General features: G+C 65.3%; 85 protein-coding genes and 1 pseudogene. 41 read left to right on the top strand and 45 right to left on the bottom strand.

Annotated features, from left to right (window positions below; all coding sequences use genetic code 11):
* Positions 1-668: 668 nt before the first annotated feature.
* Positions 669-1001, top strand: a complete 333-nt coding sequence (locus ACGFH6_RS30010; RefSeq protein WP_393391723.1) for an antibiotic biosynthesis monooxygenase — start codon at positions 669-671, stop codon at positions 999-1001.
* A 924-nt stretch (positions 1002-1925) separates the two neighbouring features.
* Here ACGFH6_RS30010 and ACGFH6_RS30005 read toward each other — a convergent pair.
* On the bottom strand, positions 1926-3170 hold the full coding sequence (locus tag ACGFH6_RS30005; protein ID WP_393390713.1) for a hypothetical protein: 1245 nt from the start codon (positions 3168-3170) through the stop codon (positions 1926-1928).
* Between the two features lie 15 nt (positions 3171-3185).
* Entirely contained in the window at positions 3186-3686 is a 501-nt protein-coding gene (locus ACGFH6_RS30000; RefSeq protein WP_393390712.1) for a SigE family RNA polymerase sigma factor, read from the bottom strand.
* A gap of 2900 nt (positions 3687-6586) precedes the next feature.
* Here ACGFH6_RS30000 and ACGFH6_RS29995 point away from each other — a divergent pair.
* Both ACGFH6_RS29995 and ACGFH6_RS29990 read left to right on the top strand, forming a co-directional pair.
* A complete protein-coding gene (locus tag ACGFH6_RS29995; RefSeq protein ID WP_393390711.1) occupies positions 6587-7138 on the top strand; it encodes a SigE family RNA polymerase sigma factor in 552 nt (183 codons plus the stop codon).
* A complete protein-coding gene (locus tag ACGFH6_RS29990; protein WP_393390709.1) occupies positions 7135-7926 on the top strand; it encodes a hypothetical protein in 792 nt (263 codons plus the stop codon). The genes ACGFH6_RS29995 and ACGFH6_RS29990 overlap by 4 nt, the downstream gene beginning before the upstream one ends.
* Before the next feature lie 1293 nt (positions 7927-9219).
* Here the strand turns inward: ACGFH6_RS29990 and ACGFH6_RS29985 are convergent.
* The 11 genes from ACGFH6_RS29985 to ACGFH6_RS29935 all read right to left on the bottom strand — a co-directional run bounded on the left by ACGFH6_RS29985 (position 9220) and on the right by ACGFH6_RS29935 (position 34585).
* On the bottom strand, positions 9220-10203 hold the full coding sequence (locus ACGFH6_RS29985; protein WP_393390707.1) for a hypothetical protein: 984 nt from the start codon (positions 10201-10203) through the stop codon (positions 9220-9222).
* 1311 nt (positions 10204-11514) lie between these two features.
* A complete protein-coding gene (locus ACGFH6_RS29980; RefSeq protein ID WP_393390705.1) occupies positions 11515-12741 on the bottom strand; it encodes a hypothetical protein in 1227 nt (408 codons plus the stop codon).
* Entirely contained in the window at positions 12731-13231 is a 501-nt protein-coding gene (locus ACGFH6_RS29975) for a SigE family RNA polymerase sigma factor (protein WP_393390703.1), read from the bottom strand. Before ACGFH6_RS29975 ends, ACGFH6_RS29980 begins: the two co-directional genes overlap by 11 nt.
* A 214-nt stretch (positions 13232-13445) precedes the next feature.
* Positions 13446-19211 carry an RHS repeat-associated core domain-containing protein gene (locus ACGFH6_RS29970; protein WP_393390702.1) on the bottom strand — a complete coding sequence of 1922 codons (5766 nt, stop codon included), beginning with the start codon at positions 19209-19211 and terminating at the stop codon, positions 13446-13448.
* Between the two features lie 131 nt (positions 19212-19342).
* Positions 19343-26032, bottom strand: a complete 6690-nt coding sequence (locus tag ACGFH6_RS29965; protein ID WP_393390700.1) for a LamG domain-containing protein — start codon at positions 26030-26032, stop codon at positions 19343-19345.
* Between the two features lie 426 nt (positions 26033-26458).
* On the bottom strand, positions 26459-26590 hold the full coding sequence (locus ACGFH6_RS29960; RefSeq protein ID WP_393390698.1) for a hypothetical protein: 132 nt from the start codon (positions 26588-26590) through the stop codon (positions 26459-26461).
* Between the two features lie 401 nt (positions 26591-26991).
* Positions 26992-28227: an MFS transporter gene (locus ACGFH6_RS29955; protein ID WP_393390696.1), complete on the bottom strand. Its 1236-nt coding sequence runs from the start codon at positions 28225-28227 to the stop codon at positions 26992-26994.
* A gap of 26 nt (positions 28228-28253) precedes the next feature.
* Positions 28254-28481: a hypothetical protein gene (locus ACGFH6_RS29950; RefSeq protein WP_393390694.1), complete on the bottom strand. Its 228-nt coding sequence runs from the start codon at positions 28479-28481 to the stop codon at positions 28254-28256.
* 867 nt (positions 28482-29348) lie between these two features.
* Positions 29349-31877, bottom strand: a complete 2529-nt coding sequence (locus ACGFH6_RS29945; protein WP_393390692.1) for a BTAD domain-containing putative transcriptional regulator — start codon at positions 31875-31877, stop codon at positions 29349-29351.
* 84 nt (positions 31878-31961) lie between these two features.
* A complete protein-coding gene (locus ACGFH6_RS29940; protein ID WP_393390690.1) occupies positions 31962-32687 on the bottom strand; it encodes a hypothetical protein in 726 nt (241 codons plus the stop codon).
* A gap of 926 nt (positions 32688-33613) precedes the next feature.
* Positions 33614-34585, bottom strand: coding sequence for an ArsR/SmtB family transcription factor (locus ACGFH6_RS29935; protein WP_393390688.1), 972 nt, complete (start codon positions 34583-34585; stop codon positions 33614-33616).
* Between the two features lie 60 nt (positions 34586-34645).
* Between ACGFH6_RS29935 and ACGFH6_RS29930 the strand changes: the two genes are divergently transcribed.
* The 5 genes from ACGFH6_RS29930 to ACGFH6_RS29910 all read left to right on the top strand — a co-directional run bounded on the left by ACGFH6_RS29930 (position 34646) and on the right by ACGFH6_RS29910 (position 42085).
* Positions 34646-35920, top strand: coding sequence for a hypothetical protein (locus tag ACGFH6_RS29930; protein ID WP_393390686.1), 1275 nt, complete (start codon positions 34646-34648; stop codon positions 35918-35920).
* Between the two features lie 231 nt (positions 35921-36151).
* The gene (locus tag ACGFH6_RS29925) at positions 36152-36616 is read left to right on the top strand and encodes an SRPBCC domain-containing protein (RefSeq protein WP_393390684.1); all 465 of its coding nucleotides are present in this window, start codon (positions 36152-36154) and stop codon (positions 36614-36616) included.
* A 194-nt stretch (positions 36617-36810) separates the two neighbouring features.
* On the top strand, positions 36811-37257 hold the full coding sequence (locus tag ACGFH6_RS29920; RefSeq protein ID WP_393390682.1) for an SRPBCC domain-containing protein: 447 nt from the start codon (positions 36811-36813) through the stop codon (positions 37255-37257).
* A 959-nt stretch (positions 37258-38216) separates the two neighbouring features.
* Positions 38217-39806, top strand: coding sequence for an alpha/beta fold hydrolase (locus tag ACGFH6_RS29915; protein WP_393390680.1), 1590 nt, complete (start codon positions 38217-38219; stop codon positions 39804-39806).
* 425 nt (positions 39807-40231) lie between these two features.
* Positions 40232-42085, top strand: a complete 1854-nt coding sequence (locus ACGFH6_RS29910; protein ID WP_393390679.1) for a heparinase II/III family protein — start codon at positions 40232-40234, stop codon at positions 42083-42085.
* Between the two features lie 972 nt (positions 42086-43057).
* Here ACGFH6_RS29910 and ACGFH6_RS29905 read toward each other — a convergent pair.
* The gene (locus ACGFH6_RS29905; protein WP_393390677.1) at positions 43058-43351 is read right to left on the bottom strand and encodes a hypothetical protein; all 294 of its coding nucleotides are present in this window, start codon (positions 43349-43351) and stop codon (positions 43058-43060) included.
* Between the two features lie 1210 nt (positions 43352-44561).
* Here ACGFH6_RS29905 and ACGFH6_RS29900 point away from each other — a divergent pair.
* Positions 44562-45839 carry an MFS transporter gene (locus ACGFH6_RS29900; RefSeq protein WP_393390675.1) on the top strand — a complete coding sequence of 426 codons (1278 nt, stop codon included), beginning with the start codon at positions 44562-44564 and terminating at the stop codon, positions 45837-45839.
* Positions 45840-46121: 282 nt separating this feature from the next.
* Here the strand turns inward: ACGFH6_RS29900 and ACGFH6_RS29895 are convergent, their stop codons facing one another.
* A complete protein-coding gene (locus tag ACGFH6_RS29895) occupies positions 46122-47231 on the bottom strand; it encodes a CU044_5270 family protein (RefSeq protein ID WP_393390673.1) in 1110 nt (369 codons plus the stop codon).
* Positions 47218-47808: an RNA polymerase sigma factor gene (locus ACGFH6_RS29890; RefSeq protein WP_393390672.1), complete on the bottom strand. Its 591-nt coding sequence runs from the start codon at positions 47806-47808 to the stop codon at positions 47218-47220. The genes ACGFH6_RS29895 and ACGFH6_RS29890 overlap by 14 nt, the downstream gene beginning before the upstream one ends.
* 113 nt (positions 47809-47921) lie before the next feature.
* Here ACGFH6_RS29890 and ACGFH6_RS29885 point away from each other — a divergent pair, with 113 nt between their 5' ends.
* The 3 genes from ACGFH6_RS29885 to ACGFH6_RS29875 all read left to right on the top strand — a co-directional run bounded on the left by ACGFH6_RS29885 (position 47922) and on the right by ACGFH6_RS29875 (position 51016).
* Positions 47922-48806 carry a S8 family serine peptidase gene (locus ACGFH6_RS29885; protein ID WP_393390671.1) on the top strand — a complete coding sequence of 295 codons (885 nt, stop codon included), beginning with the start codon at positions 47922-47924 and terminating at the stop codon, positions 48804-48806.
* Entirely contained in the window at positions 48721-49317 is a 597-nt protein-coding gene (locus ACGFH6_RS29880; RefSeq protein WP_393390670.1) for a S8 family serine peptidase, read from the top strand. Before ACGFH6_RS29885 ends, ACGFH6_RS29880 begins: the two co-directional genes overlap by 86 nt.
* Positions 49318-49702: 385 nt before the next feature.
* Positions 49703-51016 carry a hypothetical protein gene (locus tag ACGFH6_RS29875; RefSeq protein ID WP_393390668.1) on the top strand — a complete coding sequence of 438 codons (1314 nt, stop codon included), beginning with the start codon at positions 49703-49705 and terminating at the stop codon, positions 51014-51016.
* 282 nt (positions 51017-51298) lie between these two features.
* On the opposite strand, the gene dapB is transcribed toward ACGFH6_RS29875, so the two are convergent.
* Positions 51299-52090 carry a 4-hydroxy-tetrahydrodipicolinate reductase gene (dapB, locus tag ACGFH6_RS29870; RefSeq protein WP_393390666.1) on the bottom strand — a complete coding sequence of 264 codons (792 nt, stop codon included), beginning with the start codon at positions 52088-52090 and terminating at the stop codon, positions 51299-51301.
* Positions 52091-52378: 288 nt separating this feature from the next.
* Between dapB and ACGFH6_RS29865 the strand changes: the two genes are divergently transcribed.
* Positions 52379-53662, top strand: a complete 1284-nt coding sequence (locus ACGFH6_RS29865; RefSeq protein ID WP_393390665.1) for an NAD(P)/FAD-dependent oxidoreductase — start codon at positions 52379-52381, stop codon at positions 53660-53662.
* Between the two features lie 211 nt (positions 53663-53873).
* A complete protein-coding gene (locus ACGFH6_RS29860) occupies positions 53874-54776 on the top strand; it encodes an NADP-dependent oxidoreductase (RefSeq protein ID WP_393390663.1) in 903 nt (300 codons plus the stop codon).
* On the opposite strand, the gene ACGFH6_RS29855 is transcribed toward ACGFH6_RS29860, so the two are convergent.
* Positions 54747-55067, bottom strand: a complete 321-nt coding sequence (locus ACGFH6_RS29855) for a hypothetical protein (RefSeq protein WP_393390662.1) — start codon at positions 55065-55067, stop codon at positions 54747-54749. The two genes, ACGFH6_RS29860 and ACGFH6_RS29855, sit on opposite strands and share 30 nt — an antisense overlap.
* Before the next feature lie 131 nt (positions 55068-55198).
* Positions 55199-55756: a nuclear transport factor 2 family protein gene (locus ACGFH6_RS29850; protein WP_393390660.1), complete on the bottom strand. Its 558-nt coding sequence runs from the start codon at positions 55754-55756 to the stop codon at positions 55199-55201.
* 541 nt (positions 55757-56297) lie between these two features.
* Here ACGFH6_RS29850 and ACGFH6_RS29845 point away from each other — a divergent pair.
* The gene (locus ACGFH6_RS29845) at positions 56298-56591 is read left to right on the top strand and encodes a hypothetical protein (RefSeq protein WP_393390659.1); all 294 of its coding nucleotides are present in this window, start codon (positions 56298-56300) and stop codon (positions 56589-56591) included.
* Positions 56592-56853: 262 nt separating this feature from the next.
* Positions 56854-57174: a HesB/IscA family protein gene (locus ACGFH6_RS29840; RefSeq protein WP_393390658.1), complete on the top strand. Its 321-nt coding sequence runs from the start codon at positions 56854-56856 to the stop codon at positions 57172-57174.
* A 6-nt stretch (positions 57175-57180) separates the two neighbouring features.
* Here the strand turns inward: ACGFH6_RS29840 and ACGFH6_RS29835 are convergent, their stop codons facing one another.
* The 6 genes from ACGFH6_RS29835 to ACGFH6_RS29810 form a co-directional block, all read right to left on the bottom strand.
* On the bottom strand, positions 57181-57555 hold the full coding sequence (locus ACGFH6_RS29835; RefSeq protein ID WP_393390656.1) for a cupin domain-containing protein: 375 nt from the start codon (positions 57553-57555) through the stop codon (positions 57181-57183).
* On the bottom strand, positions 57552-58037 hold the full coding sequence (locus ACGFH6_RS29830) for a hypothetical protein (RefSeq protein WP_393390654.1): 486 nt from the start codon (positions 58035-58037) through the stop codon (positions 57552-57554). Before ACGFH6_RS29830 ends, ACGFH6_RS29835 begins: the two co-directional genes overlap by 4 nt.
* 121 nt (positions 58038-58158) lie before the next feature.
* Entirely contained in the window at positions 58159-59418 is a 1260-nt protein-coding gene (locus tag ACGFH6_RS29825) for a dihydrolipoamide acetyltransferase family protein (RefSeq protein ID WP_393390653.1), read from the bottom strand.
* Complete coding sequence (locus tag ACGFH6_RS29820; RefSeq protein WP_393391720.1) at positions 59418-60386, bottom strand: alpha-ketoacid dehydrogenase subunit beta; 969 nt, start codon at positions 60384-60386, stop codon at positions 59418-59420. The genes ACGFH6_RS29825 and ACGFH6_RS29820 overlap by 1 nt, the downstream gene beginning before the upstream one ends.
* A gap of 10 nt (positions 60387-60396) precedes the next feature.
* Positions 60397-61443 carry a pyruvate dehydrogenase (acetyl-transferring) E1 component subunit alpha gene (gene pdhA, locus ACGFH6_RS29815; RefSeq protein WP_393390652.1) on the bottom strand — a complete coding sequence of 349 codons (1047 nt, stop codon included), beginning with the start codon at positions 61441-61443 and terminating at the stop codon, positions 60397-60399.
* Positions 61444-61457: 14 nt separating this feature from the next.
* Positions 61458-62663: an acyl-CoA dehydrogenase family protein gene (locus ACGFH6_RS29810; protein ID WP_393390651.1), complete on the bottom strand. Its 1206-nt coding sequence runs from the start codon at positions 62661-62663 to the stop codon at positions 61458-61460.
* A 54-nt stretch (positions 62664-62717) separates the two neighbouring features.
* Here ACGFH6_RS29810 and ACGFH6_RS29805 point away from each other — a divergent pair, with 54 nt between their 5' ends.
* The 3 genes from ACGFH6_RS29805 to ACGFH6_RS29795 are packed head-to-tail and all read left to right on the top strand — an operon-like array spanning position 62718 to position 66054.
* The gene (locus ACGFH6_RS29805) at positions 62718-63788 is read left to right on the top strand and encodes an Ldh family oxidoreductase (RefSeq protein WP_393390649.1); all 1071 of its coding nucleotides are present in this window, start codon (positions 62718-62720) and stop codon (positions 63786-63788) included.
* A 35-nt stretch (positions 63789-63823) separates the two neighbouring features.
* Complete coding sequence (gene chrA, locus ACGFH6_RS29800) at positions 63824-65071, top strand: chromate efflux transporter (RefSeq protein WP_393390647.1); 1248 nt, start codon at positions 63824-63826, stop codon at positions 65069-65071.
* On the top strand, positions 65068-66054 hold the full coding sequence (locus tag ACGFH6_RS29795) for an NAD(P)/FAD-dependent oxidoreductase (protein WP_393390645.1): 987 nt from the start codon (positions 65068-65070) through the stop codon (positions 66052-66054). The genes chrA and ACGFH6_RS29795 overlap by 4 nt, the downstream gene beginning before the upstream one ends.
* 59 nt (positions 66055-66113) lie before the next feature.
* Here ACGFH6_RS29795 and ACGFH6_RS29790 read toward each other — a convergent pair whose 3' ends face one another.
* A complete protein-coding gene (locus ACGFH6_RS29790) occupies positions 66114-67343 on the bottom strand; it encodes an NAD(P)/FAD-dependent oxidoreductase (protein WP_393390643.1) in 1230 nt (409 codons plus the stop codon).
* Between the two features lie 120 nt (positions 67344-67463).
* Between ACGFH6_RS29790 and ACGFH6_RS29785 the strand changes: the two genes are divergently transcribed.
* The 3 genes from ACGFH6_RS29785 (at position 67464) to ACGFH6_RS29775 (ending at position 70535) form a co-directional block, all read left to right on the top strand.
* Complete coding sequence (locus tag ACGFH6_RS29785) at positions 67464-69152, top strand: thiamine pyrophosphate-binding protein (RefSeq protein ID WP_393390641.1); 1689 nt, start codon at positions 67464-67466, stop codon at positions 69150-69152.
* 29 nt (positions 69153-69181) lie between these two features.
* Positions 69182-70015, top strand: a complete 834-nt coding sequence (locus tag ACGFH6_RS29780; protein ID WP_393390639.1) for a 2,3,4,5-tetrahydropyridine-2,6-dicarboxylate N-succinyltransferase — start codon at positions 69182-69184, stop codon at positions 70013-70015.
* Positions 70016-70247: 232 nt separating this feature from the next.
* Entirely contained in the window at positions 70248-70535 is a 288-nt protein-coding gene (locus ACGFH6_RS29775) for a hypothetical protein (protein WP_393390637.1), read from the top strand.
* Between the two features lie 660 nt (positions 70536-71195).
* Here ACGFH6_RS29775 and ACGFH6_RS29770 read toward each other — a convergent pair.
* Positions 71196-71591: a PadR family transcriptional regulator gene (locus ACGFH6_RS29770; protein WP_393390636.1), complete on the bottom strand. Its 396-nt coding sequence runs from the start codon at positions 71589-71591 to the stop codon at positions 71196-71198.
* 42 nt (positions 71592-71633) lie between these two features.
* Complete coding sequence (locus tag ACGFH6_RS29765; protein WP_393390634.1) at positions 71634-71780, bottom strand: hypothetical protein; 147 nt, start codon at positions 71778-71780, stop codon at positions 71634-71636.
* Between the two features lie 432 nt (positions 71781-72212).
* On the opposite strand from ACGFH6_RS29765, the gene ACGFH6_RS29760 reads away from it, so the two are divergent.
* The 7 genes from ACGFH6_RS29760 to ACGFH6_RS29730 all read left to right on the top strand — a co-directional run bounded on the left by ACGFH6_RS29760 (position 72213) and on the right by ACGFH6_RS29730 (position 79782).
* The gene (locus tag ACGFH6_RS29760) at positions 72213-72473 is read left to right on the top strand and encodes a ferredoxin (RefSeq protein WP_393390632.1); all 261 of its coding nucleotides are present in this window, start codon (positions 72213-72215) and stop codon (positions 72471-72473) included.
* A gap of 67 nt (positions 72474-72540) precedes the next feature.
* Positions 72541-72819, top strand: a complete 279-nt coding sequence (locus ACGFH6_RS29755) for a hypothetical protein (RefSeq protein WP_393390630.1) — start codon at positions 72541-72543, stop codon at positions 72817-72819.
* Positions 72820-72871: 52 nt separating this feature from the next.
* Entirely contained in the window at positions 72872-74314 is a 1443-nt protein-coding gene (locus ACGFH6_RS29750; RefSeq protein WP_393390629.1) for a PLP-dependent aminotransferase family protein, read from the top strand.
* 199 nt (positions 74315-74513) lie between these two features.
* A complete protein-coding gene (locus ACGFH6_RS29745; protein ID WP_393390628.1) occupies positions 74514-75947 on the top strand; it encodes a helix-turn-helix domain-containing protein in 1434 nt (477 codons plus the stop codon).
* 432 nt (positions 75948-76379) lie between these two features.
* Positions 76380-77531, top strand: a complete 1152-nt coding sequence (locus tag ACGFH6_RS29740) for a heterodisulfide reductase-related iron-sulfur binding cluster (RefSeq protein WP_393390626.1) — start codon at positions 76380-76382, stop codon at positions 77529-77531.
* Between the two features lie 327 nt (positions 77532-77858).
* Complete coding sequence (locus ACGFH6_RS29735; protein WP_393390624.1) at positions 77859-78884, top strand: IucA/IucC family C-terminal-domain containing protein; 1026 nt, start codon at positions 77859-77861, stop codon at positions 78882-78884.
* Between the two features lie 661 nt (positions 78885-79545).
* Positions 79546-79782, top strand: coding sequence for an enoyl-CoA hydratase/isomerase family protein (locus ACGFH6_RS29730; protein WP_393390622.1), 237 nt, complete (start codon positions 79546-79548; stop codon positions 79780-79782).
* A gap of 26 nt (positions 79783-79808) precedes the next feature.
* Here the strand turns inward: ACGFH6_RS29730 and ACGFH6_RS29725 are convergent, their stop codons facing one another.
* The 3 genes from ACGFH6_RS29725 to ACGFH6_RS29715 all read right to left on the bottom strand — a co-directional run bounded on the left by ACGFH6_RS29725 (position 79809) and on the right by ACGFH6_RS29715 (position 83607).
* Positions 79809-80255, bottom strand: coding sequence for an SRPBCC domain-containing protein (locus ACGFH6_RS29725; protein WP_393390620.1), 447 nt, complete (start codon positions 80253-80255; stop codon positions 79809-79811).
* 318 nt (positions 80256-80573) lie between these two features.
* The gene (locus ACGFH6_RS29720; protein ID WP_393390618.1) at positions 80574-82481 is read right to left on the bottom strand and encodes an ABC transporter substrate-binding protein; all 1908 of its coding nucleotides are present in this window, start codon (positions 82479-82481) and stop codon (positions 80574-80576) included.
* Positions 82482-83280: 799 nt separating this feature from the next.
* On the bottom strand, positions 83281-83607 hold the full coding sequence (locus ACGFH6_RS29715; protein ID WP_393390617.1) for a hypothetical protein: 327 nt from the start codon (positions 83605-83607) through the stop codon (positions 83281-83283).
* 53 nt (positions 83608-83660) lie between these two features.
* On the opposite strand from ACGFH6_RS29715, the gene ACGFH6_RS29710 reads away from it, so the two are divergent.
* On the top strand, positions 83661-83936 hold the full coding sequence (locus ACGFH6_RS29710; protein WP_393390616.1) for a hypothetical protein: 276 nt from the start codon (positions 83661-83663) through the stop codon (positions 83934-83936).
* Here the strand turns inward: ACGFH6_RS29710 and ACGFH6_RS29705 are convergent.
* The 6 genes from ACGFH6_RS29705 to ACGFH6_RS29680 all read right to left on the bottom strand — a co-directional run bounded on the left by ACGFH6_RS29705 (position 83903) and on the right by ACGFH6_RS29680 (position 91919).
* A complete protein-coding gene (locus ACGFH6_RS29705; RefSeq protein WP_393390615.1) occupies positions 83903-84466 on the bottom strand; it encodes a helix-turn-helix domain-containing protein in 564 nt (187 codons plus the stop codon). The genes ACGFH6_RS29710 and ACGFH6_RS29705 overlap by 34 nt on opposite strands.
* A gap of 540 nt (positions 84467-85006) precedes the next feature.
* On the bottom strand, positions 85007-87133 hold the full coding sequence (locus tag ACGFH6_RS29700; RefSeq protein WP_393390613.1) for a dipeptide ABC transporter ATP-binding protein: 2127 nt from the start codon (positions 87131-87133) through the stop codon (positions 85007-85009).
* 13 nt (positions 87134-87146) lie between these two features.
* Positions 87147-88337, bottom strand: a complete 1191-nt coding sequence (locus tag ACGFH6_RS29695; protein WP_393390612.1) for an ABC transporter permease — start codon at positions 88335-88337, stop codon at positions 87147-87149.
* The gene (locus ACGFH6_RS29690; RefSeq protein ID WP_393390610.1) at positions 88327-89310 is read right to left on the bottom strand and encodes an ABC transporter permease; all 984 of its coding nucleotides are present in this window, start codon (positions 89308-89310) and stop codon (positions 88327-88329) included. The genes ACGFH6_RS29695 and ACGFH6_RS29690 overlap by 11 nt, the downstream gene beginning before the upstream one ends.
* Before the next feature lie 16 nt (positions 89311-89326).
* Positions 89327-90433, bottom strand: a complete 1107-nt coding sequence (locus ACGFH6_RS29685) for a heterodisulfide reductase-related iron-sulfur binding cluster (protein ID WP_393390608.1) — start codon at positions 90431-90433, stop codon at positions 89327-89329.
* A gap of 4 nt (positions 90434-90437) precedes the next feature.
* On the bottom strand, positions 90438-91919 hold the full coding sequence (locus tag ACGFH6_RS29680; RefSeq protein ID WP_393390606.1) for an aldehyde dehydrogenase family protein: 1482 nt from the start codon (positions 91917-91919) through the stop codon (positions 90438-90440).
* A gap of 187 nt (positions 91920-92106) precedes the next feature.
* Here ACGFH6_RS29680 and ACGFH6_RS29675 point away from each other — a divergent pair, with 187 nt between their 5' ends.
* Positions 92107-93282: a M20 family metallopeptidase gene (locus ACGFH6_RS29675; RefSeq protein ID WP_393390604.1), complete on the top strand. Its 1176-nt coding sequence runs from the start codon at positions 92107-92109 to the stop codon at positions 93280-93282.
* A gap of 353 nt (positions 93283-93635) precedes the next feature.
* Positions 93636-94859, top strand: coding sequence for an LL-diaminopimelate aminotransferase (locus ACGFH6_RS29670; RefSeq protein WP_393390602.1), 1224 nt, complete (start codon positions 93636-93638; stop codon positions 94857-94859).
* 883 nt (positions 94860-95742) lie between these two features.
* Here ACGFH6_RS29670 and ACGFH6_RS29665 read toward each other — a convergent pair.
* A complete protein-coding gene (locus ACGFH6_RS29665) occupies positions 95743-97179 on the bottom strand; it encodes a PLP-dependent aminotransferase family protein (RefSeq protein ID WP_393390600.1) in 1437 nt (478 codons plus the stop codon).
* A 157-nt stretch (positions 97180-97336) separates the two neighbouring features.
* Positions 97337-98332, bottom strand: coding sequence for an ArsR family transcriptional regulator (locus ACGFH6_RS29660; RefSeq protein ID WP_393390598.1), 996 nt, complete (start codon positions 98330-98332; stop codon positions 97337-97339).
* A 475-nt stretch (positions 98333-98807) separates the two neighbouring features.
* Here ACGFH6_RS29660 and ACGFH6_RS29655 point away from each other — a divergent pair, with 475 nt between their 5' ends.
* The 4 genes from ACGFH6_RS29655 to ACGFH6_RS29640 all read left to right on the top strand — a co-directional run bounded on the left by ACGFH6_RS29655 (position 98808) and on the right by ACGFH6_RS29640 (position 101675).
* Entirely contained in the window at positions 98808-99221 is a 414-nt protein-coding gene (locus ACGFH6_RS29655) for an SRPBCC domain-containing protein (protein ID WP_393390596.1), read from the top strand.
* A complete protein-coding gene (locus tag ACGFH6_RS29650) occupies positions 99221-99571 on the top strand; it encodes an ArsR/SmtB family transcription factor (protein ID WP_393390595.1) in 351 nt (116 codons plus the stop codon). Before ACGFH6_RS29655 ends, ACGFH6_RS29650 begins: the two co-directional genes overlap by 1 nt.
* A gap of 111 nt (positions 99572-99682) precedes the next feature.
* Positions 99683-100891, top strand: coding sequence for an MFS transporter (locus ACGFH6_RS29645; protein ID WP_393390593.1), 1209 nt, complete (start codon positions 99683-99685; stop codon positions 100889-100891).
* A gap of 61 nt (positions 100892-100952) precedes the next feature.
* Positions 100953-101675 carry an SDR family NAD(P)-dependent oxidoreductase gene (locus ACGFH6_RS29640; protein ID WP_393390591.1) on the top strand — a complete coding sequence of 241 codons (723 nt, stop codon included), beginning with the start codon at positions 100953-100955 and terminating at the stop codon, positions 101673-101675.
* A gap of 84 nt (positions 101676-101759) precedes the next feature.
* Here the strand turns inward: ACGFH6_RS29640 and ACGFH6_RS29635 are convergent, their stop codons facing one another.
* Positions 101760-101978: a hypothetical protein gene (locus tag ACGFH6_RS29635; protein WP_393390589.1), complete on the bottom strand. Its 219-nt coding sequence runs from the start codon at positions 101976-101978 to the stop codon at positions 101760-101762.
* Positions 101979-102806: 828 nt separating this feature from the next.
* On the opposite strand from ACGFH6_RS29635, the pseudogene ACGFH6_RS29630 reads away from it, so the two are divergent.
* Positions 102807-104218: pseudogene (locus ACGFH6_RS29630) on the top strand (IS1380 family transposase).
* Positions 104219-104441: 223 nt separating this feature from the next.
* On the opposite strand, the gene ACGFH6_RS29625 reads toward ACGFH6_RS29630, so the two are convergent.
* The 3 genes from ACGFH6_RS29625 to ACGFH6_RS29615 form a co-directional block, all read right to left on the bottom strand.
* Positions 104442-105275: an isocitrate lyase/phosphoenolpyruvate mutase family protein gene (locus ACGFH6_RS29625; RefSeq protein WP_393390587.1), complete on the bottom strand. Its 834-nt coding sequence runs from the start codon at positions 105273-105275 to the stop codon at positions 104442-104444.
* A gap of 44 nt (positions 105276-105319) precedes the next feature.
* Complete coding sequence (locus ACGFH6_RS29620) at positions 105320-106549, bottom strand: MFS transporter (RefSeq protein ID WP_393390585.1); 1230 nt, start codon at positions 106547-106549, stop codon at positions 105320-105322.
* A 968-nt stretch (positions 106550-107517) separates the two neighbouring features.
* The gene (locus ACGFH6_RS29615; protein ID WP_393390583.1) at positions 107518-108270 is read right to left on the bottom strand and encodes a hypothetical protein; all 753 of its coding nucleotides are present in this window, start codon (positions 108268-108270) and stop codon (positions 107518-107520) included.
* A 372-nt stretch (positions 108271-108642) separates the two neighbouring features.
* Here ACGFH6_RS29615 and ACGFH6_RS29610 point away from each other — a divergent pair, with 372 nt between their 5' ends.
* Both ACGFH6_RS29610 and ACGFH6_RS29605 read left to right on the top strand, forming a co-directional pair.
* Complete coding sequence (locus ACGFH6_RS29610; RefSeq protein WP_393390582.1) at positions 108643-109743, top strand: Ldh family oxidoreductase; 1101 nt, start codon at positions 108643-108645, stop codon at positions 109741-109743.
* 951 nt (positions 109744-110694) lie between these two features.
* Positions 110695-111888: a lipid II:glycine glycyltransferase FemX gene (locus tag ACGFH6_RS29605; RefSeq protein WP_393390581.1), complete on the top strand. Its 1194-nt coding sequence runs from the start codon at positions 110695-110697 to the stop codon at positions 111886-111888.
* Positions 111889-112449: 561 nt separating this feature from the next.
* On the opposite strand, the gene ACGFH6_RS29600 is transcribed toward ACGFH6_RS29605, so the two are convergent.
* Positions 112450-113304, bottom strand: coding sequence for an alpha/beta fold hydrolase (locus ACGFH6_RS29600; protein ID WP_393390579.1), 855 nt, complete (start codon positions 113302-113304; stop codon positions 112450-112452).
* 407 nt (positions 113305-113711) lie between these two features.
* Between ACGFH6_RS29600 and ACGFH6_RS29595 the strand changes: the two genes are divergently transcribed.
* The gene (locus ACGFH6_RS29595) at positions 113712-113861 is read left to right on the top strand and encodes a hypothetical protein (protein WP_393391748.1); all 150 of its coding nucleotides are present in this window, start codon (positions 113712-113714) and stop codon (positions 113859-113861) included.
* Here the strand turns inward: ACGFH6_RS29595 and ACGFH6_RS29590 are convergent.
* Complete coding sequence (locus ACGFH6_RS29590) at positions 113809-114054, bottom strand: hypothetical protein (RefSeq protein ID WP_393390577.1); 246 nt, start codon at positions 114052-114054, stop codon at positions 113809-113811. The two genes, ACGFH6_RS29595 and ACGFH6_RS29590, sit on opposite strands and share 53 nt — an antisense overlap.
* 832 nt (positions 114055-114886) lie before the next feature.
* Here ACGFH6_RS29590 and ACGFH6_RS29585 point away from each other — a divergent pair.
* Positions 114887-115258 (top strand): hypothetical protein, encoded by a 372-nt coding sequence (locus ACGFH6_RS29585; RefSeq protein WP_393390575.1) that lies wholly within the window; start codon positions 114887-114889, stop codon positions 115256-115258.
* Positions 115259-115343: the final 85 nt, after the last annotated feature.

Below are 115343 nucleotides of genomic sequence, written 5' to 3'. Positions count from 1 at the left end.
CGGCCGCCCCGTGAGCCACTGTGACACGAGGAACCCTGCCCGGGCTCGCCCTTTGGGTTCTCCGCACTGATGGACCGCGACTCGACGTCGGCGAGCGCGCTGATGCCGGACAGATTCCCAAGAGTCATACCGCGCCCCGAGGCTGCCAGGGCGCTTCTTTTCACGACTTCCCATAGTCAACTTTCGCGCCGATCTGTGAGTCGTCCTGCTCGTCGCTCGAGAGCCCCTGAACTGCGGCCAACTTGGCGACCTTCCTGCCCATGGCCGACACCGAACTGGCCTACTACCACCGCCGGTCACTGGTACTCGCGCCGCTGCCCGAACAGGGTCGTGTCGCCGTGGATGATCGAAGAGTCTCTCTAAGCCGGCAAGACGATGACCGGGCTTGTCCAATATCAGATTCGGCGCCGGACGAGTGGCACCCCCGGACCGTCCTCGCGACTTGCGCCTACGCCGTGCTTGCTGTCCTGGCTGCGACCGAACAAGCCGAGACCGTAGCCCCGTAGGGTCCGATCGCGCCCCTTGGCTGGCCACGTGCCTGTGCAAACGAGCGACTTACGGGTGTCGCGGGCCGGCCGCCCGTGACTAGTCCGGTAGGAGGTTGCGGTGGTGTCAGCGCGGCGAGGTGCTGCGACCTGCTGGCATTGGCGGCTAGATTGCCAGCCGTGATGACAATCGAGTTGGCTCGCTTCAGGGTCCGTGACGGCGCCGAGGCGCAATTGTTGGAAGAGCGACCAGCCATGGTGGAGGCGTTGCGCCGCCGTTTCCCCGGATGTCTGGCAGCGTATCTCACCAGAGACGACGACGGGGGCTGGTTGGACGTCGTGCTCTGGCGGAGTCGGCAGGAGGCTGAAGACGCTGCGCGGAACGTCAACTCGGTGGCGGAGTGCGAGGCGTGGTTTCGCCATATTGAAACTTCAGGCGGGCTACGGCACGTTGACGTCGTGGCCGCGTGGCCTGAAGAGAACGCGGGGCCGCAGCCTCAGAACCGCGGTAGTTGAACTCTGTGGCAGCTGCTCATCGCTACGACTGTTGGAGATGGTTCCGACCGCGGTCATGGCCGCCGCCGTGTCGCTCGTTGTGACGCGAGCGCCCCGCGGGGCAGGATTGGTCGTGCTGGCATGACGTATGGAGACTCGGCGGTTCGGACGCTGGTGAGAGGCGCCGTGCTGCTTCTGGTCGCCTTACCCGTCGCAGACGGCTCACTCAGAGAGAATGACCGCTGATCCGATCCACGCCGGCTCCCAAGACAGCCGCATCGATCGCGTTGCCGCCAGACCGTGATTGTCCTGTGCAGACCGTGGCTCGTCAGGCACTTCATGGATCAGATCAAGTCCATCATCAGCATGCGTTGTCAACGCCCACAGAGCCGTGACCCAGCTGTTCGGGGCGGGTTCTAGTTAACGTTGCAACAGGTGGCGCGCGCAGCTGGGCGATCGCTGGGCGGTGTGACCGCGTGTGGCAAGCACTGGTGATTCGGCGGTCCTCGCCCCTGGACAGAGTGATCGTCGCATTCGACGGCGACGCCGCGTGCCGCAAGGGCGCCGTAGGCAGCCGTGCTGTTCTCGCACATGCCTACGGATCTCTTCGCGACGTCGTTGGATTTCTTCGGCGGCTGAGTCGTGCATGTCGCGGAGCTTCCAGAGGGGACACGATCCATCGTCGCTCTTCGATACGGCGTCGACCAGTCACGCGAGCCGCGGACCCGGGCGCGCCCACCTGTCGAGTCCTGCCAGGCAACTGAGACGCCCGGCTGGGATTCCCAGCCGGGCGTCTCACTAGGCCAGCCGTTGATCCGGGCGGCGATGGAGACAAGGTAGCCGCGCATTGCACGTCGGCCCCGGGCGCATCCCGCTACGGCCTCGAACGCGCTCGCGTCACCACTGGTCTACCCTCAGAGGACCTGCGGCGGACGACGGCGAGCCCTACTTCTCCCCGCTTCCGGGGAATTTCCAAGCCTTGTTGCCGGCCATCTGCAGGAGTTCGTCGGTCGTGAACGCCGGCTTCGGACGGGTGTGCTTCACGCCCTTCTCTTCGATGGCGTTGTAGCTGGTCAGTCTGATGAATCGTCCGTCCGGATAGTGGATCTCGGCCGAGTTCTGCAGGACGCCCTCCGCGTCCTGGCGACCGCCGGAGTACGTTGGTGCCTCCTTCGTCCAGCCGATCACCGAACCGTTCGGCAGAGCCTGGCAGTTCGCAGTCGCCCTTTCGCCGGCGCACTTGGTGACAGGTGCCTCGTAGGTCAGAAACGCCTGGATCTGAGACTGGCCCTTGCCGTCATCGACCAGGTAGGAGACACGATTGAAGCCCTGCGCGCCGCCTCCCCAGGTGTACGGCGTGGACACATGCAGATCCCTCGGTAGCGCCTTCTTCAGGATCTGTAAGGTCTGCTGCACTGGCACACCCGGCTTCCCCGCGCCGGGGTCGTCGGGTTTCGGCTCCTGTGGGTCGGCTGCCGGCATCGGCGGCCGCGCCGGAAATCGCCAGAGCTTGCTGTCGGCGATAGCGGTCAGCTCTGCGACCGACAGCGCAGGCTTCGCGCGGGAGCGGTCGGAGCCCCTGTCGCCGGCGTTGTAGCTGATGAGACTGATCGACCCACCCGCCTTGTCGGTGACTAGGACCGCATTCCTGACCACGCCGCCGGCGTTGCTGCCCCCGGCGGATGCCGCCTCCTCAACCACAGTCCAGATACGAGATCCGTCCGGGCGTACTTTGCAGGTGTTGGGTTGCTCGGCGCAGATGCCGTCGATGGAGCTGACCATCATAGAGAGCTTCGATGCTCCCTTGCCGTCATCGACGACGACATCGGCCCCGTTGTTCCCGGCGTCGCTCCACGTCTCGGTCTTCTGGACCTTTAGGCGAGCCGGTAGCAGCTTGATGAGCGTCTCGAGACTCTCCTTCTGCGTCACGGGTTTCGCTGTCTGCGTGTTCTTGGCCCCTGCGGCTGGCGGCTGCGTGCTCCCGCCGAACACCTGGGTGCCGGCGATAACGATGCCGGCAGTGGCCAGGACTGCGCTCGCCCCACTGACGCTCAGTAGCGCAGTGCGGCGTCGACGAAGGGCGACGCCGCGGCGCATGCCGCGTTCGACCAGGTCCGCGGACTCCGGCTCGAGGCTTTCGGTGGCCCGGCGCAGCAGGTCGGGCAGTGTGTCGTTCAGGTAGTTGTTCATCGGGTTTCCTTCGTTTCAGAGAGCGATCAGGTCGACGGCGCCATCGCCCAGGACGACGCGGAGCCGGTCTAGTGCTCGCGAGGTCCTGGTCCTGATCGCACCGGTCTTCCTGCCGAGATCGAGCGCGACCTGTTCGACGCTGCGATCTTCGAAGAACCGCAGTACGAGCACTGCACGGTCGAGCGGGGCCAGCTCGGCCAGCGCCTTCTGCAGTGCGACCCGCAGGTCGGCGTCACCGAGACGCTCGGCCCGCTCCGGCAGCCTCGAGGTTGGCTGCTCGGTCCAGCTCCGCCGCCGGCGTTGCGAGATGAACGTCCGCGCCAGCACGGTCTGGGCGTAGGACGGCGGATTGCGGATCCGCTGCAGCCCGCGCCAGGCCCGAAACATCTTCGCCAGCGTCTCCTGGACCAAGTCCTCTGCATGGTGCCGATCGCCTGTCAGCAGCCAGGCGGTCCGGTACAAATGAGGCGTACACGCTCTGGCGAACTCTTCGAAATCGTCCGTCGTCGATCTCATCGCTGCCTTTCGGTCGTTGTCTCACCCTCTTCGACGCCCTGGCTGGCCTTCGGTGTTACACAGCTCCTCGTCGCCGCATCTCCTCATCCATCAGGGCTCCCCGGTAGGAGGCCCCGCATCGCACCATCTCCGCGATCGATCTCCGACCCACCTCCGCCGCGATTTCGAGGAAGACCGACACGCCCGCCCGCCGCCGCAGGACACCCACATGTCGCCAAGGAGGCTCGAGCGGGCAGCCAGCGAGAATGTGTCTAGAGAACTCTTCTCGCTCGGGCAGTGGCATTGAGTCACCCTCTGATGGCGCCTTGCCTCCGAGATCTACATTCCGGCGCTTGGTGGAGGCCCGGTGCGTAGTCGGCCGAGCTGGGCGCCGTACTGAAGCCGGCGCGATGCAGCCATCCGTCGCCGGACGAGATCGCCTGCCAGTGCTGAGGCGGCTGGCTATTCGAAGAAGCTGTCCGTCAAGGTGCAGCCGTTGGTTGTGGCCGGGGTCCTGACCGGCGCCGCAGTGCAGGCCAGGCAATGGCGCCACCACCATCACTACGTCCGCCGATGAGCAGACTTGCAGCCGGATGACGTTCCGATACGTGTGGTGCGCACGAGTGACGGAGGATGAAGGGTCGGCCGGAGAGCCAGATGCGGGCTGTGAGGTAGGCGGGGCCTCTCACTACGGCACATCAATGTTGTGTTAAATGCAACAGCGTCTGATGTGGGCCATGGGTCCGCCGTATATGAATGGTCCGATTGTCCTGGGCACCTGGTAGATGTCGGTGTCCTGATGACTGACAACGACCTGCAGGCGTTCATCGTGCGCGCTAAGACTGTTACCTGTGCCGGGGATGGAGCCTTGTCGTCACCTACCCGGACTGGCTCCGATGACTTGCGGTACACCGAAGGGGACCTCGCCTACCTCGACAGCTAGTTCGGCGACGCCAACTTCCTGGGGGAAGAGGTGGTGTATCGGCGGGACCGCCCTGTCTAGGGCATGAACTACTACGGATACCTCCTGCGCCCTGAGCTGATCGACGCAGCACAGGCCGGGCGTCTGATCAAGCTTGTCGACGGCATCGTTGGGAGGATTGTCGGCGGTCGCGTGGCTACGCTGGTTCCTGGCCTGGCGGCCGACATATCCGTGGGTGCTGTCTTGGCGCGGACGGTGGGACTGTAAGTGGCGCTCACAGTTGGAGTGCCGAGGGCGCCCGCTACGACGTGCATCACCGTCTGGCGACTGCGCCCGAACCCAACGCGGCGATCGACTAACCTCGGCGACCCAAACTCGGCACCGAGTCGTCGGGCGAGCTCTCCTGGAGCCGGGCTTGTATCTAGTGCACCGGTCAGCAGTGCGCCCAGCTTCTGCGATCGCGGCAATGTCTGCTGAGAGTCCTGGATCTTGCGTTCCCGGTTCTTCAAAACCGGCCGTGAGGCGACCTTCGGTGTTATGGAAGCAGAAGAGGGTCTTGGTCGCGACCACATTGCAGCAAGTCAGGCGTCGGATCCTCGAGGCGGGTTGCCCGCTTGGTCCGTCGCTACGGTCGTCGCATTACTGGATGAGGCAATCGACTCTGCCGGACAGCAGTTGGCACGGTCAGCCGGGTTGTGGAACGACACACCAGGCGATGCCGGTGCGCGTAGGACGCGTCGCTCAAGCGCTCACGGGTTAGCGTCGCAGTCGCAGACTGCTGAGTCGGTTCTCAATGAAGGTGCGGACCTCGAACTTCAGTTGCCTTGAGCGACGACCAGGAGTCGTCCTGGTGATCCGGGTTATGCCGGCGCGGTGGTGAGGCGGTTTTCGAAGCTGGTTAGTTCGCGCTCCTTTGGAGGTCTCAGGTGAGCGATGCAGGGTTTGCGGTCTCGTTGGAGGAGCGGCGGCGGTTGCTGGCGGCGAATGTTGCCGCGGCACGGTTCTCTCGGCAGGAGTTGCTGCGCGCAACGAGTAGCTGGCCGGTGGAGTACCTGAGGTCTTCAGGTGCTGGGGAGGTGTTGTCGGCTGGCTCGGCGTGGAACGTCGGGTACGCGTCGAGCGCGCGGAGAGGGCTGGTTGGCCATCTCCGGGTCGAGGGGTTCGCGTACGGCACGCTGGTGCGGGCCGGGTTGGTGACCTGGTCCGATGAAGGCCAGGCGATTGATCAGCATCAGGATCAGTTGATGTTGGTCGCTCGCGACCACCGGTTGTCGCCCGCGGGTTCATCGGTATCGGTCGGGACTAGCAGGCGCGGTCGATCAGTCCGGTGACTGTGATTCATCGGTTGTCGAACGTTCTCGTCGGGGTGGATGAGCGGTTGGATCTCCTCAGGGCGGTGCCGTCCCGGTGATTGTCGATGAGCCCGTCGACGCGATCGCCATCTCGAGGGCAGCCGCTACATGGGTGGACCGTGGGCTGGGATCCCGGTGTGCAGTGCAGGGTTGTCGACGGCGCAGGCGTGGTTGACATGTAGTGGTGCCCGGACGAACAGGGCCGCCGCACCTTCTCAGTCCTTCAACATCCCGAAATGGCAGGGGCTGCAATCTTTCGATCGGCGCAAGGCAGCCACCGTCGGCATCGTGGCGGTGGCGATCCGGGCACATGGCCACCGCAGCCGCACTGTGCTACGCGGCAGGAAATTTACGGGTGCACGCCGCGATCACGGCCGATGGCGCCTGCCGCCTAATCGTCGGCAGGATCGTGCTGTCGGTGCGCAGACCTACGAGGTCAAGGACTTCCTCCAGTCCCTGGCGTCGTGGGGTGTCACCGTCGATGTGGCCCCGTGCACAAGTGCCATGGGGACAGGGCTGTGTGTGAGCTCTAGGTCATCGTGAGGGCGATTCCTGAGGACGCGGGCCTATCTGATGGCGCTGCGGACAGAACCTCATCGGTCACTCCCGCGTCTTTGCCTATGACAACGTAGCGACGGGAGAGCTGGATGGACCGCAGGAGGCGAGACGAGGACTTCACTGCGTTCGTTGAGGCCCGGTCTGCCAGCTTGGTGCGATTCGCGCGCGTTCTCTGCGGAGATACCGAACGCGCGCAGGATATCGTTCAGTCGGCGCTCGAGAAGGCTTATCCCCGCTGGGAACGGATCGAGCACGGCGATCCATACGGCTACGTTCGCCGTGCGGTATTGAATCACCATTTGTCCTGGCTGCGGCGGCGTCCTTGGCGCGAGCAAGGGGTTGGTGGCTCGAACGAGTTGCAGACCGCAATCGAGCGCCAACGGAACTCGTGGGACCGGCACGTCGGCGATCACGCCGGCAGTGTTCAGCACCATGCGGCGATGATGGCTGCGCTTCGGACGCTAACAAAACGGGAGCGCGCGGTCGTCGTACTGCGCTACGTCGAGGACTTGAGCGAGGCCGAGACGGCCGCGCAGTTAGGCGTTGCCGTCGGCACTGTGAAGAGCACGGCGGCACGGGCGTTGTCGAAGCTACGAGAATCACCAGAACTGACAGATCTGTCTATTGGAGGCCGGGCATGAAGAACGATCACCAGGTCATTGAGGCCTTGCAGGGCGTGCAACTCGAGGATGGCGGGCTTGAGGGAGGGCTGGTGCTCCGCAGCGCCCAGCGCCGCAGGGCTGTCCGGATCGCGGTCGCTGGGATCGCGTCGGCGGCAGTCGGTGTGGCAGCAGCGACAGCAGTCGTTGCCGCGGCTGGAATCGGTGGTGCCGCGGCCCCCAACGGTGTTCAGGTCGCCGGCTCCGGCGACCCCTCAGGAGGGCCATCTCCGGTCATTTCATCCACGAAGCAGATGACGGTCGACGTTCGCAAGTGGACCCCAGGTGGGGTCATCGGTGCGAAGCCGCTCGGCACGATCCCCGCAATGGGAAAGGTCAAGGTGTCCGATGGGTACTGGTTCGAGACTAAGGGAACCACGTGGTGTGTGACGGAGTCGGGTGGCGGAAACCCGTTCGGCTGCCGCGGCACCGTGGGAAATGCCAACATCGGTGACTCGACCGCACCCTCGATGCAGACCAACGGCGACAAAGCTCGCGGCACCGTGATCATCACCTCGGTGTTCCGCAACGATGATGCCCGACGCGTCATCTACGGCGACAAGGGCACGGGGAAGTTCTACGAAGGTAAGGTCTACCGCTTGGAGGGCGTACCGGGTTGGACGCTCTCAGTTGGGGTCCTGCCGTGGCGCGATAGCACGAGGGCGACCGCCTACCAGAACGAGGCGTTCGTGTACAACGCCAGCGGGGATCTGATCTTCCCAGTGCGCAAAGGTGGTCACCCCATCGCTGATCCCCTGCACAGCCGGTGATGCGTCGACTCGCAGCTGGGGCTGCCTCAGCGGAGAGCTTGCTGACCTGAACTCCTCCAGTGTCCGCGGCCGACGCTAGCCCGGCGAAAGGTCGCCAGACCGTCCTTGGCGCTCAGCTGCGAGTCATCGTTGCTGTCGACGACGATCACCGGCAGCGAGGCAAAATACCCCACCGGCTATAGAAGCAGAATTGACAGCGAATGGGGTCTTGATGACTCATCTATCAAACCCAGTACTCAATGGGCGCCTCTGCACCGAGCCGCAGTTGGACAGAAGGTCGGCAGAGGCGCCCAGGGTGGTGTGTGGCCGGCGGCTCTTGGTAGAGCGACTGCCACAACGTTGGTGTCGAGACGCAGAAACGCAGTGATTCGCTGACCGAGACGTTCACTGCTGTGGAGGTACATCGGCTGCGCGGTCGAGTCCACCTCAGGGTGTCTGACCGGCTGGATCGGCACTAGCGGGAACTGAGGTCGGGTACCTGAACATCGGCCAGTTGCTAGCGCACACAGTCGGCTTGGCGTCCTCCTCGCCGTCCGGACAGCCGAGTGCGCCGCGGGCTGCGGCCCGAACTGGCGGACGTCCTCGGCACGGATGGCCCAACCGGCAGGACAAAGAGCTTCCTATCCGAACTACCTTGAGGCCGACTCCGCCGGCCACCCAGGCTGTCATCTCGGTCTCGACCAGGTAGCGGGCCAAAGGCGGCGGGACATGCTCCGCGGCTCGTACTGCTTCGGCGAAGGCCCCGTCCAACGATCCAGGCCGACGTTCTCGCGGCGCGCGGCGAACGCACGATCACCGTCATGCCGGCACTGAACAAGATCTTCGGCGTTCCCGGGCCTTCGTCCACGTCACCGGCAACCTGCCGAACCCGGCCTGGCAGCCAAACAGCTGATCCAAGGCCGTCGCGCATTGATCCATGCGAACCATGCACGAGGATTCAGATCATCGGCACCGTTCCGCCATACACAGGCGACCCGTATAGGGCTCTCACCGACCAAGGCCGGGAGCGGGAGCATGAGACGACTTCAACCAGCGGATCCTGGCGAGCGGCGAGTATGGCGCCGTCGCCGGCTCCCCCGCATCGTCGCAGGCGCCGTCGCCGACCGCCGAGCCGATCTACGACAGCACCATCACCATCCACGACGCCGTCCATCCGAAACGACGTCGGCAGCCGCCGTCAACCTCAGCGACGTTTGCCACAAGCCTCCGGCGAGGTCGCTCCGGTGATCCGGAGCGACCCTCCTTCGTGCCGAACTCTCAAGCGATGCGGCAAGCTCGGGTGACATATCTGCGTCACCGCGACAGCGGTGGCCACGGCGGATCCGGCGGCCACCGCTCCGATGGCGTTGATGTGCTCAGGACTTGGCTGTGCACTAGCCCGACGATGATCAACCCGCCGATTAGAGGTATCGAGTAGAAAAAGCCGGGATATTCACCAACATACGGAACCTGCGTTGCCTCCGCACCGGAGACAGCCAAGAGCCCTGCCACCATGACAAGTTCCAGCGCCACAAGCGGGCGCCTGCGGATTGACCTCGGGCCCGGCCAGGTCAATCCGGCAACCAGCAACACAACCAGGGTACAGCTCGCGACGATCCATCCGTACGGAATCGCCGGATTGTCCGAACGCACACGCGGCGGTGGATCGTAGAAGTATCCAGGGCCGTTGTCGGGAATCCCCAGTCGCTGCCACTGACCGTCGGGGTCGCGGTACAACAAGCCATCGATACCGTTTGCGACCAAGACCACGTAGCCGCCATCGGGCTGAGGGCGAACTGTGACGGCGCGCGAACTTGCACTGAGCGGTGTCAGTTCCGAGTACTTCGTTTTGTAGTGTCTCTTCAGCGCAGCGACGTCAATCTGATTGTTCTCCCAGGCTATGGCGTATGTCCGACCGCCATCGCGACTCGACTCGACCGCCAGACGGCCAGGCACGACACGGAAGCAGACACGGCCAGCGCAGTCGACATCGCCACCTACGGGACGGCCAGAAGATCTGGCCGATTGGTCATCCAACAGGCTGCCGTCGTCTTCTCGGACCGAATAGGAACCACCTAGCCCTCGCTCAGCACCGGCCACAACGACATTGACAGACCCCGCCGCGGCTCCCTCCTCAAACCCCACTACCTGTCTTATCATCAGGTCCGCATTCTGGAAGACCGACGCAAAGCCCAGAACCGCCAGCGCGGACCCTGCCGCCAGGATGCGAGCGGTCGACCTCGTGGGACCGCTCATCTGCATGTACGACCGAAGCTGGGGGAGCCGTTGCAGTCCCACAAGTTCACGATGCTGCAGTGGTTGTTGTAGACCGACGAAGGACCGTCTGCGAAGCGGGTGCCGCGCACGTCACGGACTCTGGGATCGGACGAGCTCACCCACATCCGGCCACCTTGGTCACGGTTGCCGTTGGAATTCTCGGAAATACGGAACGATTGCACCTGGCAGGCGCGAGACGCAGCAGGCATGGCTGCCGCGGCACTCTCGCCGGGAAGTCCTGCCAGGTAAGCAGACGCGACGGCGACTTGAAGAGATGCTCCCATGTGGTGCCTCCGTGCCGGACCCTTCACGACAGATGGGCTTTTACGCGACGGTACTCTGACGATGCTTCAGATCGGCTTCACGAAATCGCGCAGCGGCGACCAGCCTCACAGCCACCGACGGCACGTGGGTGTGCAAGGCTCGGGCCGTCGCAACCTGACTCTGGCTCATGTCAGCAGTAGGAGTCCCGAAAGTCGAAAGTAACAATCAGGCGTTTTTGAGAGGGCGGTGGCATCTAGGCCGAGCGAAGCGAGCGTCGACACTAACGTGATCAGGAGCAGTCCGCCTAGACCACCGTCGGCACTCCCGTCCAGCCGCTGGCCGGCGACGCTACGCCAGCGATCAGGAGAGGGACAGCACAGGCCCAGTAACTGCGGCGTGCACGGCGGTTGCCTTGGATCACGAGCTCAAGTATGGCAGCTGCTCGTGACCGTCAGTCTGCGGCGCGCTCGACGACAGCGTGCGTTGCCCGGGCGGCTGCCTGCTGGATCTGGTGACGTGACTTGATGCCATGCACGGCTCAGCACGCAGCGGCAATAGGTTGAGTCTCGGCAGAGGCTTCTTGGTTCCCTCGTTGACCGGTGGCCGCTTGCGGCCTGAGCCTTGATCTCGGACCGCAGAGCTAGAGCCGGTCGACCGGGTCGAGCATGTGTATCCATGTAGTCGGGACGGTCGCAAGGCTGCGGGCTGATCATGTAGGGCGCGGTCAGCCAGCGGAGGCACCCGATAGCCCGCATGTAGGTGCCGGGGGCAATGACGCATCCAGATGAGCCGGTGATGACTCGATCGCCGACAGCCGCGATCTGGAGACACAGGTCTCGACTCGACGAAGAATCGCCGGCGCCTCGTCGCGGGTGCGACAGCCGTTGAGACTGGGTTCTGAGACGGCGCGGCCAGCTAGATCGGATCTTTGATCGCCTGTCATACGCGCTCCGGTTCGTGCGACAACTGCCGCACGAACCGTGCGCCACCCGCCCGTCATCGGTCCGAACACTGCGCCACGCTGGCTGTCCGGGGCCCGGCGACACGACCTGACGGGCATATGACTTTCTAGGGAATCGCTGTCGCCGCGTCGAACCAGGTGCCGGGATCCTTCGGGTTCTTGGCCAGTTGCATCGTCTCGGCGATCCGTCGCAGGCTCTCCTTGGACGGCTTCGTGGCATAACTGGTGATCACCACCGCGACGCCTTGGCTTTCGAGCCGAAGCGTGTTCATCGGACCTGGCAGGCTTGCCATCGACGAATCAGTCTTCGATTTCGTGGTCTTCCCTTGGGTGAAGTACGCATTCATGCCGTGGATGATGGCGGCCGGCTCGGCAGAAATCGAGGTCATCTGGTTCCACCCCTTGCTGGTGTCGTACGTGATCGACAGGTCGTCACCGGGGCCCGCGTCCCAGGCACGGCTCTTTGGGAACTTGGACGGCTTGAGGACCGGCAGTACGTAGCCGGTCGCCGGGTTGCCGTCGCTCAGCAGGATCCTGAAGTTCTCGCCGGACCCTGGAAGCCCTTTCTCGAGGGGCCGGTACTCGAGCTCGCGTGGGGCGACACCCTTCGGGAGCTCGCCGAGCTTGACCGGTGAGCGGAGGCTGCGAGTCGGCGGCGAGAACGGCGTGGCGAGACTGACCGCAAGTTTCAGGTTGGGGTCTACCGGACCATCGATCTTCGGCAACTGCTTTGTCCCGAGCTTGCGCTGTGACTCACAGCTGAGCAGCGCCCAGACCCCGTCCATCGGCTGCCACGCGAGGGTCTTTTGCGTCGTGGCGATCAGCCGGTCGCGAAAGCGCGGTGGCACCTGCAGGAATGGCTTCGTCTTGGTGGAGGTGACGACTCGCGCCTTTTGCCGTCCGAGGTTGATCTCCGGGCTGTCGGCCGGGATCGTCGAGGGGTCGAAGTCTCCGTTCCGGTGCAGCTGAAGCTGGCAGTACTCCGTCCAGGTCAGCTGCACGGTTTCGTTTAGCTCGTAGTCCTGGCTGTTCGCGGTGAGCCGCTGACCGACCGCCTGGATGTGCTTCGGTAGATTCAGGTCGACCCACGGCGACCACGCGGTGTTCCGATTGTCCTGGGTCGCGGGACTCGACTCGCCGCCGGAGATGACGTGCGGTACCACGGCCGCTGCGACCGCGGCGATTGCCGTGGCGATCGCCGTACCGATAATCACGACGGCACCGCGTGAGCGGCGGGTGTCGCGGGACTGTAGGTGGGCGCGGACATCGCCGGGGTGTGCTGCCTGATCGGCCAAGTGCTCGAGGGCATCGCGGAGGTCTTCTTCAGTACGCATGGTGGACGACCTCCGTCACAGGGTTGCTGGTGAACTCGATGCGCAGGGAGGCTAGAGCTCGTGAGGCGTGGGCGCGCACAGTGCCTGGCGAGCAGCCGATGGTTTCGGCGATTTCGTTGTCGGTGAGGCCGCCGTAGTACCGCAGTACCAGGACCGCCCGTTGCCGGCGCGGGAGTTTGGCCAGTTCACCGAGCAACTGGTCGCGGTCCGCGGTGCGGTCGGCATGGTCGGCAATGTGTTCGGCCGGGATGATCTCCGCCCGCGGCACGAACCTGGACCACTTGCGCCGCCAGTCCAGGTATTCGTTCACAGCCATTCGACGCAGGTACGCATCGGCATTGTCGGCCGCCTCGATCCGGGACCACTTCCGCTGCGCCTTGACAGCGACATCCTGGACCACGTCCTCGGCCAGGTGGGCCGAACCGCAGAGCGCCGTCGCGAACCGCAGCAGCGGCGGCAGCCCCGACCGGGTCCACTCCTCAAAGGTCACGTCATCACCTCGTCCCGGCCGGCGGGAACAGCCGGCCACACCACTACAGACGCCGGGAGAGCCCGATCTGCTGAGTGCGGTTCGTGAGCAATCGATTTCTCATCGACCCTCGATGTCGACGGCAGACGCCTCGCCAGCGTGCAAGCGGCACATCGACTGAATCCATCAAGATCAACATTCTGACGAATCTCAACCTGCTTCCCAGGGCAGCGGCTCACCAGCGGAAGATGTAACCGGAATTACCTGCAACTTCGGAGTACTTGATTTTGTCCGGTATGAACCACGGAACATCGATCTTCTTCCCTGCGAAGTTGGTCAGATCGACCTTGCCGAAGTCCACGCCCAAGAGGCCGAGCTTGTGTGTGTTCGAGGGCCGCCCCGTATCCGGATCCACTCCGACCTGCACGCTTATCGACCCGGTGTTGAACCGCCCCAGCCCGGGGAAACGCTTCGTCTCCGCTCGCACGTTGCCCGCCATGCGATTCATGGCCGTCGCGCCACTAGTGCTGTGCCGAAGATCGAGGCCGAACGAGCCGCCGATCTTCGGAGACACCTCCGCCGAGGCATTGCCGTTCACCGTGACTCCGTGTATGTCCACGGAGACACACCCTTCGGCCGAAGCGCCACCGAATATTACGGCACCTACCGAGCCGCAGAGAGAAATCGACGCATGTTCACGTCGCGCCAGATAGTCGTCGTACCTGCCGGTCACAATTTGGTCTGCGCGCCGTATCTGGTCAGGCGTGCAGTAGCCGGAAGTACTGTAGATTCCGCTTGTGCTGGCACAGGCCCAGTCGACGGGTACGGGCGCCGGCTCGTTCGGTATGTAAACGAGGTCCGGTGTGCCCTCTAGTGAGTATCGCTTGTCCCGCAGCGCTGCACGCTTGGCAAGGTCACTCAGGCTCTTCTGATAGGCGGTGTTCTTCGTCGCACGGGTCTGTGCTCGGTCGATGGACCCACCGCTGCTAGTGGCTGGCGCGACCACACTCCTGTTGGCCGCAGCGCCCGGCGCGGTGGAGTTGCCGTCCGTCTCGAGGAAATAGAACATCCCGCTCGGGTCGCTGAATGTCGTCGGGTTGCTGTTCGCGTACGCGTAACCGTTCATCTGTTGCGGATCACTCGGATCGAGCACCGGATCGACCGAGATGAATCGACCGAGCGCGGGATCGTAGTCGCGCGCGCCGAGGTGCGTTAGGCCGGATGATGAGCTGTCGACGGTACCGCCGACGAATCCACGGTCACCTCGCCACGATGCCGGCACTGAACCGCGGCTGTTTCCGAACGGATCGCTGCGGCGGATCGATACGGCTTGGCTCGCGGTGTCGATGGCGACGTTGTCCGTACCGTGATAGTCGGCAGCGAGCCAAGTCAGTCCAGTGGCTGTGCGCACCGCAACCGAGGATCCACCGTGTTCGTAGTAGCGCGTCGCAGTCTTGGCACCAGTCGCCTGATCTACGTGCAGTTCCTGGCCAGGCAGGTAGAGGGTCGCGCCCGTTGCGTCGCGACTCATCAGTCGTGATCCAGATGAGTCGTAGACATACGATGTCGTCTTGCCGACCGCGGTGACGCTGGACAGATGACCTTCAGGATCCCAGGTGACGGTCTGTCCAGCGCGCGAAGTCAGATCACCTGACGCGTCATAGCGATAGGTGCTGACTGTGGTCCCCGACGGCGCGCTGACTGACAGTGCAGTCAGCGTGTGTGGTGAGGAGGCGCCGCCGTCGATGGGATAGGTGTAGGTCGAGGTGGTATTGCCGGTTGCTACGTGCACTGTGGAGCTGCGGCGGTTGCCATTCAGGTCATACGTGAAGGACTGCCAGTAGGGCGCCGGTCCTGACACGGCCGACATGCTCGGATCGGCCGCACAGCCGTTACCCGGCGTCCACGCTTCGGTGAGTCGGCGCAGGTAGTCGTAACGGAAGCACTGCGTGTCCGCAGCGCGATCGAGCGTGGTGTCGGCGACCCTCGTGACATTGCCCGCCAGGTCGTAGCCGTAATTCAGATCGAGTTGCATCGGGTGTGCAACCTCAGCGTCGACGATCGACCGGGTGATGCGCCTGGTCTGATCGTCCATGTAGTAGGACAGCCAGACTCGCTTTGTGTCCCTGCCCAATTCCAACCGCTGTGGCTCGCCGTAGCGCGAGTAGACGGTGGAGTTGACATAGAACGTCGTTCCGGCAGATCCGCCGGTAGTCTGCGTCGGAAGGCCGAGCTCGTCGAACGCATGCGAGACAACCTCGGCGGGCAGGTCACCGATCGCTGGCATCTCCTCCGTCGAGATGGTGCCGTCGACGTTGTAGCCCAGCGCCAGCGGGTACGTGCCCGCAAGCAGGCCCTCCGATTGCGGGATTGTCACGGACGTGTCGAGTGGCTTGTTCAGCGCAGTGTAGCTGCCGGTCTGGCTGATATAGGCGTTACCGGCATCGTCATAACGAGTCCCTGTAGCGGGGAGTCCCTTTCCATAAATCGCGGTGTCGTAGCTCCAGCTCGCGAGTATCTGGCCGCTCGATCCGCGGCGTTCCTCAATCATGCGGCCGAGCTTGTCGTAGTTGTAGGCGAGGGTTACCCCGCGAGCATCCGTATGGGTCTTCACCCGCCCATTAGCGTCATACGTCATGCTCTCGTGGCCCTTGTCGACGTCGTCCGAGCTGGTCTGGCGGCCATGCAAGTCGTACGTGTAGCTCCACGTATTTCCTGCCGCGTCAGAGATCGCCGCAAGCCTCCCATCCGGCTCGTACGTGTACGTCGTCCGGTCAAATGCGCCTGTGGCCTGCGCACCGTGGTGCTGCAGCAAAGCGATGGTGCGACCGCGGGCATCCGTGACCGTTGTGGTTGGCGTACCCCCAGCCGGTGGCGTGACGCTAACTCGGTCGCCGTCGTAGGTCGCGTCGGTGTGCCACAGAGGCGTGCCGTTGCCCTTGAACGTCTCCGTGGCGAGGCGCCCGGCACTGTCGTACCTCAACTCGGTAAGGCCGGGGATCGCTATGTCCGCAGCGAGCCAGATGCTGCCGTCGGGTGCGCTGTTGTTGAAATATGGGTTGGTGGTTTGGTATGGACGTCCCTGCGAGTCGTATCGGGTGTCGACGACCAATCGGCCGCCGCCCTCGGCAGGTGACTGCGTCTGCCGCTGACGAAGCAAGCCGTCATAGAGAACGTTGCGGTTTGTGTAGTGACCGCTGGCATTGAGCGCCTGGCTGGTCACGACGGTTGGCGCATCGCTGTGGATCGAGTAGCTGAACTTGTAACTGCCAGACGTGGGGTAGGTGGCTCGCTTTCGGTTCGGCAGCCACACCTGCGTCAACTCGCCAAGTGCATCGTAGATCGACTCGGTCTTGCGGCCATTCGGGTCGTTCTCCACCGTGGGCAGGCCTCGGGCCGGCTGGAGGATCGTCGTCGTCGCAAACCCGTTCGGGTAAGCGGCGGTGCCGGGAGTAATCTTCACGGTCTGGGTTACCGGCCCGGCGAGCGCGGGTGTGTACGCGGTCTTCGTCGCGTTGCCTAGGGCGTCTGTGCTCTCGGTGACGCGCCCCCGGCGGTCGTAGGTCGCACTCGAGTCGCGGGTGTACTTGGCGGCGCCCTCAGCGGGGTATTGGTCGAGGCGGTCGATAGCACTGACGTCCCCACGACTCGGCGGGGTACTCCATGCGAGCTGATCATAAGACCACCGAGTGCCTGACACAGCATCGTGTGGATACGTTGGCGTCACGTCACAGTTCACCGCCACGGTCTCCGTTTGCACCGGTAGCGATCGCAGCCAAACCGAGTCATTGCGTACATAGACCGTGTTCGTGCACAGGTCGTCGGTGGCGGTCGCTGCGTCGCCGAAGTCGTTGACCTGAGTGGGTTGGCCGGCGACGTCGTAGGTCGTGACGGTACGCGTCGTGCGCCAGCCGCCGGCCTTCAGCGCAGTGAACGCGCGCACGGTTCCCGGCGCAACGAAGTAGGCCTGGTAGACGCCGCGGGTCGCTGTTGGACCGCGCCAAACCGGATCGGTGATTGACTTCTCGACCACGTTTTCGCCAGTGCCGTCGTGCGTGCTCGTCTCGTAGTCGAAACCGTTGAGCCAGTCGGAATCGGCGCGGGCTCCGCCTTCGGAGTCGGTGACGATCGCCGCTCGGGTGCCGACGGGCAGATGGTCGCCGTCCATGCCGCGGTAGTACCGCTGCTCGGTCATAGTGACTGGGCCGGAGGGATCATTCGCCGAACCGTTGCGGATTCGGACGCGGCCGAAACCGCGGAACTCATTCCAGGTTTTCTTAGCGGCTGGTGTGAACTCCGACATGTCGTAGTGCCACCCAGCACCATCGAGGTATTCGTAGCTGCGCACCTGCGCTGTCGTGCTCGTGAGCCGGTCGGACGAGACGACCGATGCGACGACGTACTTGTGGAAGTAGTCCGTGCGGTCGTTGCCTAGCCGGTCGGACCAGTTGACCGGGAAGCATCGGCGCGTGTTCGTCTGCGGGTTGGCCGGCAACGATGTCGGCGAGCAGTCAGGCTGGGCATAGTTCACTGACGTGAGGCCGCCAGCCTCGGACATGATGCCAGTGATCCGGTACCGGAGCAGCGGGGCGATGCCGTCTACCGGAGCCACTCGGTTGGCCATTGCGGAGCCCATGAACGTGACGGGCGGTAGCGTAATGGGCGTACCGACGAGGCCGGTATGGCTGACTGCGTGCAACCATAGTGAGGCCTTCTCGCCGTCGCCAGGGTCGGGGTATTGGTAGTCGAGCGTCCACGCGTCGACATTGTCGTACGCAGTGCCATTCCAGACGCCTGTAGTGACCGTCGCCAGCCGCTTGGTCGACCAGAACGTCGGGGCATAGTTGCCGTGACAAGTCGCGGTCGTGCAACTGGCAGTCCAGGGCACGTCCGGCCAGTTCTCCTTCATGGTCGGCGTGCAGTTGCTGCCAGGCACGCACCGATCGGCATAGCCGAAGACAACCCTGCCGCTGGCGTGGATTGACGCCTCGTCGGCTCGAAGGCCGTACTCGATCTCGCGCAACGTACCAGAGCGGGTGTAGGAGACGGCGGAGTCTTGCAGGTTGCGTCCGTAGGAGTTCTTCTCGGCGTCGTAGGAGAAGATCGTCATGTTGCCGTGCCTGTCGATGATCTTGTCGAGATTCCACCGCCAGCCCTGCATGCACGACGACGCCGCGAATCCGGCACCACTGTTGCACGGCTCGCCGGCATCGTCACCGAACACAGGCGCGGTCCAAGTTGAGTTCGACTCCGGACGCGATCCGAAGTAGTACTGCGTTCCATCGGCCGTGATGATCCGCCAGCACTCATTGTCGTTGTCACCGTTGCCGGGGCAACTGGTCAGGTGATCAACGCGGGATCCATCGTCGTTCTTTGCATGCCAACCGAGGCTGCCCCCGTTGATCAAGGCGCCACCGCCGCCCGGGTAGGACGCGGTCGCATTGTCGGACCGCCAGCACAGGTCGCCAGTCTTCGGCGCCGTCGTGCCGCCTGCCGTATCGTCGGCGCACCCGCCGTAGCTTCGCTCCACGAAACCACCAGCGCCAAGTTCCCACCCGTCGCCGACCACCGAAGCCTGGTTGTTCGTCGCGTTGGTTCGGCCGTCCACTGCGGATGATGTGTACGACAGAGTGACACTCGGGTCGAGTCCACCAGGCGACGGCGGCACCTCCATCGGATAGGACCAGGAGAAGGTTCCGGTCTGCGGTGACACCTTCCAGTCCGCTGACGCCGCCAGCGAGGTCGCCTGGTAGTTGCTGGCGCCATCGGAGGCCTGACGCGGAGCCTGGTCACCCTGCAGCGTCGCCGAACTAGCACCGTCGATCGGGGCCGGTGACATCGACTGCTCGCTCTGCGCCACCGACGCGGTCTGCTGCAGCGGGATGGAAGGACCGGAGGATGCGCGAGCGGCAGGAGGCGCCGCGAGCGCGATAAGCGAAGCGAGTAGAGTCCCGGCCGACAGAACCGCGACACTTTGGCGCGCTGGCAAACGTAAACGCATGATCTCTCCTCGGACGGTTCGGCTCACCGGTCAGGAGGGAGCCGGTGAGCCGAACCCGCTTTTGTCTCGCCGGGGGTGATAGGCAAGGTCCGACGACTACTGAGTCGCACCTCGCCGTCTGAAGTGCAGACTCATTCGAGTGACGTGTCGGGTGGTGATACCAGGACGTAGCCGAGCAGCGTCTTGATCGGGGCGCCCTCGCACATTGGGTCGAGTGAAGTCATACGGTCGCCGTCGGCCAACGTGCATTGGTACAACGCCCGGCGGTTCGGATCCGTCGGCGTACTGGCGCCCGTGAAGATGTATCCAACATTGCCGCGGAACTCGTTGCCGGCACAGGCCGGGTCAAGCGAGAGAAAGTACTCAACGCCGTCGACGCAATTGACGAGCAGCTGCGTGCCGGCGAGCGGAACCATAGACAGCCAGCCTTGTGAACCTTCGAAGTGGTAGCTCGGCGGTGTCCCGTTGGTCGTACTGATGTGATCGTTGCCGTACTTGATGTAGTAGCGAGCCAATTGCTGGTACGCCGGCAGATACCCGAGCAGCCCGAGATCGGTCAGGCCCTCGCAGATCGTTCCGTCCGCTGATTCGAACGTATCGCCGCCACTCTGACATTGATGCAACGCGATCGTCGGGAGATTCGTCGGTGCCACCGTGTAGATCGAGCCGATCTCACCGAGCACCGTGTTCCCATCGCAGTTCGGGTCGACAGAGGTGAACCCGTCGGTGCCGTTCTGGCATGAGTACAGCGCCCGGGTATTCGGGGCACCAGCCGGCGCAGACATGCCCATCGGGCCCTCGAACCAGTACCCCGCACGTGGCGGTGCATCGGTGCCCGCCGTGTAGTGATCGCCCAACTTGACGAATCGGCCGATCGAGCCGGACGGCGCCGCAGGATAACCTCCAGTCTCGGCGATCTCGGCATCGTTGGCGGCCCCAGTCAGCGTGCGTACCTCATCGATCGTGCCACCGAAGAAATCGCTCGGCACACCCCGATAGAGGTCACGTCCGATGGTGAACACCCCTGAGCTGCGCCAAAGTGTCACGCCATCCTTGATGCCGGCCAGCGACCCGTTGACGTACAACCGCAGCTGGCGGGCGGTCACGTCATAGACTCCGGTGAGGTGCGTCCAGGTGCCCAGCGCCGCGGGCTCGCCAGAAGTCGCGTAGGTGAACGTTGCACTGTCGGAGTCTTGTGTTGCACCTCCGAACGTCCAGCGGTCGATGTTCGGCCTGTACTGCAAGGCGAACCCGCTCATCCGCGTGCCGTCCTGGGCGAGCACTGTCGCGACATGATCCTTGCGGGTGAGCATCGCCCAGGCCGAGACTGTGAAGGAGTCGGTCGTCGCCTCGCCTATGTAGCGCGCCGTCGCGGCGCCGGTGGTGCCGTCGAGTTGCAGTCCTGTCGAGTAATAGGCGCCGGGCCCGTATACGCCCGGACCGAACGACGTACCTGACGCCGTCAGTGTGGCGTCATTGCGGCGCCAGCTGTAGGAGCGGGCGGTGCTGTCATCGAAGCGCCAGTGGTCGAGCAGGCTCGCGGGTGCGTCGTCGTGGATCTGGCGAATCTGCGAGTCGGCCAACGACTGGTTGAACACGCGCACCTCGTCGACCACACCGGAGTCGAACTCACATGAGGCTCCACCGCACTTGGCCCGTCCGATCGTGAATGCGCCGGAAGAGGTCTGCGGAACGACACCGGTACGCGCTCCGGACAGCAGGCCGTTGACGTACAACCGAAGCTGCTGCGTGGTGGCGTCGTATACGACGCCGAGGTGGGTCCAGCCGTCGGCGGCTGCGGGGCTCACCGATGTAACCGCCGGACTGCCCGGCACGAGTGCCGCCCACTTGCCCAATGCCGCGTTGTACTGCAGCCGGAACGCGCTGTCGGTCACGCTGTCCTGAGCGAGGATCGTCTCATTGCCCGGACCATAGCGGTCCATGTACACCCATGACGTGGCACTCCAACTGGCGCTCGGCGCCGTGTTGAGCACTGGCCCAGTGGTCGCCGCGTAGCCATTCGACGTACCGTCGAATCGCGTTGCACTGTTGCCGACTCGCCCGCTCGTCCACGACGCGCCCGAACCCAGACTGGCGTCGCGGTGGTGCGCCGTCGCATCGCCCGTCGTCGTGCCAGAGCCCTCTTCGAACGACCAGTGCGCCTCGTCACCTGTCGCCGGTCCGGCGCCGGGACGTTTGCCGCTATAGGAGTTGTAGAGGTTGGTGACCCGGTCGGAGTCGAGCATCCCGGTGTACACCCGGACATCGTCGATGCTGCCCGGCCAGTAGTCGGTGTCCTGGTCGGCCGTGCGCCCGCGGCCGATCTGCAACCCGGCCGTGGCCCTCCACGGATTATCGATCGTGCCATCACCCTTGCGGGTGCCGTTCACATAGAGCCAGAGGCGTCCGGCCGTCGGGTCGTATGTGCCGACGAGATGCACCCACTGATTGAAGTCGGTAGATCGTGCCGAGACAGCCGCCTTGAGTACGAAAGCATCAGGAGCGTCCGAGTTCGGCATCTCGAAGAACCAGCGGCCCGGCGCGATGCTGTTATCGTCGTCGACCACGTGGCCGAGTCGAAACTTGCTGTTGTGTACGCCGTCGCGACTGACCGCGACCTGCTTACAGAATGGGCGGTTGTCGAGGTCGCAATCCATCGCCGACGATGGCAGCCACACCCATGCCGAGACGCTGAAGCTCTGATCGGTCGGTGCGTCAAGGCCGGTCGTCGACACGACACCGTTCGCTCCGTTGAAGGCAACAGCGTTGCCGACGCGGCCAGGCACATGTGTTACCCCGCTCGAGAGGGCGCCGCTTCGCGCACCCGTGGCGTCCGCCGCATGCGTACCGCTCGACTCGTCCAGGCGCCACGAATGCACCAGGTTGAGATCGCGTCCAACGAGCTTGGTGATCTCGTCGCCGAACAGCACTCGACGGTACGCGTTCACGTCGTCGACCGCCCCCGGGAAGAAGTCGGCAGCGGAACCGCTCTTCTTGGCCCGCCCGATCACGAACGAGCCGGCGCCGTTGACTGTGGCATCCGGGCTGCCGTTGCGGGTCTTCGTGCCGGCGAGAACGCCGTTGACGTAAAGCCGGATCTGGTTGCGCGGCGCATCCCATACACCCACGAGGCTGGTCCATACTCCCAACTGCGCGATCCCGCCGACGACCCGGTCACCTGGCGCTGTTCCGGTCTGATCGTGGTTCTCTACGAAGAAGGCCCAGTGACCGTCGTTGGTCGCTTGCAGATTGAAGGCACTCGCCTGTGGGTTGTCCTGCGACACAGCCGTCGACCAAGCTCCGGTTCGATCCAGCCGGACCCATGCCGTGACCGAAAAGCCTTCCGCTGAATTGACCGCGTGTGGAGCGGAGATCGCAGCGTTCGTGCCGTTGAGTTGCGCGGCGAGATCTGTCGCGTCGGGCACGTCGGAGTGTCCAGCGGTCCATGACATGTCGCCCTGCGCCGTTCCGTTGAATCGACCGTTGGCGTCGTCACCGTTCCCGTTGAGATGCCAGGTTCCCTCGGTCACGCCGTCCTGACCCACCAGGCCGCGGATCTCAGCATCGGTCAAACCACGGCCGTATAGGCGGATGTTATCGATCGAACCCGACCAGTGATCGTGGTCAACGTTCGAGCCCCATCTGGAGCGCCCCATCTGGAACGGGCCAGTCGCGTCCCAGTCGGGAGCCGTGCGCTGCGCCGTCCCGGCCAGAACGCCGTCGACGTAGAGGCGCAGCACACGGGCCGTGGCGTCATAGACCCCGACAAGGTGGGTCCTGCGAGCGGGATCCTTGGATGCAGGCGTACTCGCCCAAGCCGAGTCAGTGCCTTGGTCGGATGTGTCCGATTTCGGCATCCCGAACATCCACCTGCCGCCGTTCTCGGGCCGGTACCATAGCGCGAAGCCGGGGAATAGTTGACCCTCCTGGCTGAGCACCGCCCTAGGGATGTCGTACTTGTCGAGCGTCACCCACGCCGACACTGTGAAGCTCTGGCTGGTGTGCAGCTCCGGAGCGTTTGTCGTCGCGTAGCCACCGTTCGAGCCATCGAGGATTAGCGAGCCATCGCCCATCATCGCCGGTTTGGCGATTCGCGCAGTGCCGTTCAGGACAGCCGAGTCAGCCCCGACCTCGTTGGGAGTCGTTGAGCCATTGGCCTGGTCGAGCTTCCAGTAATCGACCTGACTCGGGCCACCGTCTTGTCCGTTATCGCCGCTAGCAGCGGCAATCTCATCGACCGAGAGCGCCCGGTCATAGAGCTTCACCTCATCGATCGAGCCTTTCCATCTGTCGGTGTCCTCGATGCCGTTCCACTTGATCGCGCCGATCTCAACCGGCCCGGTCGCGTTCCACGGAGTGCCCACTCGCGGCACCGGAGTGCCTTGCAGGACGCCGTTCACATACAGGCGGAGCTGCCCGGCGATCGCGTCATAGACTCCGTCCAGATGGGTCCAGGTGTCGAATTGTGCGACGTCCGTCGACCACGCGCCAGGCATGGCACTGTCGTCCACAGTTGGCATATTGAACACCCACCGGTTGCCGCGCACTGAGTCATGGCGATACCACAGGTTGAATCCGCCGTAAGACGGCCCGTCCTGTGTCGCGACACCTCTGGCACAGTCGACGCAATGCGGGTCGGGAAGCTTCACCCACGCGGATACGGTGAAACTGGCCGCGGTGTTGACGGCGTTCGGCGCTGTGAACTTGGTGCCCACGGCGCCATCGAGCAATAACCCCGACCCAATGGCGCCTGACCCGAAGGCGGCATGAGCCTGCAAGGTCCCGTCGTGATCGCCGAGGTAGGCGCTGTCCTTCGTGTCCCCCTCGAATGACCACTGCGCCGCCGGTCCACTGCCCGGTCGCGCGTAGAAGCGGTACGAACTGATCGGGCTCAGGTGGCCGGCCCGGTCGACCGAACGCACGAACAGGGTCTGCGGGCCGTCGCCGGGGGGCGCGAGGGCAACGCCCACAGTACCGTTCAGCGACGGTGCGTCGACTGATGTAGTTGGAGGTGACTGCCAGCCGTAGAGGTAGCGATCAACGTCGCGCTGGTTCGCGGGTGTGTTGCTGGCGGGCGAGAAGGTAAATGTTCCTGGCACGCCTGCTCCACCGTGCCAACTGTTGTCTGGTCGATACAGCTCGCTGTTCACCGTGGGGGCGAGGCTCAGACCCACCAGATCGACAGTGAACGAACTTGGTCCGCTCGCAGTTGGACTCAGGTCACGGCCGTCGCTGCCACTTGCCTTCCAAGTGATGGTTTTGCCATCGACCGCCGTCAAATCGAACGGGTCTGACGTGAAGTCGCCGGGCGCGTGGGTCGCCTCGGTCCGGGGACCCAGCGCATCGCCGATCAGGTCCCACGTCGGGGTGATCGAATCGCCATCCCAGTCAGCCATGAACCCGTACAGCTGGATGCTCGTGCTGCCGTAGTACCGCTTCCCGCCACAGTTGTGACACGGCGCGGCCAGCGGCGGAACGGTGGTCAAGTTGGTCGGGATGAGTGGGGGACGGTTGTAGTCGATGGTGAGACTCGCGCTGTTCGGGTCGAACTTGCGCCAGGCCAAGCCGTCGCCCTCGTTCTGGGCTTTGAGAAAGTACGTCGAGGTCGCGTTGAGAGTGACACTCGTGCCGGCCGCGAAGCCGACCGACTGCCAGTTGCACGGCCCGTTGTGATTGTTCACGTTCGGCACGGACGTCGTGCTGAGCTTGCTACCCGACGGATTGTTGATCGTCGAGCCAGACCCGATGCCCCCACTCGCGCGATAGAGATCGATCGGGCGGTTCGAGGCCGAATTGCCGCATGTCCAACTCGGCCCGTAGACCGTCGTAATGTTCATCGTGACGTTCTTGACGATGGCGTCCGCCGCGAAGCCCGTCGTGTCGAACATGAAGTAGGACCAGCCATTGGTCAGGCCGGCGCAGGCCGCTGACGGGTAGCAAAGGCCCACCTGTGCCCAGGTGCCGTCTGGGCTGCGGTCCAGCCCGGGGGCGGCCTGCGGGAACACTGAGTTCCAGTGCATCCTGCCACGAGTCCAGAAGGGGTCGATCACGACGGGGAACCGTGTCGACCGTGCGGTCAACAACTTGCGATCTGGCACGATGGTCAGGGCGTCAGCGTCGACGGCGATCCGGGCGACAGCACGGTGCGCTGACTTGGTGGAGTCCCACATCGCCAGTGGCGGTGCCGATCTCACAACCTCGCCCTTGGTGTCCCTGGTCTCGAGACCGCCCGCCGGCGTCGCCCGCAGCCGCAGGCCATCGGATTGCGTCGTGAGCCGGATCCTCGCCAGCGCGGGATTCTTCGCGGCCAACGCGTTCTTCACGACAATGTCTTCCTCGTGGCCCGAAGCAAGCGCCCGGATGACCAGGTCAACGCCTGGCAACACGTTGACATAGGTGGCCTTCGACCCTCTCAGAGTCGGAGCCGGCAGCTTGCCCGGCCAGGAAAGGGCAAGCCGCTGGCCCTTGCCGCCGAAGCTCACCAGTGGCGCTCGGTCACCGCCGGGCGACAGCGACAGGCCCTCCGACGAGGCTCGCGGACCGATCGTGCCATTGGCACGACGCACGAGGGTGGTGTCGACCTGGACCCACTTGCCGCCCTGCTTCACCCGCACCGGACGGGCGTGGATCACGGCTGATGACGTGCCATCGGGATTCGCGTAAGTCTCGCTGGACTCGCGCCGCTCACTGATCACCTCGACACGCGAACCCTGCACCCGAGCCGCCCGCATCGCCGACACGGCATCGGCTGCCGCGGCAACCGGCTGCGGCTTCGGGTGCGACCCGGCGTGATGCGCAACACTGACAACTGCGGTCACCATGGCGGCGACGATCGCGAACGCAACGCCCAAAGTGACCGCGTGCCTGGATCTGGTCAAGGGTCTGTTCCCAACTGTGATGTCTGCGTGACGCAAGCGAGGCGTCGACACCCGCGGGGCTTCATGCCTCGAACGCAGAGTTGCAGGCCCAGCATTCAGATCAGCTTCATCACGCCGACCCTGGGAAGGGTAGGTCCGTAGAGCGGAAAGTCTTGTAAGTAAGAGCGAACGGTGACTGCATCAGCTTCCGCAGACATGTGGGCGCCACCGGCGGAACGTGCGCCGGCCAGGGCTTCGCCGCCGGGCGATTGTCTACCACGATCTGCTCGACGCCGCCGTGTACATGGCGTCGATCTGGACGACGTAGGGATCCTGCGCGACCACGGCGAGGTCGGTGAGCGGCGCCGCTAGGCGCTGCACCCGGCCCGGTCAGCCTGACCTCGTCGCCGCGGAACCGAACCAGGTGTAGTGGTGGGACACGAGTCCGCAGTCCTGGCCGAGCAGTTGCTCGCTGACTCGATCACCAAGCACGGCATCGACGCCGATCAGCTGACCCTGCATGCCGACAACGGCTCCTCGACGGCCTCGGAACTGGTCGCATTCCTATTCGCCGACCTCGGCATGACCAAGACTCAGTCCCGGCCCCACACCTCCAACGACAACCGCTCAACTGCGGCATCGGCTATCCCACCCCGTCGACGTCCAACACACATGCGCCCAGGCCGCCCGAGACGCTCGCGCGGACATACCGACCGACACCGACCAGCGAGCCGAGAACGCTGGTGCGCAAGCACCCCCGAATCGCCCGCCCTGCCCACCACCGCCTGGATCGACAAACCCCCACCGAACCTGAAAGCAGGGGACAGCGACCGGTTGACTCGACGAATCACTAGCAAATCGTCTGAAAATCTTCACGCGCGGCGGTCGCCGAAGAAAGAGAGCTGATCGAATAGATTCTACGGTCAATCGAGGTCGGCGCGTGCCGGTGGTATGAAGCCGCGGTTGTGGTGTCGATTCCACGCCTGCCCGGCTAGCAGGCTAACGCCCACCCCAATGAGACCCATTACGCCAACAGCCGCCGACGGAGTGAGCAGATCGGCGACGGCGCCAGCGATTGCGATGCCTAGGCCTTGCGCCGCGAGCAGGCCGGCCCCGGCGAGCCCGAGCGCACGACCACGCCGATCGTCCGGAATTGCCTGCACAAACAGTGCTTGCGCGATAAATGTGTAAGAGGCCAAGCAACCGGTCAGAGTCCACATCGCGAGCACGATCGGCAAAGTCGGAACCAATGAGCTGACCAGCAGCGGGACCCCGGACAGCACGGCCAGCGGTGCAAGCACGCGCTCGCGGGCATCGGCATTGATCCGAGTCATCAGCCACGATCCAACCCCCGCCCCCACGGGGTCGGCAGCCATCAATAGTCCTACGGCGACGGCGCCGAGGCCAAGCTCGGCAGCGTACGGCGAGGCGAGACCCTCCGGCGCAATGTAGAACCCATAGCTGTAAAGGAGTCCAAGGAGATATCGCAGCCGCCTGTCCGTCCAGAGAATCTTCACACCACTCCACGGCGACAACTTGACCGTCGCCTCGGTTGACTCGGCCGATTGTGGATGATGCCGCCCCACACCAAAAAATACGACAGCCGCAGACACCGCGAACGTAGCTGCATCGAGAAGGAGCACGCCGCGCGGCCTGATGATGCCAACCAGTGCGCCACCGGCTGCGAATCCGCCAACTTGGACGAAGTTGTCAGTCATCGTCACGATGCTCAGGCCAGTGACATAGCTCTCTCCCTCAAGCACGTTAGGCAGTACAGCGTTTCGCGCGGCGCTATAGAGCGGCTGTAGTGACACGATCACGACAAGGAGAGCCGCCAGCGCCACCAGCGGCAGCCATGGTAGCGCCATCACTCCGACCACCACTGCCCTGCAGATCTCCGTCGTCACCATCACCGCCCGCCGCGAGTAGCGATCAGCCAAGCCGGACAGGAGCGGCGCGCTAATCAACGGCGGCAACAATGTCAGCGCGTAGGTAACAGTTGTCAGCGCCGCGGATGAGGTTCGCTCGAAGACCAGGATCGAGATCGCCACTCTGGCGAGTTGATCCCCGAGCCGGGACTGCGCATGCGCAATCCACAGTGCCCGAAATTCACCAACGGCAACAGCAGATCGAAACCCCACCTCGCCAGGTGACGGCATCAACTGTGGGTGGTGGATGGCATCTGCTACTGGTGGACCCAGGTCGCATCCGTTTCCGCAAGACGCAGCTCGCGGGTGCCGGCCCGCAGCTCGCGGGTGCCGGCCCGCAGCTCGCGGGTGCCGGCCCGCAGCTCGCGGGTGCCGGCCCGCAGCTCGCGGGTGAGCGGCGGTGCTGGGGTCGTCTGGAACCACTCCCTCTCAAGCGCTCCAAGCTGGCGAGTTGACCGACTGAGCAGACAGGTTGAAATCGTCATACCGAAAGGATGGCCTACCGCGGCTTCACTTTGACTTCATCTTGTCGCGCGGCGGCGATATCAAGTGGCTAAGCACCACCCGGCGCTGAGGTTTGTTTCGGTCTCGGCGACACCTGCCAGTTCACGAGGGGTATATGTGCATATCTCAACTGAACTTCGACATCGCCCGGGCTGTGTTACGGCGCATACCGCGACATCGGCGAACCGGCCAAGGACACCGGCGTCGTCGATGCTGGCCGGCCCACGCCTTGTCTTTGGCAGGTGATCAGGGTCGACCTACCGGTCTGGCGCAGCACACCCGATGCAGCGATCCGACCACTCTCAGCCCGGTCCCGGGCGAACCTGCCACGTCGAAACCGACGATCCGGTCGCGCACTACGTCGAGGTACCTCCAGCCCGACGCGTCAATCTGGCAACCGCCGTCAGTGCAGACTCCGAATCCTCTCCGAACCCATGTGCCTGTCTCGCCGGAGAAGGCGTGTCCTCCGGACGTCTGACTCAGATCCCGCTCGCCCGAGCCCTCCAAGTTTCTCGGCAACTCACGCGTGGCAGAATCAGAAGGTTCGTCCCAGACATAGAGGGCTTCTGCATCGGCGGAGCTAGTTGGCGGTTGCACCTGTGGACCTGGTTCGTGCTCCTCGCCAACTCCTCGATGGGTATCGGGAATGTGCGCGCCATCGAGTTGGCGCAATTTGGTTCGGACTCCGTCCGCAGCCCGATGCCGAAGATCGGTCAGGATCTCCAGTGCCACGACCCAGACCTTCCTCGCCGCCATCTTGTCGCCGGCGGCGAGGTGACAGTCGGCAAGTCGCGTACGACTAGCCGATACTGTCCCAGGCGGCGGCCACACCTGTACGGTCGCCACGATCACGCAGAAGCGCCAATGCGCCTCGACACTTTGTCTGGAGCCTGCTTGTAGTCACCAAGCGACGCATTGGCCCAGCTGATCGACTTTAGAGCACGGGCCTCACCGGTGAAGTCGCCCACGGTCACGAACAGGTCCCGGGCCCTCAGTGCTTGAAGCAGTGCTTCGTGGTGGCGTCCTTGCGCATCGAGCAGGTGGCCGATTGTCTGGTGAGTGCGGGCTAGATCGCGTTGATCGCCAACCCGCTCCGAAAGCCGCAAGGCCAGTCTGCAATGCATCTCGGCGTCGCCGAAGCGGCTGAGCCGGACATACGCCCGGGCCAGTTCGCGATGCCCACGGGCTTGGTCCGCCTCAGAGCCTCGGCTGGTTGCGAGATCCAGCGCTGATCGTGCGATTACGAGCCAGTCACGCTCGTCTCCATGACGAGAGAGGAATTCGTTGGCAGCCCACGACATCAGCCAGGCATGCTCGGCCAAATCCTCGTTGACAGCCTGTCGGATCGCGGCGATCAGAACAGCGTGCTCGGCGTCCCACCACGCATGGGCATCTTTCGCGTCGGCCAACCGATCGATGACGACTCCCGTCCCGACCGGCCGCGAGGGAGCCTGTTCCCACAATTCCACGTGCTCGGTTGCGGCGAGTGCTGTCCCCAGGTAGTGATCCAGCAGTCGGCGTATTGCCTTCCGTTTACTCGCCTCGGTGTCGACTGCTACGGCCAACTCGACGCCGTACGCACGCAACAGGTCGTGGAAGACGTATCGACCGGGCACGTGTTCGGTGACGAGGTGGGAGGTGCAGAGCTCGGCCAACAACGGCCTGACTTCGAGCGGAGCAAGGCCGACCGTACTCGCCGCTGCGTTCAATGCAACGTCCGGTCCAGGATGAAGGCTTAGCAGCCTGAAGAGACGTGCAGCCTGGTCGCTGAGAGCGTTGTATGACCAGGAGAACACCGCCCGAACCTCAGTCGGCTCATCCAGGCTCGCGAATCCATCGAGACTCCCCCGCGTGGCGCGTATCTCCGCTGCCAGTGCCGACAACGGGAAGTCCGGACTCGCGACAGCCCGCGCGGCGGTGACCACGAGCGCGAGCGGCAGCCGCGCGCAGAGCTCGATGATCTCATCGACCGCAGCAGATTCGGCAACCACTCGTCCAGCGCCAATGCGGTCAGCAAACATGCGGCCGGCTTCAGTACGGGTAGGCAGACCAAGCTCCACCAGCGCCGCACCTTCCTTCGCCACCAGGCCGATCATCTGATCCCGACTGGTGACGATGACCGTGTTGGCAGACCCGGGGATCAGGGGCCTGACCTGTTCGGGGCTGCGTGCGTTGTCGAGCACTACCAGCATCTGCTGACCGTCCATCAGCGAGCGGTACAAACCCATCCGATCATCCAACTCGGCAGGAATCTCGTCGTCTGGCAGCCCCAGGGCACGCAGAAGCCGCTTCAAGACGGACTTCGGCCGGAGTGGAGGCTCAGCGCCGAAGCCTCGCAGGTTGACCCAAAGCTGACCATCTGGAAACTGGTCGGCGACCCGACGCGACCAATGGGCAACCAACGAGGTCTTCCCCATGCCTGCGCTGCCAGACACGATCGCCACTCCACCGGTATCTCGAGCCTGGAAGCTGTCGAGCAACGCGAGCTCGCGCGACCGACCGGAGAAGGCCGGTATATCTGGTGGCAGCTGCCGCGGAACCGGTACTGAACGAATGGCAGCGCCGCCGATGTCGGCGACCGGCTGCGTTCGACCGGTCAGCACTGCTGCGTGCAGGGTCTGCAGCTCGTCCCCAGGATCGATGCCGAGTTCGTCGGTTAGCCGTCGCCTCACACCGTGATAGGCCTCAAGGGCGTCGGCTCGCCTGCCCGCACGGAAGAGGGCAAGGATCAGCTGCGCCGAGAGGCGTTCTCGCAATGGATAGTGCGCGGTCAGCGACGTGAGCTCCCCGATCACTTCCGCATGCCTGCCACGTAAGAGCTCGACGTCGAAGTAACGCTCGAGTGCCTGGGCCCTCTCCTCGACAAGTAGCGGAACGACCTCACGCTGGAGGAAGTCCGATGGCACATCCGCAAGCGGCGCCCCTCGCCACTCAGCCAACGCCTCACCGAGTAGCGAGGACTCCAGCTCCAAATCTTCATGATCCGCTGCCCGTCTAGCACGCTCCAAGCGAGAGCGGAAGCGTCCGAGATCTACGCTGGCCGCCTCCACATCCATCCGGTATGCACTCGGAGTGGTGGTGATGGAGATCGTCGGTGCCGCGACCCGAATGATGGCTCGCAATCGAGCTATGTAGAGCTGGACAGCACGCTGCGGATCATCGGGACCGTCGTTTCCCCATATCGCCTCCGCTAGCTCGACGACGGCGACCGACCGCCCGGCATGGACCAGCAACATGGTGAGGAGGATGCGATGCTTGGGAGAGGTGACCTCCAAGCTCCTGCCATTCACCCGGATTTCGAAGGTCCCCAGGATATGGAAATCGACTCCACCGCTTCTGCAGTCCGTCGCCGCCGGGACATCTGTGTCGTGCAGCACGGGTTCTGCCACCTCGCATTCACCGACGAGCACTGTTCACCGATACGGACCCCGATGTGCTGGTGTTTATCCATATGCGCATCCTCAGGGCCTCCTCGCAGAGCTGTCTGTTTTCCCTGCGCTTGCCCTAGGGCTAGTTGCTGCACACAGCCCACCGAAGGATCCCCACGTCACCACAGACCCGGCCAATTTCTCCGCCGGCAACGCGGATCGCACGATCGCACGAGATGGACATCCATGTGTAGAGGCGAACCCGCGAATAGTCCCGAGTCCCCGGTTCACCAACTCGACTTCGAAGTCTTTCCTCGCGGGGACCAACGACGACTCACGGGCGTCACCGATCAGCGCTCGGCACTGCCGCTGGGCGACCTCGAGTGCCATATTCCCGCCGATTCCGCCTACCGGCGGCGTGTAGTGGACTGCATCTCCTAGATGAGTGATGTTGATGGTCGCCCAGGGCTTCACCCTCGCGGCAGCGGAGAAGTCAGACTGACGTACTGTGCCCGACCCCTCCAGCAGCTGCTGCAGGGCTGGACGCCAACGGTCCATCCGGAGTCGAACGGTCCCAAGCAACGCCTGGCCGTGGGGATTCTCGATGCCGTGTGGATACGCATCTCCATGAGCGCCGCAGGCCCACATGGTGTAGTCGTTGTCCTTGACCTTCCGCACAAGCGCCTCGATGTCCAGACCAACTGCATTCAGTCGGATTCCGATACGCTCCACTATTGTGAGGATCCGGTTCTTCGTAGCGGTGATTGCTGAAGGCAACCAAGCGATGGTGTCGTCAAGACGCGGGAGCGTCTCATCCACTCCAATCGCGGGAGCGTCTGTGCGATGTGCGTCAGGCAACAACTGTGCGCGGACTCGGGATCGAGCGCCGTCCGGCCTTTGGCCGGCAACTGAGCTCGCATCCACGAAGAAGGCCGTCACTGTTCTGCCGACTGACGACCGCTCGAACTGAGTGAACCCTCCGTCAAAATCCGCCACATCGTCGAGGCTCGCGAGCAGTACTCGGCACAGCATTCGCCGGCTAACTGCGTGAGACCCGTTCGAGGGATCGATTGCCCCCGCCCGTGGATCCTCCTGCACGAACTCATTCAGCGCGCCTCGTCCTACCCACCCAACCGCTCACCAGGATCTCCTGATGCCGCGACCAGAACATGCCACAGCGTTCCAGGCACACGCTGAAGGGGAGTCCGACGTCCCGGAGGCTTGACGCTGAGCGGCTCGCCCTGAAGTTGAGCGCCAGTGTCCGATGACTCTCAAAGACGCTCGCTGTCGCCACAGCCTTCTTAAGGCCTTGCGCAAGAAGGCGCCCGCTGATGCCGTCAACCACAATCGTTGCTCGCATCTGGACCAACCACACGCGCCGCCCCTTTCATCCGGACCCGTCATCGGTCGCCCACCGCAACCTATGAGCGGCGTGCCTGCCAACATGACGCCTCTCAGGCGCGTGGACTGGCAACGATTCGGTCCTCGTCGAATCCCTGTCGGCCCAAGAGGCGCCTCCTGGCCTCACAGGCCCTGAGGAGCACGCCGTTGGCGACGCGCTGCCACGAGCTCCGGGACTCAGCGACGACGCCCGCTTCGGCACTCCGCGGTACGTCGAGAAACCCGTACGGAGAAGGCCTTTCCTTCGAGCCGAGTGCCTTCACGATCTCGAGCCAGCTCGCCGGCTTCGGACTTTGCCGCTCTCGACCGAGCTGCAGGTTGGTGGCTGCCCGACTGCACGATCCTCATGTCCGCTTGGGGCGGTCCGACGCCGATCGTCGGGCGATGCGACGGCCGGTGTCGGACTGCCAATACAGGACCGACCGGCCTGAGCGACGGCGCTCCAGCAGGCCGGCGTCGGTCAGGACGCGCAGATGGTCGGAGATTGTCGCCAGTGACAGACCGGTCGTGGCGACCAGCAATGTGGTGCTGACCGGTTCGGCCGCCTCGACCAGGATGCGCGCGCGGTTGCGGCCGAGCAGCTGCACGAGCGGCTCATCCGGCACGGCCGTCGTGGCGAGGACGCCCGTCACGGGATAGGCCAGGGCGAACCGGTCCGGCAGCCGCCAGCTGACGTTCACCCCCTGGGTGTGTGCGGCGATGAACATCAGATCCTGGCCCCGCACGTCCGTCACCGGGTAGTCCCAGCGATCCACCTGGAGCCGGCCGTCACCGAGCCATCGCACGTCGCGTCCAAGTCTGCGCAGTACGCCAGACCAACCCTGCTCGCTGAGCCGCGCCGTCCGCGACACGATGTCCGCCTGCAGAATCCGCAACCGCCGCGGCCAGTCCGGCTCAACGGTCGCGGTCCATACCCAGCGCAGCAACTCAGCCGCCTCCGCAGCCAGCCCATCAGTGTCGAGCAGGATCGCCGGCAGCGGCGTACGTACGACGCTCAGATCGGCACGGATCTTGTCGTCGGAGAGCCCCAATAGGAGCTCCAGCTCGTCGTCCAGCGCGAGGTTCGGCTCGAGCGGCGGAACGGTGAAGAAGTCCGCCGCCCAGCTCCGCCCGAAAGCACTGTCGACGAGCGCCGACCACACCGGATGTGACTTCAGCTGAGCCTCGAACGCATCCCTATATGCATCCCGCCACTGCCGGAACCACGGCTCCGACGGCGACAGCAGCACCTTCAGCGCGGACACACTTTCGGTGAACTGCGACGTACCGAACCGCGCGTTCGCCAGGGTGTCCGCATCGACCAGGAACTCGGACAACGCTTCGCCTCCACCCGAAACTGTAGACCGTGGCGCGGGCACCGTCGATCGTGTGGCGTCATGAGCACCTACCGGGAGATCTTCGCCAACCGCGAGTTCCGCAACCTGTGGATCGGCGGCGCGATCGGTAACGCGTCGGGCACGATGACCGGCCTGACGCTCGGGATCGTGGTCGACGCCGCAACCGGCTCGGCACTGCTCGTGGCGATGATGATGTTCGGTCCGTCGCTGGCGCAAGTCCTCGGCGTGTCGACGCTGATGTCGGCCGCCGACACTACCCGGCCCCGGCGCGTGCTCACGTTCCTAGCCGTCCTCTCAACCCTCGCAATCGCGGTCCAGGCAGCCTTCGACCTGAACGCCGGTCTCCGCCTCCTGCTGGCGCTCGCAGTAGCCTACGGATTGTCGATCGGTTCCGGTGTCCGCTGGGGCCTGCTGAGCGAGGTCGTCCACGAGGACCAGTTCGTTCTCGGCCGCTCAGCGATGAACCTGTCTGTTGGCGCGATGCAGATCGCGGGCTTCGGCATTGCGGGCGTCCTGCTGCAAGCCGTCAGCCCGGCGACAGTCCTTTGGCTGGCGACCGGCTTCTCGGCCCTTGCCGTCCCGGTCATCCGCTTCGGCCTCCGCGACCGTTCGCCACGCCGAATCGCGCGGACCGGCCTCGCCGAGACCTGGCGCGGCAACCGCACGCTCCTCGCTCAGGCCCGCATCCGTCCTTTGCTCTTGGCGCTGACGCTCCCATACGGTCTGATCGTCGGCTGCGAGGCCTTGTTCGTCCCGTACGCCGGCTTACGCGCCGGCTGGCTGCTCGCCGCTGGAGCCGCCGGGATGATGACCGGCGACCTCGTGGTCGGGCGGTTCCTCACCCGCAAAGGCCGCCGGATCGCGGCTCACTGGCTGCGGTTCATGCTCGCGATACCGTTTCTCGGCTTCGCATTCGACCTGCCGATCGCAGTTCTGTCGATCCTCGTCGCCATCGGCAGTTCTGGCTACTCGGCATCGCTGGCGCAGCAAGAGGTGCTGGTCGACCTGACACCGGCCGATCTCCGCGGTCAGGTCCTCGGCCTGGAGTCCGCTCTCCGCGTGACCGCATTCGGCGTGGTCGCAGCCCTGGCCGGTGCCCTCGCCGACCTAACTGCCGCCGCACCCGCGATGACCGTCTGCGCGGCCGCGTCCCTGCTCGTCTCCGCACTCATCAGCCGCCCCCTGATCCGGGTGATGAACGCCCAGCCGAGAATAGACCCGCCGAATGGGAGCGGTCCGGCCGCAAAGGGTCTCGATGCGGAACGGGCGGCGCGAGATCCTGGCGGCGCCGACCTGCCGGGTGAACGCGAATGAGCAGCTGCGCCAACAGCTCCGCCGAGTCCACGGTGCTCAAGATGTTGTCGTACTCGGTCGTATGACTGGAGTCGTCCCGAGCACGAGCGCCACGGTGACAACGCCGCGCTCCATCGTCACGCCGCCGCCCGGCAGCGCAAGCGCAGATAGGTGCAACCTGCGGGTTGCGCGTTTGGGTTTCATGCCCTACCGTAATACGCAACCAAAGGTTGCGATTCGAAGGAGTAGGTTATGCGCTACGAAAGCATCGAGCGAGAGCATCACATCGAGGCCAGGCCGGAGTCGGTATACGAAGCAATCACAACGTCGGACCACCTGCGCAGATGGTGGCCCGACGAGGCGGACATCCAGCCAGTGCCGGGTACGAGCGGGGTCGTCTCATTTGGCGATGCCTCGAACGCTCAGGCAAAGGTCGTACCACTCACCGTGGTAGAGGCGAACCCGCCTAAGCGCTTCTCGTTCAGGTGGGCCTATGACATGGGTCAGACCGCGGCCGCGGGCAACTCGCTCCTCGTCACTTTTGACCTCGTCCGATCGGGACGCGGCACGCTCCTCCGCTTCATCGAGACGGGGTTTCAGGAGATGGGCTGGGATGAGGCAGTACTGAAGGGCCGGCATCACGACCACGCCAGCGGATGGGATCACTTCCTCCCTCGACTCGTCACATACGCCGGTGGACTGGTCTCGACGCGATGAGTTCGCAACAGACGACCCGCTCTGGTCGGCGATCGACGATCCCGATCTGAGACGCGCGGCTGACCCAGTCGAACAGATCGCGGAAAGCAGGTCGGCACACCTACACGCTGACCTACGTACAAGTCACGACGAGCGCGGCCACGATCGTAGTGGCGCGCCGGGCAACCACGCTCACATGCAAAGGAGAAATCGACATGGTGGACATCCTGCACAGGATCGGCGTCACGGGATCCTCACCCAGCGCCGTCTACGAAACCTTGACGACGATCGACGGACTCGCGAAATGGTGGACTGAAGACACCGTCGGCGACGACAGCGTCGGCGGGGTGATCCGGTTCCGCTTCGGCGAGGCCGGCGGCTTCGACATGAAGGTCATCGAGAACCAGCCCGACGAGCTAGTCCGCTGGGAGGTCGTCGAGGGTCCCGAGGAATGGATCGGCACCCAGGTCCGGTTCGAGCTCAAGCAGGAAGACGGCTTCGCGATCGTGCTGTTCAGCCACGAGGGGTGGAAGGAACCGGTGGAGTTCATGAACCACTGCAGCACAAAGTGGGCCGTCTTCCTGATGAGCCTCAAGAAGCTGCTCGAGACCGGTGAGGGCGATCCTGCGCCGAACGACGTCAAGATCAGCAACTGGCACTAGATCGAGAAGGTGAACCGTCCAACCGTTCGTGCCGTCAGGTCCTTCGCCTGGCAGCACGAACGGCCCCGGCTGCATTCTCGAACACTAGCGTGGACAGTTCGCCGCAACGCACGCGAGCTGGTCGACGACGAGCTGCACGAGAAGTGCGACTCGAGATCTGGAATGTGACACGCGCCCGGAAGAAGTCGGGGTCGGGTGGATTGCCGAGCGGGACGAGTTCGCAGAGCTCATCCAGGCGCTGCGCTGCCGCTCCGTGGTACGGCGCAACTGTGACGGCGATGCCAACTCGCCACTCACCTGACTCGCGCCAGCTGGCAGCGCTCGGGCTCAGGGCGGGCGCCGAGCAGATACATGACGCATTTCTGGACGAACCGGACGTGCCCGACCCCGCCCCGATGTACGGCGTAACCGTTTGCCCCGGGCAAGGACCTGGTCGGGGCTGAACCTCTCCGAGGTCACCGGCGATGGGCGCAACCTTCAGCACGACTACCGGCAGAAGCACTGGCACTCGCTACCCCCGTGGAAGTTGTCCCAGGCGGCGGTCCTGCGCTCATCACCCATCGCAGCGCGCAGCCCCTCGACGTGCGAGGCGGCTCAAGCTGCCGCGCATCGACGGCATCGTGGTCGCGCACGCGTCGCCGTTGCTGGACGCCCTGATCGCGCTGTTCGAGACGCTGTGGGCCGCAGCCACGCCCTGCCGCTCGCGATCGAAGTCGTTCCTAGCCGACGCCTGGCGCTGACTGCCGACCCATATGCGCAGGGTTAATGTCCGACGCGGATCACAGCGGTCGTCGGCACCGCGCATCGCGCTCATCAACCTGAACACGAGACAATGCTCCCGAAGACACGATCGATTGGACGCCTGCTCACCCCGTCGCTCGGTGATCGAGTGGGCGCTGGGGATTCGAGTCAGCTCGAATCGTGGCGCCAGGGAGCACCAGGCGCGGATCGTCGGTGCCATGTTCAGCACAGCGGTACTCCCCAGACCTCGTCTCGGGCTGTTCGTGGCCGTGCTACTGGCTGCCGGCGTCCTGGTGATGCCGTCCGCGCGGTCGGCCACCGCTCACAGCGAATTGCAGTGGGGAGCGTGCCCGGACGATCTCGCCGGCCCGTTCCCGTCCCTGGTCTGCACAACAATGACAGTGCCCCTGGACTACGCGCATCCTCATGGCCGCAGCATCCAGTTGGTCGTGTCCAAGCACCTGGCCACCGATCCAGCGCGGCGCCGGGGTGTGCTGTTCGTGGACAACGGCGGCCCCGGCGGCAGCGCCGCGATGTACGCCGGGGCGCTGTCGACGCCGAACGTAAACGGGTACACCCGGCTCTCGGCCGACGTATTGGCGACGTACGACGTCATCGGGATGGATCCGCGCGGAGTTGTCCACAGCACGCCGCTGCACTGCGCCGCACCGGACTACTTCAAGCCTCCGCAACCAGACCCGGACGACCCTGCTATGCGAGATGAGCTGTGGTCGATCTGGCACGGGTACGCGCAGCAATGTGAGCAGAGTGCGGGCTGGTTGCTGCCATACGTCGGCACGGTGAATGTTGCCCGCGACATGGATCGGCTGCGCGCTGCGCTGGGTGAGTCGAAGATCAGCTACTTCGGAGTGTCGTACGGGAGCTACCTAGGTGCTGCGTACGGTCAACTGTTTCCGAAGCGCGTGGACCGAATGATCGTGGACGCGCTGCTGGACTTCACCCCGGAGCATCTGTGGTACGAGGTCGCGCATACGCAGGCGCAGGGACTGCAGCAGCGGCTCGACTCGACGCACGACTGGTCCTTCTTCAACTGGATCGCCCGATACGACAGCGTCTTCCACCTCGGCAACCAGGACCAGGTCCGGGCCTCCTTCAACCGGCTGCTGGCGGACTGGCGGGCTCATCCGCACGGTGCGGTCGGTGCGAGCGAGTTGCTCGGGCTGATGTACCCGGTGATGTTCTCGGAGGCGTTGTGGATCCCGGTCGCGCAGGCGTTGAGTGCCGCGGTCCACGGCGACGATAGCCAACTCGTTGCCTTCGCGACACCGGGTCTGGACGCCGCGTCCGAGCAAGGCGTCGCGATCTCGAACGCCGTCGAGTGCGTGGACGATTCATGGCCGCACCTCCGGTCGCGCTGGGAGGCCGACACGGCCCGCGAGGCGCAGACGTCGCAGTTCGCGTGGTGGCTGATGTTCTCCGAGTCGGTCTGTCAGGACTGGCCGGCACCGCAGCACGACGCCTTGCACATCACCGGTCGCGGGATGCCGCGGATCCTGATGTTCAACAGTGTCGGCGACCCGGCGACGGTGTACTCGGGCGCGCTGAACGTGCATCGGCGACTATCGAACTCCGTGCTCGTGACCGAGCGGAACGCCGGCAAGCACGTGGTGTTCGCCAACACCGAGGCGGCCGCCAATACGGAGGCCAACGCGATCGGCTCTCGGTACCTGGTGGCGGGCTCGTTGCCCGCGCACGACGTCTCGGTGGGGCCGCACCCGTTACCTGTCCCGGCCGCGGCCGCAGTGTCCGCCACCACGGCCCTGCGCCAGCTGACCGACGAGCGCTGACCGATCTGCCGCGCAGTCCCCATTCCCTCCTGTGGGGACTGCGCGGTCTTCGTCACTGCGGAGATGAGATGTCCTGACCGCTGCGGTCGGGCTAGAGCTCCAGGCCGGTTAGGCGATGGTGTCGAAGCCATCATCGCAACACAGCTCAGCGGAGAGGCACCGTTTGATGATCGCACCAGTTGAGCAGCTGCTCGGTCGCGAACTGCGGTTAAGCGGCGATCAACGCAGGCGGACGCCCCCGCATCGCGACTGTCGCCGCCTCAAGATCATCGGTAGAGAGGCACTCACGGTGAGATCCGGATCCGGAGCAGCTAATCCGGTTGCCCTTGCGTCTTTCATCATGACGGCGACGAGAGGCGGCTGAGGTGGGATCGCGAAGACGTAGTGGGGTTGGGCTGGCTGTGGTGTGTGTGGTGGTTTGTGCGGTGGCCTTCGCGGGGGCGATCCGGGTGCTGATGCCGGGAGGCCGGCAGGAGGCTCCGGTGGTGGCCGCGGAGACGCCGAGGGCGGTGGTGCCGTCGGCTGCGTCTCCGAGTGCGGTGAAGGCGACGCCGGTCGCCGGGACTGGGACGTATCAGTGCCGGGGGTTCAGTGGGATCGAGGCGAACGTGCCGCTCGCGATGATGATGCGGGATACGTTTGCTTGGGGCAATGATCCGGCGTACAAGGTGGGGGACGCCTCCGGGGACATCCGGTGGCGGTCCGATCCGTATCACGAGCCGAGTTGGTACATGTGGCTGCATTCGTTGCGGTGGTTGGGGCACGGGATCATCGCGGCCCGGGGCGGCGATCGGAACGCGTTGACGCATACGATGGCGATCATCCAGGACTGGGTGAAGGACAATCCGTACCCGTGGAAGGGCGATGTCGGCGCGTGGGAGTCGACGATGCATCGCACCAACGTGCTGATCTGTGCCCGGCAGGCCGTGCTGACCGGACTGCATGTCCGCAAGCTGCCGGCGCAGTACGCCTGGCTCGACGAGTCCCTGCTCGACCACGCGAAGTTCATGACCGAGAACTGGAGCGGGCCCTCGAACCATGGGACGGACGAGAGCATCGCGCTGTTCGGCGTCGGCTGCACTCTCGGCCGCAGCGACCTGAAGGACCGCGCGGTCGAACGGTTGACCAAGGCAATCACCACCGCGATCGACCCGCAGGGATCGACGAACGAGCAGTCGATCGGGTACGCGATGTTCAACTACCAGCTGTGGGGTAAGGCGGTCACCGCACTGCAACGCTGCGGCGCCGATCCGGGGTCCGTCATCGAGCAGCGACGACACGCGCTCGCCGAGTTCCTCGCGCTCGCCACCACTGCAGCTGGTGAGATCCCGCAGGTCGGCGACGCGGAACGCCAGAAGCCGCAGGCCGCGGCCGGTACGTCGTTAAAGTACGCCGCCACCCTCGGGGCACGGGGCACGAAGCCGCCCAAGCGGACCGCGGTCTTCGACGCCGGGTACGTCTTCGGCCGGACCGGATGGGGCGAGACGAGGCCGTTCACGCAGGAGTCGACGTACAGCATCCGGTTCGGGCCGGCCCGCCGGTACCACGGGCACGACGACCACATGTCGATCACCTACAACTCGCACGGCCGCGACATCCTGATCGACCCGGGCCATCCCGGATACCGGCTCGACAAGTGGCAGGAGTGGACCAGGAGCCAGGCATCCCACAACGTGATGACGATCCCGTCGGCCCAGGGCGCACCCGTCGAGACGAAACTGGTGAGCGCGGCGATGACGCCGACCTCGGAGTACTACGAGTTCCGCGACACCCCCGCGGCCGGGGTGGAACGGACCAGGGACGTTCTCGTACTGAAGGATCCCGATCTGATCGTCGCGCTGGACCGCGGCAAGTCGGCCGGCAGTGAGCGGTACGAGACGTTGTGGCACCTGCCGCCGGGCCAGAAGGTGACTGTGCAGTCCCCGACTACGGCGGTCGCCGCGAAACCTGGTGACGGCACGAAGACGTACTTGCTGCAGATCCCTTACGGGCAGGGGCTTCCGGCCGACGCGATCACGGTCGAGCAGGGCAAGCAGGATCCCGTCCAGGGCTGGTACTTCCCCGACATCTTCCACCGCGTGCCGGCACCCGTGGTCAAGTTCAACCGCAGTGGATCGACCGCATCGATCCTGTCGGTCGTCGTACCTGCCGCGGGCACCGAGAAAGTTGCCTTCAGCACCAGAACCGTGGGATCCATGCTGCTGGTCGACCTGACCGTCGGCGCGCGGCAGACCACCGTCCGGGTGACGCCGAACGGCCGGCTCTCCCGCATCCGCTGAGTCCAGATCCGGTCATCGCCATCACTGCGATCGGCAACAACGCGTTGAGCTCCGCCAGCACCTCCACCTGCTCCCCGGCACGGGCTGCTCGATGAGCTCGACACCGGCCGCCGCCAGGGAGGCAGGTAGGTCTTGGAGATGGTCAGATCCCTGCGTGCGTTGAGATCCACGCGCATGCCGGACGATCCACACAGCCCTCCGCGATCGCGCAGACCCGTGGGTGTCGGCCTCCGGATCGAGGACCCATCTTCAGCCTGAAGCGCAGCTCTGCGTCCGAATGTCTCCGCGTGCAGCTGGCCGTGGCAGCCGGGGCATGTGTAGTCGTTGCGCGTCAACAGCCAGCCGGGCGAACCTGCTCCAACAGTTCTACGTCGACGAGAACAACGCCGCGGAGCTGAAGGAGCCGGGCTACAACGCCGCCCCGACCAACGTCGCGCCGGCGGTGATCCCCCGGGCCGTGCTCGATGGACAGAAAGGACGCCGACCCAGTGGGCAGCTTCGGCTGTTCAAGTTGTGTCTGACCGAACTACGAACGCTGACTCGGGCGCCGATATGTGCCGCGTGCCCGAGGTGCAGCGTGCCTTCGTCGACGGCGGCCGACGCCAACGGCAGACGTGGAGGTCTCGATGGACACCCGTCTCTCGTAGTCACAGGTGGCGACGGCCGGGCCATCGTTCGACGCCTAGCCCAGGACGGATGCGTCGTCGTGGTCGACGTCGCCACCGCGTTGGAGTGGGACGACCCGGCCGTCCAACTCGTTAATGGGGACGCCCGCATCCCGATCGTCGCCCAGGAGGCCGCTGCTTGCGCCGAGAAGGCTGACCCACTATCGCGACGGCGAGATTCGCGGTTGTCAACACAGGACTACCTGCACCACCACCGGCTGGGCCATCTCGTCTATGTCTCATCTCATCAGGCTCAGCGTCCGATGCGAGGCGCGCTTCCCATGCCACAGGTAAAGCGGTCGAAGGCTCACCCACGCCGTCGCAGTCGGCCACGGCCCCAAGGCACCCGCACATACCCGGTTGCGTTGGCCTCCGCCAGGAAGCAGCGCACGGCGGCGGCAGGCCGGCCTTCCGCGACCACCGTCCGCAGCCCGTCGTCGAGGTCGCTCGCGATCAGCCGCGTGTCGTCTACGACACATGGAATCTCGTGGATGGTCAGGGAGCGGACCGTGTCGGGGTGCCGTCGCGCAAATTCCAGAGCGACCTGCACGCCGCAGGAGATGCCGTACAGGTCAACGGCCCCATCAACTTGCTGAATCACTACATGCAGGTCCTGCTCACCCGCGGCGCCGTTGGGGTTGGGGCGTTGGCCCCGATCACACAACGCTCCATCAACCAGGACTAGATGCAGACCGCTGCCCGCCATTGTGAGTGCGATGCGGGTTCGTCGCGCGACGTGACCTCTATTGAAACCTCCGGCCTACTCCGTGGAACAAGTCCGTTCCAGCGTGCCCGTGTGCGCCCTGCGGAGCCAGACACATTCGTCTGGATCGGCGATGACGACCGCCACGGCGACCGATTGACGAGTGTCACGCTGCAGTCGGCTGTCCGACAGTCGGACTGGCGATCATCCGGAGTCGGCGGCGTCGTGCGGCGCCCGGGCCAGATAGCATCACGCGCGGCACAAGGTCGCGCTCCACCAGCGCTTTCAACGCACTCGACACGAATGAGCCCGCCGCTGCGGTCGGCCACCCACGGACAAGCTCGCCGCCAGACCCAGAGTGGCAAGTCTCGACACCTGGACTTACGTTGTGCTCTCTTTCCAGGGCAAGAAGTCGAGCTCCACTATCGTCAACTGCTCCTCATTCCACTCAAACATGATCCGGCGATCCTGCTCCACTTCCTTCGCGGTCAAGGTCGTGGACACATCGCAAATCTCCAAGCTACGGGCCGCGCCTGAGACCGTTGACCTTGGCAACGAACAGGTCGAGGTGCGCCGGCCACGCCGCCAGGACCACGGTGGAAGAACAGTCCGCATCGGGTCTCACATGAGTGAGCAACCGAACAACCGCTCCGACGGCTTAACTCCAACGAGCCCCGAATGGACTTCAGCGTTACGCAGCCAGTACTGTGCCCCGACCGCGATGAGGGTACCATCGGCGACCACTTTGTTGGTCAAGGCAACAGGAGCCGGCTCCCCTACAACACCGCAGTCGGCGGTGAATTCCGTCACGTCCTCGAGAGACTGGACCTGCACCTTCGACGGGACGGTCTCGAGAATCTCACCCACGAGGCCTACCGGTCGGCTATGCGAGGCGAGCACCGCGTCCACGAAGAACTGGCGCAACCCCTGCCGGACTCGCTAGGCAGCGTCCGGCATCTAACGCGAGTTACTGGCACAGGAACGTGCAGGCTCACTGACATCATCACCTACCGATATCATGCTACGATATCGGTCGCGCCATTGCGATCGGAGAGCCTGATGCCTGGTGAGTGAGATACGCCCGCCCACTGACGAGAGTGTCGCGTCGATGACCGCGTTCCCCAATCAGCCACACCGTCTCGCACGATGGATCGCGGCGAATGTTGGCACGGCGGTTCCTCAGTCGATGGCGCCCATCACCTTTGGGCTGGCGACGCTGTCGCTGGGTGACCTCGACGGAGGTGCCCTCATGATGACCGCGATGACCGCCGCGCAATTGCTCGGCGCCGTGCCGATCGCCGCCGCGGGGCGACGGTTCTCCGCTACCACATACGCCCGAATCCTCGTCGCGTTCCGGACGCTCGCTTTGATCGGACTGATTCTCGCCTTCGCACTGCGAGCGCCGCTCCTCGTCTTGGTAGGGGTCGCTGGACTCGCCGGGCTGGTCCACGGGGCGATCTTCGCCATGCTACGGGTGATCTTGAACGACTTCGTGGCCCCAAACAGGCTACCGCGCGCGCTTGGGATCGCGGCGACGGCCAACGAAGTCGTCTTCGTGAGCGGTCCGATTCTCGCGTCGGCGATCGGGAGCGCCTCAGTCGTCGCAGCAGTCAGCATCCTGGCGATCACCAGCGCGCTGCCCCTAGTGGCACTCCCTCGCATCCCGCATCGCTCGGCTCGCGGTGCCGGAGTCGGCCACATCCGACAAAAACCGATAGGTCTGCGCATGGCGCTGTGGATGCTCGCTGCGGCATCCACAGGGGTATGTGCCTACTCGATCGAAGTCGGCGCGGTGGCACTGGCGCTGCGCCATCAACTTGCGCCCAGCGCGGCGTTCCTGTTCACGGTTCCGCTATGTGTGGGATCCGTGCTCGGAGGCGTCTGGATAAGTATCCGAAACCGCCGCCCGCGGCAGCGGACCGTCGTCACGATGATTCTGCTGACCGCTGTCGGAACCCTCGCCGTCGCGTCGGACGCGTGGATCGGCTCCGCGATCGCCGGTGCCATCCTGATCGGCCTGTTCCACGCCCCACTCGCGATGTCGTTCTCGCTGTTCATCGACGATGTTCTCCCGCACACCCGGCGCGCCGAAGGATTTGCTCTGCTACGCGCATCAAGGTCCGTCGGCCTCGTCTTGGCGTCATCTGTACTCGCATTCGGCTCACTGGAGGCATCCTTCCTCGTCTCAGCCGCGCTTACTTTCGCGTCGGCGTTCACCATCGCCGTGCAGGCACTAGCCGATCGGAGGAAGCCTCCGAACAGACAACATTGGCCGAGTCTCGCGGAATCCGAGGCGGGGTGTCGGTCAGCCGAGCACCCCGCCAGCGGCGATTCGGTAGTCGGTCCGGCCGGACCGAGCGTCCGGCCGGATCGTGTCGACGACTAACGGATGGTGGCGAAGGTCGCCAGAGAGTCCTAGCCCGCGTGGATGACTTCGATGTGCAGGACTGCGCGCCTCGAGCTCGGCTCCAAGGTCACCTCCGACGGCGAGACCAGGTGTGCCGACCGTTGTGGCGTGACGAGCAGGACCCGACCGGCACCGACCCTTGATTTCGCTGCCCCTGTCGTTCGTCTGCTGGATCATCGGAGTGATTTGAGTGGTTGTGTGACAGCCGTGAGGTAATCCGGCCAGGCGGCATGTCGTCCTACATTCTGTGTCCGTTCCGGGCTAGGGACTGGCGCCGACGCTGGCGACGACGTACTGCTCGGTGGACGACCAGCTGAGCACGGTCCCTGTCGGCAGCGGATCACGGCCGTTGACCTGGACCGGCGCCATGGCGACCTCCCGGACGCCGAGGGCCCGGGTCGTGTCCGGAGAGATGATCAGCTGGACCGAGAGGCCGTTCTGCATAGGGTGGGTGAAGGCGATCCCGGTCCGTCCGTTCAGGTCGACCTGACCTGGTGACCTCACCACGCCGGGCATCTGGCCGATCGCCCGGTACAGGGCCGACCGGACTGCGGGCGTCAGCAGGGCGTCGGACCTGGACACCAGGTCCACGACTGCCTGGAAGGTCCGCTGATCGGTCGAGGGCTTACTGGACTTGGCGCCCGGATCGCCATAGGACTTGACGATCTCGGACCGCAGCAACGCCAGCAACGTGGTGGGATCGGTCGGCAACGAGATGAGGTACTCCTTGGTCGGGTGGGTCCAGTTCCCACCCGCGGGACCGGCAGCCGGACCCTTCTCGACACTCAGCGGGCCGGTGCGCACCGTCCGGTAATCCGAGCCGTAGGCGGTGAGCCGGGCCTCGTCCGCCTTCGTCAAGGGCCGGGCATCGAGCCCGCTGGTTTGGTCGATCCGTTCGACCTGCAGCCCGTTCGCAAACGCCCAGCTCTCGGTCAGGCGGGTGGCCGAGTATAGGGCTTCACCGGAGGCACCCGGCACCGAGTTCACAGTGTGTTCCTTGGTTCGGGTGTAGACGACCTGCTGGTCGGTCATTGCCAGCGGCTGGGCCCGGTCGGTCCGGGCTGCGACCAGGTTCAGCTCCGCGCCCGCAGGTGTCACGGCGCCAGGCACGGTCCCGGTTCCCGGATCTGCGCCCGGATCGGAAGGAGCGCCGCCTGGCAGCATGTAGGCACCCAGCGCGATCACCAGGATCCCGACCGCGGCGACCCCCAGACTGGGCACAACCACGAGCCGCCGCCGGCGCCGTACCGCAGATGGCCGGGAGCCGACGACCCGCTGCCGCACTGCGGCCAGTTTCTGCGCTGTCGGCTCTGGGGTCGCGTCGTAGTAGGTGTGGATCGCCGTGTCGATGGCTTCGTCAGTGAATTTCATGATCGTCAACTCCGGAAGAGGGAAGGGCGGCCAGGACAGGCCGGAGCCGGGCACGCGCCCGGTGGAGTCTGGACATCACCGTGCCGATCGGGATCCCCAGGGTCGCCGCGATATCGGCGTAGCTGAGGCCGGCCGCGAACAGGAAGAGAACGTCGCGCTGACGGGCGGGCATCCGGGCCAGCTCGGCGGACAGCGCACCGACCAGCAAGGCAGCATCGACGCGCGCGGCGAGCTGGTCGCTGAAGGCCAGTTCATGACCGGCCGGCGGAAGCCGGGCCATCGCCCGGTGGTGTCTCCGCTCGGCGAAGCGATGCCGGTGCACCACATTCGTAGCGATGCCGTACAGCCACGGCAAGGCGGTCATCCTGGCAGGGTCGAACTGCTCCCGGCGTTCGTAGGCGATCAGGAAGGTGTCCGCGACGACGTCGTCCACGACGTCCGGGCCGACCCTACGCAACCCGTACCGGTAGATGGCCCGCGCATGCCGGTCATAGATCAACCCGAAGTCGACCATCGAGCCAGCCATCAGATCAGCATCGCTGCGGTCCGCCGCGCTGGTGACCGAGTGAAGGTTCATACCCCTCTTTCGAGCCCCGGGCCCGTCCTATTCCATCCGGGTCTCAGTGACGGGCGGACTACGGAGGGCGCCGGCTGACAAAGAGAGGTGACGACAACATCTGAGGAGGACGAATGAGACGATTGCCCCACCTCGCCGCCGCATTGTTCATCGTGACAGCCGTGACGGTCACCGCCACCCTGGCCGACGGCCGGCGGGCCGATTCCGCCACCGGCACCGCCGCCGACCCGGCTCGACCGCTGGCCGCACCAACACAGGGCACCTGGGTGACCCTGATCGCCGGTGACCGGGTAATGAGCTCGACCCTGGCCGTGGATCCGGCACAACGCTCCAGCCCGGTCGCTTATCAGCAATTGACCCGCAAGGGCGACAACTACGTCATACCGGCGGATGCGGCGGAATTGCTGCAGGCCGGGAAGCTTGACTGGCAGCTGTTCAACATCAGCGGGCTGGTTCGGCAGGAGTACGACGACGCACACCGCACCGAGCTGCCACTGCTGGTCCGCTACGACGGCGAGCAACGCGCAATGCGGTCCACCGCCGCACTGGCGGACGCCTCGGTCGAACGGGTCCTGCCGGCGGTGACGATGGCCTCTCTCGAAGCGAAGAAATCCAGAGCCGCCCGGCTGTGGAACCAGCTGCGGCCCAGGCAAGGGCTGTCCTTCGCGGGCGGCATCGGCAAGGTGTGGCTGAACGCGAAGGTGAAGGCCAGTCTGGATGTCAGCGTGCCGCAGATCGGCGCTCCGACAGCGTGGGCGAAGGGGCTGACCGGCGCCGGCGTGACCGTAGCGGTCCTGGACACCGGGATCGACACCGATCACCCGGACCTGACCGGCCGGATCGGCGACAGCCAGGACTTCAGCGGTAAAGGCACCGTTGAGATGGCAACGGTCATGGCACGTCGCCTCCACAGTGGCTGGAACCGGCGCAGCTTCGGGCGGTCGGTACCGCGGCGTCGCGCCGGCCGCTTCGCTTGCTATCGGCAAGGTTCTAGATGACTCGGGCAACGGCACGGCCGAATCCGTCATCGCCGGGATGCTGTGGGCGGCGACCGAGGTCAAGGCAAAGGTGGTCAACCTGAGCCTGGGCAGTGAACCAGCCGACGGTACCGACCCACTCTCGGAGGCCGTCGATACATTGTCTCGCGAGCACGGCACGTTGTTTGTCGCCGCAGCGGGTAACGCCGGTGAGGACGAGAACGTAGCTTCGCCGGCCGCCGCCGACGAGGCCCTCGCGGTAGGGAGCGTGAATCGTGACGAGGTCCCGAGCGGGTTCTCCAACCGTGGCCCGAGGCTCGGGGACAGCATGGTCAAGCCCGAACTCGTCGCGCCCGGCGAAGGCATAGCGGCTGCGCGCCCGACGGACGTACCTCCCCTGGGTGAACCAGTCGATGCTGCCTACCAACGACTGGACGGCACCTCGATGGCGACACCACACGTGACCGGATCCGCCGCACTGGTGGCACAGCAGCATCCGTCCTGGACGGGACGCAGCTCAAGTCTGCCCTGATGAGTAAGGCGGCCGCGATCGCCAACGCCGACGTGTACACGGTCGGCACAGGCCGGGTCGATGTGGGCAAAGCAACGGCTCAGCCGGTGACGGCCACGGGAAGCCTCGCGGCCGATCTGCCCTGGCCGAACCAGGGTGCCCGTGCGACCCGAACTGTCAGCTGGCGCAACACAAGCAGCGCACCCGTCTCTCTCACGGTCGACATACAGCTGACCGATCAAGACGGGGCTGCTGCGCCGGAAGGCCTCGCCACTCTGTCGGCGAGCACTGTCACGGTTCCTGCCGACGGCACTGCTGCCATTGACATCATCATCGCCGCCCAGGACGTCAAGGTCTGGGGCTTCCTGAATCGCCGACGCCAACCTCGAGCAGCAGGGTGGACGCCGTGTACGGAGGCGAGGGGACATCCGAGGATCTTGCGGAGATCGATGCCCGCGGCAAGCTCGTACTGATCGAGCTGCCCGCCGGCAGGACGTACGGCGAGGCCTTCGAGCGAACCGCTGCCATCAAGGCAGCCGGTGCCACCGTGGCGATGATCGTCGTCAAGCCGGGAGCAGCCCTGATCTCCGGCACCGCAGAAGGGGAGGAGCCGGCGCCGGCACTGCCCACCTTGGACGGCAACAGCGTGACCGGCCGCCGATTTGCCGCCCTAGTCAAGGCCGGTCCGGTGAAAGCGTCGTACGTGATCAATGCGCAGCCGTCGCTCCGCTACGAGCTGGCGTACGGCGTCAAGCGGGCGGTCGAGTCGGCCCAGGTCTACCGGCCGCGTCCGCAGGATCTGGCGGCCGTCCGGACTAGCTACCACGACAACGTGAGCTCGATCCGCGAGCTGCACGCGAGCTATGGGTTCTTCGGCGACAGCGTCGGGATCGTGTGGAGCCAGCCGGTGACGGCGCCACAGACCCGCACAGAATACTTCACCCCGGGCAGCTGGACCTTGGCAGCCTCGGGACTATCGACCGCCCTCGAACTGTCGCCGGGACAGACCTCGATCGCGTGGTACAAAGCGGTCGCCGGTCCCACCTTCCGGGGCACGACGACCTCTAAGGTCAAAGGTGAAGGCGATCGGGCCTGGGCCCGACGGAAGAACGACTCCATCGACGTCATCCTGCCGATGTTCGGCGACTCCGCCGGACGCCCACAGGTGCCGCTGCCCGCCCTCGGCATCGATACCGGGTCGATCGAACTCCGTCGGGACGGACAGCTCGTAGAGAAAGTGGAGGAGCCAGATGCCGCACAGATCCCGGTTCCGGATGAGGCGGCGACATACCAACTGACCGCCAAAGCGACTCGTGCGGCGACCTGGTGGCCGCTGTCGACAAAGGTCGCGGCCAGCTGGACGTTCCGTTCATCGGCCGAGCAGGAAGGTGCGGCCTTGCCGCTGCTAACAGTGAGGTTCGCCCCGGCAGTCGACATCCGCAACCGGGCGCCGGGCGGCGCGTTCAAGATTCCAGTCTACGTGGAGCGCCAGGGGGAAGAGCACCCGAAGATCACTCGCCTGACGGTGGGGGTGTCGTACGACGACGGGGCCCGTTGGCAAGCCACTTCGATCTCCCGAAGCGAGGACCACTGGACGATCGCGTTGCAGCAGCCGAAGACGGGGTTCGTCTCGCTGCGGGCGAAGGCGGCCGACGACGCGGACAACACGCTGAACCAAACCGTGATCCGCGGCTACGAGATCGGTGGCAAGACGCGCTAAGGGCATCCGGACAGACCAGTTCCTGTAGACGCCACTTAATACACAAGAACTCCGGCTCGGAGCCGTCCCACGCCGAGCGGTCCGAGCCGGAGGGCTCTCGGGTGTTACCTCAAGATGCGACGCGCATTTGCAGGTGTGGACGGTTGCCGCCTTACCGAAGCGGATCGACCCCGTCAGCCCAGAGTTGGCTGACGGGGAACGCTCCGTCGCGTCCGGGTAGGAGCTCACAGGCCTCCGCGACGAGTATGCGAACGTGCATGCCCATGCGGTTCCGTCCGTCGCTCAATCAAGCCCGAGCAGGGACTCGAATCCGTAGGTGAAACCGCGACGGTTCACGACCGCCTTCGCCACACGCAGCGCTCCGTTCGCGTAGGGCTCACGGCTCCACGGCGTCAGCACAATCGTCATCGTCTCGCCGGGCAGCGAAAAGCGGATCTCCTCAAAGCCCGGTCCGCCCCATTGCCGCAGGGAGTGGACACGGATGCCGTCAATCTCGCCGCCTCTCGCACCGGGGATGATTTCGCGTGACGCCGCTTTCGGAGATGAAGCGCCCACCCTCGCGAGTTCCTGCGCAGTACGGACGCACGTACCGCTCGGGGCGTCCGCCTTCGTCGGTGGGTGCGTTTCGGAGAGCTCGACGTTCGGGATGTAACGAGCGGCGATCTTTGCGATATGCCGCCCGACAGCGTCAGTCACCGAGAAGGCGTCCCCCACGAACATGTTGGCTGGACCTGCCTCAGCGCGAGACCTCAGCTCGGCGAGATCCTCCGCGCCGATGCCCGTCGTGCCGATGGCCGAATGCACACCATGATCGAGGAACCAACGGGCATTGCCCATGACGGAGTCGGGGCTTGTGAACTCCAACGCGACGTCCACGTTCGCATCGAGCAGCGTCTCAAGTCGGTCTGAGAGCCGAACATCCGTGTCGGGCCGACCGACGAGCTCCGCCACGCGCATGCCTGTCTTCGATCGTCCGATCGCGGCCACGAGCTCGATGTCCGGGTCGTCGAGAGCGGCGATGCACAGTGCTCTTCCCATCTTGCCGGCCGCGCCGACGATGCCGACGCGAATCACGTTGTGCCCACCCGTCGTCCACGGCAGGCACGTCCCGCACGCACTCGTTCCGCCCGGACCGGATCCGCAAGTCGACGTCCTTGCTCGCCTAATCCGCGGCGCCGACGAACACCAACGGCGCAGGTTCCGCCGATACAGGCATCACCTCGCCGACGGCCTTGATCATGTCTGACATTCTCCATACCGCAGACCTTACATCGAACTAGCGGACTACGCTATCGTCTGTCGATAACAGAGGATAGCACTGACCTCTGAAGAGCCCATCGGGCGCACGGGGAAGGAGTCTCGGTGGCTAACCTTGGATCCACAGCACCCGACGTTGTCGTGATCGGCGGCGGGATCGCGGGGATCGCGACCTCGCTCCAGCTCCAGCGCACAGGTCGCCGAGTCATGATCCTCGAGCGGGCAACCCCGGGAAACGAAGCCTCCGGGCACAACGGCGGCATGTTCTCTGGGGACGTTGTGCCCGTCGGCGTGCCCGAGGTCATCAAGGAGCTACCTCACTTGCTCTTCGGTGCTGACGCGACGCTCAGTATCAAGGGTCGCTACCTCCCCCGCCTCGCGCCATGGCTCCTACGCTTCGCGTGGTGCTGCCGGTCGTCGCAGGTCGAGCGCATTTCGACCGCACTCGCCAGCATCACCATCCCCGGCCTCGACGCGTACCGGCCGCTAGTCGCCGGCACCGGCGCGGAGGAAGTATTCGGCAATCGAGGCTGCCTGTTCTGCTACATCCGCGGCGCGTCGCTCGATCCGAACGGGTATTCGCTTCAGTTACGCAAGCGCAGGGGCATGGCGTATGAGCTCCTCGACCGGCAGGGACTTCGCCGCGTTAGCCCAAATCTCGACGATCGATTCGAGGCCGGTCTCTTCTTTCCGGACTCCTTCTACACCAGAGACCCCCGAGCGTTCACTCGCACGCTCCTCGCCGACTTCCTTGCGAAGGGCGGCAGCATCGAGCAGGCCGAGGTGACGAGCTTTGAGACCACCGCGCGTCGGGTCACGAACGTCCGAACCCGAGCCGGTCAGGTGCGCGCCGGTGAGGTGGTCCTAGCGGCCGGGCCATGGTCGCGCGGACTGCTTCGGCAGCTGGGTACAAGGGTGCCGCTCGAAGCCGAGCGCGGCTACGGCGTCGATATCCCCGACCCAAGAGTCGAGATCGATCTGCCTATCGTGATCGGCGACAACCACACCGCGCTCACACCGTTTCGGACAGGCGTACGGATCACGACGATCGACGAGCTCGCGAGCGTCGACGCGCCAGTCGACCAGAACCTCATCGATCAGACGGTCCGTCGCCTGAAGGACATCTACCCGACCATCAACATGGACGGTGCCACCTCGTGGATGCGGAGCCGTCCCTCATTGCCCGACTCGCTTCCGGTCATCGGGCGCGCACCAAAGTTCGACAATGTGTTCCTGAACTTCGGCCATGGCCACAAGGGTCTCGGCATCGGCGCTTTCACCGGGAAGCTGGTGACCGAGCTCATGACAGGCACCCCGCCGAGCGTCGATCTGCACCCATTCCGGCCCACGCGCTTCGCGTTCGGGGAGAAAGGAACTTCCGCCAAATGAGTCTACGAATGGCGATCTAACGCCTCCTCCAAGCCGACGCCAAGCCATCCAACGCGGTTACAGCGCCTCCATGCGGCGGCTGATACCTGCAAAGGAACGGCGGTCGGAGTCACCGACCTGCGCAATAGCCGCCTTGTCTCCCGGCGGGCCTCGGCGGACAACATGGCGGATCCGATCCCTTTCCTTCCCAACACCGGAGGTAGATACCTTCATGCACGCGGTGCAGATCAACCGTTTCGGCGGTCCAGAAGTCCTGGAAGTCCAGGAGGTAGACCCACCCGTCGTACGCGATGGAGAGGTTCTGGTGCGCACCGTAGCCACCAGCATCAATCCGATCGATCGCAAACTGCGGATAAAGGACCGGGAACTCGGATTCCCGCTCACCCTCGGATGGGACCTAGCCGGAGTGGTCGTCGAGAGTTCGGCGGTTGAGTTCGGCCCAGGAGATCGAGTGATAGGGATGTCAAACGTCCTCAACACGCGCAACGGCACCTGGGCCGACCTGGTTGCGATGCCGGCAGCGGACCTAGCTCCGGCACCGGAGAGCGCCAGTCTGATCGAAGCCGCCACGCTGCCGCTCGCCGGGCTCACTGCCCTTCAGACCTGGCGGTCTCTCGAGCCGAGGGACGGCCACCCCGCGAAGGTCCTGGTGATCGGAGCGGCTGGGGCCATCGGTGCCATCCTGGTCCAGCTGGCCGTTCATGCCGGCGTGGTCGTGGACGGCGTCGTATCACGACCCGAGCATCTGGACCCGGTCACGGATCTCGGGGCCGTCACCGTGACCATGGAATCCGCGAAACTTCCCGCCGGCAGCTACGCCGCCATCATCGACACCGTCGGTCTGCCGCAATCGGGGGTGGACGCCTCCAAGCTCCTGACGGCGTCTGGCCGGTACGTCGCGGTACCATCGGTGGCGGAGCTCCCTACGGATGCGGATGCTCGGAAGCTCTTGGTTGAGCGCGACCCCGCTGGGCTAAAGGAGCTCAGTCAAATGGTTGACGAAGACATCGTGCGCCTGCGTGTCGCCGGCGCCTACCCGTTGCGAGATATTCGTACGGCGCATACCCGCTTCGAATCGGGTGGGCTACTCGGCAAGATCGTAGTTGTTTTCTGATTCTGCATTCCGCCTTGCCGGACTCGCTTGGTACTTGAGCACAGCAACAAGTCGGGCAAGGTGCACCCATAGCCCGCACACGACATCCAGAGGGCTCTCCGCAGCGCCGCTGGTGCTGTGGACCGACCGGACCCCGGCTTCGATTGCCGCCAGCAACAGTTCTGACGTGGAACCGGCGTGCGTGAAGTCCACCAGTACATCAGCGCCGGCCAGCCGGTCGGCGACGTCGTCAGCGCACCGGATACCGCCGACCACGGAAATGCCCCGCTCTTGCGGTAGGCGTTCGCTCATCACTCGCCCATGTGGCAGTCAGGACCAGCGATGACGACCCGGATATTGTTCTCCGTCGATCTATTTCCCGTCACCGTTATGCCCTTCGTGGTCAACTCGAATCCCGACACACTCCGGCCGGAAGCGGTCAATCAGTCCACGGCCTCGCACATCAATTCCTCAACCTCGCTGGACTTCTCGACCGCATCGGTATACAGGGAGATGACATGGTTGAGGTCGTTGGTGATCCAGCGCTCGACAATTTTCCACTCTCCGTCGATCTTCGCGAGCCGTCGAAGGTCTGTTCCGGCGACGGCAAGCGTCTGACCGTCCTTGACCAACATTGCGTAGTGATATGCAGTTACATACGCTTCCCCAGCCGTCACGAAACGTACGAGTACATTCGTCCAGAAATGGCGCGCCGAGACCCAGTAGTTGAACAACAGTCGGTAGTTGTCTCGAATAGCTGCAGTACCGGAGACCTTGCCGCGAGGATTCGTGATGACGCAGTCGACGGCGAAGAAGCCCATGACCGTTTCCAAGTCACGGTTGTCGAAGGCGTAGCCATAGGCAGTGAAGTCATCACGAATAGCGTTCTCTTCATCCCTTAGGCCAGCCCGTACGACATGGGAGACCCCTTCTGGCCACCGCGGTAGTGCGACTACGGCCTGCAAGTTCGTCAGCCCGCCATCGCTGATCGTCAGCACCATTCACGACTCCTCTATAGCGATCGTTCGCCTCATCTCGAACTCATGTTCGTGCGGCGGGCCCCACGGCGGCTCGTCTGAGATATTGATATCATAGCTCGATATCGCATGGTGGAGAAGAAGTGCGACTGTTGGATCGACGGGTTGCCTGGTACCCGCAGCGGTCCGGCCGGAACGTCGGAGTGATCGCACGCGACGTGCCCGGCGACTCCACCTCCGGTCACGACGGAGGCGTAAGCGGTGGCTGAGTTCGTTGAGGCGGGTACGCCAGGAGTCCTGCGCGCCGTACCCCGAGTGCTTATCCATCCACTGTGCCATTGGCGATTCGGTGGTCCAGGTGCCCCAGCTCGCTCACACCCATGGCTGACGCACTTCCCGTGAGCGAGCCAGCCGCGACGCGTCAAGTACATCGCACGCACGAGCTATCAGGTGACCCCGCTCGCAGTCGAGTCGCATCAACGCCGCTGGCCGGCTCAGAGGCAGATCGCCTCGTGATGGTGGCCGAAACTCCGGCGTTGGCAGCGGCCGTCAGGGCCTACGGCCAATGCGGGCAACAGCTGTGCGTACTGTGTTCGCGAGATGCTTGCCATGGGCATCAATTCGGTTGACGGCAAGTTGGTCATCGTATCCGGTTCCGAAACGTAGCGACGTACATGATCGAAGGGCCCACGTCTGGGACGTACCGACCCAGGTCGCATGGCCGTGCGCAACGCAGAACGTGCTCGATGAGTCGGACACCCGGACGCTGATTCGCAACGGCTGCATCGCGGTCGGCGAGGGCGGAGCCATCGGCCTGTTCCAGGACGCGGGGTCGCCTTCGCACCCGACAACGCGGTGAACGCCTGCGTGCTCGCTGCGTCCGCGGTTGAGGTGCAGCAGATCGCGAGCCGCGAATCGTTCACGTTCAGGCAGACAAGGACCGGCCGGCCGCGATCGACATCCAGCGGCGCTGCCACGAGACAGCCGAGGAGAGGAGTACGGCGCCCGGGCAACTATGCGCTAGGCGCCAACAACGCCGGCTTCCTGCCGGTTGCGGAGACATTGCTCGCACTTGGTCGTCTACGACTGCGTCACTATCATTATCGATGTACGATATAGACATGACTGTGACCACACAATCCGCTCGACTGACCCCCGCCGCCGCCACAAAGCTGAAGGAGCTTGACGGCGGCGCCAAGCCGATCCTGCATCTGTACGCGGTCGGGGAGACCTGCTGCGGCGTACGGTTCGAGATCGCATTCGCCGACCAGGTCGGAGACGGATTCTCGGTCAGCGAGCTCGATGGCGTCCGGCTCGTCGTCGATCCGACGAGCGCACCCTACTGCGCGGGCGCGACGGTGGACTTCCTTGAGACGCCGGAGGGCGCAGGCTTCACCGTCAACGCCCCCGGCAGCGGCACATGCGGCTGCCCGGGGCGTTGACGAGCGTCACTTTCCCGGCGCCTCGGTGCCCGGGACGTCGAAGCGAAGCTCGATCTGCAATGTGTCAGCCTCGAATCGCAACGCGTGCTGCTCGCCCGCACGAGTCTGGTACCACTGACCGGGGCCGACCTTACGCTCACCCGAGTCAGTGACGAGCACCATGCCGCCCGCGATGATCACCGTCGCATTGTCGGTGGTGTGATCGTGCGACGGCAACTCCGCGCCCGCCCGAGCGGTGACGAACAGAATCTCGCACCCGTCCGCGGCTAACCGCCGGGCCCGGATGTCGTCGCCCGAGACCTGCAGCGCCCGGATCGACGTGGGCAGACCAGATTCCAACTCCACCATTCCCCATCCACGTGTTCGTCGCTTGCGGTTCATTGCCGGCCGACCTGGCCGTTACCCGAGGGAGCGTCGGCTGCCGGCTCCATGGCGCCCAGGTGCAGGCCTTTCGGTGGCTCACCGGGCAACTCCCAGCGGATGTACGAATAGCCTGACTCGCCGTGCAGCGAGTTGGCCATGTCAGTGGCCGCCTGGAATGCCGCCTCGAGCGCCTCCAGATCCTGCGCCTCCATCGCGGCCAGTACCGGCGGCACCGCCTGCCGCTGGAACCGCGCCATTCGCTCCCGGTGTTTGGGTCGCAGGGTCACCAGGGTGTTCTCCAGCTTCACCACCCGGCGCAGGTAGTAGTCGGCGAGGCCCCAGTTGCCGCCTCGCGCCGCGTAGATGAGGTGCCACCAGCACTCTCCGACCCGAGTCATGATCGTCGCGGTGTCAGGCAGCGCTTCGGACATCTCCGCCAATGAGAGCTCGTTGTCCTTCGTCGGGACCTTGACGTCCGAGACGAATGGGAACTCAGCCATGTCTTCAAGCCTCCTTGCCGCCTGCGCCTCAGGCGGACACTCAGTCTTTAATATCGTTTAGTGATAAGGAATCCCGCGAGCACCTCACCGTCCACTGCACGCCTTGTGCAGCGGTGGTTCCTCATGCCATGAACAGGACGGGTTCGGCGATCACCTCCGCCAGCCGAGCCAGGAAACGCCGTCCCATCGCACCGTCGACGACCCGATGGTCGTACGACAGCGACACCGGCATCAGCGGAGCGACCGCCAGTTGCCCGTCGCGCACGACCGGCTTGTCGGTCGCCCGTCCGAGCGAGAGAATCGCGGTCGTGCCCGGCGGAACCAGCGGCGTGCCATACCCGGTACCGCCCACGGCACCGATGTTGGACAGCGTGAACGTCTGGCCGGTCATTTCGGCTGCGCCCAGCTTGCGAGCGCGCGCACCCTCGCCAAGCCGCACGACCTCGTCGGCGAGGCCGAACAAGCTTCTGGCGGACGCGTCCCGGACCACCGCAACCATCAGACCGTCCGGTGTGTCGACCGCCAGGCCGATGTCGTGCCGGCTGTGCACGACCAGCGTGTCGCCGTCGAGCGAGCTGTTGAACTCCGGGAACTCGCGCAGCACCGGCAGCACCGATGCCACCAGCAGCGCGTCAAACGGCACCGGCTTGCCGTAATGTCGCGACAGCGTCTTGCGTGCCGCCAGCAACCGGCCGACCTCGTGATCGTCGAATGCCGTCACCATCGGGATCTCCGACCAGGCCCGACTCAGGTTCGCCGCGATCGTCCTCCGCATTGCACTGAACTGCCGCCGCTCGTCCCCGGCGCCTCGGTGCTCGGGCGCCGCTGATGGCATGCCGCGGCCGTTGGATGCCGCGGGCCGCAATGCACGGGCAGCAGCCTGTACGTCGTCCCGGGTGATCCGCCCGTTCGGACCGGACCCTGTCAGCGACTGCAGCTCGACCCCGAGGTCCCCCGCGAGCTTGCGCACGAGTGGTACCGCTCGGGCTCGCCCAGCTACCGCCATACGCACCACCGGAGTGAGATCGACCGCCTCCTCCGACAGGCTCCCGACGATCGGCGCCACCGACTCACCAGGGACGCCCGCGACCGACGTGGCCGAGCCGGTGGACGCGGTGGTCGCACCTGTGCTCCAGGACTCGTCAGGGGTGCCGATGGCAGCCACGAGGTCACCGACCTCGAGCATGGAGCCCTCCTGGCCGCCGACGTGCAGGACCGTGCCAGCGTAAGGACTGGGCAACTCGACGACGGACTTGGCGGTCTCCACCTCGACCAGCGGTTGGTCCACGGCGACCTGATCGCCGACCGACACCAGCCAGCGCACGACCTCGGCCTCGGTCAGCCCTTCGCCGATGTCGGCCAGGCGGAACTCGCTCGCCATCACGCCTCCACGGCGTTGCGCGCACCGGCGACGATGCGCGCGGTGGTGGGCAGGTAGTGGTGTTCGGCACGTTTCAGCGGGACCACGGTGTCCCAGCCGGTCACCCGAACGACGGGTGCGAGCAGGTCGTAGAGGCAGTGCTCCTGAATGAGCGCAGTAATCTCGGCAGCGAAGCCCGCTGTTCGTGGCGCCTCGTGGACGACGACCGCGCGGCCCGTCCTGCTGACGGACGTACAGATGGTCTCGAGGTCGAGCGGTACCAGGCTGCGCACGTCGACGACCTCGGCTGACGTCCCCGAGGCGGCGAGGCCGTCGGCCGCGGCCCGGGTCTCCTTCATCATCGCGCCCCAGGACAGAAGGGTGACGTCACTGCCTTCGCGCTCGATCGACGCGCTACCGAGCGGCGTCCGGAACGACTCCACGGGGACGTCCTCCTTCACCGCGCGGTACAGCCGGATCGGCTCTAGGAAGATGACCGGATCGGGGTCCTCGACAGCCGCGCGCAACAGGCCGGCGGCGTCCCTCGGCCGCGACGGTACGACGACCTTGAGACCCGGCACATGTGTGTAGAGCGCCTCAGTCGACTCCGAATGGTGCTCGGCCGCGCCGATTCCGCCGCCGTACGGGATCCGGATCACCAAGGGTGCGGTGAAGCGGCTCCGAGACCTGTTCCGGATGCGGCTGATGTGACTGATCACCTGGTCGAATGCCGGATAGGAGAAGCCCATGAATTGCATCTCCAGCACTGGCCGCAGGCCACCGACGGCCATCCCGAGTCCGACGCCCGCGATCGCCGACTCAGCGACCGGCGTGTCGATCACCCGGTCGCCACTGAACTTGTCCCGTAGCCCGTCGGTGACGCGGAATACGCCGCCTGTCAGGCCGATGTCCTCCCCCATGAGCACCACGTCATCGAGTTCGTCCAGGGCCCGGGCGAGTGACTGGTTGATCGCCTGGGCAAGCGTCATCGTGGGCAACTCAAACCTCCTCTGCCGATAGCGATGCCTGCCGTGCAGCCAGTTCCCGCTGAGCGGACAGTGACGACGGCAAGTCGGCGTACATGGCGTCGAAGATCTCGCCGGCGCCGAACGCGGGGAGCGCCTCGGCCGCGGTGATGGCACGCTCGACCTCGGCAGCCGACTCCTGTTCGGTCTGTCGCTGCAACTCGGCACTCCATGAACCGGATGCCTCCAGATGGCGACGGAGCCGGTCGATGGGGTCCCGCCGTCGCCAACTGTCGGTCAGCTCGGTACTGCGGTAGCGGCTCGGGTCGTCGGCGCTGCTGTGCGGCCCGATGCGGTATGTCATGGCCTCGATCAGCGTCGGCCCGCCACCGGCGCGAGCACGCTCGACCGCATCGCGGGTCGCGGCATAGACGGCGAGCACGTCGTTTCCATCGACCTGAACACCGGGCATGCCATATCCCGCGGCCTTGTCGGCGATGCGTTCGGCAGCAGTCTGCTGCGATGTCGCCATCGAGATCGCCCAACCATTGTTCTGGCAAACGAAGACGCACCCGACACGGAACACACCGGCGAAGTTCATCGCCTCGTGGAAGTCGCCCTCAGAGGTGGCGCCGTCCCCGAACGACGTGAGCGCGATGCGCTGGCTGCCGCGGAGCCGCTCGGCCCAGGCCAATCCGACCGCATGCACCATGTGCCCACCGACCGTGATCGAGGGCGGCAGCACGTTGACGGCTTGGGGCGGACAACCACCGAGTTCGTGGCCGGTGCGGCCTGCGAACAGCAGCTCCATTGGGTAGCCCTGCATCCACATCGCCGCTGCGTCGCGGTATGTAGCTACCAGCCAGTCGTCGGGCGCGAGCGCGGCGACGCTGCCGATCTGGACGGCCTCCTGGCCTTCGAAGGGCGCGTACGTCGCCAGACGGCCCTGCTTCTGCAGCGCGCTGCCCTTCCGGTCATATGCCCGAGCGGTGACCATCGAGCGCAGCAGCCGTACCGCTTCCTCTGTGCCCACAGGTGACTCAGCGACGAGCTCGCCGGCCGGGTTCAGGATCTGTTCCATACCTGAGCCGGGTCTCAACGGAACGCGTTCTGGCCGGTGAGGGCCTGGCCGATGACCAGAGTGTGCACCTCGACCGTGCCCTCGTAGGTGAGTACGGACTCGAGGTTTGCCATGTGCCGCATCACCGGGTACTCCTGCATGATGCCGTTGGCACCGAGCACGGTGCGGGCGGTGCGGCAGACCTCGAGGGCCGCCCGGACGTTGTTGAGCTTGCCGACACTGAGCTGCTCGGGCCGCAGACGGCCGGACTCCTTGAGCCGTCCGAGGTGCAGGGCCAGCAAGGTTGCCTTCTGCAGCTCCAGCAGCATCTCGACCAGCTTCTGCTGGGTGAGCTGGAAGCCGCCGATCGGCTTGCCGAACTGGGTCCGCGTGGCCGCGTAGTCGACTGCGGTCCGCAACGCCTCGCGTGCCGCGCCGAGGACACCGAACACGATGCCGAACCTGGCCTCGCCCAGACAGGACAGCGGCCCGCGCAGCCCCCGGGCGCCCGGAAGTTGCGCGCTGGCCGGCAGCCGCACGTTGTCGAGGATGAGCTCGGAGGTGATGGACGCCCGCATCGACAGCTTGCCCCGCATGTGCGGTGCGGTCAGACCGGGCGTGCCGGCGGGCACGAGGAACCCGCGGACACCGTCGTCAGTCCTGGCCCATACTACGGCGATGTCCGCGATCGAGCCGTTGGTGATCCACATCTTGGTGCCGTTGAGCACCCAGTCCGACCTGTCCCGGCGGGCGACGGCACGCATGCTGCCGGGATCACTACCGGAGTCCGGTTCGGTCAGGCCGAAACACCCGAGCACTTCGCCAGCCGCCATCCGAGGCAGCCAGGTCTGCTTCTGCTCCTCGGACCCGAATTTGCGGATCGCGGACATCGCCAGCGAACCCTGCACCGACACCATGCTGCGCAATCCGCTGTCGATCGCCTCCAGCTCGGTGCAGGCAAGACCGTAGCTCACGGCGCCTAGTCCGGGACAGCCGTAGCCCTCCAGGTGCATGCCCAGCACGCCGAGCTTGCCGAACTCCAGCATCAGGTCGCGCGCATCCTGCTCGGGCAGGCCGTGCTCGAACCAATTCGGCACCACATCACGCAGCCGCTTGTCGCAGAAACCGCGGACGAGCTCACGAGCGTCGAGCTCGTCTCGGCTGAGCAGGCTGTCGAGGTCGAGATAGTCGTTCACTGCGCTGGTGTCGCCCGATTGTTGGGAGGCAGGAGAAGTCTTCATATCGTGTTACGATACCAACTCCCGATAGCGATGTCGATGAGAGGACCCCGTGAGGTGACCGCGAGCTTGAGCGTCCCGACCGCCGAACGGATCGAGGCCGGTCGGTTGCACGAGTTCGGCCTGCAGGTGTTCGAGAAGTGCGGGATGCCGCCCGCGGATGCGCAGATCCTGGTCGACCATCTCGTCTGGGCCGACTTGCGCGGCATCTCCGGTCTGGGTGCGAACAAGATCCCGGAGTACGTCGCCAGACTCAACGCTGGCGTCATCTCCGCCACCGGTGGGGCACTGCGGATCGCCTTCCAGCGTGGCGGTTTTCTGGTGGTCGACGCCGAGGACTCCTTCGGGCATGTTGTCGGCTACCGGGTGATGCAGCAGGTGATCGCGACCGCGAGGTCGACCAGGGTCAGCGCCGCCTTGATCCGCAACACCACCTCGACCGGCGCCCTCGGCTACTTCGCGTCCATGGCCGTGCCGAAGCAAATGATCGGTCTCGCCATCAAGAACCGTCCGTCACTCCAACCATCATCGGGTCCCACCGAGAAGGTAGAGGGCAACCAGGAGTTCGCGGTGGCGAGTCCCGCGGGCGACAAACCGCCGCTGCTACTTGACATGGCAACGTCCGCGATCACGCTGGCCCGGATCCACGACGTCGAGCAGCGCGGCGAGCTACTTCCGGAAGGCGTAGCGATGACCGCCGATGGGAGGCCGACCACCGATCCGGTCGAGGCACTCGACGGGATGCTCCTGCCGATGAGCGGCGACCGCGGCTTCGGGCTCGCGCCTCTCTGGAAGGTTCTCACCGGCGTACTGTCCGCCAACGCGATGTACTCGACCGCTGTCACGTCAACAGCCGACACCAGCCGTCCGCAGCCTGTGAGCATGCTGCTGCTCGTGGTCGACCCGACAGTGTCCATGCCCTACGAGACGTTCGCTGCCCGCGTCGACGACCTCATCAGCCGGATCCACGACTCGCACTGGATTGGGAGGACAGAACCATTCCGGCTACACGATGAACGCAGCGCAGGCTCCGCAAGTATGCGCCGTGCAGCGAGCATCCAACTGCCTGCCACGTTGCGCGAGACGCTGGCGGCCATCGCTGCCGACCTCGGTGTCGCCCCGTTGTGACCGATCGACCCCAGCACGAAGGAGTTATCACGACCATGACGACCCACCAGCGCGGCGATGTGTCGGGCACAGCCGAGGAGGCCGGGCCGGAGACACTGACAAGCCCGCCGCGAGGATCCCTGCTCGAGGTGCTACTCGTGGCAACGCGGCTCGGGCTCACCAGTTTCGGCGGACCGATTGCGCATCTCGGCTACTTCCGCGACGAGTACGTGGTCAAGCGGCGCTGGCTCGACGACAAGAGCTATGCCGACCTCGTTGCGTTGTGCCAGTTCTTGCCCGGTGCAGCGAGCAGCAAGCTCGGTATGTCGATCGGCATCCTGCGCGCCGGCCCGCTCGGTGGGATCGTCGCCTGGATCGGGTTCACGCTGCCCTCCGCAATCGCGCTCACCGTCGCCGCGCTGGTGCTCGGCGGTGCCAGTGGCGACACGATCAACCTGCTGCACGGCCTGAAGGTTGTCGCGGTGGCGGTCGTCGCTCAGGCGGTGTGGGGCATGGCGCGCAACCTCGCACCGGACAAGCCTCGGGCCACGATCGCGGTACTGTCGGCCGCAGCCGTTCTCCTGCTCCCGGTGCAACTCGGCCAGATCACCGTCATCGTCGTCGGGGGTCTGGTCGGCTGGCGGCTGCTGCGTTCGGACGATACCGCCAGCGGGCCCGGAGTACGTGTCCCCATCCCGCGCTGGTTCGGCATCGCGTGCTTCGCGACCCTGCTCGTGCTGCTGGCCGGACTGCCGCTGCTGCGGGCTGCCGTCAACGCACAGGGGATATCGTTGTTCGACAGCGTCTACCGGTCCGGTGCGTTGGTCTTCGGCGGCGGCCACGTCGTGCTACCTCTACTCCAGGCCGGAGCGGTGTCGCCCGGCTGGATCTCGCAGGACCAGTTCCTCGCCGGCTACGGCCTGGCGCAGGCCGTCCCCGGGCCATTGTTCACCTTTGGCGCGTATCTGGGTGCCGCCATGGGACCGGAGCCCAATGGCATACCGGGGGCGGCCATAGCACTGGTCGCGATCTTCCTTCCCTCAATACTGCTCGCGTACGGCGCACTGCCCTTCTGGGGTGTGCTGCGCACCCGGCCTGCCGCACAGGCCGCGCTTCGCGGGATCAACGCCGGCGTGGTCGGCATCCTGCTCGCCGCGCTGTACAACCCGGTGTGGACCAGCGCGATCCTGCGCCCGGTCGACTTCGTCATCGCGTCGTGCAGCTTCGCGCTGCTCACGGTTTGGAAGGCTCCGCCTTGGGTGGTCGTCGTCCTCGCCGGCGTCGCCGGAGCTCTGGTGGCATGAGCTCGCCTGCCGAGGTAGACACAGATCTGCTGATTGTCGGCGCGGGGCCTGTCGGCTTGTACGGCGCCTACTACGCTGGTTTCCGCGGCCTCCGCACCACCGTGATCGACGCCCTGCCTGAACTCGGTGGTCAGATCACCGCGATGTACCCCGAGAAGCTCATCCACGACATCGCCGGTTTTCCGGCGGTCCGCGGCCGCGACCTCGTCGACGGCCTGGTCGCACAGGCGACCCCGTTCTCCCCCACTTACCTACTGGGCGAGACCGCGACCTCCCTGGACTACGACGGGGACCAGCCCGTGCTGGAGACCTCCACAGGGCGCACGATCCGCTGCCAAGCCGTCATTGTCACCGGAGGCATCGGCAGGTTTGATCCGAGACCGTTGCCGGTCGGCAACGAGTTCGCCGGGCGAGGGCTGGCGTACTTCGTACCGCAGATCGCGGACTACGCGGACCTGGACGTCCTGGTCGTGGGCGGCGGCGACAGTGCCGTCGACTGGGCCACCACCCTGCTGCCGGTGTCTCGCTCGATCACGCTGGTGCACCGGCGCGAGCGGTTCCGCGCGCACGAGCACTCCGTCATCGAATTGCGAGAGTCCGCGGTCAGGATCCTCACCAGCAGCGAGGTCTGCGCCGTACACGGGAACGGACGGGTCGAGGCCGTCGAGGTCGTGCACAAGCCAACCGAGGTGGTGGAACGCATCCCCGCGCAGGCAATCGTGGCCGCGCTGGGATTCGTCGCCGACCTCGGTCCGCTCGAGCAGTGGGGACTCGGGATCAAGGCACGGCGGATTGAGGTGGCGACGACGATGGCGACCAATCTGCCGCGCGTCTACGCCGCTGGCGACATCGTCGCCTACCCCGGCAAGGTCCGCTTGATCGCAGTCGGATTCGGTGAGGTCGCCCTCGCCGTCAACAACGCCGCGGTCGCCATCGATCCCTCACTCGACCTGTTTCCAGGTCACTCGACCCAGACCCTGTAGCTGGAGCGGTCGAGCCCGCTGGCAAGGCGGCGCAGCAGGCTCGACCGGTCTGTGGGAACTCAGCGCCGCAAGGAGAATCGCTCGGGCCGGTACGGCGCGAGGTCAAAGCTCGATTCGTTGCCGTCAGCAAGGTCACTGATCAGCCGACCCGTGATCGCGGCCTGGGCGATACCCCTGTGACCGTGTCCGAAGGCCAGATAGGCGTTGCTGTACCGCGGCGCGCGTCCGATCACGGGCAAGGAGTCCGGCATTGAGGGCCGGTAGCTCATCCACCACGGCGCTCCCTTCGTCGAGAGCTCCGGAAAGATCCGTCTTGCCGCGGCCTCGAGACGCTGGGCCCGCTCGCGCTTCGGCGGTGCGGTGAGTCCGCCGAACTCCACCGTGCCGACGATCCGTATACCACGCAACTCCGGCGACAGTGCGATGTGGTAGTCGCCGGAGATAACCGGGAAGCGCAGTCCAAAACCCGCGCCCGGCACCCGCACTCCGTAGCCGCGTTCGGTGTCCAGCGGGACGCGGGCACCGAGTTGGCGCGCCAGGTCCCGGGACCAGGCCCCGGCCGCGAGCACCACTTCCCCTGCCAAACGCCGGCCCGACGTGGTATTCACCCCCTCGATCACATCGCCGTTTGTCTCGAAACCTGTCACCGTCGCGATCTCGAGTTGTCCGCCGCCGTCCAGGAAGACCCTCGCGAGCGCCCGGGTGAACTCACCCGGCTCGGGCGTGTGGTGCGCGTCCGGCAGGTAGACGCCGTGCCTAAAACGGCCGGCGAGCAAGGGGTCGAGGGTGGTGATGGCCTCATCGTCAAGGACTTTGACTGACAGGCCCTGACGCTCTCGCAGCCCGATTCCGTACTGCGCGGCCGCGAACGACTCGTCCGTGGCGTAGCCGTACAGTAGGCCGCCCGGGCGGAACCACGGTTCGGCCTCGGTGCCAGTGATCAAGGCCCGGTACGACGGCAGCGCGGCGTCCATCAGCGCGGCGATGGCTGCGGCGATCCGCTCCACCTCGGCCCGCCGCCCGGCGCGTATGAACCGGAGCAGCCAGGGACTGATCCGGGGCAGGTAAGGCCAACTGATCGCGAAAGGCGACAATGGGTCGCGCAGCATCCGGGGCACCGATCCGAGCACGCCAGGCATCGCGATCGGCGCGCAGTCCCCGATCGAGAGCACGCCGCCGTTGTGCCCCGACGCACCGTCACCGGGAAGCGTCCGCTCAAGGACAGTCACCGAGCGTCCGCTGCGCTGCAGGCATAACGCCACGCAGATGCCCACCACACCGCCACCCACCACGATCGTGTCCGGCGGACCATGACGTCCGTCACCCGATGTCCGCACGACGGCCTCCTACAGGGTACGAGATTGCAGAATCGCTTTACGATATCGTACTCCGTTAGTAATGTGGTGGATATGACGCGAGCCGCTCCGTTGAGCCGAGACCTGCTGATGCGCTACCTGGAGCACCAGGGTGTCGAGTACATCTTCGGTAATCCGGGCACCACCGAACTGCCGTTCGTCGATGCCTGCGACGCCCATCCGACCATCCGGTACGTGCTGTCGCTGCACGAGGACGTGGCCGTCGCCCAGGCCACGGGGTATGCCCGCGCCTCCGGCAAGATCGGCGTGGTAAACCTGCACGTCGCACCCGGCCTAGCGCACGGACTAGGTAACCTGTACAACGCCTTCCGGGCGCGGGTGCCACTTCTCGTCACCGCCGGACAGCAGCACACCGGCCTGATGATCCAGGACCCGATCCTGACCGCCGACCTCGCTGGTATGGTGCGGCCGTTCACAAAATGGGCCTACGAGGTCACTCGTCTCGACGACCTGCCGATCGCGCTGCAGCGCGCGTTCAAGGAGCTGACGACCCCGCCGTACGGCCCGGTCTTCCTCTCCTTTCCGATGAACATGCTGCTGGAGGAGCAGGCGGACCTGCCAACCGCGCGGATCAGCCGGGTTGCCCCGGTTTGCCCCGACCAGTCCGGGATCGACGAGTCCGCCGCGATCCTGTCCGGGTCGAGCATGCCGATCGTCATCGCCGGCGACGGTGTCGGGCACTCGGGCGCCTGGGACGAGATCACCGCCCTGGCCGAGGCCATCGGCGCCCCGATCTACTCCGAGGGCTACTCGACGCTCTGGAACTGTCCCTCGGATCACCCGCTGTTCTGCGGCCCGATGCCGAACCAGTCCGCGGCGATGCGCAACCGCTTCGAGGACTTCGACACCGCCGTTCTGTGCGGCGTCACCTCGCAGGCGCCGGTGTCCCGGTATGACAACGGTGGCCCCCTGGTGCCCTGGCGGCTACGCACCATCGCCGTAGACGACAGCCCTTGGGAGATCGGGAAGAACCAGCCGGTTGAGGTCGGGCTGATCGGCGAGGTGAAGGGCACGCTCGGCCGGCTCGTCGAGGCACTACACCACACACCCGTCGCGTCGACCGTCCTGGCTGCACGAACGGACGCGGCACGAGTTACTGCCGCAGAGCGGATCCGAAACTGGGAGTCGAAGGTGGAGACCGCCCGGTCGGCCACCACGATCTCGCCGACACTGGTTGCCGCCGAACTGCGCGATCTGCTCCCGGACGACGCCGTCTTCGTCGACGAGTCGATCTCCAACCGCCCGTCATTCGTCAACGTACTGCGATTCGGAGACCCGCTGTCCTACTTCGCTGCCAACGGCCTGTCGCTCGGCTACTCCGCCGGCGTGGCGTGCGGGATCAAGATGGCACAGCCCCAGCGCCAGGTCGTCAACGTCGTCGGTGACGGCTCGTTGATGTACTACCCGCAGGCGCTGTGGAACGCCGCACACGAGGAGATACCGGTCCTGTTCGTGGTGCTGAACAACGGCGAGTACCGGGTGCTGAAGCAGATCGTCGACCGGATGGGCGGTCCGTGGGGCGAGAGCACAGACATGCCGGTCAGCCTGAACATCGAGAAGCCGGCGATCGACTTCGTCAACCTCGCCAGGTCGCTGGGTCTCGAGGCGGAGCGGGTCAGTTCCCCGGCCGAGCTGCGGCCGGCCCTGACCCGCGGCATCGACTCCGGCGAGGCCTATCTGGTCGAGGTCATCGTCGAGCAGACCTACCGCGAGTCCGCGTGACCTCGCCCGAGCTGACAGGAGACACACCGATGACGATGACGCAGGAGCGCACGAAGCTGCGGACGCTGATCGAGGAGGCGACCGCAGATCCGCACTGGCTCGAGTCCGCCGCACACCGGGCGGCGGTCGAGGACACCATCGCGGCGGTCGACCGCGGTCGGCTGCGGATGGCTGAGAGGACCGGCGACGGATGGACCGTGAACGGCTGGATCCAGCAGGCGATCCTGCTGTACTTCCAGCTGACCGAGATGCAGACGATGCACGCGGGACCGATCGAGTTCTACGACCGGATCCCTCTCAAGCAGGACCTCGCCGAGCAGGGGATTCGGGTGATCCCGGGTGGCATCGCCCGATACGGCGCACACATCGAGCCCGGAGCGGTGCTCATGCCGGGCTTCGTAAACATTGGGGCGTACGTCGCCTCCGGATCGATGGTGGACACCTGGGCGACCGTCGGCAGCGGTGCCCAGATCGGCCGCAACGTCCACCTGTCCGGCGGTGTCGGTATCGGCGGAGTTCTCGAGCCGGTCGGCGCCCGGCCGGTGATCATCGAGGACGACGCCTTCATCGGCTCGCGCTGCATCATCGTCGAGGGGGTCATCGTGGAGGAGGGCGCTGTTCTCGCATCCCAGGTCTCGCTGTCCGCCTCGACCCACATCATCGACGTGACCGGCGACGAACCGGTGACCCACAAGGGCCGGGTGCCGGCCGGGTCCATTGTCATCCCGGGCACGCGGCCGAGGGCATTTGCAGCCGGGGAATTCGAGGTGGCGTGCGCCCTGATCATCGGCCGGCGCAACGAGCAGACCGATCAGAAGTTGCAGCCGATGGATGCCGCCCGCGCCTTCGGATTCTCTGTGTGAGGACCACATGACACGGGAGCCGCTGCTCGCCGGTTCCCGCGCAGTCGTGTTCCGGTCTCCTTCCGGACGACCACCCGGCGCGTCGAGGGGCCCGAGACCGTACCTGACCGACTGCTGCCGGGCCGCGAACAGGTCCCAGCATCAGTGACCCCCTCCCGTCCGGTCCAGCCGCCGCCTCCCCTCCTGGGTGGCGGCTGGACCCATGCCAGCAACACCGACAGGACGGTTAGCCATGGTGCGACGCACCGGTTGCCTCGCCGGCGTTCTCATCGCGATCGCGACCGCATTCGGACTGTGGTGGCTGGTCGCCAGCCACCTCGGCACGGGCGACGACGGGCCTATCGGATTCCCCCATGCGCTCCCTCACGGAGGCCTGATGCTGTACGACTTCCTGTACTGGACTCTCCTCGGCGCATGTGTGGCCGGGGGAATCCCGCGGATGCTGGCGGCCTACGGCAAGTTGCAGCTGGGCCTGCCTGCGATTGCACCATGTTCCTCGGATGGCACCCCAACAGCCTGATCCTGTTCATCACCGGCGCAGCGTCAATCGCCGTCGCGGTGTTTGGTCCGTGGCCACGGCGCTGCTCCCCAGATACCACACGGCGTCCGATCGGTATGCCGCGCCGCTGCCGAATCGTCGCGATTGCGATCCGTCGGGGGCACGTGCGGGCAGTCCTGTCAGGGGCGCCGGAAATGCGGTCCTCGAACAAGTACGTCCGGTGCCAGAGGTTCTGGACCGGCAACGTACCGGACAACCGCAACCCCCGGCTACCACTCAATCGTGTCCTGCAGCGAGCCCGGCGTTCGTCGAGACCACCCACTGCGAGGACTTCCCGATCCCGATCCCGATCCCGATCGCCAGCCGTAGCGCCGCCCACGGATGCTAGATACAGATTGCGTCACAATGGCCAGCGCAGCTTCCAAGAGATCGCGACCGCTCGGCTAGATATGCCAGGTGATGGCCGCTCGTGGCAGCAGGACGCCGGCAGCGATGTCTTGGGCCGTCGTCGTCGCGCTCCGCGCGGACAGCGCTCGTCCGATGGCTCCGCGGTTGCCGCGACGCGACCACGCAATCAGCTCCCGAGCTCGTCGATCTGACCCAGCACGCCGTCTGCAATCAAATCCCGTATGATATCGAATCATGATATCGTACTGTGATTTTATCGCCTGACATCGTCAGTCAGCCAGACGTGAGACGTTTCTCGAGAATCTCGGCGTCGCCTTCGTGGACGACCTCATTGACCAGCTCAAGCGCCTTCAGCCGGGCCTCTTTCAGCGCCCGGCGACCCAGTGGCGTGATGGTGTAGTACTTGCGCACTTTGCCGTTGACGACATGGTCCTCGCGCTCGAGAAAGCCTTCTGCGGTCAGATTGTGCAGCAGCGGATACAGGGTCCCCCACGACAACTTGTAGCCGTGGTGCTCCAGCTCCGCAGAGATTCCCGAGCCGTAGATGGCTTCGATGCTCGCATGGTGCAGCACGTGAACACGGACAAATCCGAGCATGAGGTCGCGGAACATCTTGGAGTGCAACTCCACGGCCTCGTGAACCTCTTCAGGAGCCTTCTTCTTCGCCATAGGTCACCGCATTCTCGAATATCGATATCCGCACAGGGTAGGTTACACGTGACCCAGAAGCCGATCCACCGCGATGCACCCGCCTAGTCGGTCAACGAACAGCGACAACTCCAGAATCTCGAACATCGCCACGCCGCCATCGGTGAAGTTGAGCAGCCCGACCGCGCCGAGTGCCCGCTGTCCGGCCACCCGGCTGACACACTTCGGGCACGCCGGGCTCGGTGGCTGCCCACGTGGGAGACCGTCCCCATGGCTCGCCGAACCTTCTCGGTGTGACGGCATCCCGAAGGCCCGCGCCGCCCAGTTCGAGCAGGCTACCCGGCGGTGTGGCGATCTCCGACGCCGGCGGCCGGCCGAGGTTGTGCACGGCTTCTGATGCACCGACCACCCGCGACCCGGGCGAGGCTCGCGACCTGGTCGCCTTCGGTCGGCGTGACAAAGGGATTGCCGTCATTACCGCTCGAGAAGTAACGCACCGCCAGCACCCGGAGCCAGTTCGGTGAACCGGTCGAGCAGGCCTCGGCAATATCACATCGGCCCTCATCTAGGCCTTCCTCCAACCTCCGCCCTTCTAGTATCATATCACGATAACGTTACCCGAGATGACGAGGAGGTGGCGCGATGGCGGACGTTGCGTCCAGCGATCTCACCGAGCGCACGATCGGCGACCTGACTCTGCGCATCGACCGTTCCTTGTGCGTCGGCTTCGCCCAATGCATCGACGAGTCCGAACTGGCCTTCGTGATGCCAGACGAGGACGACGTGGTCAGCTTCAACCGGCCAGAGGACGAGACTCGCGACCGGCTGCTGCAGGCATGCCGAGCCTGTCCGGTCGAGGCACTCGTCGTACTCGATGCCGAGGGCAACCAGCAGGTCCCATGACAGCCGTCATCGACGACGACCGACCGTCGACGCGGTCATCGCGGGACCGGACGACCGGATGGGCAGGATGTGCCTTGACTGGCTTCCAGACCCGGACATCGACATGGTGACCGGCCCACGCCGCGCTGGTGGTGTCGAGGGTGACGTCGGCGTCGGTGGCATGCGTCTGCCCGGCGTGCGGTCGCGGCACAAGACCGTGTTCTCCGGCGACCAGGAGCTGTTGATCATCCGGCACGAAGACTTCGGCCCTACGGCGTACGCGCCGCTGGCGGCAAGGTGCGCAAGCGGTGCGATGCGGCCTGGGGGCACCGGCCTGACAGCGGCATCGAGGCCGCGATGGGCCTGACCCACGGCTAGCTGGAGCGCAGCACGTGAATATCCCGATTAGCGTCGACCGAATGGCAGCCGTGCCGATCCACCGTCAGTTGTACGACGTTCTTCGTACCGCAATTCTCAGCGGCAAGCTGGCGCCCGGCAGCCGGGTGGCGTCCAGCCGGCAGCTGGCGCGACAGCTCCACGTCGCACGCACCACGGTGATGACTGCCTTCGACCAACTCATCGCCGATGGCTACCTCGAGGCCCGCCACGGTGCCTGGACATCCGTCGCGCACAACCTACCTGCCGACCTGACGTTCGAACGCGGGCGGCTCCGGTCGTACTCGGCAGACGCCACACCGCGGATCACAGCGCGCGCAGCAGATCTGGTGGCACGGTCGGCAACGTTCACCGCGTTCCAGGACGACGTCCCGTACAACTTTTGCCGCCCGTTCATGCCTGCCGTCGACGTGTTCCCGGCGAAGCAGTGGCGGCGGCTGGTGATCGAGCACTGGTCCAGGTCGACTCCAGATGACCTGGCCAGGGTCAACCCGGTCGGCGTACCAGCACTGCGCCACGAACTAACCGGACACCTCCGGACGACCCGCGGCATCGACTGCGACCCCGGCCAGATCATCATCACGACGGGCAGCGAGCAAGCGGTCGATGTATTGGCCAGGATCATGCTGGAGCCAGGTGATCGGGTCGCGATCGAGGAGCCCTCGAACGTCACAGTCCGGCAGTTGTTCCGGTCGCACGGGGCGGGGCTGGTGCCAGTGCGGATCGACCGTGACGGTCTCGTCGTCGACGACCTGGTCCATGCGCCGGGTCGGCCACCCGTGCTCGTTCACGTCATGCCGGCGCACCAGTATCCGACCGGGGTGATGCTGACCCTGCGGCGCCGACTGGACCTGCTGCAGTGGGCGCGGCAGTACCGCGCGCTAATCGTCGAGGACGACCATGCCAGCGAATACAGCTACGAGGGCGCAACTCTCGAATCGCTGCAGGCGCTCGACTCCGCCGGCGTAGTCGCGTATGTGGGCACGTTCACCAAGATGCTCAACCCGTCGATCCAGATCGGATACCTCATCGTGCCTCCGTCGCTCATCGCTGCGGCCCGGGCAGCGCACCGGCTGGCGACACGGCAGGCAGAGACGGTGCAACAGCACGTGCTCGCACGATTCATGCACGAGGGCGGGCTGACACGCCACCTGCGGCGATTGCAGCGCGTCCATAGGTCCAGGCGCGACACACTGATGCAGGCTCTGCACGAAACCTTCGGCGACGACGTGGTGATCGGGCCGGCCACGTCGGGTCTCCAGTTGCACGTCCGATGGCCCGGGCGTTCGGTCACTACCGAGGTCATGGACGAATGGCAGCGTGTGGGCGTCGCCGTCGGCGCCGTACGGCCCCTGTATCAGCGGGCGGTCGCTGCCGACTGTGGGGTGGTGATGTCGTTCGCCAGCCTGCACGAGGCGCAGATCGTCGCCGGGGTGGCCATTCTCGGCAAGGCGCTCGGCGCCTGACTGGACTGGTCGGAGAGATCCGTAAGTGGCAGTGGGCACCGGCCTGCTGAGCTCCTACCGTCGAAGGGCAAGCCAGTTGCCGCGTCGAGAGATGACCCGAACGCACCTGGCGGCAGCGCTGATCCCGATCTAAGATATCGACTGTCGATATGTGCACGCCGACATTGCGCCGCGCATGTGTACATCGTAAGGAGACGCAGTGACCGAACCGCTGATCGCCAACAATCTCAAGGCGGAACGCGTCGCCGCCGGCTTCGCCACGGTCGAGGAGCTGGCCGAGCGGGCCGGCATCGATGCGGCCTGGTGCTCCTACATCGAGGACGGCAAAGTGCTCGCGACTCGGGAGGAGTACCAGCGGCTGCTCGACGCCCTCGGCGGTATCCCGGCCAACCGGATCTACGAGCTGACCTGGCGTCAGCTGACCTTGATCGACCAGGACGGCCCGATGCCCAGCATGGAGTGGGCCACCGAAATGTGGCTGGGCTACCGGGACGCAGGCCACCTACTAATGGCTCGGGACGAGCTGAACTTCTATGACAAGCAGCCTGGGCTGGATCACCAGGCCGAGGTGTACCTCAACATGAGCTGCGGGACCCAGCGCAGCCCGCACCTACTGCAGGACACCGTCAGCGTGTTCGAGGCACTTGGCATCAGTTTCGTCGCCGCGGCAGGCCCCGGTGCCGCATGCTGTGGCAAGCCGATCGCCATTGGCAAATCGGAGGAGTCCTTCGAGCGCCACCGGCAGAGCCGGCTCGACCGCTCCCAGGCCTGGGGTGCGACGACGCAGGTGAACTGGTGCGGTGCCTGTCAGCAGACCGGGACCGCCGCCGCGGCCCGGCACGAACTCGCCGACGGCCTCGTGTCCCCGGTTCGTGAAATCCAGCTCATCCCGTTCTTGGAGGAACGGATCCGCGCGCTCGGCGACAAGGTGCCGTGGAAGCAGGAGGTACGCCGCCGGGTCATCGCCGAGGGACATCCCGGTAACAGCAACGTGCACTATCACGCTCAGCAGGTGATGCCGCGGCTGCTGTCGATGGTGCCCGGCGTCCAGGTGATGGGATACTACGACGGCTGGTGGGAGCTGAGCCCGTGTGCGACCTTCGGGCTGGAAGGCTCGCGCCCGCCGGCCTGGACCGAGCGCCCGGAGACGCCGGCGGAGCTCGACGACCATCGAGCCCGACTCGCGGCGGACATCCGAAGGCGTGGCGGGGACACTGTCAGCACGATGCACTTCAACTGCCACCAGATGTGGTCGCGGTACGCCACCGAAGGGATGGACGTCGTACACGCCATCTCGATCCTGGCCGAAGCGCTCGACTGCACTCACCCCGACAGGTTCCAAGACGCGGTCCAGCACGGTGATCCGCAACGCCTGGTCGAGGAATCCCGGCCGCGCTGGCAGTCCTGGGGCATGACCGAGGCGCGGGCGACCCAGATGGCGCGGTCGATCTGCGATCAAGCCGCCGGGACCAACTATGCCAACGAAGGGCTGGACGATGCGGACGGGCAGTCGTACGCGATGACGCGGCGGGTGAACGCCGGCTCGTTCTGCGGAGGCTGCGGTGGTGGCGGGTGCCAGACGCACGGCAACCCCTCCCGATCGATGGCGAGCTCACATAACCGAGCGAGCTGATCCGGCGACGCTGACCGCGACGGCTCATGCGAGAGGAGTACCACGTTTGCCGTTGCTCCTGGCGCCCGGGTGTTTGTGACCGGCGCATGGGTGCGATCGATGGTTTGGCGCGTCCGACTTGCCGCGCACAGGCAGGTAGGCCGACAGCCTGGTCACGACCCCGACTGCGTTGACCTGGTCCGGATCCTGGGTGCCGGGATCGCCACGCAGGAACCCGCGTACCTGCCGAGGGCGGCGTACGACGCGATCCTCGAAACTAGCCCCGCCGACGCGGGGGTGTCGACATACGAGGGCTCGTCACTGGCGAAGGCCCGTACATGGCGACCGCGCACGATGAGTCGCGGATTCCCAACGACAGAATCATCATGTGATATCGCTCTTTGATATCATAGCCGTGAGAGATCAGACGTGGATGATGGAGGTACAGCGGATATGAGCAACCAGTCGCCGGACGAGCCCAGGGTCTCCGACATCACCTTCCAGGAGTTCTACTTGGCGATGGTGGAGCGCGAACGCCTGCAGGTGTCACGAGAGGAGGCGGTCTGGACAGAGGACGGCGGTCCGCCGAAGCGGCAGGTCGAGGTACTGCTGAACTTCGGCTGTAACGTGCGGCAATCCCCGCATTTGCAGCGGGAGGCGGTGGCTGTCCTCGAGGTGCTCGGCGTGGACTTCGCCGCGGTGGCCGGGCAGAAGTACTGCTGCGGCAAGATCTACAAGGCCTACGGTTTCCAGGAGTCGTCGACGCAGATCATCAACAAGTCGGTCCAGCGCCTGGCGGCCTACGAGCCGCAGCGCACCCTGCAGTGGTGCTCTGCGTGCGAGATGCAGTTCACCGACGTCGTGCACTCGAACGAGGAGTACGACTTCAAGTCCGAGGGCTTCGCGGCGTTCCTAGTCGAGCGGCTCGAGGAGCTGGGCGACAACGTTCCGTGGCAGTCGGACGTCGACCTGTCTGCGCTCGTGCACGGTCACCTCGGCGAGCACCCAGTCCGCGACGCGCATCCGCCGATCGTGATGGACCTGCTGCGGCGAATCCCCGGTGTGAAGGTACTCGGCTACGCGAAGTCACCGGCGCTCGACCTGTGCGACAACGCCGGACCAAAGATCGCAACAATCGGCACCGAAGAGTACCGCAGAGCCCAAGCCGAACTGGAGGGGTTCCTGGCTGAGGAGGGCGCTGACGCGCTGGTGACGATGTACCACGGCTGCACGCGCGAGCTCAGCAAGTTCGCCAGCCAAAGTCTCAGGATCGAGCACTATGTGTCGCTGCTCGCCCGGGCGCTTGGTGTGGGCAAGCCGGACCGCTTCTCGGAATACTGGCGGCTCGCCGACCCACAGAAGGTGATGGAAGCCTCTCGACCGAACTGGTCCACGTGGGGCATCACTGAGCAGGAGGCGTTGCAGCTCGCGCACAAGTACTTCGTGCCCAGTTATGCGGTGAACGTGCCCGACTGCCCATGCAACGGTGCGTGCACCGCGACTGGGGCAGCCTGGCTGATGCCGCAGAGCAAGGCTGCGAACAGCGGAGGCGGAATGGGGGCAGCGGCAGCCAAAGTCCTCCCCCGGCCGGCCGGCCAGAGCTGACCGATCCGATCGCGTCGGAGTGTTGTGCGGCAAGCAGGGCGCGCCGATCCCTACGAGCACCCCGCCCCTCGGCGCTCCTCAGGCTGCGGGTGGCGCCCAGCCCATGGACAGCCGCTGCGCCAGCGGAGCGAACGTCTCCGTCCGGTCCTGATTAATGACACCGTAATAGTGCCGATCCACATCGGGCCGATCGCGTCGGCAGAGAGCAGGTTCTTGACATGCAGGGCGAACCTGAGCCGCGCATCGCCGACATATCTTGATCTAGCATATCGATAACAAATTTCGATACCACTACCGTATATTCCGCCGGAGGCAGGTGTGTTGCTTGTGACGGGCAACGATTCGAGCAACGTGGACTGGCGTGAGGGCATCATGCAGCGTGCCAACCAGCTCGGGCGGTACGTCGCGGGGCGCTTCCTCGCGGCCGCCGGTCCGGGCGACGAGGCGATCCCGGCCGCCCGCTTTCTCGACGACGACTATCTCGAGGACTGCATGACCCAGGCCGCCGGCGCAGAGGCCGCCGCCTCCATCGCAGCCGGGCACACGGGTCCCGCCGCCCTGGAGATCCATGCGGGGGCGTCCCGATTCGTGCGCCACTACGCCGTATCACTGTCGGTCCCTACGCTCATCGGGATGGCCGAGGGGGTCGGGCTCGACGCGTCACCGGCACAGTGCACGCTGGTCATGTGGAAGGGCATTCCATATCGGATCATGCTCTCCGGTAGTGAGGTTCTGCATTGTGCGGTGCGTCCGGCATCATGGCCAGGTGGTGAGAGCCGGGCTGTGAAGTCGCTGGATGAGTTCCGGGCTGAGGTGGGACGACGGCTGTACGGTGAGCACCTCGCACCGCTGATCGCTCGGGTCGCCGCAATCACCGGGATCTCCGCCTCGCTGCTATGGACCAACGCCGCCGAAGCGGTCGCCATGATCTCGGAGTCGGCGCTGGAGTACCTCGGCGACGAAGCCGCCCGCCCGTACCTGGAAGACCGCCGAGCGCTCCTCGATGCCGATCGCCTGCCCGGCCTCGACGATGTCGAGAATCCGATGGAAGGCCGGATGCACTGGATCGCGCTGGACCGTGACACCTACCCGTACGGGCTCGAAACCAGGAGCCTGTGCTGCCTCACCTACATGCTCGACGACCGGCTCGGACGGCTGTGCAGCAACTGCCCGCACCTCCCGGACGATGAGAAGCTCGCTCTGCTCCTGGAACGGCACGATGCACCGGTCGGCGGACCGAGCGGCGAGGCCGAGCAAAAGGCGATCCAGCGCGGTCTGCAGCGGCCGTCGATGCGCCGTGCGCTGCGGGCGAAGGAATCCCGGTCCATCGACCAGCCCCGGCCCGATGAGTGACGACTCTCGGTACGCCGGCGAACCCACTCTCATCTGCCCCCGAGCCAGATTCGATGTCTATCCAGGCGCCCGAACGCTGGCGGCACCCAACCGCTCGTGCAGCTGGTCGGCTACTCACGAGCACTAGATATAGGACTGACAGAGGCTGCTGACAGTCCGGGTCTCTGAATCTAGGTAGACTGCGTGACTGAACGAGAACTTGAGCGGCGGGCCAGACACAAGCTTGCGGTCCTCAAACACGTCGAGGAGGTCTGCGGCAGTGTCGCGGCGATCTGCGGCGCGTGGCTGCGGGACTAACCCGAACTGCCGGGCGCACCAGCACCCTTGTCGACGTGCAGGCCGTCGCGCCAGATCAGCTGAAGATCCGCCCTTCTGGCGTGTGGCGGATCCTGCACCGAGCCAGCCTGAACCGATTGCCGGCCTGACAGCGTTAGATGCGCCGAGAGACCCGCTGGGATCACCACAAGAAGCAGCCTCCAGGCCAGCAATTGCAGGTCGACGTCAATTTCATCGAGCTCTTAGGCCGGCAGGGCATGCGGAAGCGGTACTGCCAGGACACCTCCATTGACGGCTGCGAGTACTTCGCGCCCACCCACGCAATGACCAGCAGACAGCGATCGCGTTTGTCGTACAACTGGAGCTCTGCGCGACCACCCGGTGGGTGGAGGCGGACGAGGCGAAGGAGCTCGGTCTGGCGAACATCGTCGTACCGCCGGAGGAGCTCGCCGGGACGGTCAAGGATCTGACCGAGGCGCTGCTGTCGCCGCTGCCAGGAGCGATCCGCGAGACCAAGGCATTGCTCCTCGGTGCCGCGGACCGTTCCTACCAGGACCAGCTGAAAGCCGAGCGGGAGGCCCAGGAGCGCCGGCTCAAGGAGCTCCTGGCAACCCTGGCCTGAGGCCTAGTGCCCTGCGTCGGAGAGCACTAGTGCCAGTTGCTGATCTGTACGTCGCGGGGAGCGGGGTCGCCCGTACCGGTCTCGACGTACTTCTTCAGGCTCAGCAGGTACGAGTCCCACTTGGTGCTGCAGTGGTACATGAACTCGACCGGCTCCTTCCAGCCTTCGTGCTTGAACAGGACGATCGTGTAGTCGTCGGTCGTGCTGAGGTCGAAGCGGACCTCGGTGCCGACCCATTCCTCGGGACCGTGCACGACCTCCCAGCGGACGAGTTCGCCGGGCCTGGTCTCCAGCACCTTCATGCCGAACGAGCCGCCGGCGACGGGGAAGTGGAAGTCGATCACGCCGCCGACGGAGTCGTCGCCTTGCGTGTCGTCGGTCCACCAGCCCGCGAGGCCGGGGATCGTGGTGAGGGCCTTGGAGACGTCCTCGGGGGACGCCGTGATTCCGACGCGGTGCAAGATGTCGACCATGGGAGTGCCTCTCGTTCAGGTGTCTGTGCTGCGTTGAATGGATTCGGCGATCCGCTCCTCGTCCTGCGGACGTTCGCGGTTGTAGTGGTCGCAATCGTGCCGATGTCGACCAGTCGTCGTCCTGAATCTCGGAGACCAATCCCTCCAGCGTGGAATGCGGCCCAGCCATCGGCCGCCAGCACAGTCAGTCCGCGTCAGTCGCGGCCGTCCTATCACTGCCATCTCGACCTGTCGATGCCGCGCGCAACACTGCCGAGAGCGAGGGCGTAACGCCGCGCGAGTCGCGTCTACGTTACTTGCCTAGGACAACGAAGTGACTCATTTGTGGTAAAACGTCATCGGGAGCGAGTTGAGGGGGGTGGCGAGCCTACTGACCGAGTTCACCATCCTGGCAGGGACGTTCCCAAGGTCGTTCTTTGCCAGATGAACGGCGGCTCCGGCCAGTCCAAATCCGAGCACTCCGATAGTGAACACCTGGTCGGCGCACAGCTTGAAAAGCTCCTGGCCCATGCGGTTTCGCTCGGCCTCGTCGGCTACCGAATCGGCCTTAGTGTAGAGATCCATGGCGTCTTTCAGCGCCTGCAGCGACGCCGGAGGTTCGACGCCGGCCTTTCCGTCGGAACCGAACCATCTGCCGTACGGAATCCCAATCATGCCAGCGTAGGCGTTCGTCACCAGCGGAAGCAGACCCGACGACGTCGCGAGGAACGGATCGTCGACGCCTTGGAAGAAGCCGGAGATCATTAGCTCGTTGGCCACGGCACGCTGGATGAGCAGTGCCGGTGAGATTGACCGGACCGTGAGGTCGATACCGATCTTGGACCACTGCCTCTTGATCATCTCACCCATACCGGTGAAGTCCATGCGACCATCGGTGGACTGGTAGTCCAACTGGATCCGGCCCCTGCCGTCCGCCCGCCGTCGATAGCCGGCGCTGTCGCGTTGCGTCAGACCAAGCTTGTCCAGGAGTTGGTTGGCCTGATCCGGATCGTACGTCGCCCACTTGGTCCGCCACTCCGGACCAGGGAAGTACGGGCTGTCATCCGGCGGGATCGTCGCTGACGGCTTGCTGAGTCCTAGGAAGAAGGCCTCGTTGATCTCATCGCGCCTGATCCCCAGCGACAACGCACGCCGGAAGTCTGTCGTCCGCAGCAGATCCCCGATGGCATTGTCCTCGGCGTAGGCAAGGTTGATCCGGATCGTATAGTCCATGTCACTGCTCGGCGCCCGGTGGATCGTGTATTGACCCTTCGGCTGATTCTGCAGCAAGACCGGCAGGCTCGACGTGTCGAGCTGTCGGTCTTGCACGTCGTAGTCGCCGGACCCGGCGTGCAGCACGACCACCTCACGGTTCTCGACGTTGCTCATCGTGATCTTGCCGATGTACGGTAATTGGTTCCCGTCAGTGTCGACCCAGATGCTGTATGGGTTGGCCGACAACTCCCATGGCGGTGTGTTCATTGGCCTCGTCGTTACCCACGGCGTCGTCGAGGGCAGCTCAGGATTCGTGTACCACTTGCATCGATCTTGGAAGTACGTAACCCAGCCCTTGAAGCCGGCCGCCTTCGCGGCCCGATCGACAGTGTCGACGGACGAGTACTTCGGGTGGAACCTCGAGAGGTAGTGCTTCGGCGCGTAGGCTCCGCTGCCGACCGACAAGTAGCCAGCTGCGAAGGTGAGATCAGCACCCGCGGCAAACCGACCCGGCAGGAACGGATTCGGCTCGCCGGCCACGTACTGCACGGTGAAATCGTCGATCTTCTTCACCAGCACACGCTGGCCACCTGAGAAAAGTAGCTTTGTGCGCACGCCGAGATCAGGATGGAGGTCGATGTCCTCGGACCAGAACAGGATGTCATCCGCGGTCAACGGCTCGCCGTCGGACCATCTCATCCCCCGGCGCAGGTGCAAAGTCAGGACCTTCTGGTCGGCACTCATCTCGAAGGCCCGCGCGATGTTAGGGATCACCTTCTTGCCCTGCGCGTCGAAGTACAGCAGGTTGTCCGGACCCGAGGCCAGGGTCATTCCGTTCTGGATGTCACCGGTGCCGATGAAGGCCCGCCGGATCACACCGCCGTATTTGCCGGTCTCGTGCACAGGCTTGATGACGAGCGGATCCCTGCCGATCCGATCGGCCACCTTCGGCAACGCACCACTGGCCACCTGCTGGGCGAACTCGGGTGACTCCTTGAACACCTTCGGGAACTGTGCCGGATCGGTGATCACCGTCCCGGACTCGATCGGCGGGAACCCGCCTACCGACGAGCCCTTAGGAGTGGCTCCACCGGATCCTGGCCCACTCTTGCAGGCGGCGAGCAGCATCGCGCCACCACCGATGACGAGGCCACCTTGCAGCACCTCACGACGACTACGCCCCGCCGCCGACCCAGCTGACACGTTCATGCGATTCCTTCGTCTCTCTAGATCCTATTTGGCATCGGTGCCGCGTCCCGGATGAGCTACACGTGATCGGTCAGGCTCGGGACTTGGCAGGCGCCGGTCAGGCGCTGACCTCCGAAGGCGATATCGGGTCACGGTATCGCACCATGAATCAACCGTCAACGAATGATGCCGAGATCGCCCGGGCGGGCGTCACAGCGGGTCGCCAGCCGTCGAGGGACTGTTCGACGACGTCGGGATCCGCCCACGCCAGGCCCGTGCGAACCTGGCCGACGTGGAATATCCGACACCCTCAAGGTCGTCGATGAGCAAGACTGATACCACCCGGGTCCTCTACGTCGCTGCACGCCGCCCTTGGCCGGATAGGCCTTGTGCGGCGCGCGTATCGCCACCCAGCAAGCGGTCATGAATGCTGCACTCGCCGGCCTCCTTCTGAAGGAGCGGGCGCATCATCCACCCCGGCCCGTGCTCAGAACCAAGGAGCGAGTCATAGCTACAGACCCACGGAGTCCGTCAACATCACTGTCTGGATCGCGATGGCTACCGCGCCGATCTCTTGGGCACCAGACGAATCCTCGTGCCGGATCGTCAGCAGCCCGTCATCGTCGGTGAAGATGATCCCGCATCAGGAGATGGGCGCAGCCATTTGGTGCACACTCTTGCGCACCGGTACGCAGCCCCCGCGGCCACCGTGCGCGCCGTCCACACGGACGGTCCGTCCGGCTTGCCTCGCGTGCCGGGCAGGACCGAGTCGAGGTGCCCAGGACGGTCCTGCCACCACCGCCACCGGCATCGCGTCGTACGCCGCCTCGAAATCGCCGCCAGCGAATGAGTCCCCGAGTCCGAGTGGGCAGGCCAGTTCGAAGCTCACGTCGACCTCGGACCGGCGCTCGTACAGCGACTCGACGACGCGCCGTTCCGCGATCTTTCCTGGCTTGACGACCAGAATCACCCTCCAGGAAGTTTGCCGCTGGCAACAACACGTCGCTGTGCCTGCCCGTCGGTGTGTGGAACAGCTCCGCCTGGGCAACGAACCCCAGCTGCCTGAACGGATCGGTCGCCGGCGCGCCGTTCGCTGGCACCCTCTCCACGGATCGGATCGAGGTCGTCACCGGTCGCGGTGAGTCGCCGACCGCCTTGCTGATCAGGCCGGACGGGTACGTCGCCTGGGCCGCAGACCACGACGGTATCGCGGAGCAGGAGGGCCTGCGTACGGCGCTGGCCCAGTGGTTCGGCGTACACGCGGATCAGGAACGGCCCTTGACCAGCGCGACCAGATAGCGGCACGGAGCCGTCGCCGGATTGTGCAACTTGGTCGGCGTCGGCGGCCCGAGCTGAAGGCAGTCGCCGGTCAGTAGATCGTGGATCACCGGGCCCTCGTGGAAACGGAGATGGCCGTCGAGGATCCAGAGCTGCTGGTACTTGAAGATGTAGGCGTCAGCCGGATACGAGACCGAGGCACCGGGCGGCAACTCGACCTCCACCAGCTCGAGTGGGCCGTCGGTGATTGGCGACACCGCGCGGCGGTGATACCCGGTCATCGGATCCGTCCACACCGGTTGGTCGGCAGCGCGGCGGAGCAGGTCGCCGGTGTTCTCGGCACGGGCGACCAGCTCGGACAGCGTCATACCGAGGGCACCGGACAGCCGGCCGAGCAGGACCGCGGTCGGCTGCGCCTCGCCCCGCTCGATCTTGCCGATCATCGCGCGCGACACCCCGGACCGATCGGCCAGCGCGTTCACGGACAGGTCCTGCGCGACCCGGGCAGCCTGCACGGTCGCGGCCAGCGAAGCGGAGAGTTCGTCAATCACGCTTACATCCCAACGCCTTGACCCAATCTTATCGATGTATGATATCGCCAGGTGAGTCCAACCGCGCGGAAGCGAGCAGGCGACTCTCTCGAGGGCACTCGGCGATGCGAGAGGGCAAAGCGGTCGGCGGTGCCGTCTTCGAGCACGCTGGCATGCCGCCCGCGACGCCGCCCTGCTCGCTGATCAGCTGGTCTGGGCCGACCTCAGACGTATCCCCCGGCACTAGGAGTCGCGAAGTTGGGCGGACGAGGCGTCCAGACCGCAGGGCGTCAGCCTGCTGATGATCGCGATCGACCTCTCTGTCGCCATGCCGTTCGCCGAGTACAGGTCGCGGGGATGACCAACTGGTCGACCGGATCCACCATAGCCGCCCCTGCGGCGGGCTCGGACCGACCGTCGGTTCCGGGGGAACGCAGTGCCACACGGATGGCCCGACGCGCGAAGCCGATGGCGTACCGATCCCGTCGGCGCTGTGGACCGAGCTCACCGCGATCGGTGACGAGGCCGGGATCACCCGTAGGACCTGCGCTGGCTGATGTCTCAGCTCACCATGCCGACCAGATCGAGCTCCTTCGCACGATGACAGCGCGCCATACGGCCAGGCGCGACTTCCTCCCAGTGCGGGCGTTCCACCTTGCACTTGTCGATCGCGAATGGGCAGCGCGGGTGGAAGTAGCAGCCGGATGGCGGGTTCGCCGGGTCGGCGATCCTTCCCTTCGGCGGCACGAACTCCGTGCGGGCGGCCGGATCGGGTCGCGGTACCGCCGTGAGCAGGGTCGAGGTGTACGGGTGCAGTGGCTTGTGCACGACCTCGTCACGGCTGCCGAGCTCGACCATCTGACCGACGTACATCACGGCGATCCGGTCGCTGATGTGCTTGACCACGCTGATGTCGTGCGACACGAAGAGGTACGTCAGGTCGAGCCGGTCCTGCAGCTCCATCAGCAGATTGAGGATCTGCGCCTGCACGGACACGTCGAGCGCCGACACAGGCTCGTCCGCGACGATCAGGCGGGGGTTCAGCGCCAGTGCCCGGGCTATGCCAATGCGCTGCCGCTGTCCGCCGCTGAACGCGTGCGGGTAGCGGCGCATGTATTCGGTGCGGAGACCGACGAGGCCGAGGAGCTCGGCGACCCGGTCGGCCCGTTTCTTCTTGTCGTGTACGCCGTTGACCAGCAACGGTTCGGCGATGAGGTCGAGCACCGTCATTCTCGGGTTCAGCGAGGAGAACGGGTCCTGGAAGATCATCTGCAACTCGGACCGTAGCGGCCGGACATCGCGCCGGCGGAGCCCGGCCAGGTCGACAACATCACCCCCCGACTTACGGAACCTGATCGTCCCCGAGTCGGGATCGAGGGCACGCAGGATGGCCCGCGCCGTCGTCGTCTTACCAGACCCGCTCTCGCCCACCAATGCAAGCGTCTCGCCAGTGTGCAGCTCGAACGACACCTCGTCGACTGCCCGCACCTGACCGCGCACCCGGTTCAGCAGGCCGGAGCGAATCGGAAAGAACTTCGAGAGGTGGTCCACCTCGAGTAGCAGTGGGCCTCTGGTCCGCTCGGCCGGCACCGGCACGATCTCGTCTGTGGTCTGCTCGGCGGACGGCCCGAACTCGACCAGCGGCAGCGGCATCGCCCGGCCACTCTCGACCGCCCCGTTGTACAGGTGGCAGAAGACCTCGTGCCGCGTGCCCACGACCTGGCTGCCCGGCTCGGTGGTGTCGCACACCCCCGCAACCGCGTGCCCGCAGCGAGTGTTGAACGCGCAGCCCGAGGGCCGGTTGAACGGATGCGGGATGGAGCCCGCGATCGTGGGCAGCTTTCCCCGGGCGGCGCGCTGGGTGCTCGGGATCGAGCTCAGCAACGCCTGGGTGTACGGGTGCCGGGGAGACCGGAAGATTTCCTCCACAGGCCCCTGCTCGACCACCTTGCCGAGGTAGATGACCAAGACCTCGTCGGCCATCTCGGCGACCACGCCCAGGTCGTGCGTGATTAGCATGATCGCCATCCCGGTCCGGCCCTGCAGGTCCTTGATGAGGTGCAAGATCTGCGCCTGGGTGGTGACGTCCAGTGCGGTGGTTGGCTCGTCGGCGATCAGCAGCCGGGGCCGGCCAGCCAGCGCCATCGCGATCATCGAGCGCTGCCGCTGGCCACCGGACAGCTGCCACACATAGCGGTCGATGATGTTCTCCGGCTGTGGGAACCCGACGTTGCGCAGCAGGTGTATCGAGCGCTCGCGGGACTCCTTCTTACCTGTCCCGCAGTGCAGCCGCACTGCCTCGATGATCTGCGAGCCCACCGTGTGCACGGGGCTGAACGAGCTCATCGGCTCCTGGAAGACCAGGCCGATGTCGCCGCCGCGGACCTGGCGCATCTCCTGGCCGTTCCGCGGCAACTTGGCGAGGTCGACCCATCCGTCGTCGCGCTTCAACAGGAGCTCCCCGTCGATCACCTTCCCGGGCGGATCGATGATTCCCAGCAGGGACCGGGCCGTGATGCTCTTGCCGCATCCGGTCTCGCCGACGATGCCCAACGTCTTGCCGCTGCTGACGTCGAAGCTGACACCGTCCACTGCCCGAGTGGTGCCCTCGTCGGTGACGAAATGCGTCCTCAGGCCCCGCACCGACAACAGCGTATCGTCGTCCGGTGGGACCAGATCGACGGTCACCGGGGCTACCTTCTCAACTGTCATAAGGGTCCGCCGCATCTCGCAGTCCGTCTCCGAGGAAGTTGAAGGCAAGGATGGCGAGGATCACCGGGATGACCGGGAACAGGAGCCACGGTGACAGCGCCAGCGCCTGGACGTTCTGGGCCTGCTGAAGCATCACGCCCCACGAAATCGCCGGCGCCCGCAGGCCGAGTCCGAGGAAGCTCAGCGAGGTCTCGGCGACGATCATCAGCGGTAGCGCCAGGGTCGTCGCCGCGATGATGTGACTGGCGAACAACGGCACCATGTGGACGAAAATCACCCGCCGCGGCCTGCTGCCCACGAGTTCGGCCGCGGTCACAAAGTCCTCGCCGCGGATCTGCATCATCCGGCCGCGCACGACCCGCCCCAGCTCTGTCCAGCCGATCAGCGACAAGATCAGGGTCATCGCGAAGTACACCTGCTGCACGCTCCACCCCTTGGGCATCGCCGCCGCCAAGCCCATCCACAATGGAATGATCGGGATCGAGCGCAGGATCTCGATCAACCGCTGGATGATCGTGTCGAGAACCCCGCCGTAGTAGCCGGAGACACCGCCGAGCAGTACCCCGACAACGATGCTGAGCGAAACACCAGCGATGCCGATCAGCAGAGACGTCCGGGTGGCGACCAGCAGCCGCGAGTAGAGGTCGCGGCCCTGTTGGTCGGTGCCGAAAAAGGCCAACGCGTTCTCGGATGGGACACCGTTGGTTCCGATGATGTGCCGGTCCGTCTTGAACAGGCCAAGAAACTTGTACTCGTACCCGCGCGCGAACAAGGTGACAGGAATCTTCTGGGCCGGATCCACAGTGTAGACCCGCTGCAAGCTGATCGGATCCCGCTCACTGCGGACTCCGTACACATGCGGTGATAGTCCCCCGTCGAACAGATGCACCGACTGCGGCGGCAGCAACGACCGCTGGCCGTCGCTCGCGAGCGGGTCGGAGGTGGCGAGGAAGTCTGCGAACGCCGCGACGAGGTAGAAGAGCAGCACCACCACGGCACCCGCCATGGCCAGCTTGTGCCGGCGGAACCGCCACCAGATCAGCTGCCGCTGGCTGGCGACAGAGACTCGCTCCTCGTCCTTCGCCTCCGGGCTGGAGTCCGGCAAGCCAGTCGGCTGCTCGTCCACCGTGCTCGGCTCGGTCTCCACCGCGCTCGTAGTGGCCGTCACGTCATCGGGCATGGCGAATCCTCGGGTCGAGCCACATCAGGACAAGGTCGGATATCAGCGTGCCGATGACGGTCAGTACGCCGAGCATCAGCACGATCGCACCGGCCAGGAACATGTCCTGGGCCTGTAGTGCCGCCAGCAGCAGCGGCCCGACCGTCGGCAGACTGAGCACGATCGAGACCACGACCGCGCCAGAGACGATCTGCGGGAACAGGAAGCCAATCGAGCTGGCGAACGGGTTCAGCGCCACCCTGACCGGGTATTTGGCGATCAGCCGGCGCTCGGACAGCCCCTTGGCGCGGGCGGTCACCACGTACGGCTTCTTCAACTCATCGAGAAGGTTCGCGCGCATGACTCGGACCAGTTGCGCCGTACCGGCGAGCCCCAGCACGATCGCCGGCACCCACAGATGTTGCAGCAGGTCGGCGGCCTTGGCGATGCTCCAGGGCGCAGTCTCGAACTCGGCCGAGTACAGTCCGCCAACATTGGCATCGAGCACAGCGAAGCCGAAGTACATGACGATCAGGGCGAAGAGGAAGTTCGGGATCGCGAGTCCCAGGAACCCCAGGAATGTCAGGGCGTAGTCACCGAGGGAGTACTTGCGCACGGCCGAGTAGACCCCAATCGGCAACGCCAGCATCCAGGTGAAAGCGATCGCAACCAGCGAGACGACCACGGTCGTCGGCAAGCGGTCACCGATCACGTCCGCGACCGGCCTGTTGTAGTCCAGTGACACGCCCAGATCACCGTGCAGCAACGAGCCGAGCCATTTCAGGTACTGCACGTAGATGGGCTGGTCGAGCCCGAACTGCGCCCGGATCTGTTCGGCCTCCGCCGAGGCGGCCGCACCGGAGTCGGCCAGTCGGGCCAGGTAAGTCGTCGCGAAGTCTCCCGGTGGGAGCTGGATGATGGCGAAGCTCAGCACTGAGACTGCCCAGATCGTGAACAGGCCGAGGAGCATTCTGCGTCCGACGTAGCTCAGCATCGTTTCACCATTCCCATCAGACGCCCTGCCCGCTACTTCCGGCCACTGGCGCGGTCAGCCTGAGCTGTTGTCCGGATCCGCTGCCGCAACCGGCTCCGCCGCAGTCGCAGTGGTGCAGGTCTGCGGCATACCTCGGCACGAAGTGCCGGGTCGCGGCTTCGAGGGCCTCCTGTTCGGTCAGCCCCCACGATTGCCACTCCGGCCTGGCCTGCTCGACGACCTCGGCCGGATCACCCAGGTGCCAGTAGGTCGTGAAGCGATCCGCGTAACCGACGCCGAGCGCCTCGGCCAGCACGGACATCCACTCGCGGACCGCGAGCCGCCGGCTGGAGAGCTTCGACCATTCCATCTGGCATCTGTGGTAGGCCGTCACCACCGTGTCCACGCCCAGGGCCCGCCCCTGGCCCTCGAGTTCGGCTACGCAGAGGCGGTACTGCGTGCTGTCGAGCGCGTTGAGGACGCTCACCGCGGTAGGCCCGGTGAGGTCACAGGGCGACCCTGCCGACGGGGGCTGGATCGCCCCGGCGTACTCCACTCCTGGGATCATATCCAGGATCGCCAGGATGTAGCTCAGGTCGGTCCGCTGCTGCGGGTGGTCATCGTGCGCATGGATTGCGAACCGGGCAGGGACCTCATACTTGAACGGAACCGCGTCACCCAGCTCGCGTAGCCGCTCGGCCACGTAGCGCGTCACGTGGACGACGTCGAACGGGGCGTCGGTCTGCTTGCTGATCACGTCCTGGTACTGGATCATGCACGCTCCGCACCATTGCACCGTGGTCTGCGGCTCATATCGCACAATGCGCTCGTACGACTTGGCCGAGATCCGGGCCGCCGCCTCGTCGCTGCCACCGAGCCGCTGGAACGGCCTGCCGCAACAAAACTGTCGTCCGGTCACCGCGACGTAGTCGATCCCGAGTATCTCGAAGACAGCCGTAGCCTCGAGCATCAGATGCGGAGTGTGTTGCACCGCGCAGCCGAACGCCAGCAGAGCCTCGACCGGCCGGTCCGGCTCGGCGAAGGTCTCGGTCCAGCGCAGGTCCTCGCGCCGCACCAGCAGCGATTTGCTCTCGCGCATAGCGTCGTAGAAGCCCCTGGCGTCGAACCCGATCGGGTCGATCATCCGACTACTCCTCGCGATCGGCGGGTCCGATGGAGATGGTCTTGCCCTCTGTGTAGAACTGCCGCGCGGCCTTGCCGAGCTCCCGGTCCCCCGAGCCGCTGTCCTGGATCCCCCCGAACGGCACGTGGTACTCGTTGGCTGAGGTTGGCTGATTCACCTTCACGATCCCGGCCCGGCTCTGCTCTGTGAACTGCAGTGCGGCGCCGAGATCGCTGGTGAACAGACTCGCCGCCAAGCCGTATGGCGTGTCGTTGGCAAAGGCAACGGCCTGGTCGAACGAGTCGACGGCCTGCACCGTCAGCACCGGCCCGAAGACCTCGTCGCGAACGATCGCGTGACCTGGTTCGACGCCGACCAGCACTGTCGGCGGCACGTAGTAGCCCTTGGCGAGGATTCCACCGAGCCGGGCACCGCCCGCGACAACCCGGGCGCCGTCGCGGCGCGCTCCGGCCAGGTAGCCGAGCACCGTCCGCGTCTGGTCAGCCGACGAGAGGGGGCCAACCCGGGTCTCGGGGTCGAGCGGATCGCCCACCTGCCAGGCCTTCGCCTGCGCCGTCAGCCGCTCGACCAGTTCGTCGGCGATCGACCGGTGAGCGATGACCCTGCTCGTGGCGGTGCACTTCTGCCCGCTGGCGCCGAACGCCGCGGTCGCGATGTGCGCGGCGGCCTGGTCGAGTGCCGCATCGGCGAGCACGACAGCGGGGTTCTTGCCGCCAAGTTCGAGCTGGACCTTCTTGCCGGCCTCGATCGCTTTCGAGTGCACCAGCCGGCCGATCTGGTTGGACCCCGTGAACGTCACGGCGGCGACCGCCGGGTGCCTCACCAGGACCTCGCCCACCTCGGAACCCTTGCCCAGCACGAGATTCAGTACGCCTTCCGGCAGCCCCGCGTCGACCAATGCGTTCACTAGGTGTACGGACGTGAGGGGCACGATCTCGGCGGGTTTCCACACCACAGTGTTGCCGAACGCAACCGCCGGCGCGATCTTCCATGCCGGGTCGGAGATTGGGAAGTTCCAGGGCGTGATCACGCTGACGACGCCGACCGGATCCTGCCTAGTGAACAGCAGCACACCGGGTTGCTGCGAAGGGAAGGTCTCGCCGTGCGGGTCGAGGGCCTGGGCGGCGTAGTACCGCAGGATCTTCGCCGATAGCTGTGTCTCCCGCACACTCTCGGCGAGGGTCTTGCCCTCCTCCCTCGTGAGGTCCCGGCCGATCTGCTCGGCTCGTTGCTCGAGCAGGTCGGCGGCCGTGCGTAACACCTCCACACGGACACCCGGCGACGTCGCGGACCATGGCCCTGCCGCTGCAGCGGCGGCGTCGACGGCGGTAGTCGCCGCGCCCGAGTCGGCCAACGAGACCGTGGCGACCAGCTCGGACGGATCAGCCGGGCTCGTGTCCGGGACAGCAGCCCCACGGGACACCCACTCGCCGCCGATGAAGGAACTCAGCTCGGGTACGGAGAGCTGATGGTCGGTGGCCGCCATCTGGATCCTTCCGGTCGGTGGGGCTCAAGGCAGTCGCTGCATCGAAATCCTAAGGCGATATCGAGCTACGGTAACGCGCATGGCCATGCTGGTCAACGAATGACTCCCGGCATTCAGGCTCACGCCATCGATGTCGGCTCATCTAAGTAGTCGCTGGCAATATCGAAGCTTGATATCGTCTGACGCCATGACACTTCTCCACGACGAGGCAGGCCAGGAAGTTCCGCGGCGGATCCGCGCCCGGCTCGAGCGGCGCACAGACCAGATGGCGCTCCTGCTGGGTCAGCTGGTACGGATCGAGTCCGGCTCCGATGACCCCGCAGGGCTGAACAAGCTCGCAATCCTGCTTGCAGGACTGTTCGGCGAGTTCGGACCGGTCGAATGGCATGACGCTGGCGACGAAGGCACCAGCCATCTGGTGCTGACCGTGCAGGGCGACGACCCCAGCGCCGAACACATCGCCGTGCTCGGTCACTACGACACGGTGTGGCCTGCGGGGACCCTCGAGCGGATGCCGGCCGCGGTGGCGAACGGGGCACTGAGCGGCCCGGGATCCTTCGACATGAAGGGGGGCCTGGTGCAGCTCTACTACGCCCTCAACGAGCTGCGCGCGCTGGACAGCCGGCCTCGGCGCCCGCTGCGGATCCTGTTCAGCTGCGACGAGGAGGTGCGCAGTCGCACCTCGCGACCACTCATCACTGGGCTCGCCCAGCACGCCGCGGCCGCGCTGGTGCTCGAATCCCCGCTTCCCGGTGGCGCGCTGAAGACCTCCAGGAAAGGCACCGGCACGTATCACCTGGCCATTGAGGGACGCGCCGCCCACGCCGGAATTGAACCCGACAAGGGCGTCAGCGCCGTGCTTGAGCTAGCCCACCAGATCCAGGTCCTCCACGAACTCAACCACGCCGAACGCGGGACCACGGTGAACGTCGGGGTCGTCAACGGCGGCACGCGGCCGAACGTCGTACCGGCCCGGGCGGCAGCCCAGGTCGACGTACGCGTCACGACGGCGCCGGAGGCCGAGCGGGTCGACGAGGCAATCCAGCGACTCCAGCCAGTCGTCCCCGGCGCCCGGCTCACGGTGACGCCGGACCTGCGGCGGCCGCCGATGGAACCTACCGACGCAAGCCGAGCACTGTTCGCGAGGGCCCAGGCGGTCGCGGCCGCTGTCGGCATGCCCGGGCTTGGCGAGGGAGCGACCGGCGGCGCGAGCGACGCGAACCTGATCTCCGCGCTCGGCGTGCCGACGTTGGACGGGCTCGGGCCGGAGGGAGCCGGCGCGCACGCAGATCACGAGCACGTGCTGATCGAGAGCATGCCCAGAAGAACAGCTCTGCTCGCCGGCCTGCTCATGGAGCTGTGATCCGCCGGGCGGATCGCTGCGGGCAGCCGCCGTCAAAGTTAGTAGACGGTCATCGGGGAGGACTCCCCCGCGCCGGTCGACGCGGCCGAGTGACCGTCTGACAGCAACCTGCTGGCCGACAAGCTCGAATGGACGCCGCATGAGGGCGATGGCGTTCCTGAATCTCGTGCAACTGCTGCGGCCAGCTCCCAGAACCCCCCGCACGTGCCGATCGACGAAGGGTTGGATTGAGCTGGAACGGCATCGCGACTCGCAGTCTGATCGCGGCCCGCTGAACAACGGGTGATTACTTGCGCGAGCCTGGCTAGAGCGGTAGCTAGCATTATCGAGATGCGATATCGTCTTGGACTATAATGCTGCCCACGAAAGCGACGAAGGCCATGGACGTACCCAAGAGCAAGCGCCTGCTGGAGCTCCCGCCGTTCCTGTTCATGGAGACCAGGAGGCGGATCGGCGAGGCCCAGGCCAGAGGGGTCGATGTGATCAGCCTCGGCATCGGTGACCCCGACGGACCGACTCCGGTGCACATCGTCGATGCCCTCGCGCGCGCCGCCACCGATCCCGCCAATCACAAGTACCCACCGGGGTCCAGCCGTGGCATGACCGCGTTCCGCGAGGCGGTGGCCGGCTGGTACGACCGCCGGTTCGGCGTACAACTCGATCCGGGCAACGAGGTGCTCGCGCTGATTGGGAGCAAGGAGGCGAACGTGCACCTCGCCCTCGGCCTGCTGAACCCGGGCGACCTGGCGATCGTTCCCGACCCCGGCTACCCGGCGTACGAGTCTGGCGCAATCCTGGCCGGCGCCCAGACGCTGCGGATGCCGCTACGAGCCCAGAACGGATTCCTGCCTGTGTTCGACGCAATGCTGAGCCTCGATGTCTCGGCGAGCAAGGTGGTCTGGCTCAGCTACCCAAACAACCCCACCACCGCGGTGGCTCCGTTGGCCTTCTTCCGCCGTGCTGTGGAGTTCGCCCACAGGCACGGCGTGCTGCTCGTCAACGACAATCCGTACTCCGAGATCTCGTTCGACGGTGTCAGGGTGCCGAGCATCCTCGAGGTCGACGGCGCTAAGGAGGTCGCGATCGAGTTCAGCAGCCTGTCGAAGACCTACAGTATGGCGGGTTGGCGACTCGGTATGGCGGCTGGCAACAAGTCCGCGCTGGCGGCGATCAGACAGGTCAAAGAAAACACCGACGTCGGCCCTTTTCCGGCCGTACAACTCGCCGGCGTGGCCGCGCTCGAAGGACCGCAGACGGCTGTCGCCCAGCAGAACGCCGTCTACCAGCAGCGCCGTGACCGCGTGATCGAGACGCTGCGCGGCATCGGTCTCACAGCCGATCCGCCGAAGGCCACGTTCTACGTATGGGCCAAGCTGCCGGACAATGTGCGCAGCACCGAGTTCGCTGCCGCCCTATTGGAGGCCACCGGGGTCGTAGTGACGCCGGGGATCGGGTACGGCAGTCAGGGCGAAGGCTACATCCGGATCTCACTGGCCACACCTGATGACCGGCTCGACGAGGCGATGCACCGGATCAAAGAATCTGCCGGCCGTCTGCCGCTACAACCAGTCGTCTGAGGAGTCCCTATGGCTATGCGCGCAGCCCAGATCGGCGAGCTCGGCGGCGCGAGTCGCTAGCCGGCGCGCATGTCACCGCCGACAGCCTGCATCTGACCGCCTGCGCGGCGTGCTACTCAGTTGTACGCCGGAAGATTTCTCGTGTCCGACCTAGGCGTCCCGCCACCGAGGTGCAGAACTCATGCTCGTCGACTCGTCAAGAGAACCGTCGCCCCACAGACTGCAGACCACTCTAGGTCGCCTGATCGCGGTGCTTGACGACGCCACTCGGCTGCCGCCCTGACGACATACCCGCACAGCACGATTCGGCCTGGGCAGAATGGTGGTGCAGCGCTGCTTGGATCACTCACTCTGCTTCACGGGCGACGTTGTTGGGAATCCTGCGCACGGGACATGCAGGCCCGTCCTCTCAGTTGAGGAGCCCAGATTGGCGCGGCCAGCGGCGTCCCCCGACTAACGCCGCTGGCCGTGCACTCCCTGACACAGGCGCTAGCATCACTGCCTGTCGGATGCGCTCCTAGCCCGCTTGTCCGGCAATAACCGGACCGTGAAGCGATAGGCGAATCGCCTCGATCCTGGGCGCCGTAGTGCAGAGCGGCTAGCACTCTCAGCGCCTGATCAACGGGTACGTGTTCGACAACCCATCACGACGCAGCGAGAGCACCGATTGTGCGGCACCTCGCGCGTCGCCTCCCAGATGTGCGTATCGATGCGGCCTGAACACACAGACGACTGAGGTAGCTTCAGGATCGACGTCAAATGCACTGACCACGGTCGAGTCCCTGCGCGAGTACTGATGTGGCCGGCAGCCCGAGCGGTGACGCACCGATCACGTGGCAGATCGTCGACGTTGCCTTCGGCATCTAGCTACTCACAAGATCAGCTAGCGGGATCCGGGAAGGCAGCGGTCTAGCAAGGCAAGAGCTTCCTCGATGTCGTCGACGGGCAGAGCACCGTAGCCAAGGACGAGACCGGCGGCTTTGGGTTTCAGGGTAACCGAGTGAAACGAGAGCGGGCGGACCGCGACGCCTAGCGCTGCGGCCTTGATGGCCATAGTGACATCGTCGAAGGATGATTCGGGCGACACGACCGATACATGCAGCCCGGCAAGACTCGGCACCAGGCTGAGTGTGCGATCGAAGGCGCCGTGGAGCAGAGTCTGGAGGCGGTGGTGCCGCTCGGCATAGATCCGCCGCATCCGGCGTAGGTGTCGAGCCAACTGCCCATCCTCGATGAATCGAGCCAGCGCACCTTGTAGAGGGACCACCGAGTGCCAGTCTGCGACCCACTTCGCCTTGCGCAGTGCTCGACACAAGGCGGGGGGTGCGATGAGGAAACCAAGTCTGATAGTCGGAAGCATCACCTTCGAGAATGACCCGACATACAGCACGGTTCCGTGCCGGTCCAAACTCTGCAGCGGTTCGAGTGGCCGCCCGCCGAACCTGAACTCGCTGTCGTAGTCGTCCTCAATGATGATGGCCCCAGTCCGGGCGGCCCACTCAAGCAGGGCGAGACGACGCGGCAACGACATCGGTACACCGAGCGGAAACTGATGCGCGGGTGTCACGTAAACCAGGCGAGCGTTGTCCGGCAATGCGTCAACTACCAGCCCTTTGTCGTCCACGGGTACGCCCACTATCGACAACCCCAGTGAGCGGAAGAGCATTCGCGGTGGCCCGTAGCCGGGATCCTCAACAGCGACAACGTCGCCAGGCTCCAGCAACACTCGACAGATCAGGTCGATTGCCTGTTGGATTCCACTGGTGATGAGCACATCCTCAGGTCCACACCGCACGGACCGGGAAACCACGATGTGCCGCGCAACAGCGACTCGCAGCCTAGGATCACCCACCGGATCCCCGTACGCCCCGGTGCCGACGGCAGTCGAGCGCAACTGGTCCGAAACCGCCGCTCGCCAACTGGCAAACGGGAAAGAATGCGTATCCGGTATGCCAGCCCGGAAGTCGAAGCGGGGTGTCCAAGCCGACAGGTCAGGGGGATCGGGAATCTGATTCCAGACCGCGCGCACTCGAGGACCTACGTTGGATGGAACGACAGCCGATGACTGCAACTGCCCGACGGACAGCGAGCTGACGAATGTGCCCACTCCGGCTCGCGTTTTGACGAAGCCCTCCCAAACGAGCCGTTCGTATGCCAAGGCCACGGTGTTGCGGGAAAGTGCCAGCTGGGCCGCGAGTTCCCGGCTCGACGGCAGGGCTTCGCCCGAACGAAGCATGCCGCTCGTGACCAAGTCCACGATCTGCCGATAGAGCTGCCCGGCGAGATCTCCACGCCCATCCAGCTCGATCCGAAGGTCCACCGACCCAACGTACCGGCGTTCTGATTCAAAACAGAAGGACAACCCGGGCCGCGAGAGACCCGGTGTTGCAGATCGCACAACGGTCCCAGATACGAGACATGGACCAAGGCGACCAGCATGTTCGCCCCCGCGTTGCGCGTCGGACTAGGCGACGTGCTTAGCTCGGCGCAGCGGTGGCTGGGTCGCGATCCAGACTGCAAACCTCGGCCAGCAGCGCCGCCGCCAAACCCGTCCGTTGATAGAGCACGCGGCGGCCGTCCCGACGGGCCGTCAGCAGTCCCGACGCGGTGAGAATAGACAAGTGATCACTGACGGCCGCCGGCGACAGCCGCAGGTGGTCGGCGAGGCCAGTCGTGCTGCGGGGAATGTCGAGGTGCTGCAGGACCGCTGCCCTCGAGCGGCCGAGCAGTGCCGCCAGCCGACTACCGCTATCGGAGTCATCCGTCTCCCACACAAGACCAGCGCCGCGGGCCGCGTAGCTGATCACCGGGGCCTGGCCGACCGGATCGACCGCGACCCATGGCCAGCGAAACACTGAGGGCACCAACCAAACCCCCTGTCCCGTACCGTGGACGGACAATTCCGTGTTGTGCATGTCCACCCGAAGTGCGCCATCCGCGTAGCTGAGCTCGTCATGAGCCCGCCCGATCGCCCGGCCGAGTCCCTCGCCCGCAATCGCGGTCGCCAACCTGGCGATGTCGGCCCCGGCTATCGCCTCCACCCGCTCCCACAAGGGCGATAGCACCTGGCGCCAGTACTCGGTCAGGGTGCTCGTCGTCCGCTCAAAGAGTTCATCAACGCTCATGCGGGCGATTCGGCCACCCGGGTTGAGCCGCCGATACTGTTCCAAGTCACTCGCGACGACTGCCGGATCCGTGGCACGCAACCGGTCGAACTGCTCCAGAGGTGATGGAGGTTTCGCCGTCGGCTGCGGACCGAGCAAGTCCGGCATCCACTGCGGACTCGCAAACAAATCCAGCAGCAGCGCCAGATCGAACCGCGGATGAGCTGGTATCCGGTCCTGAAGCCGCGAGTGAAGTGGGTGATGCCCGGGGCGTGCGAGAACCCTCAAGCTGGCAGCCGTCTCCCAGACTGCGTCCGTCGTGCACCTCACCTGAGCCAGGTCGCCCATCCCAAACTCGATGCTGATCATCCGTGCACCCTTCACAATCGGCTCACCAGGCGCCGCAAGCGTAGATATGCCAGCAGCCGACGCGAAGATCCACCAACATCAAATCTGCACTGGGCCGGTAACGGCCTGGTCACGACGACGCCCCACAGGCAGCACAGAGCATCTGGTCGACCGTGAACCGTCGAGGAGCGCGCGGGCCTCAGGCGATCAGGTCGATGCGCGCTCAGAGCGAGTTCCAGTCCGGCGGCGTTGAGCGCGAACAGGTCCACGACTGGAACCGGCCGATGCGGTGCTCGTAGCGGCACGGACCGCGCGGGTCATGGTGAACCCCGAGCAAGGACCCTACGTCCAAGTTCTGATTACGCAGAGCGTGCAGGTACGCCAGCCAGTCTCTGGTGTGACGTCCGTGAAAAGGCAAATACGTGCAACTCTAGGGTTGCGCATAGTCTTACCATGTGCAACCCTAGAGTTGCACGCATAGAGATGGAGCAACCTGATGAACGTGGACAGGATAGAACGCGACACGCTGATCGCGGCATCGCTCGAACGGGTCTGGTCATTGGTGTCCGAGCCCGGTTTCTGGATCACCGTCGAGAAGGACCTCGCCCGTATCCCCGCCGACGAGGGCACTGACTTCCCTGTGGTGGTGGCGAAGTCCGAGCCACCGACGTACGTGGCATACCGCTGGGCCAGCCAGTACCACGGCGAGGACGTGCGTGACGACAACAGCACCCTCGTCGAGTTCACGCTCAGCCGCGAGGGCGACAAGACCCGGCTGCGCGTCGTCGAGAGCGGATTCGCAGCGCTGAGCATCCCGCCGGACAAGCACCGGCGGGCGGTTGAGGGCAACACCGAGGGCTGGACCCGCGTGCTCGGCGCACTCCGGACCCAGTTCGAATCGACAGCGTGATGAACGAGCGTTCCGATACCGCAGTCATCGATGGCGTGATCTCCGCCCTCGCCGACCGGACGCGTCGCCAACTGCTCGACCGGCTCGCCGTTCGCGGTGAGGTCACCGCGACCCAGCTCGCCGAGGACCTCCCGGTCTCACGGCAGGCGATCGTTAAGCACCTCAACGTCCTCGAAGCCGCCGGGCTGGTGTCCGGCAACCGGGTCGGCCGCGAGATGCGGTACACGGTCCAGGCCGATGCCCTGGATACCACCGCTCGCTGGATGTCCTCCCTCGCGGCCGACTGGGACCGGCGGCTCGCCACCGTGAAGCGTCTCGCCGAAGTAGTCGAGGCTCTCGAGCGCGACTAACGACACATTTCCGCCAACTACGGGACCTGGTCCCGCGATGGCCCCTGCCCCGAAACACACCCTGCAACCGCTGAATCACGTTGAATCGCCAACTAGAGAAGGAAGATCGCTATGAAATCGCAACGAGCAAATCTCGCCCTGGCTGCACTGTTCTTGGGCACTTTCGTGCTCGGAACGGCTGAGCTGATCGTGGTCGGGGTGCTGAACTTGATCGCCACCGACCTGCACGTGTCCGTCCCCATGGCCGGGACACTGGTGACCGCCAACGCGCTCGGCCTCGCGCTCGGTGGCCCGGTGCTGACGGCGCTGACGATCAAGCTGAACCGGCGTACCGTCCTGGTCGGCGCGACGGCCGTGTTCATCGCGGCCAACCTGGTGCCCTTGCTGACTTCCACCTTCGGCCTGTTCGTAGCCGCACGCAGCGTCGCCGGCGCGGTCCAAGGGCTGTTCATCGCGGCCGCGTTCGGGGCCGGGATCGCGGTGGTACCCCCGGATCGGATGGGCCGCGCGTTCTCGGTCGTCATCTCTGGTGTCGCCGTCTCTGCTGCCCTCGGCGTACCGCTGGGCACACTGGTCGGCCAGGCCGTCGGCTGGCGCGGCGCCTTCGTCGGAGTCGTCGTACTCGCGGTGCTCGCGCTGATGGCGGTGGCAGTGCTCATCCCGTCCGTTCAAAGCACGGGTGGCGGCGCCGGGAACCAGGCCAGGTACGCGTTCGCACCGCGGGTGCTAGCCGTGCTCGGCCTCAACTTCCTCGTGTTCGCTGCGCTCTTTGCCACCATCACCTACATCGTGCCGTTCCTGTCCAGCATCACCGGCATCTCCGGCCCGATGCTCAGCGTGTTCCTGCTGGCATACGGCCTGGCCACGGCGATCGGTTCGTTCGGCGGCGGTCGGTTCGCGGACAGCAACGCAGCCCGCACCCTCACGGTCGGGACAGTTGGCGTCGCCGCTGCTCTGCTGGCGCTGTACGTCGTCGGCACTGTCGCGTTCCTGGTGGCGCTGGCCCTGCTGGCGCTGGGCCTCTCCGGCTTCGTCATGGCGCCCTCGCTCCAGTACCGCGTCGTCGAGCTGGCCGGGCCTGGCGCCCAGCTGGCCCAGTCGCTACCCGCCTCCGCAATCAACCTCGGAGTCGCATTCGGATCCGCTGCGGGCGGTGTCGCGATCGGCAGCCACACCGCCTCCGCGCCGGTCCTGACCAGCCTGGTCCTCGCCGTCGTCGCCGTCCCGGTCGCCTGGTCGACCAGCCGTCTCCGCCCGCCGGCCACCTCGGTCCAGACCAACTCGGCACCTGCCTCCCAACCCGCCGGCGCCGCGGCATGACCACAGGTTCAGAACACAGCCGCGGCATGACCACAGGTTCAGAACACAAAGGAGAAGTGTCATGAACGACCTGTCCGGAAACAGCACGATTGTCGTCGGCGCCAGCCGCGGCCTAGGCCGTGGCATCGCTACCGCCTTCGCCGAGGCTGGCGGACCGGTGGTCGTCGTATCCCGCACCGCGGTCGAGGCCGAAGGTATCGAGGCAGTTCTCGCTGACGCCGGCGACGCCACACTGCCAGCCCGGCTGTACGACCGCTACGAACCGAAGACGATCGTCCTCGTTGCCGGTGCAACCCCGCACATGCGACGGTTACAGGACCAGACCTGGGAGACCTTCTCGGTCAACTGGGACACCGATGTACGGATCGCGTTTCACTGGCTGCGCGAGGCCCTGCTCACTCCGCTGGCCCCGGGCAGCAAGGTGATCGTGATGAGCAGCGGCGCCGCCCTGAACAAGAACGGCTCACCGCTAAGCGGCGGGTACGCCGGAGCCAAGGCGACCCAGCGCCTCATCGCCGCCTACGCCCAGGATGAGTCCGAACGAAACGGTCTCGGCATCGCCTTCACCACCATCATGTCGCGGTTCGCACCACAGACCGGTGTCGGCCGCCCGGCAGTCCAGGCGTACGCCGCACGCGCCGGCCAGTCAGTCGATGACTATCTCGCACCGCTAGGCCCGTTGCTCACACCGGAAATCGCCGGCACCGCCCTCGTCGACCTGGTCCGGCGGGACCGAATCGCGCCTACCTACATGCTCGACGGATCCGGATTGGAGGAGATCTAGAAGGCGACGCGGAACTCAGCAGCATGCTCGGACCAGGCCGCGGGCATCTCCTCCCACGAGGCGGTGCCCGCGGAGACGACTCTGTCACGTCGCGATGACATCGAGGACGGTCCGCACTGACCTCCGCATGCCCCCGATGTAGGCAGCAACTCGTTCGGCGACCTCGTCGGCCTCCGTCTCGGTGAGCTCGGCCGGTCCGCACCGTCGCCGCGCTGTCTCGGCGTACGCCCAATCCAGCGCCCCCTGCACGGGGCTGTGCACACCGCGCGAACGCGAATGGGCGGTCAAGGTCCTCAGGGACATGCACAAGGCCGCTCCCGTCCAATATGGCCCGGGTCAATCGACTGTCGTCCCGGTCGGCGGCGCGACGGTTCGTGATCACTGGCGACATACCGGGATCCCGTGACCGTTGCCTGGGTTACCCAAGACCCCACCGTGCTGGCCGCCAGTGCGACCACATCCGCCGGCAGCGCCCGAGAGCCGGATCGTTTCGTTGCCCAGGTATGGCAAATACCCACGACCGACGATCCCGGTCGCCGCAGGTCATGTCGCCACTTGCCAGCAGCAACCAAGCGCATCCCAGCCAGTCGCGCCGCACCGCGATTTCGGCAGTTCCCTGTCCCTGCTCGGCTGAGCACTCTGAATCCAGCTCGCCAACCCAGAGTGTGTCGCCAAGACCGTACAGTCCTGGAGCATGACTGAGAACAGGATCGGCTGTACGCGCTGCTCGGCGACAAGCAAGACCTAATCGCCACACACCAAGCCCTGGCTGAGCTCAGCGTCGCGGGGTCGGATCTTCCTGGGCGGGACCCCCGCGCGCAGGGCGCACGAGCCTACGGACGTGGTGTATTCGCCATCGCCGTCGTCCATGGAGATCACAACAAGGGTGTCGAGGACGCGAGTTCAGCGATCGGGTTGAATCGGTTCGGAGCGCAGCTGGCTCCAACCATGAGCAGCAGCGCTCCAAGGTGTGCCTCCACCTTGCAGTGCTCGCTCCGACCCAGTCTAAGCCTGGATCCACCGATGTTGAGGTATGGGTGAGTGGGTCGTAACGCGAGAATGCCCTTACCTGCTGGGAAAGTTGGACTTGTCTAAGGTCCCAAAATTCGCAGCCGGAAGGGCATCTCTGAGGTGCAACTCTCTCATACTCCGCGGGCGATCTCGGCGGTGTTCGACGATCCGAATCTCGTGTCGGCTGCTGGGCTGGTGCCGATCGTTGCGTTGGCTGAGCGGGCTGGGCTGCGGTGGCTGGCCGATGAGCGTTTGAGTGTGCCGACCGACAAGGGCGCCAACGCCGGGTTGAAGGTGGCTTCGTTGGTCGCGGGGATGGTGGCCGGCGCGGACAGCATCGATGACCTGGGCCTGTTGCGGCACGGCGGCATGGACCGGGTCTTCGAGGGTGCGTATGCGCCGTCGACGTTGGGCTCGTTCCTGCGTACGTTCACCTTCGGCCACGTCCGCCAGCTCGACGCGGTCGCCTCCCGGTTCCTGACCGCACTGTCGGATCACACCCCGCTGGTCGCCGGCACCGGCGAGGACGACTGTCAGGTTCTGGTCGACATCGATGACACGATCGTTGAGTCCACGGCTATGGCAAACAGGGCTCGGGCTACGGCTACTCCGGGGTCCGGGGCCTGAACGTTCTGCTCGCGACCCTCAGCACCGGGCAGGCCGCACCAGTGATCGTGGCGCAACGACTCCGCCGCGGGTCGTGTGGGTCGCCACGCGGCGCGGAACGTCTGGTCGCCGACGCGCTGGCGACGGTGAAGAAACTGGGCGCCGCCCGCGGCGCGGTCAAGCCGCTGCTGCGGGCCGATTCGGCGTTCTACGGGCATCCGACGGTGTCGGCCGCGATCAGGGCGGGCGCGGACGTGTCGGTCACCGTCCGCCTCGACAAACGCGTCAGAGCAGCCATCGCCACCTTCGACGACGACGCCTGGCAGACGATCCAGTACACCGACGCGGTCTTCGACGAGACCACCAACACCTGGATCTCACGCGCCGAGGTCGCCGAACTCGACTTCACCGCGTTCACCTCGAAGAAGAAAGCCGATCAAGTCCCCGGCCGGCTCGTGGTGCGCCGGATCCCTGACCTCAACCCGAAAGCCGCCGCCGGCCAGGCCACCTTGTTCGATACCTGGCGCTTCCACGCCTTCTTCACCACTAGCGCCCCAGACACCACCGACACCGTGACCGCCGACAAGACCCACCGCGGTCATGCGATCGTCGAGCAGGTCAACGCGGACCTGAAGAACTCCGCACTGGCTCACCTACCCTCGGGCAACTTCTGCGCCAACGCGGCCTGGCTGGTGCTTGCCTGCATCGCGTTCAACCTCAGCCGCGCCGCCGCCACGCTCACCGGCCCGAATCTGGCCAAGGCGACCACCGCAACGATCCGCCGCAAACTCATCTCCGTGCCAGCCCGGATCGCCACCTCGGCACGCCGACCGACCCTCCACCTACCAACCGGCTGGCCCTGGGAAGCCGACTGGACCCAACTGTTCACCCGCATCTGCGGACCACCCAGACCCGCAACCACCTGACCACCCAGCCGGCAACGGTGCGACCCGACAAACCAGTGGAACACCTCCGCAGCGAGGCGGAGCAACTCACCGCGCCAACCACCACCATCCAAACGTCCCGAACCAGAACCCACGCCCACCACCGGCTCATCGGTGGATCGAGGCTAAGCGCACGACGAGCGAGCGATCCTCGACCAGTCGGTGATGCCGTCGAGGGCGGCGGTCGATGGACGGAGTCGTGGCGTCATCGGTCGGTTTGCCAGACGTCGTCGCGGACTGGAGAGAAGACAAGCCCCGAATGTTTTCGGTCGGCCTTGATGGCCGCGATCACAGCGGCCGCCCGCCTGTACGTCTCGCCCTGCAGGTTGGGCCCGAAGCTCACCCTGGCCACTCCCAGGGCGGCCAAGTCTGCGACCGTCTGCCTGCCCTGACGGCTGTAGCCGACGTTGACCGGGCGGCCGTCCATCGCCTCTACGAGAGTCCGGATCACCGTGGGATTCGCTACCGCGATCGGATACACACAGTCCACCCCTGCCGCGAGGTACCGAACACCGCGGTCGATCCCGGCGTCGAGTAGCTCGCGGTGACTGCCGGCGCCGCGCAAGAACACATCGATCCGCGCGTTGATAACCAAGTCCACCCCGGCGGACACCGCCGCTTCTCGAACAGCGGCAAGGAACTCTGCCTGCTTCCGAGCATGGACCATGTCGCCTGTTGGCGGGTCCGAGTCCTCGAGGTTCAACCCCGCCGCACCGGTCGCTACAAATCGTTCCACCAGTTCGGTCGGCTCAAGGCCGTAGCCGCGCTCAAAGTCCACAGTCACCGGATGGTCCACAACACGAGTGATACGCGCAGCTGCCGCCAACATTTCCTCGACGGGCATGGACTCACCATCGTCGTAGCCGAGCACGGTCGACACCGCCAAACTCGACGTCGCAACGACCGGGAAACCGGCTGCCACAACAGCTTTAGCCGACGCCGCGTCCCAGGCGTTCGGCAACACAAGAGGATCGCCAGGCACGTGCAGCGCCCGCAGCGCTGACGCCAAGTTGGATGACTTCCTGGGCAGATCGCTCATGCGCTACTCCGAACAAGAGGTGCTGGATGGTTGTATGAGTTGGGCTATGCCGGCTCAGGAGCTTGCTCAGCCGTCGTGGCCGGCTGTGCGGCTTGGTCGATGACCGGTGGTTTGAGGAAACTAGTGCCCCAAGCGACCACGATGGCCAAACCAGCGATGATCAGGCCGGTTACTACCACGGACGAGGCGCTGAAGTTGCCGATCGCCAAGCCACCCGCGAACGAACCAAACGCGATGCCGACGTTAGCCGCCGAAGCAGGCAATGACTGCGCCAGCGCGCCGCCGGGTCCGGCCAGGCTGATCACGCGGTACTGGAGTGAGGGCACCATGCCGAAGCTGAAAAGACCCCACGCAACCAGGACCAGCGCCACCAGGACCGCGATCGCACCAACGAGGTAGAGCGCCATCAAGGAGACCGCGACGCCAATGGTCCCGACGATCAAAGTGCGTGCGGCGTTCTTGTCAGCGAACCGACCACCGCCGAACGAGCCCACCGCCGTGGCCACACCATAGGCGAGCAGGAACACACTGATCAGCGCGCCAGAGATTCCCGTGACGCTCTCCAGGAACGGCACGATATAGGTCAGAGCCGCATACAGCGTCGCGAATGCCAGGAAGTTGAGGACCAGCAAGGCGAGCACTCGAGGCGCGAACGCGTATTTGGCCTGGCTACCGGCGCCGGCGCCGGTGCTGGGCACGGACGGGACCAGCGTCAGCGTGGCGATCAGCGCGATCACAGTGACAACGACGACCGCGGTGAACGCGCCGCGCCAGCCAAGCGTCTGGCCGACCAGCGTGCCCAGAGGCACGCCCAGCGCGGCCGACACCGCGACACCGGAGACGACGATGGAGATCGCCCGCCCCATTCGCTCCGGGGGGACGACCGAGATACCAGCAACGAACGCTGCGGCGATGAACAGGCCTTGCAACGCGCCGACGATGATACGCGCCGCCAGGAAGAGGCCGTAGCTGGAAGTCAGCACGCCGATCAGGTTGCCCACTATGCACAGAACAAGCGCGCCGACGAGGACCGTCCGCCTGTTCAGCCTGATCGTCAGCAGAGTCAGAATCGGACCGCCGATGGCCAGGCCAAGCGCGTAGACGGTCACAAGCCTGCCAGCTGCTGGAATAGAGACCTGAAGGTCGGCGGCGATCAGATTCAGCACGCCGACCACAAGCAGTTCGGCACTCCCCAGCACAAACATGCCCGAAAATAGCGTGGCCAGAACGAGGTTCGCCCTGCGCGGACTCACTGCCGCTTGCTCACTTCCCATATTTGCACCCTTACTTGGCTGGACGACAGCGTCAGAACAGACCGCCGCGGATTTTGATCTGCCGGCTGGTGATGCATGACCGCGTCATGTGACGACGGCCAGTCCCTTGCGCTCGCCGAGCAGAGCTGCCTGGCTCGGCGGCCTCGATGCGCGCAGCAACTACTGGAGACCGGTTGTCCTCGAACGTCCGGTGGACCTCTGAATGACCTTCCCTGAGTCCGGTTTCGAATCTCAGGGCTGGACCCGGTGGCTCCGTTCTCGGGTACCTCCGACAGGCCTTGCCGGTGAGGTGCTGGCGCGGATCCACGCCAGCACCTACCGACCAAGTGTCGGGCGCATCGAGAGATCTGCAAGTATTCGGGCAGGAGCGAAACGTCGCCGGAGAGAGCGCCGACGGTCCCTGGCCTGACCTGACGCACGAGGTCGCTTTTGGTCGCAAGACCCCGCGCCGCGGATCGACCCCGACGATACGGCGCCGCGACGACGGATTGCCGTCAGCCCATCGCCAGGTCGGGCAGCGTGGCTGACGTGTTCGTTCCCCAGATGACGATGCAGTTGCTGCGGTCGACTTCCGGGGGCGAGCAGAGAGCGGACACGAGCCGCTGCAGCCGCGGCTCTGTCGGCCGCGCTCCGTGCCGCTCCCCGTCCCGCGACCGAAGGCGACGGGTCGCGGGCCCAACTCGGAGCAGATCCAGTCGAGTTCGTCGCGATCAGTTCGAGCGCCTTGTTCCGTGAGCATCGCTCCCAGCCGGGATCATCGTCGGTCTTCGGCCGGTACCTCGAAGCGGGTGGTTCACGCGATGCGGATGGTCGTGGATCTCCAGCACGGCCCTTTGAGCGTGCGATGCCAACACGCAGACGATCCCGATCAGCCTTGAGCTCCAACATCCTGTCGCCATCGACGGTGACCTGCGCCGGACAGCTGACACCACAGAGCGAACAGTACGAAGGGAGGACTTGAGCGGTCATCATTCGAACGCAGACGTGAGGTTGGTGGTCAGGTAAGCGTTCATACCGAGGGTATACAGGTCGAAGACAGGCCGGCCGGACACCCGCTTCACGATATGGCTGAAGGGTGCGAAGTTCGCACACTCGAGTACGAAGGCGCCGACATCGGGTCGCTCGGCCATAACTCGCGCGGTCAGCACTTCGACCTCCAGTTCGAGCTGTGCGATGTCGGCTGTGGTGGCGTTGCCGACGAAGGTCTCCACGAAGTGACTGCCTGCGTCAGGTGCCGCCTGGATGACCGGGATCTCGTCCGTCGACCAGCCGGAGCCCGTGAAGTGGCGCTCCCCCAGCACCGTCTTCGCAGTCAGGATGACGATCGGACGGCCGGGTCGCAACGCGGCCGCGAGCGGTACCTGGAGCAGTGGCGAGGCAAACACCGGGATCGGTACGACGGCACTCAGCTCGCGCTGGTACGCCGCCAGGAATCCACAGCTCGTGGTGATCGCGCGGACGCCTAGATCGGCCAGCTCTCGCGCTGCGGAAACGAACGGCTCGAGTAGCTCTGGATCTGCTTCCGGCTGAGCCATCCGGGCCGGCAGTGCGCCGTGCACGATCCGGTAGGCCACCGGGAAGGGCCAGGTCCGCGCGTGTCCGACATCACCGACCAGGCGTGGGAACTTGGTGTCCAGCATCAAGATGCCCAGGCCTAGCCCATACAGCGTCTGCCCGCCGGTGAGACAGGCCGCCGAATGGCCCGGATCGGTCGTCAGCATGAGGTACCACCTTTCTATCGGCGCACGATATCGCTTTGTGAGCATACACACAAGCCAACACTCGACCACGGCGCAGTCGGTCGCCGATGCGGGACGGTAGGCCTGACAGGACTACTGGTCGGCGTACTCATGCTGATCATCTTCATCACCGTCGTGTCCACGATCACGGTGATCTACGCGCTGCCGCAGATCGTGTCGGACCTTCGAGGCTCAGCCGGACGACTCACCCTCATCGTCAGACTCCTCAGGCCCCGGCCAGGGTTACACCCCTGGCAGGCGACGCACGGCATGGATAATATTGACTCGTGATATCGTAGTTCGATATACAGTGAGGCGACACGTTCTGGCGACGCTTCACTCGGTTGATGTGGAATGCCGATACCAAATATCGATATTATGAGAGGGTCAGGCATGACCGAGCCAACCTCTGTCCAGGAATCGGTTCTCGAGGCTAATCGGCTGCGGCGCTTCGCTCGCACCGTCTTCGAGAGGGCCGGCATGCCGCCCGACGATGCCGACATCCTCGCCGAACAACTCGTCTGGGCCGATCTCAGGGGCATCCCGGCCCTCGGGGTCGCGAAGATCCCGCAGTACCTGCCAAGACTACGGATGGGTGGCACGGCTGCCGTCGCAGAACCCTCCCTACTGGCCGAGAAAGGCGGGTTCCTCGTCTTTGACGGTCACGATGGCTTCGGGCAGGTGGTCGGCTTCAAGGTCATGCGGCAAGTCGTCCAGCGGGCACACACGACAGGCATCAGTTCCGCGGTCGTGCGGAATACGACCTCGGCCGGCGCGCTCGGGCGCTTCGCAATGCAGGCGGTTGACGAGCAGATGATCGGGCTTGCCATCAACAATGGGCCTGTGCTCATGACCGCACCCGGAGGTGCGGACAAGGTCGTCGGGAACCAGGCGTTCGCGATCGCGAGTCCCGCCGGCAACCATCACCCAATCGTCCTCGACATGGCTGTCTCCGGTATCGCCATGGCCAGAATCCATGAGTACGAGGCTCGCGGTGAGGACCTGCCGCCAGGACTCGCCGTAACCGTCGACGGTCTGCCTACAGTCGATCCGGCGGAGGCCTTGAAGGGCAGTCTGGTGCCGATGGGTGGGCATCGGGGATTCGGCCTGGCGTTCATGTGGGAGATGCTGACCGGAATCCTGTCCGGCGGACCCGGCTTCACCACCGAGCTCGGCTGGCCTGCCGAGTCTGCCAAGCCGCAGGGTGTCAGCATGTTGCTGATAGCAATCGACCCGTCGGTGTCGATCCCGTACACCGAGTACGCGGCAAGGGCGGACCAGTTGGTCGACAGGATCCACGACAGCCGCGCAGCGGCGGGATCCGGCCGGCCTACGGTGCCTGGCGAGCGCAGTGTCGAGCGGATGGCCCGCCGCCAGGCCGACGGCATTCCGATTCCTGCGAAGCTACTGACTGAGCTCACGAACATCGCTGAGGAAGCAGGGGTGACACTATGACGGGCTCCGTGACGGAATCTCTGACCGCCGGGTGGCGAGGGCATCAGAGACTGCGTCGACCAGCTCGGCCGGGAGGTGGACAAGCGATTCCTGCCCGCCTCTGACCCCGACGCCGAAACGGTGCCGGGCCGAGCGCTTCGGTGACGACGCGTACCTCGAGCAGGTCATGACGCAGGCCGCCTAAGCGGAGGCCGCCGAGGCGGGCCGCGATGGCAAGGCCGCACTGGAGCCGTTGCTGGTGGTCGTGGCGTTCAGCATAGGCAGCCTATCCAGCCTCTTACCGACACAGCCCTCCAAGGCCGTATCTCGCCCACGCACCGTGGTCGTAGTCACGCCAGCACCGCCCTGTGCGAAGGCACCCTCGGTGTGACCCGCGCCGACCTGGACTCGTGAACTTCGCAGTCGAGCACCGTCCCCGTCCCTCGGATTCGCCAAGTCGTACGAATTCGCGGCAGGAGCGGTCGCGGCCTGGCCAACCCGTCGTCGCAACTGCGACTACGCCCACCACGCTCCGGCGAGGATGCCCGCTCGGCTCCGTCGGCACCCAGCTCGCACCGCCCACCCCCTGAACATTGTTCTCGAGGACATCGGCGACCGTCACTGTCGCAGCCTCGACCCGCGAGGACGTTCGCGTTGGCACTGAGGCGTAACAGCCTGCAGTTCACTTCTCCGTCCTGGCTTGGAACTTGGAGAGCTGCCCGCACCAGCGGCGAGTAGAACCTGTTTCCGGAGCTGGCGCGTTGCAGGGGCGCCGCTGCGGGCGGGGGTTCGTTTCATCGAAGCGCAAGAGCTGTAACGAAAACGCCGCATCACAGCGTCTCTAAGGGCGTAGAGGGTGCAGACCTCGCGTAAACCTCGCCTGAGCCATTTGCGTCCTTATGGATAAGAAACGCCGCTCACTGTCCGCCGTTCGCTGCCGGCCAGGTCATCTCAGTTCGAAACTGGTCCAGCATGTCTGGAGGTGCTGTTGTGCTGACGTTGTGCTCGACTAGTCAGGTTCCGTTGACGATCGGCCAAGTAGAACCCCTGGAGTATCAAGCCGCAGCCAACCTTTATGGCGGACGAAGTTTCTTGCAGGTCCCGTCCTGGTCCGCAGTCAAGGCAGCCTGGACGTCTGAGCTCTTGGCATGGCGAGATGGTGACAACCGAGTCGTTGGGACATCGCTTGTACTGTTTCGCCGGCTACCAGGCTTCTCCCGATGGTATGCCTACCTCCCAGAAGGCCCGAACATCGACTGGACCGACCCGAACCTGGCTCGCTGGCTCGATCCGCTACTTGACTATCTTGAAAGGAACGGCGTCTTCGCGGTCCGGATGGGTCCGCCGGCCCCTTATCGGCGTTGGCAGGCAGCGACCTTGAAAGCGGCGGCCGGTCCTGGCCGGCGAGTCGACCACATCCTGCCTGACCTCGTGGAGCCCATCGGATCTGCGGCAGCCGATCGGCTGCGAGCGCTTGGATGGCGCCGCTGCGGTGAAGGAGGTTCGGCTGGCGACGCTCAGCCGCGATTCCTCTTCCAGGTGCCACTTGAGAAGCATTCCACGGACGATCTGTGGAATAGGCTTGGCAAAGACTGGAAACGCAACATCCTCAAGGCTACCAAAGCGGGGGTCGAGATCCGGCGTGGAAGCTGGAGCGACCTGGCTGCCTTCTACGAACTGTTGAGACAAACTGAACGACGCAACGGCTTCCAACTCGGTCGGTCGTTGGCTTACTTCCAACGTGAGTACCGCGCACTGAACAGCGAGATGCCCGGAATGATGCGTTTGTACCTGTCGACCTGCGATGACGAAGTCTTGGCTGCCCATACGATGATCGTGGTAGGTCGCCGTGCTTGGTATCAGACAGGCGGCTCGGCAGACCATCGCCGCGACGTCAGACCGAGCCACATCCTCCAGTGGTCGATGATCAGGGAGGCCAGCGAGCTCGGTGCTGAGCTGTATGACATGCGTGGCGTCTCCGGATGCCTAGACCCCGAAGATCGCGCGTTCGGACTTCTGCGGTGGAAACTCGGCACTGGGGGCGAGCTGGCTGAGACAGTCGGCGAATGGGAGCAAGTGCTGCCGGGGCCGATCAACGGCGTACTCCATCGTGCCATGGTCGCCTACCGCAACCGACGCGTCCGGAAAGGCCCGGGCGACCCATGAGTAGGCTGCTGTAGCAATCCGGGGCGATAGTCCAGTCGTCAGGTCGCTCCCTGTACCCACGGCGGCCCTGCAGCGACACTACTCCCAGCATCCCTCCACAAGGACCCGGTGAACGGGTCCGCGCCAAAGATCGAGTGCCTGCGCCAGCACCTGTCGCTCGGCCTCAGTACTAGTCGCAGACTCGGCGTCGCCCAGGATCCTCACAAAACGGAGGATGTCCACGTGGTCCGTTGGCAATCCGCAGCGTGTAGCCGGCCCGACGGTCTCGATGGACCCGGAACCAAGCTCAGAGTGAAGCCGGGCCGCATACAACTGCACCGCCTTGCGGGTGTCGGCAGGCTGCTCCTCGCCCAGATCCCAGCAGCGAGTTGATCGATCGAGACGTCCGATTGGCGGCTCGGCCAGAATGGCCAGCAGGGTCCGCAAGCGGTTTTCGGAAAGTTCGAGGAACGGCCGTCGGCAGCCACGCGCAGAGGCCCGAACAGATCCACCTCGAGCAGCCTCTACCTTACAACCTCACGCTGCCCCGAGGAGAGCTCAACATCCGGATCTCATCGACCCTCAGAGGAAAGCGACAATTGCCTCGGCGGTCTCTTCCGGTGCTTCCTCAGGCATGAAATGACCGACCGCGAGGGAGCCGCCAACGACGTCATCTGCCCAACGCTTCCAGACATCGAGGACGTCGTACCATCGGCCCACCGCGCTGGTCCGGGACCAGAGCGCAAGCACGGGGCACAGGATCCGTCTGCCTGCCTTCAGATCGATCAGGTCGTAGTTGTGATCCAATGTCGCGGCCGCTCGGTACGCCTCGCAGATCGCGTGCACGCTCGCCTGATCACGAAACGGATCGACGTACTCCGCCCGGACGGCCGCCGGAAACGCTCCGGGTACGTCGGACCACGTGTCGAGGATGTGATCCACGAACGTCTCCGGGGCAGCCGCGATCAAGGTCTCCGGAACGGGCTCCGGCGCCGCGAGGAATGACCAAACCCAGTCGAGGGAGAACTGCTTGTCGGCGAGATCGAACACCACGGCCGTCGGTACGACGTCCATAACTGCCAACTTCTCGACCACTTCCGGATGATCCAGCGCCATACGATAAGCGCAGCGGCCACCACGATCATGTCCTACTACCGAGAATCGCCCGTACCCGAGCGCAGCCATCACCTGGATCTGGTCTTGCGCCAGCGCCCGCATGCTGTATGGCGCATGATCCGGTGCGGACGGCGGCTTCCCGCTGCTGCCGGAGCCACGCAAATCGGTGACAACGACGCTGAACCGGTCGGCGAGCTGAGGCGCTATCCGACGCCACATCAGGTGTGTCTGCGGAATGCCATGCAGGAGAAGGACCGGCGGGCCTTGGCCTCCGCGGCGGCCACGAATCGTGGTCCCGGCCGTCTCGACCTCGAACTCCACGAACCCATCGAATCCCGCCATCGCCGCCAAATCGTCCGTAGCCATCTACTCCCCCTACCGGGTGACAGCGTCGCTCGATATCGGTCACCAGCCTAGGTATGCCCGACTTCAAAGCGCCGTCAGTCGATTGATGCCAGTCTGAACCCAGGTCCTTGAGACATTGCCGCCAAAGGCCAGCCAAGGGACCGGTCATGACACAGGCCACCGTCATCGGTGACGGGCAGCACTGACGGCCGGATCGCGATGCCCGGTGATCTGCGGCTGTACCGGGGTCCCGATCTGAAACGACTGGACTTCCACCCGATCGGGTACCCCGGCAGATCTGCGGCCAGTGGATCGACGACACCACATTCACCGCGGTGGGCTTCACAACCGCCGTCCCCAAGATCGAGCAGTTCGGTCCCTAGGTGCCGCGAGCCGATCTGCTCGTCTGCTCCGCCAAGGCACTCGACTGCCGGACGGTGGCCAAGTGCATCGCCCCGGACCCGGCCGGCACCAGCGGCATCAACGGCATCCACAAGCTCGACATCCCCGACGGCCGAACTGTCTTCGCCTAGCCAATCCTTGCTCGGGATCACGGTGGTTCGGGTCTGAGCCGTGCTCGAGCAAGTGCCGGACACCGTCGACCCGGCCATTGCCGGCAGCGACCCGTAGCGCCTGGCGACCCCACACTGCGTCCTCGGCATCGACCGGAGTACCTACCTCAAGCAGCGCGTCAATGACGGCCAGTCGTTGGTGATCGGCGGACATGACCACCGCGGGGACTCGATCTGCGAGCGGAGCGTCAGGGCCGAGCCAGCCGCTGACGTCGTCAGCAGCGGCAGCCACGGACAAGCTGGTGGCAGCGCGCCCGCCCCGGCCGGGACGTCGACGACCTCGGTGTTCCCGAAGACCGCTGCGTGCTGCAACGCGGTCGTGTTCGGCGGTGCCAGGCCGGTCTCGGCAGACGCCGCCTGACCTGTCGCACCTCAGTATCCAGACAACGCCGCGATCTTCCTCAATGAACCGGTCGATGTGGTCGTCTCGTTCGCGCCCCCATCATCTCGAGATACGACACGAGGATCGCGATGACATTGAATCCCGTCTCCCCACGGTGGCCGATCCCGACCGGACGGTCGTCTGGAGAACGTCTGTGATTTCGGTGGCCACCGCGAATGCGATGCGTCGATTGCTCCCGAGCAGCGATCGGCGCGCCAAACATCATCTCGGCCCATGGGTCCGATGAAAACAGCAGGCGGTGAGAGCAGCTGAATGAGATCTGAAGTCGAGCTGAAACCGAGCGGGACTACTTTGGCGTTTGGCCGACAACGGCCCGCCCACGATCCGAATGGGATCGGGATGGATCCGGAGGGTATCGGAATGGCGAACCGTCTGGCCGAAGGGCGATGGGTGCGTTCGCAAGCGATCCGAAAAGTTGCTATCGGTGCAGCCAAGGAGAAACCGGTCAGAATGGGTTGGATGAACGAGGAACGGCGGGGGGTCTACCCATTCTGCGGCCCGTGTACCAGGTCCTCGGTCGCCTGGCGTGCCGCGGACGTGGGCGGCGGCCCCATGGGGGAGCCGCTTCTACGGTCACCACGACGTGTGCGAGAACTGCGGGTCCTCGGTCCGCACGCTGTACAGCACCTTCCTGTGGATCCCGGTGTCGAAGCTCGGCCGGTTCCGGATCATCCCGACCGGCGGCCGCAGCTACATCGGCCGCCAAGTCGTTGCCCGGTCGATCGACACCGTCGTACCGGAGCCGGTGTCGGCACTGGTGAATCACCCGGAGCGCGACGGCGACCCGGCGTACAAGCTGGCCGAGGCTCATTGGGACGACAGCGAGCCGGTGGCCTTCGGTGCCGTCATGACCCGGCATCGAGACGTCTTGCATTGTGGCGCCGGGGGGCGCGGGGCTAAGTGGGGGGCTCAATCGTGCTTTGTGGGCGGATCGGAACGACAGTGTGCCGGGTGATTGGGGGCGTCGTCCTGCTGGTGGCGGGCGGCATTCTGGTGGCGCCGCGGATGTCGAACAACGAATACGGTCCGGCGTGGGTGCT

This window comes from Kribbella sp. NPDC049227, assembly GCF_043197265.1.
Classification (GTDB): domain Bacteria; phylum Actinomycetota; class Actinomycetes; order Propionibacteriales; family Kribbellaceae; genus Kribbella.
The sequence above is the reverse complement of the archived record's forward strand: the minus strand, read 5'-3'. Positions and strand labels throughout refer to the sequence as shown.

Excerpts from the sequence above, each read along its gene's own strand:
- ACGFH6_RS30010 (WP_393391723.1), top strand. The coding sequence starts at position 669 with ATGACAATCGAGTTGGCTCGCTTCAGGGTCCGTGACGGCGCCGAGGCG.
- ACGFH6_RS30005 (WP_393390713.1), bottom strand. The coding sequence starts at position 3,170 with ATGAACAACTACCTGAACGACACACTGCCCGACCTGCTGCGCCGGGCC.
- ACGFH6_RS30000 (WP_393390712.1), bottom strand. The coding sequence starts at position 3,686 with ATGAGATCGACGACGGACGATTTCGAAGAGTTCGCCAGAGCGTGTACG.
- ACGFH6_RS29995 (WP_393390711.1), top strand. The coding sequence starts at position 6,587 with ATGGACCGCAGGAGGCGAGACGAGGACTTCACTGCGTTCGTTGAGGCC.
- ACGFH6_RS29990 (WP_393390709.1), top strand. The coding sequence starts at position 7,135 with ATGAAGAACGATCACCAGGTCATTGAGGCCTTGCAGGGCGTGCAACTC.
- ACGFH6_RS29980 (WP_393390705.1), bottom strand. The coding sequence starts at position 12,741 with ATGCGTACTGAAGAAGACCTCCGCGATGCCCTCGAGCACTTGGCCGAT.
- ACGFH6_RS29970 (WP_393390702.1), bottom strand. The coding sequence starts at position 19,211 with ATGCGTTTACGTTTGCCAGCGCGCCAAAGTGTCGCGGTTCTGTCGGCC.
- ACGFH6_RS29965 (WP_393390700.1), bottom strand. The coding sequence starts at position 26,032 with ATGGTGACCGCAGTTGTCAGTGTTGCGCATCACGCCGGGTCGCACCCG.
- ACGFH6_RS29960 (WP_393390698.1), bottom strand. The coding sequence starts at position 26,590 with ATGCAGGGTCAGCTGATCGGCGTCGATGCCGTGCTTGGTGATCGAGTC.
- ACGFH6_RS29955 (WP_393390696.1), bottom strand. The coding sequence starts at position 28,227 with ATGCCGTCACCTGGCGAGGTGGGGTTTCGATCTGCTGTTGCCGTTGGT.
- ACGFH6_RS29950 (WP_393390694.1), bottom strand. The coding sequence starts at position 28,481 with ATGACGATTTCAACCTGTCTGCTCAGTCGGTCAACTCGCCAGCTTGGA.
- ACGFH6_RS29930 (WP_393390686.1), top strand. The coding sequence starts at position 34,646 with ATGAGCACCTACCGGGAGATCTTCGCCAACCGCGAGTTCCGCAACCTG.
- ACGFH6_RS29925 (WP_393390684.1), top strand. The coding sequence starts at position 36,152 with ATGCGCTACGAAAGCATCGAGCGAGAGCATCACATCGAGGCCAGGCCG.
- ACGFH6_RS29920 (WP_393390682.1), top strand. The coding sequence starts at position 36,811 with ATGGTGGACATCCTGCACAGGATCGGCGTCACGGGATCCTCACCCAGC.
- ACGFH6_RS29915 (WP_393390680.1), top strand. The coding sequence starts at position 38,217 with ATGTTCAGCACAGCGGTACTCCCCAGACCTCGTCTCGGGCTGTTCGTG.
- ACGFH6_RS29900 (WP_393390675.1), top strand. The coding sequence starts at position 44,562 with ATGACCGCGTTCCCCAATCAGCCACACCGTCTCGCACGATGGATCGCG.
- ACGFH6_RS29895 (WP_393390673.1), bottom strand. The coding sequence starts at position 47,231 with ATGAAATTCACTGACGAAGCCATCGACACGGCGATCCACACCTACTAC.
- ACGFH6_RS29890 (WP_393390672.1), bottom strand. The coding sequence starts at position 47,808 with ATGAACCTTCACTCGGTCACCAGCGCGGCGGACCGCAGCGATGCTGAT.
- ACGFH6_RS29885 (WP_393390671.1), top strand. The coding sequence starts at position 47,922 with ATGAGACGATTGCCCCACCTCGCCGCCGCATTGTTCATCGTGACAGCC.
- ACGFH6_RS29860 (WP_393390663.1), top strand. The coding sequence starts at position 53,874 with ATGCACGCGGTGCAGATCAACCGTTTCGGCGGTCCAGAAGTCCTGGAA.
- ACGFH6_RS29855 (WP_393390662.1), bottom strand. The coding sequence starts at position 55,067 with ATGAGCGAACGCCTACCGCAAGAGCGGGGCATTTCCGTGGTCGGCGGT.
- ACGFH6_RS29850 (WP_393390660.1), bottom strand. The coding sequence starts at position 55,756 with ATGGTGCTGACGATCAGCGATGGCGGGCTGACGAACTTGCAGGCCGTA.
- ACGFH6_RS29845 (WP_393390659.1), top strand. The coding sequence starts at position 56,298 with ATGCGGGCAACAGCTGTGCGTACTGTGTTCGCGAGATGCTTGCCATGG.
- ACGFH6_RS29840 (WP_393390658.1), top strand. The coding sequence starts at position 56,854 with ATGACTGTGACCACACAATCCGCTCGACTGACCCCCGCCGCCGCCACA.
- ACGFH6_RS29835 (WP_393390656.1), bottom strand. The coding sequence starts at position 57,555 with ATGAACCGCAAGCGACGAACACGTGGATGGGGAATGGTGGAGTTGGAA.
- ACGFH6_RS29830 (WP_393390654.1), bottom strand. The coding sequence starts at position 58,037 with ATGGCTGAGTTCCCATTCGTCTCGGACGTCAAGGTCCCGACGAAGGAC.
- ACGFH6_RS29825 (WP_393390653.1), bottom strand. The coding sequence starts at position 59,418 with ATGGCGAGCGAGTTCCGCCTGGCCGACATCGGCGAAGGGCTGACCGAG.
- ACGFH6_RS29820 (WP_393391720.1), bottom strand. The coding sequence starts at position 60,386 with ATGACGCTTGCCCAGGCGATCAACCAGTCACTCGCCCGGGCCCTGGAC.
- pdhA (WP_393390652.1), bottom strand. The coding sequence starts at position 61,443 with ATGGAACAGATCCTGAACCCGGCCGGCGAGCTCGTCGCTGAGTCACCT.
- ACGFH6_RS29810 (WP_393390651.1), bottom strand. The coding sequence starts at position 62,663 with ATGAAGACTTCTCCTGCCTCCCAACAATCGGGCGACACCAGCGCAGTG.
- chrA (WP_393390647.1), top strand. The coding sequence starts at position 63,824 with ATGACGACCCACCAGCGCGGCGATGTGTCGGGCACAGCCGAGGAGGCC.
- ACGFH6_RS29795 (WP_393390645.1), top strand. The coding sequence starts at position 65,068 with ATGAGCTCGCCTGCCGAGGTAGACACAGATCTGCTGATTGTCGGCGCG.
- ACGFH6_RS29785 (WP_393390641.1), top strand. The coding sequence starts at position 67,464 with ATGACGCGAGCCGCTCCGTTGAGCCGAGACCTGCTGATGCGCTACCTG.
- ACGFH6_RS29780 (WP_393390639.1), top strand. The coding sequence starts at position 69,182 with ATGACGATGACGCAGGAGCGCACGAAGCTGCGGACGCTGATCGAGGAG.
- ACGFH6_RS29775 (WP_393390637.1), top strand. The coding sequence starts at position 70,248 with ATGGTGCGACGCACCGGTTGCCTCGCCGGCGTTCTCATCGCGATCGCG.
- ACGFH6_RS29770 (WP_393390636.1), bottom strand. The coding sequence starts at position 71,591 with ATGGCGAAGAAGAAGGCTCCTGAAGAGGTTCACGAGGCCGTGGAGTTG.
- ACGFH6_RS29760 (WP_393390632.1), top strand. The coding sequence starts at position 72,213 with ATGGCGGACGTTGCGTCCAGCGATCTCACCGAGCGCACGATCGGCGAC.
- ACGFH6_RS29755 (WP_393390630.1), top strand. The coding sequence starts at position 72,541 with ATGTGCCTTGACTGGCTTCCAGACCCGGACATCGACATGGTGACCGGC.
- ACGFH6_RS29750 (WP_393390629.1), top strand. The coding sequence starts at position 72,872 with ATGGCAGCCGTGCCGATCCACCGTCAGTTGTACGACGTTCTTCGTACC.
- ACGFH6_RS29740 (WP_393390626.1), top strand. The coding sequence starts at position 76,380 with ATGAGCAACCAGTCGCCGGACGAGCCCAGGGTCTCCGACATCACCTTC.
- ACGFH6_RS29725 (WP_393390620.1), bottom strand. The coding sequence starts at position 80,255 with ATGGTCGACATCTTGCACCGCGTCGGAATCACGGCGTCCCCCGAGGAC.
- ACGFH6_RS29695 (WP_393390612.1), bottom strand. The coding sequence starts at position 88,337 with ATGCCCGATGACGTGACGGCCACTACGAGCGCGGTGGAGACCGAGCCG.
- ACGFH6_RS29690 (WP_393390610.1), bottom strand. The coding sequence starts at position 89,310 with ATGCTGAGCTACGTCGGACGCAGAATGCTCCTCGGCCTGTTCACGATC.
- ACGFH6_RS29685 (WP_393390608.1), bottom strand. The coding sequence starts at position 90,433 with ATGATCGACCCGATCGGGTTCGACGCCAGGGGCTTCTACGACGCTATG.
- ACGFH6_RS29680 (WP_393390606.1), bottom strand. The coding sequence starts at position 91,919 with ATGGCGGCCACCGACCATCAGCTCTCCGTACCCGAGCTGAGTTCCTTC.
- ACGFH6_RS29675 (WP_393390604.1), top strand. The coding sequence starts at position 92,107 with ATGACACTTCTCCACGACGAGGCAGGCCAGGAAGTTCCGCGGCGGATC.
- ACGFH6_RS29670 (WP_393390602.1), top strand. The coding sequence starts at position 93,636 with ATGCTGCCCACGAAAGCGACGAAGGCCATGGACGTACCCAAGAGCAAG.
- ACGFH6_RS29660 (WP_393390598.1), bottom strand. The coding sequence starts at position 98,332 with ATGATCAGCATCGAGTTTGGGATGGGCGACCTGGCTCAGGTGAGGTGC.
- ACGFH6_RS29655 (WP_393390596.1), top strand. The coding sequence starts at position 98,808 with ATGAACGTGGACAGGATAGAACGCGACACGCTGATCGCGGCATCGCTC.
- ACGFH6_RS29650 (WP_393390595.1), top strand. The coding sequence starts at position 99,221 with ATGAACGAGCGTTCCGATACCGCAGTCATCGATGGCGTGATCTCCGCC.
- ACGFH6_RS29645 (WP_393390593.1), top strand. The coding sequence starts at position 99,683 with ATGAAATCGCAACGAGCAAATCTCGCCCTGGCTGCACTGTTCTTGGGC.
- ACGFH6_RS29640 (WP_393390591.1), top strand. The coding sequence starts at position 100,953 with ATGAACGACCTGTCCGGAAACAGCACGATTGTCGTCGGCGCCAGCCGC.
- ACGFH6_RS29635 (WP_393390589.1), bottom strand. The coding sequence starts at position 101,978 with ATGTCCCTGAGGACCTTGACCGCCCATTCGCGTTCGCGCGGTGTGCAC.
- ACGFH6_RS29625 (WP_393390587.1), bottom strand. The coding sequence starts at position 105,275 with ATGAGCGATCTGCCCAGGAAGTCATCCAACTTGGCGTCAGCGCTGCGG.
- ACGFH6_RS29620 (WP_393390585.1), bottom strand. The coding sequence starts at position 106,549 with ATGGGAAGTGAGCAAGCGGCAGTGAGTCCGCGCAGGGCGAACCTCGTT.
- ACGFH6_RS29615 (WP_393390583.1), bottom strand. The coding sequence starts at position 108,270 with ATGCTGACGACCGATCCGGGCCATTCGGCGGCCTGTCTCACCGGCGGG.
- ACGFH6_RS29610 (WP_393390582.1), top strand. The coding sequence starts at position 108,643 with ATGCCGATACCAAATATCGATATTATGAGAGGGTCAGGCATGACCGAG.
- ACGFH6_RS29605 (WP_393390581.1), top strand. The coding sequence starts at position 110,695 with ATGTCTGGAGGTGCTGTTGTGCTGACGTTGTGCTCGACTAGTCAGGTT.
- ACGFH6_RS29590 (WP_393390577.1), bottom strand. The coding sequence starts at position 114,054 with ATGTCCGCCGATCACCAACGACTGGCCGTCATTGACGCGCTGCTTGAG.